Source organism: Candidatus Pelagibacter sp. PS_37, from assembly GCF_059417825.1.
The window spans coordinates 1,089,516-1,204,858 of record NZ_CM182067.1; the positions used below are offsets into that span (position 1 = coordinate 1,089,516).

Sequence of the window (115,343 nt, forward strand, 5' to 3'; positions counted from 1 at the left end):
TTGGAACTTTTAATATTTAAAAAATTTTTAAATATCATTTACTAACTATCAGATTTATTGAATTTATCTTTTAGTCTTTTAAAAAAACCTTTTTTTTTTGGTTTTTCATTTTCTTCTATAGCTTCATCTAAATTTATTTCTGTAGTTTCTATTAAATTAACTTTTTTTTCATTAATCTTTTTAATAATAGATTGCTCAATAGAATTTTTTGCATCATCACTTTTTTCACTTGTGCTTATAGAAGAGCTTTGATTTATTATATCTTCAATATCTGATGTATCTTTTTTATCTGATTTTATGTTTTCTTCAGGTTCCTTTCCAGGTTCTGGCAACTCTCCAAAGCTAGGGGGTAGTACTAATGGTGACTTTTTTTCAACCAAAAATTCGTCACTTCCTTTTTTTTTGCTTCCTCCCAATCCTTCAGCAATTGTGCCACAAGAGTTTAAAAAGAGAATTATTAAAAAAGAAGCTATTAATGGATTAGTTTTTTTCATTTGTTTTTTTATTATTAAAGAAAAGTTCTACTAAAATAAGGCAAAAAACTCCAATGGTAATAAATATGTCAGCTACATTAAAAACAAACCAATGAAAGCCATAAAAATGTAAATCAATAAAATCTGGAACGGCTGTATAAACTATCCTGTCATAAAAGTTCCCAAAAGCGCCACCTGCAATTAAAGCAAAAAAGTAACGCTGAATATTATCATTTTTTAACATCATAAATATAATAGCAATAATGATAAGACCAATTAAGATTGTAATAGAATTATAAATAACACTTCCATCTATAGAAAATAATCCAAAAGCTATTCCTTTGTTCCAGATTAAAAATAAGTTTAAAAAAGGAGTGATATAAATATCAACCGAGGTTTCTACTTCTGCAAGTTTTAAGATATATAGCTTTGTTGTACGATCAAATATAAAAACTACTAATATAATTACTAAATTTAAATAAAAGTTTTTTAAGTTAATTTTGTTCATCAACCTTTTTAGTTAATCTGAATGTCTCTCACATTTAACTTTATTGATCTTCCAACAAACTGGGCATTTATTTCCTTCGGCTTTAATCGTTTTAATAATTATTTCATCAGTGTTTGATTGATGAACTAAAGCAGAGGATGTGATGCATATTTCTGAAAAATCTACATTTTTTGAAATTTCGAATAATGATTTATTTAGATTAATAATTAGACTAGCTTCTAAGCTTGATCCTATTTCTTTGCTAGCTCTTTTTGCTTCAATACTTATATTACAGATATCTCTAATTTTTTTTAACTCTATCCATTTCTTATGCAGTTCTTCATCTTGAAAAGACTCTGGATATTTCATGAATTGTTCAAGATGAATACTTTTTTGCTCTTTGTTTATCAGGGTAAAAATTTCTTCGGTTGTAAATGAAAGTATTGGTGCAAACCATTTAACCAAAGATTCTAAAATAATATTTAAAACTACTATACTACTCTTTCTTCTATCAGAATTTTTTGAGTCACAATATAAAGCGTCTTTCCTAATATCAAAATAAAATGAAGATAGGTCTACTGTGCAAAAATTTAAAAGCTCTTTATAAAGATTGTGAAAATCATAAGATTTAAAATAATTTTTAAAATTATTATTTAGCTCATACACTCTATGAAGCATATATCTCTCTAGCTCTGGCAATTGTTTAATGTCTAGACTTTCCAAATCAATTTTTTGGAAATCATCATTTAAGTTACCTAGCAAATATCTAAATGTATTTCTAATTTTTCTATATGAATCAGCGTGTTGTTCTAAAATAGAATAATCAATTCTTAAATCCTCAGCATAATTAGATGATGCAACCCATATTCTTAAAATATCTGCACCATACTTTTTTAAAATATCCTCAGGTGCAATTACGTTTCCTACAGATTTTGACATTTTCAGACCTTTGCCATCCACAACAAATCCATGTGATAATATCGATTCATAAGGCGCTCTCCCTCTTGTTCCACAAGATTCTAAAAGTGACGAATGGAACCATCCTCTATGCTGATCTGAGCCTTCTAAATACATTGATGCTGGCCATTGAAGATCTTCTCTTTTTTCCAAAACAAATGCATGAGTGCAACCGCTATCAAACCAAACTTCAACAATATCACTTATTTTTTCGTAATCTTCTGCTTTATATTTATCCCCTAAAAATCTTTGAGGACTGTCAGAAAACCAACAATCAGAACCTTCTTTTTCATAAATGCTCGCAATATTCTCATTTACATTATCATCTACTAAAATTTCTTTAGTAGTTTTATGAACAAATATTGGAAGTGGAACTCCCCAAACTCTTTGTCTTGAAACACACCAATCTGGCCTTGTTTCAATCATTGCTTTTATTCTTTCTCTGCCTTTGTCTGGATAAAATTTAGTATCATCAAGAGCTTTTAACGCTTTTTTTCTCAAGCCATGACTTTCCATTGAAATAAACCATTGCGGAGTTGCTCTATGAACAAGAGGTGCTTTTGATCTCCATGAATGTGGATATGAATGAACTAGCTCTCCATTAGATAATAATTTTTTTTGTTCTTTTAATTTTTCAATAACAATTGGATTAGCTTTAAAAATATGAGTTCCCTCAAATAAAGGAAGGTTTTTAGTGTATTTACCATCACCATCTACTGTCTCTATGGCTTTTATCCCATACTTTAAACAAAGATTAAAATCATCAGGACCATGACTGGGTGCACAATGAACAATACCTGTTCCCTGTTCTGTTGTAACAAATCTTGCTTCAAGCATTGGTATATCATAATCATAACCTAGCTCTAAGAAAGGGTGACTACAAATTGTATCTTTAAAATCCTTACCCTTAAATTTTTTTATTTCTTTATAACTTTTGATTTCACAATCTTTGATTACAGATTCTAGTAGAGCTTCCGCAACAACTATTTTTTTATTCTTAAAATCTCCTTCATCACCTAATTCAATTATTAAATAATCTAAGGCTTCATTATAAGCTAGAGCTTTGTTTGCAGGTATAGTCCATGGTGTGGTTGTCCATATAATAACATCTGTATTTTCTAATTCTTTTATATTTGTTTTCTTAACTGGGAATGCTGTATAAATTGTATCTGATTTATGATCTTGATACTCAACCTCAGCATCTGCTAAAGCTGTTTTTTCTACAGTTGACCAAAGAACAGGTTTAAAACCTCTATAAAGACTTCCTTCTTTTAAAAATTTTCCTAATTCTCTTACGATTTGAGCTTCTGCTTCAAAGCTCATTGTTGCGTAATGATTTTCCCAATCTCCAACAACACCTAATCGTTTAAATTGTGTTTTGTGAACTTCAATCCATTTTTCAGCAAACTCTCTACACTCTTTTCTAAATTCTGTTATTGGAACTTCATTTTTATTTTTTTTATTTTTTTTATATTGCTCTTCGATTTTCCACTCAATCGGTAAACCATGACAATCCCATCCTGGAACATATACAGAATCTTTACCATCCATTTGATGAAATTTAACAATGATATCTTTCAAAATCTTATTTAAAGCAGTGCCCATGTGAATATTACCATTCGCATATGGTGGGCCATCGTGAAGTATGAACTTCTCTTTTCCCTTATTAGATTTTCTCAACTCCTTATAAAGGTCAATTTTTTTCCAATATTCTAAAATTTCAGGTTCTTTGTTCTGTAAATTTGCTTTCATGGAGAAAGCTGTTTTAGGTAAATTTATATTTTCTTTGCTCATGTTAACTTTTTTTAGCGACTTTTAAATCACTTTGAATTTGTTTTTTTAATTGATCAACGTTTTTGAATTTTTTCTCTTTTCTTATAAATTTTGTGAACTCTACTGATAAATACTTATTATAAAGATTTCCAGAAAAATTAAAAATATGCACTTCTAATAAAATTTTTTTTTGATTAAAAGTTGGTCTATAACCAAGATTGGCAATCGCTTTTAGTGATTTATTGGAGTTTTTTTGTTTTACTTTAACGGCATACACTCCAGGCATTGCTATCACATAATCCTTAATATCAATATTGCAGGTTGGAAAACCAATTTTTTTTCCTTGCTGTCTTCCCTTTTGAACAATTCCTTCAATTGACCAATTTCGACTTAATAACTTATTAGTTTTCTTTAACTGCCCTTTTTCTAGAAGAGAGCGGATATATGTTGAGGAGATAACTTTTTTATTTAAAATTAGTGGTTGTGGTTTTACTATTTTGTAATGGTATCTTCCCTCATTTTTTATTAACTGCCTAACATCTCCCTCTCTTTTATTACCAAATCTAAAGTTATTGCTAACAAATATGTATTGAGCTTCTAATTTTTTTGATAAAATTTCTTTAATAAAAAAATCAGACTTAATTGCGGAAAATTTTTTATCAAATTTTTTAGTAATTATAAAATCAACTCCTAAATGATCTAAAATTATTTTTTTTTGATTTATATTTGAAATTCTAAAGTTTTTAAAACGTTTATTAAAAAACATTTTAGGCATTGGCTCAAATGTTAAAACACCAATTTTTAGATTAAATTTTTTTTTATAAGTATTTGCTAATTTAAATAATTTTTGATGACCTAAATGAACGCCATCAAAATTTCCAATCAAGATAATTGATTTTTTATGATTGTTTGAAATATTAAAATCTTTATACAACTTCATATTTTACCATTTTAATTCTGTTTGAATAAAGTTTACAACAACTTCATATTTTTTTGAAATTACATCAATGCCTTCTTTTTTAATTTCATCTTTATGAACACCATTTGATATAATTAATGAATTAAAATTTAAAAGATTGGCTCCCTTAATATCCGTATTTAAATTATCGCCGATAGATAAAACTCTTTTTCCTTCGTTATTAATTGCTTGATTATAAACTTCAGGAAATGGTTTTCCAAAATAAATAACCTCTCCACCCATTTTTTCAAAAACAAGAGCTACAGACCCTGCACATAATTCTCTTTTTTCACCTCTATCAACAATTAAATCTGGATTAGTGCATATCATTTTCTTATCCATATGATCATTGAATAACTCTTTGTAATATTTTAAATCCTCACCTTGCTCTTCAAATAATCCTGTACAGAGTAAGTATGAGCTTTCTTTAATGTTATTAGTCTTATTTTTTTTAAAATCTAAAAATAAATCAAAATCTCTTGGTGGTCCCACATGATAAAACTTTTCTTCTAGAGAATTTTTTTTTAAATAATTCAGCGCTGCTTCTCCTGAAGAATAAACTTTTTCTCTAATTTCTTTATTCATCCCCATTTTTTCTAAAAAATTATTTACTATTTTATTAGGTCTTGGCGCATTGGTTAAAAGAACATAGTCTTTATTTGCTTTGGTGATTTCTTCTAAGGTTTCGATTGCGTTTTTATGAAGAGTTATCCCATTATGAACAACACCCCATAAATCGATATAAAAAATATCATAATTCTCTACAATCGACCTTAATCCATCCTTATCTAAATTCTTAGTCATTATGGGAGGTATAACTTATAAAAAACACAATTTCTCTGGTTTTTTGCCTTACATATTTTTTTTAACATCTCTTGAAATAGTAAACCTAATAGCTATATGAGTCGCATAATAAAAGGAGAATTTATGAAATTTAAACCGTTACACGATAGAGTTTTAATAGAAGTTTTAGACAGTAGTGAAAAAACTGCTGGAGGAATAATTATCCCCGATACAGCTCAAGAAAAGCCTCAAGAAGGTAAAGTTATTGCTGTTGGTGGTGGTGCAAAAACTGAAGATGGAAAACTAATTCCAATGGATGTGAAAGTTGGAGACAAAGTTCTTTTTGGCAAATGGTCAGGAACTGAAATCAAAATAGATGGCAAAGAATACAGCATAATGAAAGAGTCTGACATTATGGGTATTTCTGGCAAATAATTTAATTTAAAGGAGAAAATAAAATGGCAAAAGTTGTAAAATTCGACTCTGAAGCAAGAGCAGCAATGATAAGAGGTGTTGATATCCTTGCTAACACAGTAAAAGTTACTCTTGGACCAAAAGGTAGAAACGTTGTTATCGACAAATCTTATGGTGCACCAAGAATTACTAAAGATGGTGTTTCTGTTGCAAAAGAAATTGATCTTGAAGATAAATTTGAAAACATGGGTGCTCAAATGGTTAAGGAAGTTGCTAGCAAAACAAATGAGGAAGCTGGTGATGGAACAACTACAGCAACTATTTTAGCACAAGCAATTGTTAAAGAAGGTGTAAAATATGTAACAGCTGGCATGAACCCTATGGATGTTAAAAGAGGAATAGACTCAGCAGTAGATCATGTTAAAGCAAGTTTAATTGCTTCAGCAAAAAAAGTAAAAGATACTGATGAAATTGCTCAAGTTGGAACTATTTCAGCTAATGGTGATAAAGAAATTGGTAACATGATTGCAAAAGCTATGCAAAAAGTTGGCAATGAAGGTGTTATCACTGTTGAAGAAGCTAAGGGAGTAGAAACTGAGTTAGACGTTGTTGAAGGTATGCAGTTTGATAGAGGTTATTTATCACCATACTTTATTACTAACGCTGATAAAATGACTACAGAGTTAGAAAACCCTTTCATCTTATTGCATGAAAAGAAATTAACCAACTTACAACCAATGGTTCCACTTTTAGAAGCTGTTGTACAAGCTGGTAGACCACTAATGATTATTTCTGAAGATGTTGAGGGCGAAGCTCTTGCAACTCTTGTGGTAAATAAACTTAGAGGTGGTTTAAAAGTTGTTGCAGTTAAAGCTCCAGGTTTTGGTGATAGAAGAAAATCAATGCTTGATGATATTGCAATTTTAACAGGCGGTCAGGTTATCTCTGAAGATATTGGTGTTAAACTTGAAAACGTTAAACTTACTGATCTTGGATCTTGTAAGAGAGTTAAAGTTGATAAAGATAACAGCACAATCATTAGCGGCAATGGTAAGAAATCTGAAATTGAAGCTAGATGTGCTCAAATCAAACAACAAGTAGGTGAAACAACTTCTGATTATGACAGAGAAAAACTTCAAGAAAGACTAGCAAAACTTGCTGGTGGAGTTGCTGTAATCAAAGTTGGTGGTGCAACTGAAGTAGAAGTTAAAGAAAGAAAAGATAGAGTTGAAGATGCTCTTAATGCAACTAGAGCTGCTGCTGAGGAAGGAATAGTAGTTGGTGGTGGTTGTGCTCTTTTATACGCTTCACAAAGTCTTGACACACTTAAAGTTAAAGGAGACGATCAAAAAGCTGGCGTTGCATTAGTTGCTAAAGCTTTACAGGCTCCTATTAGACAAATAACTTTAAATGCTGGAGTTGATGGTTCAGTTGTAGTTGGAAAACTACTTGAACAAAATAAAAAGAATATGGGTTACGATGCTCAGAACGAAGAATACGTTGATATGTTTGCGAAAGGTATCATCGATCCTGTTAAAGTTGTAAGAACAGCTTTACAAGATGCGGCTTCGATTGCTGGATTACTTGTAACTACTGAAGCCATGATTGCTGACAAACCAGACGACAAAGATTCTGGTGCCGGTGGAATGCCTGGTGGAATGCCTGGTGGAATGGGCGGCATGGGTGGTATGGGTGGAATGGGTATGTAATCCCACTCTTTTCAAAAAAAAATTCAAAGGCCATCTTTTTAGGTGGCCTTTTTTTTTATTAAGCTGTTATAAGATTAAGATATGTCAAAAAGATACAGCGGAAAATCATTTAAAGATTCAAGTACTGCTAAAAAACCAAAATTAAGCTTGAAAGAAAAAAGAAAAAATAAAAAAGAGAAATCTAAAAAATCTTAGACTTTAGCTCTTTTTTGACTATGTTTTTTGAAGGTAAAGCTTTTAGGTCTATCACTTCTGCTTTTAAACTTCTTCTTTCCATCAAAACTAGAGCTTTTTTTCTCTCCACTAGTAGATGAACTTTCAGATGTTTTTTTTCCAAAGTATTTTGGATTATTTGTGAATCCTGTTGGTTTCGAGTTATCCTTTTTTGTAAAACTAGATTTTCCTTTGTACCCGAAACTTTTTTTCTCTCCATCTCTTGATGATGAACTAGATCTTCCATAACTAGAGGGTTTTGATTTATCTCCAAAACTAGATTTTCCTTTGTACCTGAAACTTTTTTTCTCTCCATCTCTTGATGATCGATCAGGTCTTCCATAACTAGAGGGTTTTGATTTATCTCCAAAACTAGATTTTCCTTTGTACCCGAAACTTTTTTTCTCTCCATCTCTTGATGATCGATCAGGTCTTCCATAACTAGAGGGTTTTGATTTATCCCCAAAACTAGATTTCCCTTTGTAACCGAAACTTTTTTTCTCTCCATCTCTTGATGATCGGTCAGGTCTTCCTTTACCGAATGATTTTTTTTCATCTCTGAATTTTCTTTTTTTATTGTAAGGAGCTTTTCCTCTTTTTCCTCCCCTTGAGTCCCCTCTTGCTCCACGAGGTGCAGGTTTAAAATTTGGATCAATTAATTTACTAATTTCATTCCACATCGATCTATCATCTGGAGTAAGAAAAGTTAAGGCAGAACCTTCTGTTCCTGCTCTAGCAGTTCTTCCAATTCTATGAACATAATCTTCTGGTACTTGTGGAAGATCAAAATTAATTACATGTTGAATTAAAGGAATATCTAAACCTCTTGCAGCAACATCTGTTGCAATTAATATTCTCTTAAGGCCTTTTCTAAATGAGGTAATTACACGATCTCTTTTACTTTGACGAAGATCTCCATGAATAGCATCCGCTGAATGACCCTCTTCTTTAAGACGCTTAACCATTTTATCAGCACCTCTTTTAGTTTTAACAAAAACTAATATTGATCCTTTTCTTGCTATAAATTGGTCTACTAGTTGATCGTATTTATTCTCTTTAAAAACTTGAAGAGTTTCTTGTTTAATTTTTGCAATAGGTACTGATGTTGATCCTGTTGAAATTCTTTGAGGCTTATTTAGATATCTCTCAGAAATTCTAACAATATTCTGAGGTAGTGTTGCAGAAAATAATAAAGTTTGATGATCTTTTGGAACAAATTTTAAAATTAATTCTATTTGAGGGGTAAAACCCATATCTAACATTCTGTCAGTTTCATCTAGTACTAGATATTTGGTAGCTGATAGATTTAAACTTTTTCTTTTTAAGTGGTCATTAATTCTTCCAGGAGTTCCAACTATTATTCTTGATCTATTACCTAGTTGTCTAAGTTGTTTTTGCATTGCCTCTCCACCAATAAGTAAGGCAGTTTTAATGTTAATTTTATCACTAATAATGCTTTTAATTGCAGCCATTACTTGAGTTGCAAGCTCTCTAGTTGGACACATAACTAATGCAAATGCATTTTTATCTAATATTAATTTATTTATTAGAGGAATGCTGAATGCCAATGTTTTTCCAGTTCCTGTTTGAGCTGTTCCTAAAATATCTTTTCCCTCTAAAGCAACAGGAATTGCCATCGCCTGAATTGGAGTTGGTTTCGTAAACTTCATTTTTTCCAATGAATTCTTTAACGAATCTTCTATTTTTAGTAATTTAAAGTTTTCCATTTAGGTATTTAGATTTTTTAAAATTTAAGGAGATATGCTCTTAATCCTTTAATACGTCTAATTTATATAGGGATATCTATACGTTTTTATAACAATCACAAGAAGTGAATTTTTAGAATAATTAATTTAAGCAAGCAAATATTGATTTTTTTTAAGTTTTCAAATGACTCAATTAATGTATAAGAGCGTCAAATTATGAGTAACAATATTCGAAACATCACAATTATCGCTCACGTTGACCATGGTAAAACAACTATGATTGATAATCTAATGAAACAAAGTGGTTCATTTAGAGAAAATGAAGTTGTAGATGAAAGATTGATGGACTCTGGGGAGTTGGAAAAAGAAAGAGGAATTACTATTCTAGCTAAACCTGCTTCTATTGATTGGCAAGGTACTAGAGTTAATATTATTGATACACCAGGTCACAGAGATTTTGCAGCTGAAGTAGAACGTGTTTTAAGTATGGCTGATGGTGCTTTATTATTAATTGATTCTGCTGAAGGTGTAATGCCACAAACAAAATTCGTGTTAGCAAAAGCTCTTAAGCAAGGTTTAAAGCCCATTGTTGTAATTAACAAACTGGATAAAGCTGATCAAAGAGCTAATGAAGTTTTAGATGAAACATTTGACTTATTTGTAAGTTTAGATGCAAACGAAGAACAGTTAGATTTTCCAGTTATGTATGCAAGTGGCAGATCTGGATGGGCAGATAAAGAAGTAGATGGACCAAGAGAAAATTTACACCCATTATTAGATTTAATTATAGAACATGTTAAGCCAGCAGATCTTGATAAAACTAAACCTTTCGCAATGCTATCTACTTTATTATACGCAGATAGTTTCTTAGGTAGAAGTTTAGTTGGAAAAATATCTCAAGGAACAGCAAAAGCTAACCAAGCTATTAAAGCAATAAATCTTAAAGGTGAGAAAGTTGATGAAGGTAGATTAACTAAAATTTTTAGATACGAAGGAACTAAAAAAGTACCCATTGAAGTTGGTGAAGCAGGAGATATTGTTGTAATTGCAGGTTTAGAAAAAGCTAATGTAGCAGATACAATTTGTGATCTTGAAGTAAACGATCCACTTCCAGCAACTCCAATAGATCCTCCAACAATGTCTATTACTATAAGTGTGAATAGTTCACCTTTAGCTGGGACAGAAGGTAAAAAATTAACAAGTACTCAAATCAGAGATAGACTGGTTACTGAAGCACAAAATAATGTTGGAATTTCTTTTTCTCAAAATGCAAACGTAGATGCTTTTGTAATTAGTGGTCGTGGTGAGCTAATGCTTGAAATTCTACTGACACAAATGAGACGTGAAGGTTTTGAAATGACTGTAAGTCCTCCAAAAGTTTTGTACCAAAAAGATGATAATGGTAACAGACTAGAACCAATTGAAGAGATTACTGTTGATGTAGATGAAGAGTTTTCATCAAAGATTATTGACTCAATGAATAGAAGAAAAGGTAAATTACTTGATCTTAAAGATACAGGAAAAGATAAAAAAAGATTAATCTTTCATGCACCAACAAGAGGCTTGATGGGATACACAAGTAGATTTTTAACTTTAACAAAAGGAACTGGTGTCATTAATAGAATCTTCCATGGTTATGGAAAATTTGAAGGTGAAATGGATGGCAGAAAAAATGGTGCTTTAATTTCAATGGCAAACGGAAAAGCTGTTGCATTTGCAATATTTAACTTGCAGGCAAGAGGTGAAATGTTTGTAACTCATAATGATCCCGTTTATGAAGGAATGATTGTCGGATTAGCCCCAAAACCAGGTGATATGATTATTAATGTCATGAAAGGTAAGCAGTTAACGAATATGAGAACTCAAGGAACTGATGAAAATGTTGTACTTACACCAGTAAGACAAATGTCAATTGCTGAACAATTAAGTATGCTAAATACTGATGAAGCTTTGGAGATTACTCCAAAATCTCTTAGATTAAGAAAAGCTATTCTAAATCCTAATGACAGAAAAAAGAATGAGAAATCTGGAACGCCTCTTTAATTAAAAGTTTTTCCAACAAGATATAATCCTAAAGCAACCGAAGGTCCTATTCCAAAAGCAAATAATAAAGTTCCAATTCCAACTGTTCCACCTAAATACCACCCAATAGACATCACTGTTATTTCAAGAAAAGCTCTTACAGTTGCAATGGGTAAGTTAGTTTTTTTTTGTAAACCAACCATTAGTCCATCTCTTGGTCCTGCACCTAGGTTTGCAACAAGATAAATCCCCCCACCAAGACCAACCGTAAGTACAGCAATTGTTGCTAAAATTAATTGATTTAAATAATTTTCGGGGGTTGGTATAAATTTTATGCAGACATCGATCATTAAACCAATAATTATTGCATTTAAAATTGTTCCAATTCCAGGTTTTTGTTTAAGTGGCAACCAAAGAAACAAAACTCCAATACTAATTAATACTGTTATTATTCCAATTGAAAGATCAACATTCAATGCAATACCTTGTGCAAGAATAGACCAAGGGGAAGCCCCCGCAAAAGAAACTATTAATAATCCCTCACCTAGACCAAATAAAACTAATCCAAGACACAAAAAAAAGAAAGTTGAAATTTTTGGTTTAAGATTTAATGGTTTTTCAGAACTCCAATATACTTTAGGAATATCTTTAATTTTCAAGAACATATTTTCAATAAATTACTTCTTTTAAAACTAAAGTCTATTATTGTTACTCCTTTATGAAAAAATTTTTTATTATAATATTTTTCTTAGCATATTCACTCAGCTCTAATGCTCATATGGCGCATTATAATAAATTTAATAAAATTGAAATGGAGATTTTAAAAGATGGTGAAGTTATTGGTTATAATTATTATTTTTTTAAAAAGGATGGAGATAAGACAATAGTTACAAATCAAATTAAATTTACAGTGAAATTATTTGGTGCAACAATTTTTGAAGTTGAAGGGTTTGGAGAAGAAAAGTATGTTAAAGATCAATTAATTTCTTTTAATTCTAAAACACTTCAAAATGATAAAAAAAAATATGTAAATTTAGAATTTAATAAACAAACAAATAAATTTGATATTCAGGGTTCTTCCTATAGTGGTATAGCATCAATAAATAACGTAGTTGGAAACTGGTGGAGCCATAAAATTTTACAAACTGATAGTCAAATTAGTCCAATATCAGGTAGCATCAAAGAACAAGTAGTAACCTTTGTTGCTAAAGAAAAAATCGAACTCTACGGTAAAACTTATGACGTGGATCATTTTAAATTAACCTCAAAAGACATGTCTTTACCAAAAGATAAAAGACTTAATTTTGATATATGGTTTGATAAAAAAAATTCATTAATTTTAAAGGTTGCTTATTCTAGATTAGGAAATTGGGAATATAAGGTTAAAAAGTTTGAATAAAACTATTTATTTATTTTATTAAAAAGATCTTGAGCACTTATCCATCCCGACTCTAGTCTAGGTCCAACAAACCAATCCGCACAAACTCCTAGGTTTAAGGAAGAATTCCAATAACTTTTAATTCTCAAAGGTTTTGAGTTAGATGAATATTTCCAGCCATGGTTTAATGAAAATAAAACTTTGGTTTTTTTGATACCTGTAAGTTTAAAAAACTGCTCAATCATAATCTTTGTGTTTAATTTTTTATTTTCTCGATTTTTATCAATTTTTTTATTTGCCCATGAGTAAGTGCTCTGCAAAGTCCAAAGATCATTTTTACTTTTAAATCTCATTTTACTATTTTCGTTGCCAGCCCAACCTAAAATTTTATCATTAAAAAAATAACTGCTAACATTAAGTTTACTTTTTTTTGTTGCCATCATGACTGTTATATTTGCATCCATTTTTATTTTTTGATTAATAAATGAATGTTTAATATATTTTTTTGAAAGTTTTTTTAATTGAGGAAATGGACAGGTTAATATCAATGATTTATATAATTTTTTTGACCCATCAGAAAAATATATTTCCCAAACTTTATTTTTATTAAAAATTTTAATTACTTCACTATTAAAATTGCAGTTGATATCTTTTAATAGATATTTGCTGATTGCGTTGTTACCTTTTTTTCCAATTATTTTAGTATGTTTTTTGTCTTCTTTCTTATCAGTATTTAAAAATAAATGTTTTCCTGGCCATTTTTTAACAACTTTTTTTAAAATTAAACTTTTTATAAATTTTTTAAATTGAATACTTTTTGGTGAAATATACTGAACACCATGATCAAAGCTTTCATTCTTATTAAGCTTTTTATTAGACGATCTTCCCCCAACTCCTCTCGCTTTGTCATAAACATCTAACGAATATTTTTTACTGAGAGAATTTGCAATTGTTGCACCAGAAATACCTGAGCCAATAATACAGAAATCCTTCATTTACCCGCAACTACCATGCCTTCTATTAACATCGTAGGAGCATTGGTAGAATATTTAAACTCAAGATCATCAGCCAAAGTAATATTTTTGAATATATCTTTAAAATTTCCAGCAATAGTTATTTCACTTACTGGATATTTAAACACTCCATTTTCAACCATAAACCCTGTGGCACCCACAGAATAATCTCCTGTAACTAAATTGCTTCCATGACCGATTGTTTCTGTAATATATAAAGTTCTTTGATTTAATTTTAATAAGTCTTTGTAAGAAATAGAACCTTTTTCAAAATATAAATTACTTGTTCCACCACTTCTACCATTTGACTTAAGATTTAATTTTTTTCCATTATAGGTATCAACTAAATAATGTTTTAAAACACCTTGATCTACCAACTTTAATTCATCAGTTTTCACTCCTTCAGAATCAAAATACCTTGACCCTAATCCTTTAACTATATTGGGTTTATCAAAAATATTTATTGCAGAGGTAAATATTTCCTCATTAATTTTGTCTTTTAAAAAAGATGTGCCTCTTGCAATTGAGGAAGCAGATATTGCGCTTGCAAAAGTACTCAATATTCCTTTTGAAATTCTTCTATCAAAGACAATACTAATTTTTTCACTTTCTATTTTTCTTGGATCTAATTTTTGTAGTGTTTTTTTTGCTGCCATTTCACCAATTTGACTGGGTCTTAACATATCATTTAGATGACAAGTGCTGGTAAATTCATAATCTCTTTCCATTTTATTATTAGAATCTTTTGCTACAGCCACACATGATGCTGAAAAAGAAGAAGATTTATAACCATTTAAAAAACCATCACTGCTTGCTAATATAAAGTTTGATTTTGACTCAGAGAAACCAGTTTCTGTATTAATAATTTCTTTTTTTTGAAATGCAGCCTCTTCTACTTCTTTTAAATATTCAATTTTTTCATCATTCTCTATATGGTCATCATCATATAAATTTAGATCATTAATTTTATTAGCCAGTAAGTCTTTATCTGGTAATGAATTATATTCATCCTCTGGAGTAATTTTTGTTGTCTCAATACATCTTTCAACCAATGTCTTGATATTTTCTTCAGTAAGATTTGAAGAAGAAATACTTGATTTTTTTTTGCCGATATAAGTTGTAAGACTAACGCCTAGGCTATCTGACCGATCAGATTCGTCTAATTTTTTATTTCTAAAATTTACTGTTTCTGAGATGGAGTGCATCACAGCAGCAGTCGAATCTGTTGCTCCAAGTTTTTTTGCTAAATCTATACAAAAAGAAGCTGTCTTTTTTAAATAATCTTGATCTTTAACCATATGATTTATAATTGAGTTCCACCAACAGTCATTTTATCAATTAAGATCGATGGTTGTGCCACACCTACTGGAACACCTTGCCCTGCTTTTCCACAGGTTCCAATACCTGGGTCAAGCATCATGTTGTTGCCAACCAATGAAACCTCTTTTAAAATTGAAGGTCCATCACCAATTAACGTTGCACCTTTAATAGGTGATCCAATTTTACCATTAATAATTTCATAAGCTTCTGTACAGTTAAATACAAATTTTCCTGAAGTAATATCTACTTGCCCACCACCAAAACTTACTGCAAATATTCCTTTATCAACCGATTTAATCATCTCTTCTTGAGAATATTTTCCATTTAACATCATGGTATTTCTCATTCTTGGTAGAACAACATGCTTGTAGCTTTCTCGTCTTCCACTACCCGTTGATCTTGTGTTCATCAATCTAGCATTTAGTCGATCTTGCATAAAATTTTTTAATATACCATTTTCTATTAAAACAGTTTTTTCAGTAGGTGTCCCTTCATCATCTATTGTTAAACTTCCTCTTCTATTATGAAGAGTTCCATCATCAACTATAGTAACACCCTCACTAGCAACTCTTTGACCCATTAAATTATGAAAAGCAGATGTTTTTTTTCTGTTAAAGTCACCTTCAAGACCATGCCCTATAGCTTCATGAATTAGTATTGCTGGCCAGCCCGATCCTAAAACAACCTTCATTTCTCCTGCTGGGGCAGGTTTACTTTCAAGATTTACTGAAGCAATTCTAAATGCTTCATCACATACTTTTTTCCAATTATCATCTTTAAGATATTCATCATAAGATTGTCTTCCACCAATTCCATAAACTCCTGTTTCTTTTTTTCCATCTTTCTCAAGCATGACTGAAACATTAAAACGAATTAAAGGCCTAACATCTGTTAACACTTCACCTCCAGATCTTATAATTTCTATAGATTTATGCTCACCTGCAAAACTAGCAGTGACTTGTTTTACCATTCCACCTTTAGCTCTCGTATAGTTATTAACTTCTTTTAAAAGATCCAATTTAGATTGTAGTGATTTTTCTTCTATCGGATTCACATCTTTATAAAATTTTTCATTAGTTTGTGGAATTTCATGATTGTAAATACCTTTTTGAGATTTTAATGTTGAGCTTAGATTGCTAGCTGATTGTTTTAATGATTTTTTTGAAATTTCATTTGAATGAGAATAGGCTACTACTTCACCAGTAACCGCTCTTAAACCGTATCCTAGATCAGAACTATAACTAGAGCTCTTTATTTTATCATCATCAAGTACAATAGATTCACTTTTAGAGTTTTCTAAGTAAAGCTCACCATCATCACAACTATTTAATGTTTCTGATATAATGCTCTCAGCATCTTTTCTTGATAAATCCGTTTTAGTAAAAAAATCATTCATACATAACAAGTAATAGTTATAATTATTTTTTCAATTGTCGTATTTCGCACATATACAATCTATCGGATTCTATATAATTTTAGGGATAAATTAAAAAAAAGGACAATATAATGAAAAAATTTGATGAATTAATGAACGTTTCTAACGAGATAAAAAATATTTCGGTAGATGAAGCCAAAGAAAAACTAAATGACCCAAATGTTCAATTTATAGACGTAAGAGATAAAGATAGTTTTGAGTCAGAGACTATTGGTAATGCTGTAAATTTAGAAAGAGGCTTATTAGAGTTTTATCTAGCAGATGGTAGTCCTTTAGAAAATGAAATGTTTAAGAAAAATCCTGACAAAGAATATATAGTTTTTTGTGGCCTTGGAGGTCAAAGCACACTTGCAACTAAAACTATGCAGGAAATGGGAATAAAAAATGTGAAAAATATGACTGGCGGAATGACAGCTTGGAAAGATAAAAAATAGATTGTGAAAGTTTATTTTAACAATTCATGTAAAATTTGCCGTGCTGAGATAAATCTTTATAAAAAACAAAATATTAAAGACATTGAATGGGTGGATATTACAAATAATAAATCAGCAGAAATAGAAACTCAAAGAAATGCTAAGAACCTTTTGCGTAGACTTCATATTAAAGATGGGGAGAAAGTAATTGGAGGGGCAGAAGCTTTTTTATTAGTATGGAAAAAAATTCCTAAATATAAGTTTCTTTATAGTTTTTTTAAAACTCCAATAATTTTTACTTTATTTTCATTTTTTTATGAGATTATTGCTTTCTTTTTATTTTTAAAAAATAAAAAACAACTTTTAAAATAAGTTTTTAATGTTGAGATGAGGCACTGAATAAAATATATTTTAATTATGAAAGTTTTCATACTATTCGTATTTATATTTAGTTTTGTTTCTTCTGCTCAGTCATCTCAGAAAGTTATTTTAAATAATCTTTTTCACCAACTTCAAATTATTGATAATTCAAAAAGTGCTGCTCTATTGGAGCAAAAAATTTGGTCTGTCTGGAATGAACATCCTAGTGATTTTAAATTAACTGAAAAGTTAGAGTTTGGAACAGAGTTAATGCAATATGGTGATTATAATTATGCATTAAAAGTTTTTAGTAATATCTTGGAGAATGACCCTAAATGGTCTGAAGCCTGGAATAAAAGAGCAACTGTTTATTTTTTAATGAGTCAGTTTAAAAATTCATTAAATGATATTGATAAAGTTTTAGATATAGAGCCTAGACACTTTGGGGCTTTATCAGGACAAGCAAGAATTTTCATAAAACTTCAAGAATATGAAAAAGCAATTAAGAGTATTGAAAGTGCATTAAAATTCCACCCCTCATTTAAAAGTCGTGAACTAATACCTGAAATTGAAAGATTGATTAAAGAAGATAGTATCTAATTTAATCTTTTTTGGCTCTTTTTCTTGAAATTAACTGAGTTAACGAGTCAACCATTAGATCTGATGCTTTAAATATTTCATTTGATTTGAATTCATGAGATAAATTTTTTTCAGGATCTGATTTATCTTCAATGACTATCCCTTCGTCAGGAGAATTATTTTTTATATAAATTAATAGCAGCCACTCTTCATCGGGTGCTTCATCCCATTTGATAAAGATTTCACCAGTTTCAAATCTTTGATCAATGCATCTAAAAATAGACATGTGTCTAGTGATGTGCCGTTTATTTAGTTGAAAAACTAAACTACTGGCACTTCTGTAAAAGCTTTCAAGAGAAAGTTCAATTTTCTGCCTCGCAACTTTATAATCTTTCTCTTTTTGAAGTAAAGTATCCCTATCCTCATCACCTTGGATTTTTACTCCTAAAGCTTCTACTCTCTCTCTAATTTTTTGGTCTCTTATGATTCTATATTTATCTTTTAGTTTCTCTATCCTTGCTTGAAGACCAGCATAATCATCTCTTTTTTCTTTTAATGAAATCTTTTCAAGTTTTTCTAATTCTTTAATCTCTCTTATTCTAAATTTTTCTATCTGTTTTTCTAATTGTAATTGTTTTAAAAATTGTTTTTGCCTTTCTGCATGTTCAATTCTAAGTAATGCTTGCTCCTTACGTAAAAATAATTTTATGTCTCTTGCTCTTTCCTTTTCAAGTTTAATTTCTTCTTTTAATGCTTTTTCTTTAAGTTTAGTTTGCTCCTCTTCTTCTTTTACTTTTTGTTTTTGGATTTGTAATTTTTCTTGTTCTTTTTTTTCAATTTCATCAAGTTGTCTTCTTCTTTTTTCTTCAGCTTTTAAGGTTTTATATTCAGATATTCTATTAGCGATACTATCAAAAAAAGCTTGAATGTATTTTTCTAAATTAAAATTAATTTTAAAGTTAAATTCTGGTTTTAAAGAATTCTGAAGTGTAACTACTCTTGATATTAAGGTTACTTTTTTTCTAATGTTAACTTTTTGTTTTTTCTTGTTTGTTTTTATATTTTTACTTATTTTTTTTTTTATAAATATTTTTTTTTATTTTTAAATTTTTTTTCTGCTTTTTATTTGTAATTTTTTTAACCTTCTTTTTTAATAAAGGTTTTTTTTTAGCTGAATTTTTTTTTATTTTTTTCATACTTTAAGAAAATTAGATTTATCAATTAATTACTGATAAATATAGTCTCTTGTTTCAAAATATTGTTAAAAATTTGCTAGCTATATTTAAGCTACCTTAAGTGATCCTAATGTAAAATTAAGCTTACCAAGATCTTCCCCAAGTTGTTTTTTATCTTTTTCGTTTAAAAGACTAACCGGTGGTATAACATTTTTGTAACAATCATCTTGATCTGACATAAAAGAATGTAATCCTGATATTAAATTGTATTGGTCAAAAGTACCCCTAACCTTGCATAGTATATCATTTACGGTTTGTTGTTTTTTTTCGTTAAAATCATCGTAAACTTTTCTAGATAAATTAGCAGTTACATTGCAAGTTGCCGTAATAATACCATCACATCCAAGCTCAAGACCCTTTAGGAGTTTTAGTTCTGATCCCGGCATAACAGAGAAATTATCAATCTTTAAATTTTCATATAGGTTATAGGAGCTATCTTTGACACCAATTATTTGTTTTGGAAATTTCTTAACAAGCTCCTTAACGCACTCAACGCTAAATTTGTAGCCACACAACTTTTCAAAATTATATAAAATAATCTTACTGTCTGGCACAGCTTCAACTACTTTTGAGTAAAATTCTATTACCTCACTATCACCATACTTATAATAAGCTGGTGGCATTATTAAAAAATCACTAAAGTTTAAAGAGTTAGCCACTTTCATTAAATTTATAGTTTCATTTAAAGAATTTAGCCCAGTTCCAATTAAATATTTTTCTCTATATTTGCTATTCGATAATTCATTTAAGAGGCTAATTTTTTCACTTATAGATATAAGTTGTGATTGCCCAGTGCTTCCAAAAATAGCAACACCGTGACAACCTTGATCTATTATTCTTTCTGCATGATTTATAGTCTTGGCTATATTTAGACTTAAATCATCATTAAAAACTGACATTCCAGCTGCGTAAATACCTTTAATTTTTTTCATATTAATTCCTATAATGATTACTTATATACTTTAAACAATTAAAAATGAAAAAGAATAATTCAATAATCATAGGTTCTGGAGTTATAGGTAGTTATTTAGCAAAATTTCTATTATCAAAAAAACAAAAGATTATAGTAACTTCAAGAAAAAGAAAAAAGTCTTATACAAATTATAATAAATTAAATATTGAAAATAAAATAATATTTGAGAAGTTAAATTTTTTAAAAAAAGATGAAATATTAAAACTTTTAAAAAAATATACTCCAAAAAATATATTTTACTTTTCTGGGCAAAGCTCTCTTACTAAAAGTATCAAACTTAAAAAAGTAACCAATGATTCCAATTATATTGGTGCTAAAAAGATTTTGGAAATTCTTCATAAATATGAATTAAAAACAAATTTTTATAAGGCTAATTCAGGATATATATTTGAACCAAATAAAGGATTGGTTAATATAAAATCTAAAATTTCAAAGAATAAAAATCCTTATATTCAATCACAAATTAAGGCCCATAAAGAAGTTAAAAAATTCAGAAAAAAAGGAGTTAATTGCTCTAGTATATTTTTTTTACAAGTTGAATCTCCATTAAGAAATAATGATTTTTTTATAAAAAAAATTTGTACACATGCTAAGTTAAAAAAAAATATTACAGTTGGTAATCTTAATACGATACGAGATTATTCCTGGGCTCCAGAAATTGTTGAAGGCATTTATTACCTTACAAAAATTAAACCAAGAGATTTGATGTTATCAAGCTGTCAGGGAATTTCTGGCTATGAAATTTTAAAAATTGCCTATGAACAAAATAAACTTAATTACAGAAAATATTTTTCAATTAATAAAAAATTTATTAGACCTAATGAGGTTGATGTAATGATGGGATCAAAAAAAAATTATGAAATATTAAATAAGAAATTTAAATATCAAATAAAAATTGGTGGTACAAAATTAGTCAAAAAGATTTTTAACTCAATATGAAAACATGTATATACTTAAGCTATAAAGGTTTAGGTGCAAATTTATTACACCTTGCTTACTGTCACGAGATAGCTCGAAAATATGGTCCTGTCACGATTATTACATTGTGCAATAATTTAGAGGCTGCTTTAAAGGATGACCCATTAATTGATAAAATTATCTTTATAAATAGGTATCATAAAAGATTTATTGATATCTTAAGGTTAAGAAACTTTTTTAACTCTTTTAATTTTGATCAAATTTTTATTTTTTATCCAAGTGTAAGAATTTATCTAGCTTCAGTTTTATCTGATATTAAGAAAGTTTTTTGCTATCCATTATTCAAGAAAAATAAATTACATTTGGTTGATGCTGCAAAAAAATTCACTGAAAAATCTTTGGGAGTAACTAATTGCTCAACTGAAGCAAACTATTTCATTAAAGAAAATAAAATACAAAATATTAAAAAAAACTTAGACACTAAAAAATTTACAATTGTTATTGGAGCTGGATCTTCTGGACCTACAACAAAGTGGGGTGCTAAAAATTATTCTAACTTGATAAACAAACTTAACAATAATGGAGATTATCATTTTTTTATTCTTTGTGGTCCAAAGGATAAAGATTTATCTAATGAAATTACAAATAATATTAAAAGTAATAATTATGTTTCATTATATGATAAAAAGATAGAAGAAGTTATTCCATTTCTATGTTCAGCCAACATGTATGTTGGTAATGATTCATTTGGATCTCATATAACAGCTCAGTCAGGAATAAAAAGTTTAGTAATACTCTTAGATTCTCCTAAAGCATACACAGATTATAGTAAAAATTATCAGAGAATATTTCCGGAAAATATTAAAATTGAAAATATAACTCATGGATCAAATTTAAACCCAGACGATGTATCTGTTGAGAAAGTCTATCAAGAAATTCTCAATAATAAATTCTAGACTAAATTTTTTAAAACTACTTCCTTTGCTTCGTTTACAATCATCGATAATCTCGTGGTCTCTGGTGAAATATCAGGATGTATTTTTTTTTGTATTTTTATGTATGCTTTTTGAACATCATCTTTAGTAATTTTTTTTTTGATATCTAAGTTTAAGATCTTATAAGCCTCTTCTATAGTTATTGTAGAAGAATTTTTAACATTTTGATTTTGGTTAAATGAAAATCTCCCAGAGTTTCTAAGTGTTTGTATAAGTCTAAATAAACCAATTAATTGAAATATTGAAAACCCTTTTAACTTAACTAAAGCTAAGCTCAGTAATGTTAGAGGAATGCTTAATAAAAACTTGCCAGCAACTACAAATAATACTGCTAAAATTATTAAACCTAAGAAAATTAATTTTCTTAAATGTTTTGATATTTTTTTTGATGAAGTGTTAGCTACTAATTTAAGTAAAAAGTAAGCAATTCCCAAAAAAACTAGTGTATAAATAATAATATTCATATATTTAATTTGTATCCATGAAAATACCACATCTTAAAAAAAAATCAGAAATAAAAACGTGCCATAATATTAGTTGGGGAGATGATTATAGTTGGATACATCAAGATGACATCCTGGAAGTTTTAAAAGATAGCAAAAAATTAAACCCTGAAGTCAGAAAATATCTTGAAGAAGAAAACTCTTTTACTGATTTTCACTTGTCAGATACCAAGACCATTCAAAAAAAATTATTTGATGAAATTAAAGGAAGAATAAAATTAGATGATGAGTCTCTACCTTTTAAAGATTTTGATTATGAATATTGGTCAAAAACAACTACCAAAGGAAATTATTCCATAAAATTAAGGAAAAAAATCGGAACTAATAATATTGAAGAAATTTGGAATGGAGATGAAGAAAAAGAAAAACTAAAAGTAGAATACTTTGGTGTTGGCGATTTGGAGGTTAGTTTTAATGACAAATATTTGGGATATTCTTTAGATACAAAGGGTTCTGAATATTACACAATATATATTAGAGATATAAATACAAAAAAATTAGTTACTGAAAAGATTGAGGAAACATCAGGTAGTATAACTTTCAGTTTAGATGATCAGTATGTTTTTTATTCAAAACTCGATGAAAATCATAGACCAAGAAAAATTTATAGACACAAATTAGGAACTAAAGTTAGTGAGGATCAATTAATTTTTGAAGAAAAAAGTGAAGCTTTTACGGTTGGAATTGGTTTAAGTTCAGATGATAAATATTTCTTTATCAATTCTTCAGACCATAATACATCTGAACAATATTACTTTGATGTTAATGAAAAAGATCCCAAGCCTAAATTAATAAAAAAAAGAGAAAAAGGAATTCTTTATTCTGTCAATTCTTGGGATGGTAAATTTTACAATCATACAAATGAAAATGCAGAAGATTTTAAAGTAGACATTAGCAATAGTTTAGAAAAACCAGACTGGAAAACCTTTATTGCTGCAAAAGATGAGGTTCTAATTGGAGGGTTAACATTTTTAAAAAATTGGATCATAAGATCTGAAACTTCAGATGCTTTAGATAAATTATTTGTAAAAAATATTGCAACTGGAAAAGAAGAAGAGTTAATTTTTTCTGATGAAACTGTATATGTTCCTGGTGCCTCTTTAATGCAAAGAGATAAAAATACAGACGAAATATACATAAGTTATTCTTCACCTAAAACACAATCTAGAGTTTATTCTTATAACTTAAGCACAAAAGAAAAAAAATTAGTTAAAGAACAAGAGATCCCATCCGGTCATAATCCTGATGACTACATTGTAGAAAGAGTAGATTGTAAATCACACGATGGAAGACTGGTTCCTCTTACAATTACAAGACACAAAAATACTAAAATGGATGGAAGTGCTCAATTGCTGCTTTATGGTTATGGCTCTTACGGAAGCTCTATGAGCCCTAGCTTTTCTGCTACTAGATTAAGTTTGATTAATAGAGATATCATCTGGGCTACGGCCCATATTAGAGGGGGTATGGAAAGAGGTATGAAGTGGTGGAAAGAAGGAAAGCTGCTTAATAAAAAAAATACTTTTGAAGATTATATTGCTTCTGCAAAATACTTAATTGAAAATAAATATACTTCAAAAAATCAAATAATAGGTATGGGTGGCTCCGCAGGTGGTCTTCTTATGGGTGCTGTAGTTAATCAAGCCCCCGAATTATTTCTAGGAATTATAATGGCAGTACCATTTGTAGACTCTCTGACAACTAATCTAGATCACTCTTTACCTTTAACAGTTGGAGAATTTGATGAGTTTGGAAATGCAAAAGATAAAAAAGATCACTTTGATTATATTTATTCTTATGCTCCCTATAATAATATTAAGAAAATGGATTATCCTCATATGTTGATCACAACAAGTTTAAGCGACAACAGAGTATTGTTTGATGAACCAGCAAAATTTACTGCCAAACTAAGAGAATATAAAACTGATAATAATTTATTGCTTTTAAAAACTGAAATGAACGCAGGTCATGGTGGTAAATCAGGTAGAGATGGGGCTATAGAAGAAATTGCACTAGATTATGCATTTGCATTAAAAATTTCTAAAAAAATTTAGTCGTCCTATCTTGAAATTTTTAGCATAATTCCTAAATATCATAAGTAAGTCGCCTAATGGGGCTTACTAAATTAACCTTGCTAACAAAGGAGGAAACTATGACAAGTAGGGATCTATCTATATTTAACACTCTAAGACCTTTTTCAATTGGATTTGACGATATGTTTGACCAATTTGAAAATATGTTGGGAAATGGAGGGTTAACTATGCAGTCCAATTATCCACCGTACAACATTAGAAAAACTGGAAAAGACAACTACGCTATTGAAGTTGCTTTAGCTGGTTTTAATAAAAATGATGTAGAGGTGGAGTTTGAAGACAATTTATTAACTGTAAGAACTAAACAAGTTGATAAATCTGAGGACAAATCTGATGATGGTGAAATTATTCATAAAGGTATTTCACAAAGGCAATTTGCAAGATCATTTACAATCGCTGAGGATGTGAAAGTTAATGGTGCTGAATTAAAAGACGGTCTTTTAACGATTGCCTGTGAAAGAATTGTACCTGAATATAAAAAGAAAAAACTTATTGAAATTAAATAAGTAAAAACCTTACTTGTGGGGTACATTCCCCACAAGTATTAAGTTTTTAAAAACAACCGTTTGAAACAAAACCAATCACTATAGAATTAGAATCTACTTCAAATCTTCTTTCGCAAAGTATTCCATATTTTTTGGTGTTGTAAACAAGCTCTAAGTTACCTTTATCATTTTTAAAATCTTCATCTGGCTTACCTAATTCCATTTGCAAATTGCTTGAAGTTTTTCCAATGTATTCACTTAACTTAGCATTTTCTTTTTCAACAATTGTGTCTGTTTTATTTTTGATTGTTTGACAGCCAGCAACAAGAGTTAAAAGAAATAAGCTTATTAAAATAAATTTTAATTTATGCATGGTTCAATGATAACACTCAAAATATGGCATAAATATAAACTTATAAGTTGAAATATGTTGATAAACTTAGATTTTTAAGAGTATTTTCTTAATTAATCTAATATTAGTCCATCTTAATCTTAGGAGGATCAATGTTAGAAAAATATTTCGACTATAAAAAACACAAGACTGATTTTAAAACAGAAGTAATAGCTGGTGTAACAACATTTTTGACAATGGCTTACATTATGTTTTTAAATCCATTTATACTATCAGGTGAATTTGCTGGACCAGAAAAAGGGTTCTTTGAATTTGGAGCGGTATACACGGCAACAATTGTTGCAACAGCGCTTGCTTGTTTCATAATGGCATTTTATGGAAAAACATGGCCGATAGGTTTGGCGCCAGGTATGGGAATTAATGCATTCGTTGCATTTGGTGTTTGTGCTGGAATGGGCTATACGCCTCAAGAAGCTTTAGGAGCTGTACTAGTTGCTGGGGTTCTATTCTTAATCATTTCATTAACACCTATCAGAGCGTGGTTAATTAATTCAATTCCAAGAAGTTTAAAATTAGGAATTGGCGCTGGTATAGGATTATTCTTAGCAATAATTGGACTTCAGATCATGGAAGTTGTTGTTGATAACCCAGTAACACTAGTTCAATTAGGTGACTTGAGTGATCCCCTTGTTCTATTGGGTTGTGCAGCATTTATTTTGATGGTTGTTCTTGAAAAAATGAAAATTAAGGGAAATATCATTATTGGTATTTTACTATTCAGTATTATTGCATGGGCTACTGGACTTGCTAAATTTAATGGAATTGCGAGCTCACCACCTCCAATGACTTATCTATTTGATTTTGATTTATCAGCAGCATTAACAGCTGGTATGACAACTGTAGTGTTTACTTTATTATTTGTTGATTTCTTTGATACTGCAGGAACATTAACTTCAGTAGCAAACGTTGCTGGTAAGGTTGATAAAAATGGTAAAGTTAAAGACATTGAAAAAGCGATGATGGCTGACAGTGTTGGAACTGTAGCGGGTGCAATGATGGGAACAACAACTGTAACAAGTTATGTTGAGTCTGGTGCTGGTGTAAAAGCTGGTGGAAAAACAGGAATGACTTCTTTAGTAATTGGTCTTCTGTTTTTAGCTTGTATATTCTTTGCTCCTTTAGCAACAAGTTTACCTAAGCAAATTGATGGTGCAGCTTTAGTGTTTGTTTCTGTTCTTTTTGTTAGAAACATAACTGATATTGAATGGGATGATATTGGTGAAGCAGCTCCTGCTATTCTTGCTATGATTGCTATGCCGTTAACATATAGTATTAGTAATGGTATTGCTTTAGCATTTGTATCATACGCATTAATCAGATTATTTACTGGTAAGTTTTCTTCAACTTCACCAGCAATATGGATTATTGCAATCTTGAGTGTTGTTAGTTTTGCAGTTGCTTAAAATATAATTTTTAGGGCTGGAATTATTCCAGCCCTATTTATTTTTCTTAATTATTTCTTCCATAGACATCTCTTCATAATGTTCAGTTGGCTGAACAATCCATGGATCTGAATCAAGTTTAACTGGACAAAAATCTGGCTCAAATGTAGATGATTTTTTTTTCCACAAACAGGCTGTTTTAACTTCATTTATATAATTTCTAGTTGGTTCATAATTCTTTAACCACTCAATACTTTTGTTTAAAGTTAATCCTGTATCAGATAAATCATCTACTAATAAAACTTTATTAAAATCTTTATTCTCAGCTAAAGAACTAATTTCTCTTGCAAACATTAATTGACCCTGTTTATCTTCCATTCCTTTTCCTGAATAACTTTGGATAACTATATAAGCTATAGGTAATTTTAAAATTCTAGAGAGGATATCTAGTATAGGAGCTGCCCCTCTCATAATGCCTACTAGTACTGTTGGCTTATAATTATTGTGGATTTCTATTGCTAGTTTTTCTACAATTTTTGTATACTGATCAAAAGTGATAATTAATTTCTCTGCCATAAAATTCATTATCATATAAAAAATTATTTAAAAAGGAGAAATAATGAAAGCCTACTGGATCGCTTTATACAAAAGAATAGATAGCCAAGAAAATTTAAAAAATTATGGGGCAAAAGTTACTGGAATAATAAAAAGTTATGGAGGAAAACCTCTTGTAAGAGGTGGAAAATTTGAAACTTTAGAGGGTGAAACTTACCCAAGAACTGTAATTTGGGAATTTCCAAATCATGAGCAAGCTATGAAATGTCACGATTCTAAAGAGTATCAAGATGGTTGGGCTATAGCTAGAGATACTACTGAACGAAACCTACAAATAGTAGAAGGTTTTAGTACTGAATAGGTTCTGGATCTATACTTCTCCAAAGATACCAAGTTGCAACTGAACAGTATGGACTAAATCTTTTGTTTAATAATTTTACATAAGATTCAGGTGGTAGATATTTTTTTTTATAATTTTTTGAAATTCCTCTTAAAAGACCAATATCTTGTATAGGCCAAATATTTGACCGATTATAAGTAAACAATAAAATCATTTCAGCTGACCATCTTCCAATTTGTCTTAACTGAGATAAATAAATAATAGCCTCTTCATCTGACATCTTGGGAATTAATCTAGGATTAAATGATTTATCTAATATTTGTTTAGCTAAACTTTTTATTCCCTTAACCTTTTGTCCACTTAATCCACAGCTTTTAAGTTGGACAGAAGAAAGTTTAGAGACTGTTTTTGCATTAATCTTATTTTTACATTTCTTTTTAAATTTCAAAAAAACTGAGTTGGCTGCTGCAACACTGATTTGCTGCCCAATGATACTCTTGCATAATGAAAAAAATATATCTTTTCTAGAAGTAAGCACAGCCTCTGAAGGAGACTTATATTTATTTATCAATGATGACATTACTTTATCTTTATTGGATAAATATTTTTTTGCAGTATTCCAATATTTTGGTTTTTTATTCATGTCTAGTTGTTGATGGTATTTTTTGTTTATGATAAATTTCTCTTCTAAAAATTATAAGAGAGGCAAGAACTACAAGTGATGCACCAATTAGTGTTTTTATAGTTGGTATCTCATTCCAAATAAAATAACCAAAAAATATAGCAAATACCAAAGCTAAATATTTTAATGGTGCTACCAAAGATACTTCTGAAAGTTTATATGATTGAGTTAAAAATAAATTTGCAGAACCTCCTGTTACTCCAATTAAAGCTAAAAGAATAAAGTCTTGAAAATTTGGCATTTTCCATCCCATTGGAATTGTGGCCAAGCCAGCAATTGAAATAGTAATTGTAAAAAAAATTGAGATAAGCCAAATAGGTTCTGTTGTTGATAGCTTTCTAATTGTGATGGTTACAAAAGCCATTCCAATACAAAATATTAGAGGAAGGAAATAAAGATAATTCATACCCTTAAAGCCAGGCTCAGCAATTATAATAACACCTATAAATCCAATTAAGACAGCTAACCATCTAAAAATACCCACTTTTTCACTTAATAGAAAAATTGATAATACAGTAATAAATAATGGTGCCGCATACGACAAACTAACAACGACTGCTAAAGGAAGTTCTCTTAACGCAACAACTATTGCTATCAAGGCCATTAAACCCATAAGACATCTGAATAAATGTTCTTTTGATCTTTCAGTTGTATAAAAAGTTTTTAATTTACCTTTTGGAATTAAAAAATATGTGGGCAACAGACCAAAAAAACCCCTAAAAAATAAAACTTCCCCAGTTGGATAGTCGCTTGACCATTTTACCAGCAAATCCATAACAGAAAAGGTGCATACAGATAGAAACATGTACAAAAAACCTAATTGATTTTTAGTTAGCATAGCAATAATTTGTAAATCAAATTAAAGTATAATCAATGGAAATAGCAGTATTAGGATTAGGATGTTTTTGGGGACCAGAAATTAAGTTTAGTAAACTTGAAGGAGTTATTAAAACTGAAGTTGGCTATTGTGGAGGTGACAGCAAAACAGTCACTTACAAAGAGGTATGTACTGGTAATACAAATCATGCAGAAGTTGTTAAGTTAGATTTTGATCCTAAAATTATCTCTTATGAAAAGATTTTAGATTTCTTCTTTGAAATTCATGACCCTACAACCTTAAATTCACAAGGACCTGATTTTGGGACGCAATATAGAAGTGAAATATTTTACCTAAGTGACAGACAAAAAGAAATTGCTGAGAGTGTTATAAAAAAAGTAAATTTAAAATTATCAGGAAATGTTGTAACAAAATCTTCTTTATTAAAAAATTATTGTCCAGCAGAAGAATATCATCAGAGATATTTGGAAAAAAGATAATATGTCTTTAGTTGATACAAATTGGTTAGAAGAAAATTTAGATAAAGTAAAAATTATTGATTGTTCATGGCACATGCCTCAGACAGAACGTAATGGTTTTGATGAATATAAAAACAATCATATTAAAAACGCAATTTTTTTTGATTTAGATAAAAACTCTAAAATAGATACTGATCTACCTCATATGTTAACAGATGCTAAGTCATGGCAAAATATTGTCTCTAGCATGGGAATTAAAAATGATGATCAAATAGTTATCTATGATAATTCGGATGTAATTAGTTCATGTAGATGTTGGTATAATTTTATCTATTTTGGTCACAATCCAGAATTAGTTCATGTATTAGATGGTGGATTAAAAAAATGGATTAAAGAAGATAAAGCAACCACTAGTGATATAATTAAGATTATTCCCTCTAACTATATTGCAAATGAAAAAAGAGAGTTAGTAAAAGATATAAACCAAATTAACAAAAATATTTTAGAAAACAATTTTAATGTTATTGATGCAAGAAGTTTAGAAAGATTTGAGGGTAAGGTTCCAGAGCCAAGAAAAGGATTGCGAAGTGGCTCAATCAAAAACTCTTTTTGTCTACCTTTCTCTGAACTTATAAATAAAGATCATACATTTATTAGTAAAGAAAAGATTCATGAAAAGTTTAAATTAACTGGATATGAGATAGGTAAAAACATTGTGTTTACTTGTGGCTCTGGTGTTACTGCTTCAGTTTTGGCCCTTGCTTATTCTTTAATAGATAATAAATATATGCCTACTATTTACGACGGATCATGGAGTGAATATGGAAAAAATTAAAATATGAAAAGATCTACAAAAATCGGAACTGCAATCCTTGCCTTCTTTTTAATTATTACAATAGTAATTGTTGGAAGAACAATGATAGGAAATCATTTTAAAAAAAAATTTAGCAAAAGACCTCCTCCAGGCATAATAGTAACTGAGGTTCTAGCAAAAAAATTTGCTCAAAAAGTTTCAACTTATGGAACAGCAATTCCTTTTAGAACTAAATCATACAAAATTGAAAAATATGAAATAGTTAACCCAATAGAATTCAATAGAAAATTAAAAAAAGGTGATTTAATAACAAAATTAAAAACTAGAAATTTAATAGCATCTTTTGATGGAGTGGTGACTAAAAGAGATTTTTCAAATGATATTAAAGTTTCTGAAAGTTCACTTTTAATACAACTAGAAGATACTTCGACAATTTATGTAGATGTAGATATTCCTGAGCTTTACGCAAGTTTTATTAAAGAAAATTTAAATGTTGATGTTAAATTTTCAGGTAATAGTGAAAAAATTTATTCAGGTGTTGTTGACTCAACAGCTGGCAGGATTGATGTGGATACAAGATCTTTAGCTATAAGAATAAAATTAGAAAATGATAATTTTGAAATTTTACCAGGTTCTCTTTTGGAGATTATAGTTAAATATAATGAGAGAAATTCCATGAGTATTCCGGATACAAGTTTAATCATGGAAGGTAACAAAACTTATGTTTATAAAGTTGCAGAAGATAATGTGACTAATAAAACTGAAATTGTTATTGGAATAAGAGATTCTGGTTTTATTGAAGTGGTTTCAGGTTTAGCTAATGGAGATAACATTGTAGCTGAGGGTTTAAAAAAAGTTAGACCAAGAGGCAAAATTAAACCAATTAAAAAATAATGTTTATAACTGACGTAAGTATAAGAAGACCAGTTGTTGCTTGGGTAATGTCTCTTATATTAATTGTTTTTGGAATATTTGTTTTTTCACAATTGCCAGTAAGAGAACTACCCGAGGGCTTACAACCACCTGTAGTTCAAGTTAAAGTAGACTACAAATCTGCATCAGCTCCTATAATTGATCAGGAAGTAACACAAGTAATAGAAGATGTAATAGGTGGAGTAGAAGGAATAAAAAATATTAACTCAACATCAGAAAATGGGAGTAGTTCAATTAATGTTGAATTTAATCCTGATATTGATCTTGATAATGCTGCTAATGATATAAGAGAAAGAGTTGCAAGAGTTGTCGATAGATTGCCAAGTGAAGCAGCAGCGCCTCAAATACTTAAACAATCAGCAGGATTTTCAACCACTATGTGGCTGGCCGTATCTTCAGCAACCTGGAGTGATTTAGAGCTTGGAGATTATGTTGAAAGATATTTAGTAGATCAATTTTCAAGTGTTAAAAATGTTGGAACAATCTCAACTGGTGGCTTAAGAGATTTAAGTGTTAGGATCTGGATTGATCCAATTAAACTTGCTGCAAATAATTTAACTATTCAAGAAGTTGAAGGAGCAATAAGGAAAGAAAATGTCAGCCTACCCGCAGGAACATTAGAAGCTACCAACATAGATTTAATACTAAATTTAGATAAGTCATATAACAATATAGAAAAACTAAAAACATTACCTATTAAAAAAAATCAAAATAGTGTTGTAAGACTTTCAGATATTGCAAATGTTGAGTTTGGCCCGGTTTCAGAAAAAAATCTTTTTAAAGCCCAAAGTAAAGATGCTTTAGATTTAAACACTGTAGGAATTGGTATTTATGCGAAAAGTGGTGCCTCAACAGTAGAGCTTTCTAAAGAAATAAGTAAAAAAATTGAAGAAGTTAAAAAAACATTGCCAGATGACCTAAATATAGAAGTAGCTTTTAACAGAGCAACATATGTGGGTACAGCTATCGATGAAGTATACAAAACTTTAATCATTGCTTTTATTCTTGTGGTCATTATTATTTATTTATTCTTAGGTAATATAAAAGCTGTAATTGTACCAGCAGTTGCACTACCTGTAAGCTTAATAGCATCGTTTTTGGGTCTTTATTTATTTGGTTTATCAATAAACATATTTGTCTTATTAAGTTTTATTTTAGCTATTGGAATAATTACTGACGACTCGGTCATAATGACAGATGCAATTTATAGAAGAATTGAAAATGGAGAGAGTCCATTAATTGCAGCTTACAAAGGGTCAAAGCAAATCAGCTTTGCAATCATTGCAACAACTTTAATTCTAGTTGCGGTTTTTATTCCTTTAATTTTCATAGATGGAATTGCAGGAACATTATTTAGAGAAACAGCAATAGCATTATCTGTTTCTGTTGTGGTGTCCTCTTTTGTTGCTCTTACACTATCACCTATGTTAGCGAGTAAGTTTTTAAAGAAAGAGCCAAAACAAAATTTTATAGTCACTAAATTTGATAAATTTTTTAAATCATTTTTAAAATTTTATGAGGAAACATTGGGGTATTGGCTTAATAAGAAAAAAATCATAATTTCATTTATAGTCTTCACTATTATTGTCTCTGGTGTTTTATTTCATTTTACAAAAAAGGAATTATTACCATTAGAAGATCGAGGGGTTTATCTTGTTCTAGGGTTTACAGATGAAGGAAGCTCTTTTGAATATACTGAAAAAAGAGCAGAAGATGTTGAAAAAAGATTAATTCCTCTTCTTCAAGCTGAGGACAGTCCATACAAAAGATTTATAATGAGAGTGCCAGGCTTTGGTAGCAATAAAAATTCTTTTAATAGCTTTATAATAATTGCATTATTAGATGAATGGGCTGAACGAGATAAAAGTTCACAAACAATAATGAGAGAAGCAATTGGAAAAATTGTGACTGTTCCTGAAACAGTAGCTTTTCCAATATCACCTCAATCTATTAGAGTTTCTAGTTACAATAAACCTGTTCAAATGGTTATATTGGGCAGCACTTATGAGGAGTTAGAGGAAATACAGTCAAAAGTTATCAATAAATTAAGACAAAATAAAAATTTATCTAGAATAGAATCGGACTATTCTAGAGACAAACCGGAAGTCAAATTAGTAATTAATAAAAATAAGGCTAAGGATTTAAGTGTGTCTACTGACTCAATTGGCAAAACCTTAGAAACTCTTTATGGTGGAAAAACTGTAACAAAATTTAATAGACTTGGTAAAGAATACCCAATTATACTTCAACAATACTTGGCAGATAGACGATCGCAAGAAGGTCTTTCTAAAATATTTGTTAGATCTGAAAGCTCTGGTAAACTTATCTCTTTATCAAATTTAGTAGAGTTCAGTGAAATTGGATCTGCAAAAAAATTAGCAAGATATAATAGGCAGAGAGCTGTAACAATATCTGCAAATATATCGGAATCTTATACACTTACAGAAGCAATTGCATATTTAGAAGAAACAATGGAAGAAATTGGCTCTTCTAATCAAATTGCATGGAAAGGTAAATCAGAAGAAATAAAAGAAACTAGTAATGAACTATTTATTATTTTTGGATTAGCTTTTCTAACTGCGTACCTAGTAATGGCTGCAACCTTTAATTCATTTATTCATCCATTTATTATTATGTTAACTGTTCCACTTGCTTTGTTTGGAGGTTTGGTCTTTATATTATTCCTGAACAGTTCTATTAATATCTTCTCACAAATAGCGCTTGTCATACTAATTGGAATATCAACTAAAAATAGTATTCTAATTGTTGATTATGCCAATCAGTTAAGAACAGCTGGAAAAAATATAGAAACATCTGTTAAGGAAGCTTGTCAATTAAGATTTAGACCCATAATGATGACGTCAATAAGCACAATGATAGCAATGATGCCATTGGTTATAGGAAATATTGGACCAGGCGCAGGTGAAGCTTCAAGATTAGCAGTGGGTGCAACTATTCTGGGAGGAATGATTATATCAACATTCTTTACATTATATGTAACACCAACCATGTATTTGGTATTAGCAAAGAATACGAAACGAATTGATGCGGTTGATATTGAGCTAAAAAAACAACTTCGTTAAAATATAATATATTTATTTTTATTTAATCTTTTCTGGCAATCATGTAATTGTGATTTGTATTTATTAGATTGTTTTTCTACTTTTTTAGCTAAACCTATAACTTTCTGGTTATTCTTATAATCTTTATAACCACCCCACCCTTCATGATACGCAAGATACTGTCTAAAGGCATCTTTCTTAGAAATTTTTAAAAGAGATTCAGTTTTATCGGTATACCAACCAATAAAATCAACACTATCTTTAAACCTTGTTCTTGTTGCTAATTTATTTCCAGTTTCATTTTTATACTGCTCCCAAGTTCCCTTTACTGCTTGTGAATATCCAAATGAACTAGAGGGCCTCTTAAATGGTATAATCTTAAATAATTTTTGCCTTGGCGGTTTAGCTAGCCAATCAAAGTCTGATTCCATCTTAATTATAGCTAACTGAATATAAATTGGGGTTCCCCATTTTTGTTCAGTTTTCTTTGCATGTTTATACCAAAGATATCTTTCATTAAAAATTGAGCAACTATTTGAAGTATTTTGAGGTATTGAGGAGCAGCCAGCTATAAAAATAATTAATAGTATTAAAAAATGATTTTTAAGTTTTGACATACCTAATTACAATCTTATAGATAAGTATAACCAATATTACACCTACAATATTTCCAAATAAATCACTCATCTCAAATCCACGATTTGGAATGATAATGTGAAATAGTTCTAAAAAAATTGATAATAGAATTAAATAAACACTTAAAAGATTAATCTTTTTAGTATTATGAAAAGAAAGTACCCCTAAGCTTGTAAGTAAAAGAAAAGCATAGAAATGGTTTGATGAAATTATAAAATCTTGAGTAATTTGGGGTTGAATATAACAATCATTATACAAAAAACATCCAAAAATACTCCCTGGGTATAAATAAAATATTATCAATATGATATTTGAAAAATAAAACCCAATTCTAAAAAAGTTTTTTAATTTATTCATAATAATCTTATTTATTTTATTTATTTTATTTATTTTATTTATTTTATTTATTTTATCAGTTATCAGAATATATCAAATGACTCATTTAATTTTAGTAAGACATGGTCAAAGTGAATGGAATCTTGAGAAAAGATTTACAGGCTGGGTAGATGTTGACCTTACAGGGCAAGGTAAATTAGAGGCCTGCAAGGCTGGAGAGTATATTAAGAAAACTAAAATTGATATTGATTATTTTTATTCATCATTTCAGTTAAGGGCTATCAATACACTAAAATTTATTCAGGACACATTAAGAGACAAAAGAGAACCAGTTAAAGCCTGGCAATTAAATGAAAGACATTATGGAGCTTTAACTGGGCTAAATAAAGATGAAATGAAAGATAAGCTCGGTGAAGATAAAATACATGCTTTTAGAAGATCTTGGGATATTAAACCAGATCCATTAAGTAGAAACAATCCATATCACCCGTTAAATATAGAGGTTTATAAAAGCATTCCAAAAGAAAATATTCCTGACACCGAGTCCCTTAAAGATACCTACGAAAGAGTAATAAAATTTTATATTGATGAAATTCAAATGAAACTAAAAAATGATAAAAATATTTTAATTTCAGCTCATGGAAATTCTATAAGGGCGTTATGCAAATTTTTATTTAAATTAGACAATCAAAGGATAACATTACTCGAAATACCAACAGGCAATCCACTTTTGATAGATTTAGATTCAAAGCAAAATATTAAAGAATGCTCTTACCTAGATCAAGATAGAGCTAAGGACTTGTTAGTTTTTTAATAATTTTTTGTAAATATTGAGATCTGTTAAATGTCTAAAGTCTTCAAAACTCTCAAAACCATATAAATCGTCTTTATCAATTAATTTATTCCAAATATTTGAAATGGAAAAATTACCTACCTCATAAGAATCAAATAAACTCTTATTTAAGATTTGGCACCCTGTATAAATTAAGTGATTAAGTTCATCATTTTTTATAATATTTTTTTTAAGATTAAAATCACCCTTCAAATTTTTGTCAAAACTCAAGTTTTCATTAGCTAATAAAAGTATATTTTTAACTTTATTTAAAAAATAAAATTTCTCCATATCATTAATATATTTTTTATAATTCTCATTCCATACGGTGTCTGGATTAAATATCATAAAATCTGTTTCATCAGATGAATTTATTAAATTTAAAATTCCACCTCCCGTATCTAAAATATTTGAGCCATCATTTATTATTTTAATTTCTAAATTAAATTTCTTATTTTTAAGAAATTGTTCAATTTTTTCACTTAGGTAAAATGTGTTAATTAAAATCTTATCAATTCCCAAAGAATGTATTAAATTAATACAATTTTCTAATAAAGTTATTTCGTTTATCTTTAGTAGAGGTTTCGGGGTTGTCAGTGTTATTGGGTTTAAGCGTTTACCATATCCAGCACATAAAATTAATGCAGTTTTAATCTTCATTTCTGATTTCTTATTTTTTTGGAAAAATTAAGCTCTAATAAGCTTTTCAGCTCAGAAAATTTTTTATTGTTCGAAATTCTTAATTCAATTAACTTCCAAGCATAGGGAATTAATTTCAAATATTGCTTTTTCTTATCTCTCATTGCCAATCTTGTGAATATTCCAATAATTTTCATATTTCTTAAAATGGATAATATTTCAAAATCACTTAATAACGTAGACTTGTTAACTCTTTTTTTATTTAGTTTTAGATAATAACGATAAATTTTATTTTTAAATATTTCATCTGTTCTAAATCTAACATCATCAATTAGGGAAGCTAAATCATAAGCCCTGTTTCCAATTAAAGCATCCTGCGAGTCAATAACTCCTATTTTATTTTTGTACTTCATTAAATTCGATGCATGAAAATCTCTATGAACTAAAACTTTTTCTTTTGATTGAAGGAGTGTTAATAAAAACCTAATTTGTTTTTTAATATCAATTTTAAACTTGGTTAGTTTATTTTTTTTTATAAATTTTTTTGCATACCATTCACAAAATAAATTTGCCTCATTGAATAATTTAACATTATCATAAATAGGTATTTTGTAAGTTTTACCTTTAAAGTTTTTAGATCTATTTTGTTTAATTTTTTGAATCACTCCAAGTAAATCAATAGATTTTTTATAGAGAGTTTCTTTTTGGTTTTTATTTTTTTTTAATAAACTAAAAACTGAGTCGTCTCCAAAATCTTCAATTTCTATATAATTTTTTTTATAATTTTCGCTATAAAGTTTAGGTGCTAAAACTTTATTTTTAATTAGGAGACTATTTATTGCATCATATATTAGCAAATTTTTCTCTTTTTCCTTAGAAGCAAAAACTATGATTGATTTTTTTTTTAATAATGACTTTCTATAAAAAGATCTAAATGATGCGTCACCTTTAATTTTTTTTAATTTATTATTAGTTTGTAACATCTATTATTTATTTTTAACTCCCTTAATTGTTAAATATCTTTTACTTAAATCATCATTGTATTCAAAATGTAAATCAATTTTGGAATCAATAGTTTCTTTTATTTTCTCAGGCCATTCAATTAATGTCACAACTTCTTCTCTATTTTCAAATAAACCAATGTTTTTTATCTCACTATAGTCAGTCAACCTGTACAAATCGTAATGCTGTATTATAAAATTTCCAACATCATATTCATTTACCAAATTAAAGGTAGGACTAGTAACTTCAGTTAAATTGATTTTATTTAATTGTTGAAGATTATTAATGAGGTGTCTTATAAATGTGGTTTTGCCAACACCTATTTCTCCATGAAAATAAGCTACATCTCCTTTTTGTAGTGTTCTTGAAAAACTTTTAGCTAGCTCAGATGTTTTATCTTCTAGGGAGATATCTATTTTTTCGCTATTAGTAGCGATAAGCATCTGGTTTGAATGGACCTTCTGTTTCAACACTTATATAGTCAGCTTGGTCTTTTGATAGTTTCGTAAGTTTAGCACCTACTTTTTTTAAGTGAAGCATTGCCACTTTTTCATCTAATGATTTTGGTAATACATAAACTTTATTTTCATAATTTTTATGATTATGCCAAAGTTCAATTTGAGCCATTACTTGATTTGTAAATGATGCACTCATTACAAAACTTGGATGCCCTGTTGCACAACCTAAATTTACCAATCTACCTTTGGCTAAAAGAATAATTCTCTTTCCATCAACTAATTCTATTTCATCAACTTCTGGTTTTACTTCTGTCCATTTATAATTTTTTAAGGCTTCTACTTGAATCTCATTATCGAAGTGTCCAATATTACAAAGGATTGCTCTATCTTTCATATTTCTCATATGATCTGCAGTAACAATATCTATATTACCTGTAGCAGTAACAACAATATCTGCCTTACTTATAGCTTCATCCATTAAAACTACTTCATAGCCTTCCATTGCTGCTTGGAGTGCACAAATTGGATCCGCTTCTGTAACCATTACTCGAGCACCACTTTGTCTTAAAGATGCAGCACTACCTTTTCCAACATCCCCAAAGCCTGCTACAATTGCAACTTTACCAGACATCATTACATCTGTGGCTCTTCTAATTCCATCTACTAAACTTTCTCTACAACCATATAGGTTATCAAATTTTGATTTTGTAACTGAGTCATTAACATTAATTGCTGGAATCATTAATGTTCCATCTTTTTCCATTTTGTTTAATGCTTTAATTCCAGTCGTTGTTTCTTCTGAAACACCTTTTACTTCCTTTAACAAATCTTTGTAATCACTGTGCATCATTGCAGTTAAATCACCACCATCATCTAAGAGCATATTTGCTTTCCAGTCTTTTTTACCTTCTATTGTTTGTCTGATGCACCATACAGCTTCCTCTTCAGTTTCACCTTTCCAAGCAAAAACTGGTATTCCTGCTTTAGCTATTGCTGCTGCAGCATGATCTTGTGTTGAAAAAATATTACAAGAAGACCATCTAACCTCTGCTCCAAGCTCTACTAAAGTTTCAATTAAAACTGCTGTTTGAATTGTCATATGAAGACATCCCAATATTCTTGCTCCTTTTAAGGGTGCTTTTCCTGAGTATTCTTCTCTTAATGCCATTAGACCAGGCATTTCACTTTCAGCTATTGAAATTTCTTTTCTTCCAAAGTCTGCTAATGATATATCTTTGACTTTAAAATCATCCATTGCTCAGTTTTATATAATAAAAATTTAATTAATCAACTTATGATTAAACTTTAGGGAAGACAATCTCAACATTTGCACCTTCTTGCGTTACATTGTTTGAGGCATTAATGGTAGCACTATGGAGTTCAACAAGGTTTTTTACTATATTTAAGCCTAAACCAGAATGCTCTCCAAAGGTATCAGGTCTATTACTATAAAATCTATTAAATATTTTTTTTGTATCTGTTTCCTTAAATCCTTTACCTTCATCAATAACTTTAAAAATAATTTTATCCTTATCTCCTTTATAAATTTCAACTAAGATTTTTTTGTTATCATCACTAAATGAAATTGAATTATCTAATAAATTTGCAATAATTTGTTCAATTCTATTTTCTATTCCATTAATAAAATATTCTTCTTGATCATCTTGATCATTTAACATTATTTTAATTCCTCTTTTTGCTTCATAAATATTATTAAAATCATCTACTACAGATCTTGCAATTAATTTGAGATTAATTTTTTTCATTTTTTCTTTACTTAATGCAACCTCATCTTTTAGTATTTGAGAATAATCAGTGATCAATCTTTCAATTCTTTGGACATCATGATTGAGAATACTAATTAATTTACTTCTTTGAGATTGATCATCAGTCTCATTCAATATTTCTGAAGCACTTTTTAATGATGTTAAGGGGTTTCTTATCTCATGAACAAGATCAGTTGAAAAATTTTCTGCATGTGAAATTCTTTTTTGAAGTTCACTTGTCATATCATCTAAAGAATTTGACAAAGTTCCTAGCTCGTCATTTCTACTTTTAAGTTCATTAATATTTGTTTTTTTTTTGCTCTTTTCTTTTATAATTTTTGTATATGCTACTAAGTTCTTTATAGGTTTTAGAAAATATCTATTTAAAACAAAAGAGAATATAAATATTACTATAATTATAAATATTGCTGTTCTTAGAATAAATGTTTTTCTTTCATCAATAGCAGATTTTACATCATTAGCATTTTCTGAAATTGCTAGGTATCCAATATTAACTCCATTTAGTGTAATGTTTTTAACTGTTGTTAGTAAAAATTGATCATAGCCTTCCTGTATAAAAGTAAAGGGCTTTCCATAGTCTTTTGACCACGAATAATTAGTAAGAACATCTTTGAATGAAACGGTTTTTTCTTTATTTATGTTTTTTGTTTCAACAATTTTTTTGCTTTTTTCTTCGTCTAATATTTCTAGCTCAACTATATCTAGTCTACTAGAAAAGGATCTCGGGTCTAAATCTAGCGTATCAGTATCACCTACTAAATTAAATTGATTATCAAATAAGATAACTCTATCTAAGTTTTGAAATAAAAATCTTGTTGAAAATAAAAATTTTCTAATATCTTCTTCCTCAAATTTTATATTTAACCTTAAAATATGCTCAATTGTATTGTTAATTATTTGAATATGTTTGGAGGTTTTATTTTTTATTAAGTTAGGTTTTGCATTGCTAATGTAAAGTGCTGTTAAAATTCCTATAATTAAAAAAATAACCAAATTAATGAATAAAAATTTTTTTAATATAGATAAACTTTTTAGAAAATTACTGAACATTAACTAACGTTCCATCTGTATCCACTGCCATATCTTGTTTCTATAGCTGTAAAATCAGGATCAACTTTTTTAAATTTTTTTCTAATTCTTTTAACATGACTATCAATAGTTCTATCTTCAATATCAGTATCTTCTCGATAAGCAATGTCCATAAGCTGAGCTCTTTCTTTTATTATTCCTGGTCTCTTTGCTAATTCTTTAACTATTAAAAATTCTGTAGTAGTTAGTTTATCTGGTAGTTGCTTGTTATCCCATTCACATTCAAGTTGTGAAGGGTCAAGTTTTAGCTTCCCATGCGAAATAATATTTTTTGTGTCTTCAAGATTGTTGTTAATATCTTTTTTTCTAAGTTGAACCCTTATTCTTTCTATTAAAACTTTAATGGAAAAACCTCCTGACTTTTTTATAAAATCATCTGCACCCAATTTTAAGCCTAATAATTCATCTATTTCATCATCTTTTGAAGTTAAAAAAATTACAGGCAAGGAAGTTTTTTTTCTTAACTTTTTTAAAAGCTCTTCACCATCCATTTTTGGCATCTTTATATCTATAACAGCAAGATCTGGTGGATTTCTAGTTAACCCAATTAAAGCACTTTCTCCATCAATATAAGTTTGAACTTTAAAGCCTTCTTTTTCAAGAGCTATACTTATACTTGTGAGTATATTTCTATCATCATCAATAAGAGCTATTGTTTGAGTTTGCATATTCTACTTTAAAAATACTAAATTGTTCTAATTTAGGCAATGGAGATAAATTAATGAAGTATTCCCCAATTGTCCCCTGTATTCACGTCTACCGTCAATGGTGTTGAAAAAGTGTGTAAATCACTTTCTGTAACACTCGTCATTTCATCCTTGATTATTTCAGTTATATTTTTGACTTCTTTTACTGGAACCTCAAAAATTAATTCATCATGAATTTGTAATAATATTTTTGATTTATTATTTTTAATGCTTTCAAATTTTTTATTAAGTCTAATCATTGCAAGTCGCATGATTTCTGATGCTGATCCTTGAATAGGAGCATTAATAGCTGCTCTTTCTTGAAAATTTCTCACATTGAAATTTTTATCATTAATTCCATTAAAGTGAGATCTTCGACCAAAAATATTGGTTACATATCCACTTTTTCTGCAAAACTTAATTGTATTATCCATATAAATTTTTATTTCAGGAAATTTTAAGAAATAGGCATTTAAAAATTCATCTGCTTCATGATTTGAAACGTTGATTTGTTTTGCAAGTCCATATTGTGAAATACCATAAATTATTCCAAAATTAATAGCCTTAGCCTTCCTTCTCATGTCTTGGTCTACTTTTTTAATATCAACATTAAATACCTGGCTTGCTGTAAGAGAGTGAATATCTTCATTGTTACTAAACGCTTTTTTCAGCTCTTTAACCTCTGCCAAATCAGCTAAAATTCTCATTTCAATCTGATTATAATCTGCAGATATTAATGTGAAGCCCTTTTCTGCTATAAAAGCTTTTCTTATATCTTTACCATCCTCTGATTTAATAGGAATATTTTGTAGGTTTGGATCACTGGATGCCAATCTTCCTGTTGTTGTTGCTGCCAATAAAAATGATGTGTGAACTCGTTTAGTATTTGGATTAATGTGTTCAGGTAAAGCATCTGAGTAAGTGTTTTTAAGCTTGGACACTTGTCTCCAATCTAGAATTAATTTTGGAAATTCATGTCCTTTAAATGCTAAGTCTTCTAACACACTTGCATTTGTGGCAAAACTACCTTTTCTAGTTTTTTTAAGTACAGCAATTTTCAAATCATTATAAATAATTTCACCTAATTGTTTTGGTGATGCAATATTAAATTCTTTTTTTGAAATTTTAAAAACTTCTTTTTCTAGTTTACTTATTTTTTTTTCAAATTTTTCAGACAAAACCTTTAAAAATTTATTATCAATTTTAATTCCTTCAATTTCCATAAATGCTAGTATCTTAATTAAAGGTTTTTCAAAGATTTCATAAATATTAGTTAATTTCTCTAATTTTAAATTTTTACTAAATATTTTGTATAATCTGTAAGTAATATCAGCATCTTCAGCAGCATACTCCATTGCCTTATCTAGCTCTACATCACTAAAGTTTATTTCTTTTTTACCTGTACCAACAATTTCTTTAAATGAAATTGTTTTATGCTGTAGATGAATCTCAGACAAGGTATCCATATTATGTCTATTTTTTCCAGCATCTAATACATAAGACATCAGCATTGTATCCTCCATTGAATTCATATTTATTCCATGTTTATACAAGACAATAAAATCAAACTTAATATTTTGACCAATTTTTTTTACACTCTTGTCTTCTAAAAGTGGTTTGAGTTTTTTAATTACAGTTTCTTTTTTTAAACATCCTTTAAACTTATGACCGATTGGAATATAACAAGCCTTGCCAATTTTAGTGCTTAATGAAATTCCCACTAAATCAGTCTGATGTGCATCTAAAGAACTAGTCTCTGTATCAATTGCTAGCTCTCCAGCTTCTTCTGCTTCGTTAATCCACTCATCTATTTCTTTTTCATTTGTAATTAGATGATAATTTTTTTTACTTATATTTTGATGTTTTTTTTCAGGCTTTGTCTCTTTTGCTGTCTCTTCTAACAGTGGTTCTCCGTATGCAGAAATGACAGAACTAAGAAGTCTATTAAACTCCATTTCTCTTAAAAATTTATATAGTTTATCTTTATCAATCTTCTTTAGATGAAATTCCTCTAACTTTCTTTCAACTGGAGCATCTTTCATTAGTGTCACTAATTTTTTGCTAATTATCGCTTTATCTTTGTTCTCTATAAGTGTTTCTCTTCGTTTATTTTGTTTTATTTCTTGAGCATTATCTAATAATTTTTCTAGGGTTCCATACTTATTAATCAGTTCTGCTGCAGTTTTTACACCTATCCCAGGTACTCCCGGAACATTATCACTACTGTCTCCAGCTAAGGATTGAACATCAATAACTTTTTCTGGGCCCACTCCAAATTTAGTTACTATATCTTCAGGTGTTATAAATTTATTTTTCATAGGATCAAATATACGAACGTCTTTTCTATACAATTGCATTAAGTCTTTATCTGAAGAGACTATTGTCACCTTTGCCCCCTTTGCCAAAATTTGTTCTACATAAGTGGCTATTAAATCATCTGCTTCATAATTTGGAAGATCTACAGATGGTAAATTAAAAGCAACTACAGACTTTCTTATGTATTCAAACTGTGGTGCTAAATCATCTGGGGCTTCTGATCTATTAGCTTTATAGTCTGAATAAATTTCATTTCTAAAAGTTTTTCTAGCAGCATCAAATATTACAGCAAAGTGTGTTGGTTTTTGAAGATTTTCATTTGATTTTGAATCCTCTAATAGTTTAAATAGCATACTGCAAAATCCACTAACTGCACCTACTGGAAGACCGTCACTTTTTCTAGTTAGGGGTGGTAATGCATAATAAGCTCTAAAAATGTAACCTGAACCATCTATTAAATAAAAATGATCTGTTTTTTTAATTTTATCCATTAAATAATATTATCTTAAATATTTTAAATACTATAAATGTATTACCACGCATGGAGCAAAAAAATATACTTTCTGTTAAAAATTTAAAAAAAATTTATTCAGACAAACAAGATGGGGACAACCTTGCTTTAAACGATTTAAACTTAGACGTGAAAGAGGGAGAAATTTTTGGCCTTCTTGGTCCTAATGGTGCTGGGAAAACAACATTTATAAATATTTTAGCTGGAACAGTGGTTAAAACAGCAGGACAAGTAAGTGTCTGGGGTTTTGACTTAGATAAAAACCCAAGACAAGTTAGAGCTTCGGTTGGAATAGTTCCTCAAGAAGTAAATCTTGATCCATTTTTTAGCCCAAGAAAATTATTAGAATTACAGGCTGGTCTTTATGGAATTAAAGAAAAAGATAGAATTACAGATACAATTCTAAAATTAGTGTCCTTAGAAAAACAAGCTAACAGCTATGCTAGAAGTTTATCTGGTGGAATGAAAAGAAGATTGTTAATGGCTAAAGCTTTAGTTCATCAGCCACCAATAGTTATTCTAGATGAACCTACTGCTGGTGTTGATGTGGAATTAAGACAAAATTTATGGAAAAATGTAAAATTATTAAATGAACTTGGTGTAACAATCATTTTAACAACTCATTACCTCGAGGAGGCTGAGGAAATGTGTGGAAGAATAGCTATATTAAATAAAGGAAATATTGTTGCCCTAGACAGCACTAAGAATTTATTAGATAGAATTCAAACCAAAAAAGTAACCTTTAAAACTGATATAAAGATAAATATTAACGATGATGATCTAGAATCTTTAAAAATAGTTTCACACTTAGATAATGAAGTTTGTGTTTCTTATGAAAAAAGTAAAATTAATATGGAAGAATTAATTAATTTAATTAAGAAAAATAACGTCAAAATTATAGATATTTCAACTGACGACGGTGATTTAGAGGATGTTTTTTTAAGATTAATAAAAAACTAGATTATCACATTAATAAATAGTAATTTGTGGATATGGATCTATTAAAAACAAATACAATTCAAAAAGTATTAAAAACATTTATTCTAATTTTTATAGGAACAATGGCTTTAACTATTTCAGCTAAATTAAAAATACCATTTTATCCTGTGCCTATGACAATGCAAACATTTGTAGTTCTTTTTTTAGGAATTGCTTTCGGGTATAAAATTGGCCTGGCATCTGTAGCTGTTTATCTTCTGGAGGGTATTCTAGGTATGCCTGTATTTTCTAACTCACCAGAAAAAGGTATTGGAATAGTTTATTTTACTGGTCCAACAATGGGATATTTAATTGGATTTTTATTTGCTTCTTTTTTTGCAGGCTATTTAAATCTTAATAAAAATATTTTTATAATTTTTGGAAAATTAATATTTTCTGTTTCTGTAATCTATGTATTTGGAGCTATTTGGTTGGGAACTTTAATTGGATGGGATAAACCAATTCTTCAATTAGGAGTGACACCATTTTTATTAGCTGAATTATTTAAAATTTGCTTATTGGCTATATTGGCTAAAAAAATTATCAAATTTAGAAAATTTATCTAGGGGATCTTTTAGATAAAATTCTTTGTAACGTTCTTCTGTGCATTTTAAGTCTTCTAGCAGTCTCAGATACATTTCTATTGCATAATTCAAAAACTCTATGAATATGTTCCCACTTAACTCTATCAGCTGACATAGGGTTTTCTGGTGGTTCAGCTTTTTTCTCTGGATCGGCTAGTAATGCTTTCTCAACATCATCTGCGTCTGCTGGCTTTGCTAAGTAATCAATTGCACCTTCTTTAATCGCAGCAACAGCCGTTGGAATATTTCCATATCCAGTTAACATTATAATTCTACTGCTTGGATTAGAAATTTGAATTTGCTTTACTACTTCAAGTCCATTTCCATCAGCTAGTCTTAGGTCGACAACTGCAAAAGCTGGTTTTTTTTCTTTAACAGATAGTATTCCTTTTTGTACACCCTCAGCTTGAAAAACCTCAAATCCCTTTTTTTCCATGGCTCTTGCAAGCCTATCTCTAAAAGGATTGTCATCATCAACGATTAATAAGGATTTATTATCAAAATCACTTAATTTTTTTAAATTAGCTGCTTCAACCATATTATTAATATGGTGCCTTATCTGATAATTTCAACACCCATTATTTGCTTTACATTAATTAAGTATTGCCTTAATTGCATGATTTATATGAAAGTTTTTAAGTATTTAAGAACTTTTTTTTATTAAATTTTTTTTGGGGACATATAAAATGCAAAAATTTAAAACAGTTGATGAGCTTATAAATCAACTAAAACCAGAAAAGCCTATTTATTGTATTAGAAAAAAATCTATACAGTCTGCTTCTACTTATTTTAGGAATAAATTTCCTGGTAAAGTTCTATATGCTGTTAAAACTAACTCACATCCTGAGGTTTTAAAAACAATAGTAGAAAGTGGAATTGAAAACTTTGATGTAGCTTCAATTCAAGAGATTAAAGACATAAGAGCTATCTCCCCTGATGCAAAATGCTCATATATGCATACTGTTAAGAGTAGAGAAAGTATTAAGGAAGCTTACTTTAACTACAATATTAAAGCTTTTTCTTTAGATACTAAAGATGAATTAATAAAAATTATTGAAGCAACCAATCAAGCAAAAGATCTTGAACTATTTGTAAGGGTTGCTGTTTCAAATGAACATGCTGAAATAGATCTATCTAAAAAATTTGGTGTTTTAACCTCTGAAGCTACTGGTTTATTAAGACTAACGAAACAATATGCAAAAAAAATCGGCTTAAGTTTTCACGTTGGTTCTCAATGTATGCACCCAATTTCTTATGCAAAAGGAATTGGAGAGATTGGAAACATAATAAAAAAAACAAAAATTATTCCTGATTACATAAACATTGGTGGTGGATTTCCTGCAATCTATCCTGATTTAGTACCTCAACCTTTAGAAAATTATTTTGAAGAAATAAAAAAAAGTTTAACTAATTTAGAACTAGAAAAACTTCCAGAATTATTATGTGAGCCTGGAAGAGCAATAGTTGCAGAAAGTGGTTCTACAATTGTCAGAGTAAATCTTAGAAAAAAACAAAAACTTTATATAAATGATGGAACATACGGAACTCTTTTTGATGCTGGTACACCAAATATGGTTTACCCATCTCGTTTAATTAAATCTAGCAAGATAATATCAAAAAAATTAACTGCTTTTGATTTTTATGGCCCCACCTGCGATAGCATGGATTACATGAAAGGACCATTTTTACTTCCAAATAATATTAAAGAAAATGATTATATTGAACTAGGTCAGCTTGGAGCCTACGGTCTAACTTTTAGAACTCAATTTAATGGTTTTTATTCTAATGAAATTTATGAAGTAGAAGATGAGCCGATAATGACCATGTATGGTAAAGACAGCAATAAGGCTATACTAGTTGCCTAATGCCAGAAAACAAAAATTTAACTCATAATAGCAAAAAAAGCTTCTTACAAAATCCAGTTGAACACATAGATATTACATCGTTTGATGCAAGAAAGATAATTTCCTCAATGGAAAAAATGTCTTTTGTTTCAAGAGAAACAGCAAATGCAGCCAACATTTTTAATGAAATGATTCAAGATAAGGATTGTACAATTTTTTTAACACTTGCTGGTTCCACTTCTGCTGCGGGATGTATGAATATTTATAAAGATTTAGTTAAATATAATATGGTTGACGCAATTATTGCTACAGGAGCTTCAATAGTAGATATGGATTTTTTTGAAGCTTTAGGTTTTAAACATTATCAAGGTTCACAATTTCAAGATGACACTGAATTAAGAAAAAATTATATAGATAGAATTTACGATACATATATTGATGAAGATGAATTACAGGAATGTGATCAAAAAATATGTGAAATAGCAGATACACTTGATCCTAGAAGTTACACATCAAGAGAATTTATTTATGAAATGGGAAAATATTTAAAGAAAAATTCTAAAAAAAAAGACTCTTTAATTGAAACTGCATATGACAATAATGTTCCCATTTTTTGTCCTGCATTTACAGACTCAAGTGCCGGTTTTGGATTGGTCACTCATCAAGAAAATAATCCTAAAAAGCATATTACGATAGATTCTATTAGAGAGCTTCGTGAATTAACTGAAATAAAGATTCAATCAAAAGGATCTGGCTTATTTATGATTGGTGGAGGAGTACCTAAAAACTTTGTTCAAGATACTGTTATCTGTGCTGAACTTTTAGGAAAAGAGGTTGAGATGCATAAGTATGCAGTTCAAATTACAGTAGCAGATTCTAGAGATGGTGCTTGCAGCAGCTCTACATTAAAAGAGGCAAGCTCATGGGGTAAAGTAGATATTGCTAAAGAACAAATGGTTTTTGCAGAAGCAACTAGTGTCCTTCCTTTGATTGCAAGCGATGCTTATCATAAAGGTGATTGGAAAAATAGAACGAGAAAAAACTTCTCAAAAATATTTAAATAAAATTGAAATATCTTTCTAATAAAAATGGTTTTCTAGGAATTGACAATGATGTTAATTTTAAAGAGAAAGTAGTAGTTGTTCCATTTGGTTTAGAAAAAACTGTAAGTTATGGTGGTGGCACTCGTAATGGCCCTAAAGAAATCATCAAAGCATCTCATCAAGTTGAGCTATATGATGAAGAGTTACATTGTGAACCCTATAAAAAAATTGGGATTAAAACTTTAAAACCATTTAAAATTGATAAAGACATTAAAAAAGCTCTTAAAAAGATGTCTGATATAAATCAAGAAATATTAGATAAAAAATTATTTCCAATCACTTTTGGTGGGGAGCACTCAATAACACCTGGATGTATTGCTCCATTTGTAAAAAAATATAAAGATATATGTTTACTACATTTTGATGCACATGCAGATTTAAGAGAGAGTTATAATGGTGAAAAATTTTCACATGCTTCAGCTATTAAGAGATGTCTTGATCATAAAAATGTTTCCATAATTTCATTTGGGATCAGAAATATATCTCAAAGTGAAATACCATTCTTAAAAAAAAACTCATCTAGGATTGATATCTTTTGGGCAAAAGACAAAAATAAATGGGACCTAAAAAAATTTAAAAAAATGATAAAGAATAAAACAGTTTATTTAACATTTGATGTTGATGGTTTAGATTCAAGCATAATGCCTGCAACAGGCACACCTGAACCAGGTGGATTATTGTGGGATGAAACTTTAAATATCATACGGATAGCTGCTAAAAACTCTAATATTGTTGGTGCAGATATAAATGAGCTTTCACCTATTAAAGGTTTTAATTCTTACAATTTTCTTGTAGCTAAACTTGCTTATAAAATCTTGTCGTACAAATTTTTATACTAAGCTTTTGAAGCTTTAAAAGTTCCTAATAATAATCTAAATGGAATTAACATTGCTAAAGCAACAAATATTTTAACAGCTAAATCACCTAGAGATAAAGTGACCCATGGTATTCCCGTTGCATAAAATGAGATGGAGAAGAATAAAAATGTGTCAACAGTAGACCCAATTAACGAAGAAGTTAATGGAGCAACAAACCATTTCTTTTTTCTTAAATAGTCAAAAATTTGAACATCTAACAACTGTGCAACCATAAATGCTATACCTGAACCTATAGCAATTCTAACTGAAATTAAGTCTGCAAAATTTGTTGAAAAGAAAAGAGTAAATACAATCCCTATAATAAAACCAACATAAACAATTTTTCTAGCTACAACCTTGCCATAAGATCTATTTGCCAGATCCGTAATTAAAAAAGCAACTGGATAGCTAAAAGCACCATAAGTTAATATTTCTTCTAAACCATAATAATTGATTGGAAATTGTACTAAATAATTTGAAGTTAAGACAACAACTCCCATTATAAATGAGAGTAGTATAAAAAACTTTTTCATTAAGCTGATTTACTAGGAGATGCTTTTGGTGCTTTTTTAATAAAAGGTGATTTAATTAATATACTTTTTTTTAATTTTTTTAGTCTAGGCGAAATATTTTTATTTTTTACAGTCTTTAAAAACTGATCAAAAGTACCTTTTTTATCAACGCTTCTAACCCCGGCATTACTAACAGTTAAAGTTAGGCTTCTTTTCAAAAGTTCACTTGTAAATTTAGCTTTTTTTAAATTAGGTAAAAATCTTCTTTTAGTCTTATTGTTAGCGTGACTAACATTGTGACCTTTCATAGGAATTTTACCAGTTAATTCACATTTTTTAGACATAATATTTAGTGACTATATAAGATGTGTTCATGATCTCGTCAAGTTTATTAGGATCAATTAGTCAGCTTCTTTCCTATTATTTCTTTAAAATTCTTAATACCTTCGTCAATTAATATTTCTTTAAGCTCTTTTTTTATCTTTCCTACAATGTTTGGTCCTTGAAAAACCATTCCTGTATATAACTGAACATAGCTAGCTCCTGCCTGAAACTTTTTATAAGCACTTTCTCCCGAGTCCACACCTCCTACACCTATAATTTCAATCTTGCCCTTAAGCAGTTTATAAAACTTACTTATTAGTTTATTGGCCTCTTCCTCTAGTGGCTTGCCTGATAGCCCACCCTTTTGATGCTTTAAAATATTATTCAATTTTTCTCTATTTTTAGCTGTTGTGTTTGAAACAATTATTGCACTAACTTTATGTTTAATTAAAATTTTACTTATTAGTTCAATTTGTTCATCTGAAATATCTGGAGAGATTTTTACTACAATTGGAATTTTTGATTTAAGTTTAACTTTTTCTTTTTCTATTGCATTCAACAATTCATCAAATTTAGTCTCATCATGAAAAGCTCTTAGATTTTCTGTGTTAGGCGAAGAAATATTAACTGTAATATAGTCAGCGATATCATAAAAGTTTCTAAGTCCAATCAAATAATCATTTAATCTATCTTCACTATCTTTATTGGGACCTATGTTGATTCCTAATAAACCTTTATGTGAATTAGATCTAATTCTATGGCTAATATTTTCTGCTCCTAAATTATTAAAACCTAACCTATTTATAAGAGCCTGATCTTCAACCAACCTAAAAACTCTTGGCTTTGGATTTCCATATTGCTCAAGTGGGGTAACCGTTCCTACTTCAACAAAACCAAACCCAAGTTTAAACAGTGGGTTATAAACTTCAGCATTTTTATCAAACCCGGCAGCCATTCCTATTGGATTATCTATATTCTTACCAAATAAATTAGTTTTAAATATTGGATCTCCTTTATTTTGATCAGCTATGTTTGGTAATATGTTTAGTTTTAAAGACTTAATTGCTAAATTATGAGCAGTTTCAGGATCAATTTTGAAAATTAGTGATCTGAATTTTGAAAACATTATTTTATTTTTTCTTTAATTAACTCTTTAGTTTCGTTTACTCCAAAAAAACTTATAAAAAATCCCATTCTTGGTCCATTTTCATCTCCAAAAACAACCTCATAAATTAATTTAAACCAATCCCGCAAGTTTTCTGCGTAACCATTTTCTTTTCCTGTTGAATAAATTAATGTCTGAATATCCTCAGGCAACATCTTATCATTGCAGCTATCAAGAGACTTAACCAGTGCTTCTAATGCGACTTTTTCATTTGCGTCAGGAGTTTTGTATTTTTTTTGTAATTTTATTACGTCATTAAAATACTTAATCGCATAACCTATAAGATTATCAAAAATTGGGTGTTCTTTTTCTAAAAGGTTTTTTTTATATTTTTTTACAAACTTCCAAAGTAACTCCTTAGAGTCTGCATTGCTCGTTTCTACTAAATTTAAAAGCATTGAAAAGCTCATAATAGTATCTTCTTTAGGAATTAATCCATTATGCACATGCCAAACAGGATTCATTAATAGCTGTAACTCATTTTGTGTTTTAGCTTTTTCTATAAAGTCCAAGTACTCATCGACTGTTTTAGGAACTATTTCTTTATATAGTTTTTTTGCTCTTTTGGGATTTTGATACATATACAATGAAAGACTTTCGGGTGATGCATACTCCAGCCACTGATCAATTGTAATTCCATTTCCTTTTGATTTGGATATTTTTTCTCCTTTTTCATCTAAAAAAAGCTCATAAGCAAACCCAGATGGGTTTGTTTTTCCAATTAACTTGATTATTTTTGATGATAATATTGCACTTTCAATTAGATCTTTTCCATACATTTCAAAATCTATATCAAGAGCGTACCATCTCATTGCCCAATCTACTTTCCATTGTAATTTGCAATTTCCATCTAAGATACTTGCCTCAAGTTTTTTTCCATTATTATCAAATATAATTTTGGATTTTTTTTTTAGTATTTCTAAAACTGGAATTTCTAAAACCTTACCAGTGTCTGGACAAATTGGTAAAAATGGACTGTAAGTTTTTTGTCTTTCTTTCCCTAGTGTTGGAAGAATTATATCCATAATACCTTGATAATTTTCTAGGATTATCTGTAATGTGGGATTAAAAAAACCACCCTTATAAAGAACCGAAGAGCTTTGAAAATTATATTCAAAATTAAATTTATTTAAAAAATCTTTTAACATTTCATTATTGTGTTCACCAAAACTTGAAAATTTTTCAAATGGATCTGGCACTTGAGTTAAAGGCTTATGAAGATTGTTATTTAAGAGCTCTTGATTTGGAACGTTTTCTGGAACTTTTCTAAAGCCATCCATGTCATCAGAGAAAGTTATGATTTCCGTTGGTATATCTGTAAGTTGTTTTAAAGCATTAACCATCATCGATGTTCTTGCAACTTCACCAAATGTACCTATATGGGGCAGCCCACTTGGACCATAACCAGTTTGTAAAATTATTTTACCTTTTTTATCAATAAAGGACTTTCTTTCACGCAGTAATTTTTTAGCCTCAACAAAGGGCCATGCGTTAGTTTTATCTAAATTATCTTTTTCAATCACTTTGTTTAATAACAAATATCTTATATTTGGTGTTTTTATTAATTCTTATAGAGTTGAAATTTATTTACCATAAAATAATGTTCTTTCAAAATGTCTAATTATAAAACTGTTTTTTTTACCTTGGGTGTTTTGCAAATTATTCTTGGAATTTCCATGATGATTCCAATTATAGCTCAGTTTATATATTCAGAAATTGACTCCTCTTTTATTGGAGGCTCTATAATTTCTATAATATTTGGTGTTTTATTTTTTTTAACAAATTTAAATCATGATAAAAAATTAAATCTACAACAAGCGTTCTTATTAACTGCTCTTTCTTGGTTAAGTATTGCAATATTTGGTTCTTTACCTTTTATTTTTTCTACTCTTGAACTTTCAATTACTGACTCTTTCTTTGAAAGTATGTCTGGAATCACCACGACAGGGTCGACAATTATCTCCAACTTAGAGAGTGCTCCAAGATCGATACTTTTGTGGCGAGCAATGCTTCAATGGTTAGGTGGAATTGGTATTATTGTAATGGCAATAACCTTAATGCCAATAATGAATGTTGGTGGAATGCAATTGTTTAAAATTTCAAGTAATGATTCTTCTGAAAAACTATTACCAAAATCAAAAGAAATTTCACTTAGACTAATTTACGTTTATTTAGGTCTAACCGTGCTTTGTGCTTCTACATATAAAATTTTTGGTATGAATATTTTTGATAGCTTAACTCATTCAATGACCACGATAGCAACTGGTGGCTTTTCAAATTATAACGAATCTATTGGATATTTTAATAGTCTACCTATCGAAATATCATCCATGGTTTTCATCATATTAGGGAGTTTACCTTTTATTACTTATATAAAATTTTTAAATGGAGACAGAAAAATTCTTATCTCTGATGTTCAAATAAAATCGTTTTTAAAAATTATTATTTTTTCAATTATTATACTTTTTATTTATTTACTTTTTCACAACAAAGATTTTTCTCAAATAAATATTAGGACTATTTGTTTTAATGTTATCTCTATATTAAGTGGAACGGGATATGTTACTGGAGAATTTGATGGATGGGGTAATTTTCCACTCATTTTCTTTCTAACTTTAATGTTCATTGGTGGTTGTGCTGGTTCTACCACATGTGGAATTAAAATTTTTAGAATTCAAATTTTATACCTTTTTATTATTAATCAATTAAAAAAGATTATTTATCCAAAAGGCATATTCATAATAAAATATGATAAAAATAATGTTGATGATAAATTTATGGCTTCCATCATTTCTTTTATCTTTCTTTATTTGGTTATATTTTTTTTAATAACTGCATTTTTATCCTTAAGTGGTCTAGATTTTGTTACTTCAATTTCTGGTGCCGCAACTTCTATCTCAAATGTTGGTCCAGGATTGGGCTCTACAATTGGCCCTAATGGCAATTTTTCAAGCTTACCAGAAATATCTAAATGGATTTTAAGTCTCGGAATGATATTGGGTAGGTTGGAATTATTTGCTATACTTGTATTGTTTCTTCCATCATTTTGGAGAAATTAACTATGATTGAAATTAAAAAACAATCCTTATCAGAAACTTTTGCTGTCTACTTTGATAAGAGAATGCTTAGAATATTATTATTAGGTGCAATTTCTGGTTTTCCCTGGGTTTTAATTGGGAGCAGTTTAAGTCTATGGCTCAAAGAAGAGGGCTTAAGCAGATCAACAATTGGTTGGGCAGGACTAATATTTGCTGTTTATGCTTTTAATTATTTATGGGCCCCCCTTATTGATAGATTTCAAATACCCTACCTAACAAAAAAACTTGGTCATAGAAGAGGCTGGATAGTTTTAATGCAAATTGCAATTTTAGCTTGTCTTGTTACTTGGAGTTTCATTAATCCTACCGAAAACCTTGCGCTACTAATTACAGTTGGTTTAATTATTGCTATAGCATCAGCCACACAAGATATTACAGTTGATGCTTTAAGAATTGAACAAATAGGCGAACACGAAAGTAAATCAATGGCCGCTGGCGCTGCTATGGCTGTTGTTGGCTGGTGGAGTGGATACAAATTAGGTGGTGTAATAGCTTTATTTACAGCAGAATATTTAGAGAATATGGGTGTTACAAATTACTGGCAAATTACATTTTTAATTTTAGGAGTTGTAGTAATTTTAATGAATATAGGTTTGATGTTTGTCCATGAGCCTCTTTATACTGACAGACAAAAAAAACAAAAAGAAACTGATAAACTTATAGAAAGTAAACTTGGATCAAAAAATATTATAACTAATTTTATAACATGGATAAGCAGCACATTAGGTGGCCCTATAATAAGCTTTTTTAGGAAAAATGGTTTTACAATTGCTGTTGGAATTTTAAGTTTTATTTTTTTATTTAAGATTGGTGAGGCCTTTCTTGGACGTATGTCGATAGTTTTTTATAAAGAAATAGGCTTCTCTAAAGGTGATATTGCAATTTATTCTAAAACTTTAGGTTGGATTACTACAGTTATGTTTACATTGCTGGGTGGACTTTTTGTAATTAGATCTGGTGTTTTAAAAGCAATGTTTGTTGCAGGAATATTAATGGCTGCAACTAACTTATTATTCACAGTCTTAGCGTGGAGTGATAAATCTGAGTTGTTATTCGCAGTAGCTGTCATATTTGATGATATAGCAGCAGCATTTGCAACAGTTGCATTTGTAGCATTTATTTCATTACTAGTAGACCGAACATATACTGCAACCCAATACGCGTTACTTGCATCAATTGGAACTGCAGGCAGAACTACACTTGCATCATCATCTGGAGCATTAGTAGATTGGCTTAATGGAGATTGGGGAGTATTTTTTATTATTACAGCCATCATGGTGATACCTTCTTTGATTTGTTTGTGGCTTATAAAAGATAAATTAAAACTTCATGAAAGATAATTATTTTTATAAAAAACCATTATCAAATATCCATAAAAAGCCCAATGCATTTTCTGAGGTTACCTCTCAAATTTTGTATGGAGAAAAATTTAAAATTATATCTAAGAACAAAAGTTGGATAAAAATAAAGGCTTTATTCGATAATTATACTGGATACATAAAAAATAAAGATTACACAAAAGATCACCAACCAACCCATAAAATATTTACTCTAAAAGCAAATATTTATAATAAACAAAAAAATAAAACAAAAAATTTTTTACCCTTTGCATCAAGAATTTCAATGATTCATGAAAATAAAAAATTCATAGAGTTTGAAAAAAATAAATGGATTAAAAAAGTTAATATAAAAAAAATTAATCATATTGAAAAAGATTATTTAAAAGTATTAAAAATGTTTTTAAAAATTAAATATCTATGGGGTGGTAAAACTTATAGAGGTATAGACTGCTCTGCTATTTTACAATTATTTTTTTACTATAATAATAAATTTTATCCACGAGACACAAAAGACCAAATAAAATATTCAGCAAAAAAAAATAGAAGTAAAGTTTTTAAAAAAGGTGATATTATTTTTTGGAAAGGTCATGTTGCTGTTTGTATTAACGCTCAAAAGTTAATTCATGCATATGGTCCTGAAAAGAAAGTTTTGATTATGAATATAAAAGAGACAATAAATAGAATTGAAAGAACAGCAAAATTAACAGTAAAAAAAATATCCCCTATAAAATACTAATTTCTTCCAAAATCTGGCTTATTAATATCTTGTTTTAACTTAATTATTTTTTTCCTAACCTTCTTAGTATTAACTAATTTTTTAATAATAGATTTATTATTTTTAAATTGAATATCTCTTTTAAATGAACGTAAATTTTTAATAAACAGATCAATAACTTTTGAAATATTTTTTTGATTATTAAAAAAAATATCTCTCCACATAATTTCATTAGATGCAGCAATTCTTGAAAAATCTCTCAAACCACCAGCACTAAATTTTATTAATTCATACTTTTGTTGTTTTTCAAAGTCTGTAGCTGTTTTAACCAAATTATATGCAATTAAATGAGGCAAATGACTAGTCATAGAAAAAACTGTATCATGTTTTTTTGAGTCCATAATTGCAACTTTTGAACCAATTTTTTTCCAAAACTTGGTAAGTATCAGAAGATGTTTTTTGTTAGTATTTTTTTCTTTTATTAATATGCACCATTTATTAAAGAATAAATTTTTTACTCCATTTTCTGGGCCACTAACTTCTGAGCCTGCAATAGGGTGACTGGATGTCCAAAAAATTCCTTTTTTTAATTTTCTTTTAATTAAGTCTATAGACTTTTCTTTAGATGATCCAACATCTGTAATAATAGTTTTGGGTAATAAATATCTGTTTATCTTTAAAATTATTTTTTCATATTCTCCTAGAGGAGTACAAAATATTATCAAATCTAAGTTTGGGATAATTTGCTTTAAATCATTTGTAATTTCACATGGTAATTTTAATTTTTTGATTTTTAAAATATTTGATTTTGATTTTTCATAGACAAATATTTTTTTAGCTATTTTTTTTTCAGAAATTGCTCTTAATAATGAAGAACCAATTAAACCACAGCCTATAATTAAAATATTTTTCATAATCAATTAAAGATAGCCTTAATTGTTGTTATGAATCTCATATTCTCTTTTGTTGATCCAATTGTTAGTCTTAATTTGTTTTTAATATTATACCCATCCTCTGTAGATCTTAATATAATTCCTTTTGACTGCAGTTTGTTAAAAATATAATTAGCTGAAAATTTACATCTATCAAAATTTAATAGTAAAAAATTAGCGGTTACTTCATTTGAGAAAATTTTTAGTTTTTGTAAAACATTTCTAACTTTATTTGCTTCTCTAATATTGTGTTTCACAGAATTATTAACAAATTTTCTATCTTTTAAAGCTTCTATTGCTGCCATCTGTGCAACTTGATTTACATTAAATGGCGGTCTAATTAAGTTCATTGCAGATATAATTTTTTTTGGCCCATGACCCCAGCCAACTCTTAAGGAGGCCAGTCCATATATTTTTGAAAAAGTTCTTATCACAACAACATTATCTTTATTTTTAAATAAATCTAAACCAGATTTATAATCTTTATTTTTCATATATTCAAAATACGCATCATCTAAAACTAGTAAAATGTTTTTATTTAATTTCTTTCTTAAGTCTATTAATTCTGCTCTAGTTAAGTATGTTCCTGTTGGGTTATTTGGATTAGCAATAAATACTAGCTTGGTTTTTCTTGTTACTTTCTTAATAATTTCATTTATCGAAACTTTAAAATTTTTTTCCTTAGAAAAAACAACTTTTGCCCCCACTATTTGTGCATATATCCTGTACATTAAAAAGCTATATTGAGGAACAATCACTTCATCAGAGGGTTTTAAGTATAACTGACAAATCATTTGAATAATTTCATCTGACCCTGCACCACAAATTATTCTCTCAAAATCACACTTAAATTTCTTTGAAATTTCTTTTCTTAATTTTTTTGCTTTACCATCTGGATACTTCGATATTAACAATTCTTTATTCTGTAAAATTTTCTTTACTCTCGGGCTTACACCAAGAGCTGACTCATTTGCTGATAATTTTATAATATTTCGTATTTTTGCTATATTTGACTTACCTGGTTTATAAGCCTCTATTTTGAATTTTTTAAATTTTGGAACTGTCATCATATTAATTTAATTTACCTTATAAATAAAATATTATCCTTTCATATAGAATAAGTCATTTTTTAAAAAAATTGACATAAGAAATGCTATCTAGTACAAAAAATATGCGCTGATTTAACTGAATTGCGAGCGCTTAAAAAAAACCGCTAAATAAGTTTTTTTGTCTCACAATTCAAATTTGGCTAATACTTATGAATATAAATGTGAACATAAAAAATATTATAATTGATAAACCATTAAAATTAGATTGTGGCCAAACTATCAATAATTATTCTCTTGCTTATGAGACTTATGGCTCTCTTAATGAGAATAAAGATAATGCTATTCTTATTTTTCATGCCTTGACTGGTGATCAATTTGTATCTGGAATAAATCCAATTACTAAAAAAGAAGGTTGGTGGTCTTATGCTGTTGGGTCTGGTAAAGCTATTGATACTGATAAATACTTTGTAATTTGTGCAAATGTTATTGGTGGGTGCATGGGTTCATTTGGTCCTAGTGATATCAACCCTGATACCAATAAAAAATATGGCACTACTTTTCCTGTTATTACTATTAATGACATGGTTAACGCGCAATTTAATCTCTTAAATTTTTTTAATATTGAAAAATTATTTGCTGTTATGGGTGGATCAATGGGTGGTATGCAGACACTTCAATTCGTTAATAACTTCCCTGATAAAGCAAAAGTTGCTATTCCAATAGCCTGTACAGCTAGTCATTCGGCACAGAACATTGCTTTTAATGAACTTGGTAGACAATCAATTATGGCTGATGCTAATTGGGAGAACGGTGATTATTCCAATCAAAATAAAAATCCTGATAAAGGATTATCTGTTGCAAGAATGGCTGCACATATAACTTATTTGTCTAAAAATGGTCTTCAGGAAAAATTTGGAAGGAAGTTACAAGAAAGAGATGATCTGAAATTTGGTTTTGATGCTGACTTTCAAATTGAAAGCTACTTAAGATATCAAGGATCTGTATTTGTTGATAGATTTGATGCCAATAGCTACCTATACATAACAAGAGCAATGGACTATTTTGATCTAGTAAAAGAACATCATGGTAATTTATCTAAAGCATTTGAAAAAACTAAAACTAAGTTTCTTATTATATCTTTTACTTCTGATTGGCTTTATCCAACCTCTGAAAATAAAGAAATTGTTATAGCCTTAAATGCTATAGGTGCTGAGGTCGGATTTGTTGAAATTGAATCTGACAAAGGGCACGATTCATTCCTTTTAAAAGTTCCTAAATTTTTAAATACTCTAGGTGACTATATTAAAACAGCTTATTCTAAAAACTAAACATGAAACAAGAATTTAAAATAATCTCCGATTTAATTGAAAAAAATACTAGAGTTTTAGATGTGGGGTGTGGAGATGGCATATTAATGGAATATCTTAAGTATAATAAAGAAATAGACATAAGAGGAATAGAAATCTCAAAAGATAATGTTCAAAAATGTTTATCAAAAGGACTAACTGTTATCGAAGGTGATGCAGAAAAAGATCTTTTACAATTTCCTGACAGTTCCTTTGATTTCGTTATTTTAAGTCAAACATTACAAGCATTTTTAAATCCTGAAATAGTTATCAAAGAACTATTAAGAGTTGGCAAAAAAGCTATTGTTACAATACCTAATTTTGGTTTTTGGAAGGTTAGACTTCATCTATTAATTAAAGGAACAATGCCAATTACAAAAAATTTACCTGATGAGTGGTACAATACTCCCAACCTTCATATGTGTACTATAAAAGATTTTTATAATTTTTGTGAAAATAGAAAAATTAAATTAGATAAATCATTAGCTCTACATAACGAAAAGATATCTTCTATTAATAGACTTAATCTAAATACTAAAAATTTGTCTGCAGAATTGGGTATTTTTTTAATTGAAAGTTAAATGGAAATTCAAATAATACGTTGTCTACAGGATAATTATTCTTATCTAATTATTGATAAAGCTAAAAATATTGCATGTGTGATTGACCCTAGTGAAGCAAAACCTGTTATCAAATATTTGGAAGATAAAAATATACATTTAAAATATATATTAAATACACATCATCATTATGATCATGTTGGGGGAAATAAAGAATTAAAAGAAAAATATGGAGCTAGTGTTATTGGATACAAAAGAGACAAAGATAGAATTCCAGAAATAGATATACTTGTTGGTGATCAGGACATTTGGCACGAAGAAAATTTCCAGGCTAAAATATTTCATATACCTGGTCATACCCTTGGCCATATATGTTTTTATTTTTATAATGAAGAGTCTGTTTTTACTGGAGACACCCTCTTTTCACTTGGTTGTGGTAAAATTTTTGAAGGAACATACTCACAGATGTATAATTCATTAATGAAAATAAAAGCTCTACCAGAAAAAACTAAGATCTATTGTGGACATGAGTATACCAAACAAAACTCTAAATTTTGTATTGCTCATGACCAAGACAATGAAAGCCTTAAAGTTAAGATTAAACTTATAGATGAAAAATTAGAAAAAAACCTACCTACTATTCCATCTACGATTAAAGAAGAATTAGAGTGCAATATTTTTCTTAGATCGGGTACAGAGGAAAACTTTTCAAAATTGAGAGATTTAAAGGACAATTTTTAGCTTATTCGCGCTTGACTATAATTTGGTCAAGACTATATTGCTGATTATAAAAAACAGATTAAACAATGTCATACGCAATAATACAAACAGGTGGAAAACAGTACAAAGTTAAAGCTGGTGAAATCCTTAAAATTGAAAGATTAGAGGATTCTAAACCTGAGACTAAAATCGAATTTAAAGAAATCCTCGCTTATGGAGATGATAAAACTATTGAAGTTGGTTCTCCAGTAGTTGAAGGTGCAAAAGTTGAAGCCGACCTAGTAGAAAACGGTAAAAATAGAACTATTTTAATATTTAAAAAAAGAAGAAGACAGAATTCAAGAAGAAAAAATGGTCATAGACAACAGTACTCATTAATTAGAATTAGCAAAATTTTTTCAAAAGATGGTAAAGTTTTATCAGAAGCTGAGAAAATGGTAAAACCAACTAAAAAAGTTGAAAAAGTTGAGACTGAAGTAGCAAGCAAATAAATTAGGTAAATTATGGCAACAAAAAAAGCAGGTGGATCATCGAGAAACGGACGAGATAGTGCCGGTCGTAGACTTGGCGTTAAAAAGTATGGTGGTGAAGTAGTAATTCCTGGAAACATAATTGTAAGACAAAGAGGCACAAAAATTTTTCCTGGTGAAAACGTGGGGATGGGTAAAGATCATTCAATTTTTTCTGTTGTTGAAGGAAAAGTTGTTTTCAAAAAGGGTAAATCAGATAGAACATTCGTTTCAGTAAAGCCCAATTAGTAGTACAACTAAAAAACTAAGAGTTGTATTATGAAGTTTCTAGATCAAGTTAAAATTTATGTAAAAGCAGGCAATGGAGGACATGGATCTCCTAGCTTCCGTAGAGAAAAATTTATTGAATACGGCGGACCTGATGGAGGCGATGGAGGTAAAGGTGGCACCATATATCTTAGGTCAGAAAGAAATTTAAATACTCTTATCGACTATAGATTTCAACAACACCATAAAGCAGGAAGAGGAGTTAATGGTTCTGGACAAAATCGTACAGGTCACAGTGGAGAAGATTTAATTTTAAAAGTTCCAATAGGTACGCAAGTTTTTGAAGAAGATAATAAAACCTTAATTTATGATTTTAAAAAAGAAGGTGAAGAATTTATTGTAGCTAATGGTGGTAAAGGTGGTCTAGGAAATACTCGATTTAAAAGTTCCACTAATAGAGCTCCCAAAAAATTTACTAAAGGTGCGCCTGGTGAAGAGTATGTAATCTGGCTTCAGTTAAAAACTATTGCTGATGTTGGTATTGTTGGACTACCTAATGCAGGTAAATCAAGCTTATTAGCTTCCATTACAAATGCGATGCCTAAAATTGCTAACTATAAATTTACAACATTAAATCCAAATCTTGGTGTTGCAAGTTATGATGATAAAGAAATAACTCTAGCTGATATTCCTGGATTGGTTGAAGGTGCGCACGAGGGTGTAGGTCTTGGTATTCAATTTTTAAAACACATAGAAAGATGCAAAACTTTAATGCATTTAATAGATATTACTGATGAGGACCTTGAAAATACGTATAAACAAGTTCGAAATGAGTTGGGGAGTTACAGTAAAGATTTACTAGAAAAAAAAGAAATAATTGTATTAAATAAGACAGACTTATTAGAAGAAGAAGAAGTGAAAGAAATTTTAAAAAATTTTTCTAAAAATAAAGATTCTGAGGTAGTTACACTCTCAACATTAGAAAAAGACTCAATATCTAAAATTAAAGCTAAATTGCTCTCCTATGTATCTTAAAGATTCTAAAATAATTGTAATTAAGATTGGTTCATCCTTATTAATAGATGACAAAAAAAAAGTAAGAAGAAAATGGCTCACTGAATTTGCTAAAGATATTCAGGAATTAATAAAACAGAATAAAAAAGTTATTATTGTAAGCTCCGGAGCAATAGCAATGGGTTGCAAAAAACTAAATATTAGCAAAAAAAACCTTAAGATTGATAAAAGTCAGGCTGTTGCTTCTATTGGGCAAATTGAACTAATGAATTTATTTTCAGAAACATTTGTTAAATTAAAAATTAATATTTCCCAAATTCTTCTCACTCTAGAAGATACTGAACAAAGAAGAAGAGCCCTTAACGCAAAAAGAACTTTTGACAATTTATTTAAACTAGGCTTTGTACCAATAGTAAATGAAAATGATACTATCGCCACTTCAGAGATTAAGTATGGTGATAATGACAGATTAGCATCTCGTGTTGCACAAATATCAGGTGCAGACTCCCTTATATTGCTTTCTGATGTAGATGGTCTTTATACACATAATCCAAAAATATATAAAAATGCAAAATTAATAAAAGAAATAAGAAATATAGATAAAGATATAGAAAAAATAGCGACCAAAAGTATTAGTGAGCATGGAACGGGTGGCATGAAAACTAAAATAGATGCTGCTAAGATCTGTCAATTATCAGGATGCCAAATGGTAATAGCAAATGGCTTAATAAACCGACCTATTAAAAAAATAACTGAAGAGAATAATTGTACATGGTTTTTACCTAAGGTTTCAAAATTAGATGCTAGAAAAAAATGGATTATCAGCTCTGTTTCACCTAAAGGTGTGCTGATTATTGATGATGGTGCGAAACAAGCACTTTCAAATGGTAAAAGTTTATTAGCAGCAGGAATAAAAAAAGTATCTGGGCGATTTAGTAAAGGAGATCATATTAAAGTTTTAGATAAAAATAATTATGAATGTGCAAGAGGACTTAGCTCTTTTTCATCTAACGAAATAGAAAAAATAATGGGTCACCACTCAAAAGAAATAGAAAAATTACTAGGATATATTTCCAAATCAGAAGTAATTCATAAAGATGATATAGTAGAGGTATAGAATGAGCAGATATATGAGATTAATAGGTCAAAATGCAAGAAAGGCATCACTTGATAAAGTTAATTCAAAAACTAAAAATAAAGTTTTAAAAAAATATGCTTTCTTATTAGGCAAAGAAAAAAAATCTATATTTAAAGCTAATCAAAAAGATATTCTATTTGCTCTAAATAAGGGCCTAAAAAGTAATCTGATAGAAAGATTAACTATTGATGAAAAAAAGTTAATAGGCATAAAAAATTCTATAAATAAAATTGCTAAATTGAAAGATCCTGTTGATGCTACTTTAGAAAAATGGAGCAGACCAAATGGTTTAACAATTAGCAGAGTGTCTATACCTATTGGTGTTATAGGTGTTGTTTATGAAAGCAGACCCAACGTTACAGCCGATGTTGCAAGTTTATGCTTTAAATCTGGAAATGCTGTAATTTTAAAGGGTGGCTCTGAAGCTATAAATACTAATAAAATTTTAGCAAAACTATTTCGAAAGTCGCTTAAGGAAACTAGAGTGAATGAAAACTTTATTCAATTTATAGACTCTAAAGACAGAAAAATGGTCGACTTTATGCTTTCAAAAATGAAAGATTATATTGATGTAATAATACCTCGTGGTGGAAAAAATTTAGTAAAAAGAGTTCAGCAATTTTCTAACGTCCCTATTATCGGTCACTTGGAAGGTCTTTGTCATACTTTTATTGATAAGAATGCCAATCTAAAGATGGCTACAAACGTTACCTATAATGCAAAGCTAAGAAACACTAGTATTTGTGGCGCTACTGAAACAATTTTGATGCATGAAAAAATTGTTAAGAAATTCTGTAACCCAATTTTAAAAAAGTTAGAAGAAAATAACTGCAAAATTTATGGAGATCGTTTTTTGAAAAAATATTACAAGGGAAAGATTTATCCAGCAAAAGAAAAGGATTGGTCTACTGAATATTTATCATCAACAGTGTCTGTAAAAACAGTTAAAGATTGTGACGACGCTATTAGCCATATTAATAAATATGGGACTATGCATACTGACTCTATCATTACTAAAAATAAAAAAACTGCAAATAAATTCTTAAAAAATGTTAAAAGTTCAATAGCAATGCATAACACATCTACTCAATTTGCTGATGGTGGTGAATTCGGTTTTGGTGGTGAGGTTGGCATTTCGACAAATACTTTGCCTCCAAGAGGACCTGTTGGATTAGGGCAGCTCGTTTCATACAAATACGAAATTATTAGTAATGGTAAAACTAGAAAATAACTTAAAACAAAAAAAAACAAAAATTGGAATCTTGGGGGGAACTTTTGATCCTGCTCACAAAGGTCATTTAGAAATTTCTAAACAGGCTAAAAAAATATTAGAATTAAAAAATATTATATGGGCAATTACCAAACAAAACCCATTTAAAAACACAAGTAAAACAAATTTAAAAAATAGAATAAAATTTGCAAAAAAAATTATTGGTAAAAATGATTTTATTAAAGTAAAATTTTATGAGGAAAAAGTTCTCTCCAATAAAACAATTGACCTCATCAATTACTTAAATAAAGATAAAAAATTTGAGATCTATTTTATTATGGGTGCTGACAATCTAATCAATTTTCATAAATGGTATAAATGGAAATCCATTATAAAAAAATGCAATCTACTTGTGTTTGATCGACAGGGATATAAAGCTAAATCGCTAAAGTCTGTGACCTATAACGGTGTAAATAAAAATAGATTATCTTTTATTAATTTTAAAAAGGTTAATATTTCATCTTCTCAATTAAGAAAAATTTGATAAGGTTAAATAAATTAATGGAAAAAAACATAGACCTTAAAGATTTAATCCTAAAAACCCTAGATTCTAATAAAGCCCTAGATATTATTTCAATAGATCTTAAAAATAAAAGTTCAATGGCTGACTATATGATTATAGCAAGCGGAACTTCTTCTAGACATATTCAGGCTTTATCTGAAATGGTGCTAGAAAAATTAAAGACCAATGGAATAAAAAATTCTAAGATTGAAGGAAAAGAAAGTGGTGATTGGAAATTAGTTGATGGTATAGATTTGATTGTTCATATATTTCATCCTGATAAAAGAAAATTTTATGAATTAGAAAAAATATGGTCAGAAATCATTCCTAAAGAAAAAGTGATGATATGATTTTGACTAAAAGATTTTTTCTTTTTTTTATAATACTATTATTTACTTTTCAAAAAAGTTTTTCTGAAAACACCGACTTATATAAAAAAATTGATTTGTTTGGTGAGGTTCTTGAGAAAATTAGCAAAGAATACGTTGATGAAGTTGATCAATCAAAAAGTATGGACTCAGCCATAAATGGTTTATTGCAATCTCTTGATCCCTATTCCGCATATATGACACCTGAAAGTTTTGAGGGTATGCAAACTGAAACTAGTGGAGAGTTTGGTGGGCTTGGTATTGAAGTTGGCATGGAAGCAGGTGTTGTAAAGGTAATATCACCAATAGATAATACTCCAGCATCAAAAGCAGGATTAAAAGCTGGTGATTATATTGTAAAAATTAATAATACCCAGGTCCAAGGCAAAACATTAATGCAAGCAGTAGACCTAATGAGGGGACCTGTTGGATCGAGTATTGAAATAACAGTTAGAAGAAGAGGTGTAAAAAAAGCATTAATTTTTAATATAACGAGAGAAGTTATTCAGGTTCAGTCTGTAAAATCTGAACTTATAGATAATAACATTGGCTATATAAGATTAACTTCCTTTAACGAAAATAGCAGTGAACAAATTAAAGAAAAAATTAATAAATTAAATAAAAACAAAGATCTAAAGGGTTATATCTTAGATTTAAGAAACAACCCAGGTGGCTTGCTTTCTCAGGCAATTAAAATTTCAGACTTTTTTTTAGAAAATGGTGAGATTGTATCAACAAGAAGTCGACAAGCTTCAGAGAATAGAAAATGGTTTGCTAAAAAAGGTGATCTAACAAATGGTAAAACACTAATTATACTTATTAACTATGGATCAGCTTCAGCATCGGAAATAGTAGCTGGTGCATTAAAAGATCATAAAAGAGCTATTATACTTGGAGAAAATAGTTATGGAAAAGGTTCTGTGCAATCAATAATCCCTTTGAAAAATAGAGGTGCTATTAGATTAACAATTGCAAAATATTATCTCCCTTCAGGAAAATCTATTTCTGAAGTAGGTGTAACACCTGATATAGAAGTTGCAGAAGGTTCGGATGATTTTAAATTTAACTCTGAAACTGATAATCAATTGAATTTTGCAATAAAACTATTCAACGGATAAATGCCAGATAGTAAAGTGAATTTACCTCTTAGAAGTGGGGTTGGAATTGTTGTCCTGAACAAAGATAATAAAGTTTTTGTTGCAAAAAGGATTGATAATCAAAAAAATTTTTGGCAGATGCCCCAAGGTGGTGTTGATAAGGGTGAGGACTATTTAACTGCTGCTTACAGAGAGCTAGAAGAAGAAACTAGTATAAAAAATGTTGAACTAATCAAAGAATGTGATGGATTAATCTCTTATGAATTACCAAAAAACTTACTAGGTATAATTTGGAAAGGTAAATATAGAGGTCAGGAACAAAAGTGGTTTATAATGAGATTTTTAGGACAAGATAATGAGATTGATATTAAAACTAAACACCCTGAATTTTGTGAATGGAAATGGATTGATCTAGAAAATATAACTGACCTAGTTGTAGACTTTAAGCTACATGTGTACAAAGATGTTAAAGAAAAAGTAAAAGAAATTCTTAATTAAGAGTTTTTAGCACATCAATTTTTTGATCAACTAAGTATTTATTTTGATCTGTAATGTCACTATTTTTTGAATTTTCTTCTGCTTGAGCAAGTAGTTCACTAATTTTATCTTTATCAATATCTTTAATATTAAAAATAGAACTTGTTAGAACTGATAAATTATTATTCTTAAATTCAACAATTCCATCCTCAACATAGTAATTATCCTCACCTGATTTAGAAAAGATTTTAATAATCCCTGGCTTTAGAAATGAAATAATTGAGATATGGTCCTTTAAAATCCCCATTTCTCCCTCAAAAGCAGGTACAACAACTTCTGTTACATCTTCTTTTGAAAGAAAAGATTTTTCTGGATTTACAATTTCTATTTTGAACTCTTCACTCATTATGCAGCAGCATCTTTCGCCATTTTTTCTGCTTTTTCTACAGCTTCTTCAATTGTGCCCACCATATAAAATGCAGCTTCTGGTAAATGATCATACTCACCATTACATATTGCAGCAAAACCTTTAATTGTAGATTCTAAATCTACTAATTTTCCTGGAGAACCAGTAAAGACTTCAGCAACAAAGAAAGGTTGTGATAAAAATCTTTGTATTTTACGCGCTCTAGCTACTGTTAATTTATCTTCTTCAGATAATTCATCCATTCCTAAAATTGCAATAATATCTTGCAGAGATTTGTAAGTTTGAAGAATTTTTTGCACTTCTCTTGCAACTCTGTAATGCTCATCACCAACTATTCTAGGATCTAAAATTCTAGAAGTAGAATCTAGAGGATCAACTGCTGGATAAATTCCAATTTCAGCTATCTGTCTCGATAATACAGTTGTTGCATCTAAGTGAGCAAAAGATGTAGCAGGTGCCGGGTCAGTTAAATCATCTGCTGGTACATAAATCGCTTGTACAGATGTAATAGAACCCTTGTTAGTAGTCGTAATTCTTTCTTGAAGATTACCCATGTCAGTTGCAAGTGTAGGCTGATATCCCACTGCTGAAGGAATTCTTCCTAATAGTGCAGAAACTTCTGAACCTGCTTGAGTAAATCTAAAGATATTATCAACAAAGAATAATACGTCTTGTCCTTCTTGATCTCTAAAATATTCAGCCACAGTTAAACCTGTTAAGGCAACTCTTGCTCTAGCTCCTGGAGGTTCATTCATTTGACCATACACTAGTGCAGCTTTTGATCCTGGACCTTCTGGCTTAATAACGCCTGAATCTATCATTTCGTGATAAAGGTCATTTCCTTCTCTAGTTCTTTCTCCAACACCAGCAAACACAGAAAATCCACCATGAGCTTTTGCTACGTTGTTAATTAATTCCATAATAAGTACTGTCTTACCAACACCCGCACCTCCAAATAAACCAATTTTTCCTCCTTTGGCGTATGGTGCTAATAGATCAACTACTTTAATTCCTGTAACTAGAATTTCTGTCTCTGTTGACTGATCACTAAATTCAGGTGCGGCTCTATGAATTGGCCATTTTTCTTTTGTTTTAACTTCACCCTTTTCATCGATGGGTTCACCTATTACATTTATAATTCTTCCTAAAGTTTCCGGACCAACTGGAACTTGTATAGGAGCACCTGTTGCGGTTACTTCGTCTCCTCTTTTTAATCCTTCAGTAGCATCCATTGCAATTGTTCTAACACTTGACTCACCAAGGTGCTGAGCAACTTCTAAAACTAATCTGTTGTCTCCATTTTTACATTCTAATGCTGATAAAATTTCTGGTAATTCTCCATCAAATTTTACGTCTACTACTGCTCCAATGATCTGTGTGATTTTTCCTTTGCTCATAATTATAAACTTTCCGCTCCTGATATGATTTCAATTAGTTCTTTTGTAATAGCTGCTTGACGACTTCTATTATACTCAATAGTTAGCTTGTCAACCATTTCACCTGCGTTACGGGTTGCATTGTCCATTGCACTCATTCTTGAGCCCTGTTCGCTAGCTGAATTTTCTAACATCGCTTTAAAAATCTGAGTAGATATGTTTTTAGGCAATAAGTTGCTTAAAATTTCATCTTCGTCTGGTTCAAATTCATAATTATCCTCAGAAGAATTTTCTTCTGCTTCAGATGTTTTTAAAGGAATTATTTGTTGTTCTTGAGGTATCTGAGTGATTACATTTTTAAATTTATTATAAAAAATTGTACACACATCAAATTCTTCTTTTTCAAAGTTTTCAATTATCATTTTTCCAACTTTTTCAGCATCTAGATAGTTGATAGTTTTTGAATCTTTAAAAGATATTCTCTCTACGATATCATCTTTATAAACTCTTTTTAATTGATCATACCCTTTAGATCCAACAGTTATAATTTTTAAAGTTTTTCCCTCATCAGATATTTTTTGAAAATATGTTTTTGCTTTTTTAATAATATTTGTATTAAAACCACCACATAGACCACGATCAGATGTTAACACAATACATAAATGCACTTTATCTTCTCCTGTTCCTGAAAGAAGCTTAGGAGCATTTTCCTTATCAGAAATGCCACTAGATAAATTAAGAATAATGTTATTCATTTTTTCAGAATAAGGTCTTCCCTTTTCAGCATTTTCCTGGGCTCTTCTAAGTTTAGCGGCCGCAACCATTTTCATGGCTTTGGTAATTTTTTGTGTAGACTTTACACTCGCTATTCTTTTTTTTAAGTCGTCTAGTGTTGCCATATTTTAAGAATTAAAGTTCTTCTTAAGTTCCATGATAGTATCAACTAATGATTTTTCAGTATCTTCTTCAAGCTTACCTGAACTTAAAACAGATTCTAAAATTTCTGGTTTTTCAGATTTACATTTTTCAATAATCTTAGATTCGAACTCAGCAATATCTTTAAGTTCCACATCATCCAAATAACCTTTAACTCCACAGAAAACTGAAATTACTTGTTCAGCAACTGTCATAGGGGAATATTGTTTTTGTTTTAAAAGTTCAGTTAGTTTTGAACCTCTATTTAAAAGTTTTTGTGTAGATGCATCTAAATCAGATCCAAATTGTGCAAAGGCAGCCATCTCTCTATATTGAGCAAGCTCTAGCTTCATTGAACCAGAAACTTTTTTCATTGCTTTTGTTTGTGCTGCAGATCCAACTCTAGAAACTGATAGACCTACGTTAATCGCTGGTCTAATTCCTTGGTTAAATAATTCTGTTTCAAGAAATATTTGACCATCCGTAATTGAAATAACGTTAGTTGGAATAAAAGCAGATACGTCTCCACCTTGCGTTTCAATTATAGGAAGAGCAGTTAACGAACCTCCACCATGCTCATCACTAAGCTTGGCTGCTCTCTCAAGTAATCTGCTGTGTAAATAAAATACATCTCCCGGATAAGCTTCTCTTCCTGGCGGTCTTCTTAATAAAAGTGACATTTGTCTATAAGCTACAGCCTGTTTAGATAAATCGTCATAAATGATTAATGCATGCATACCATTATCTCTATAGTATTCACCCATAGTACAGCCTGTATATGGTGCTAAAAACTGAAGCGGCGCTGCGTCTGAAGCAGTAGCAGCAACAATTGTTGTATATTCCATTGCACCAGCTTCTTCTAAAGTTTTTTGAATTTGTCTAACGGTAGATCTTTTTTGACCTATAGCAACATAGATACAATAAAGTTTTTGCTTCTCATCACCAGACTCATTTATTTTTTTCTGGTTAATGATCGCATCGATAGCAACTGCAGTTTTTCCAGTTTGTCTATCCCCAATAATTAATTCACGCTGTCCTCTTCCAACTGGAACTAGACTGTCAATTGATTTTAAGCCTGTTTGCATTGGTTCACTAACAGATTGTCTTGGAATAATTCCAGGAGCTTTTACTTCAACTCTACTTCTTTTAGTTGCTTTATCTAAAGCACCTTTGCCATCAATTGGATTTCCTAATCCATCAACAACTCTTCCTAATAATTCTTTTCCAACAGGTGTATCTACAATACTTCCTGTTCTTTTAACAACGTCACCTTCTTTAATTTTTCTATCGTCTCCGAAAATTACAACTCCAACATTTTCACTTTCTAAGTTTAGAGCCATTCCTTTTGATCCATCAGAAAATTCTACCATCTCTCCAGCTTGAACATTGTCTAATCCGTACACTCTAGCAATACCATCTCCTACTGACAAAACTTGACCAACCTCAGTCACTTCTGCTTTATCGCCAAATTTTTTAATTTGCTCTTTTAATATCTTTGTTACTTCTGATGGGTTTATATCCATTTATGCCTCTATCATCCTATTTTCGATTTGTTGTAATTTATTTTTAATGGAAGTGTCCACCATTGTGCTTCCGACTTGCACAATCAAACCCCCAATTAAACTTGCATCGTGTTTGTAGTTTAATTTTATTTTTGAACTAAAGTTTTTAGTCAATTCTTCTTTTATATTGTTAATTTCATTTTCAGTAAGATCTTTTGCAGAAGTTAATTCTGCTTTTAATTCACCTCTTTTGACTGAACATGTCTCAACAAAGCTTTTTAGAATTTTATCCACATAAAAGAATCTTCTTTTAGATATTAGAAAGCTTAAAAATTTAGTTAATAATTCATTCAATTTATATTGTTCTGAAATTTTACTTAGAGCATTTAATTGGTCTTCTTTGTTATTCGTTGGATCCTTGATTAAAGATTTAAAATCTTCACTTGAAGTAATTAAATTGATAATTGAAGCAGAATGAACCTCGATCTCATTTAAATTATTAGCTTCTACAGCTAATTCATAAAGTGCCAGGGAATATCTACCTGCTGATGTTTCAGAAAAACCTTTATTTTTGCTCAATTTATTGTTCCTTATAAATATTAGAAGATTTATTAAAATTTCGTTTTAATTAACATATGACTCCTAGCTCTTCAAGTCACACATTGTCTAAAAGTCTTGTTTTTTCTTTGTTAATTGAAGTTTATTGGGTCAACATCAACCGTTAGTTTCATTCCAGCTGGAAATTTGAATTTTTCAATGACTTTTGAAAGGGAATTTTGAACCTTGAGAGATTTTCGACCCCTGATCAAAAGTCTTACTCTAAACCTTCTTTTTAATCTAAATATAGGTGCATTTACAGGACCAAGCACTCTACCATCAACAGCACTTTCTATAAAACTTTTAAATTTATAAGCCTCTTTTTCAAGTTCTCTTTCATTATTACCGGTAATTATTAAGGCAATAAATCTTTGAAACGGTGGAAGGTTATTTTCCCTTCTAATTTCAAGTTCTTTATCTAAAAAAATATCAGGATCTTTATTGGTAATGTCTGTTATCATTTTGGTATCTAAATTATAAGTTTGAAAATAAACAGTTGCTGGCTTTCCTGTTCTTCCTGCTCTACCTGAAAGTTGATGATATAATTGTAAATTCTTTTCAGCACCTCTTAGGTCGTGACCTTGTGATGATAAATCGATATCAACAACAACAATACAATTTAAACTTGGAAAGTGAAATCCTTTAGAAATTAATTGAGTTCCAATTAAAATTTGAATTTTATTATCTATAATTTTTTCTAAAACATCTGCTGAACTTTTTTTATTCATTGTATCGCTAGAAAATATAGTTGTTTCCTTGGTGGGAAAAATTTTTTTTACTTCTTCTGATATCCTTTCAACTCCAGGCCCACTAAAAATAAAATCACATTTTCCTTCTTTTGAGCAGTCCCTATTTAGTAAAGTTTTGTATCCACAGTAGTGACATAATAAATTTTGTTTGTTTTTGTGATAAACTAAATTTATTGAACAATTTGGACATGAATAACTAGTAAAACATTTTTTACATAAAACATGGGGTGAAAATCCTCTTCTATTTAAAAAAAATAATACTTGATCTTTTTTTTCAAGATGAAATTTTACTTTCTCGATTGTTTCTTTAGCTATCCAAGATTGAGATTCGAGTTTGGAATTATTTAGATTAATTATTTCATATTTTGGTAAAGATGCATTTAAATATCTTTGATCAAGTTTTGATAAACTATATTTGCCTTTTTTAATATTGTCATAAGTTTCAATAGAGGGTACGGCTGTTATTAAATTGATTGGAATATTTTCAAAGGATGCTCTAGAAATTGCCATATCTCTTGCGTTATAAGTTACTCCCTCATCTTGCTTATAAGATTGATCATGTTCTTCATCAACAATGATTAATCCTAGTTTTTTAAAAGGTAAAAATAATGAAGATCGAGCACCAATTACAACTTTAATTTTATCATTTGCTATTCCACTCCAAATAATTTCTTTATTTTTTTTTGTAATACCTGAGTGCCACACAGCAGGCTTGAAACCAAAAAATTCTATAAATTTATTTTGAAATTGTCCTGTTAATCCGATTTCTGGTAATAGAATTAATCCTTGAAAACCCTTATTAATTATCTCTTTTAAAGCTTCAAAATAGACCATTGTTTTACCTGAGCCTGTAGTACCTTGTAAAACATGAACTCTAAATTTTTGATTTAATACATTCATTTTTTTTAATGAATTTTTTTGCTCTTTAGAAAGTTTTATTTCATTTTCTTTGATATCAATTTTGAATGGCTCATAAGCTTCAATTGGTAACTTTTCTATGGCGCCACTACTTAATAATAACAATTTTAATGCCATACCTTTAGGGGTCATATTGTATTCAGAAAACCAATTTAAGAATTTAATTGTATTTTTCTTTAAGGGTGGAACATCTAATTTTCTTAAAACTTTTTTAATAGCAAAATTTTTGTTTGTTTTTTTTTCAAAATCATCCCATACAACTCCAGTCACCTCTGACTTTCCAAAAGGCACTGCCACGTAGTCTCCAACTTTTAAATTTAAATCTGAATTATAGGTAAATGGATGATTAAAAATATTTGGTATAAGAATCGGTACTTTCATATTTTTATAATATGAAAATACTTTAAGAGTGTATTGCTCTTTTATCTACTGATAAAGCTGCTTCTTTTACAGCTTCTGAGAATGTTGGATGCGCATGACACGTTCTTGCAATATCCTCAGCGCTAGCACCAAACTCCATTGCTACTCCAATTTCTCCAATTAATTCACCTGCATGAGGTCCAATAATATGTGCTCCTAAAACTCTATCTGTTTTTTCATCAGCTAAGATTTTCACAAAACCTTCTGCTTCATCAATTGCTTTAGCTCTTGAATTTGCCATAAATGAAAATTTACCAATTTTATATTTAGTATTTGCTTCTTTTAATTGTTCTTCTGTTTTCCCAATTGAAGCAACCTCTGGTGTTGTATAAACAACTCCAGGAATAATATCATAATTAACATGTCCTGATTGTCCTGCAATATTTTCTGCAACTGCAATACCTTCGTCCTCAGCTTTGTGAGCAAGCATCGGTCCATCAATTACATCTCCAATAGCATATACATTCTCAACATTTGTTTGAAATGTTTTGTCAGTTTTAATTCTTTTCTTTTCATCTAATTCAACACCAATTGCTTCTAAATTTAAGTTAGTTGTATTAGGTTTTCTACCAACAGATATAAGAACTACATCACAATCAAAATCTGCTTTTTTTCCATCTTTATCTGATGTTGAAACTATAGCACCATTAGCATTTTTTTTAATTCCTTCTACTTTTGTCTGCATATGAAAATTAATTCCTTGTTTCTTTAATATTTTCATAAACTCTGTAGATATTTCTCTATCCATACCAGGAGTAATATGCTCTAAAAATTCAACCACATGAACCTCAGCACCTAATCTAGACCAAACAGATCCCATCTCCAACCCTATATAACCACCACCAACTACAACCATTTTTTTTGGCACAGTTTCTAAAGTTAATGCTCCTGTTGAAGATACAATTATTTTTTCATCAAATTCAATACCTGGTAATGCAACTGGAACTGACCCGGTGCTAATAACTGTTTTATCTGTTTCAATTATAGTTTCTTTTTTTTGATCATCTAATATTGAAATTTTATTTGCAGATTTAAAGCTTCCTGTACCCTTAAAGTAAGTGACTTTATTTTTCTTAAATAAAAATTCTACACCTTTAGTCAAAATTGTTACTGCTTTATCCTTATTTTGCATCATTTTTTGAAGATTAAGTTTTACCTCACCCACTTCTATGCCAAGTTTAGAAAAATTTTGTGCCTTATGATAATTTTCAGAAATATTTAATAAATTTTTAGAAGGTATGCACCCTACATTTAAACAGGTTCCACCTAATGAACCTCTTGATTCTATACATGCAGTTTTAAGTCCTAATTGTGCTAATCTTATCGCACACACATAGCCTCCTGGACCACCACCTATTACTACTGCTTGAAATTTATCTGACATTTAAATATTTAAAAATAACCTTCTTGGATCCTCTAAATTTTCTTTAACCATTTTTAAGAATGATACTGACTCTTTTCCATCTATAATTCTGTGATCATAAGATAAGGCAAGATACATAATAGGTCTAATTTTAATCTCACCATCAACTACCATTGGTCTTTCGACTATATTATGCATACCTAATACACCAGATTGAGGTAAGTTTAATATTGGAGTAGATAACATTGAACCATACACTCCACCATTACTAATTGTAAAAGTTCCACCCTGAAGGTCTTCTATGGTTATTTTTCCATCTCTCGCTTTTTCAGAAATAGTTTTAATATTTTTTTCAATATCAGCAAATGACAATTGATCTGCATCCCTTAATACTGGTACTACTAATCCTTTTTCAGTTCCTACTGCAAAACTCATATTATAATAATTTTTATAAATAATTTCATCTCCATCAATTTCAGCATTAACTGATGGATACATTTTTAGTGCAGCAACACATGCTTTTACAAAAAATGACATGAACCCTAATTTAATTCCGTACCTGCTTTGGAAGTCTTCCTGGTTCTCTTTTCTCATTTCCATTATGCCAGTCATATCAACTTCATTGAAAGTTGTTAATAATGCTGCATTTTCTTGTGCTTGTTTTAATCTTTTTGCAATTGTTTGTCTAAGCCTAGACATTTTAATTCTCTCTTCTTGACCATATTTAATTTTTCTTTCTGATGGTTGAGGGTTCTCTCCCATCATACTAATTAGGTCACCTTTAAGAACTCTACCCTCTTTACCAGAGCCACTAACTTTTTTTAAATCAATTTTATTTTCAACTACAATTTTTCTTACTGCTGGTGAAAGTATTTCATTATTATTATTTGAAGAATTAGTTTTCTCCTCTTTAACCTCATTGGTTAATACCAATGGCTCTTCCTCTTCAGGTTCTTTAAGAACTTTAGGAGCTTCTTTTTTAATTTCTAAATTAACTACATTATTTTCTGTTTTCTTAGGTTCAATTTTTGTAATTATTTTTTTTTCAGATGGTTGAGCTCCATTTTGACTTATCATACCAAGAAGAGCACCTACTTCGACTGTTTCTCCATCTTTAGAATTTATTTCAGACAAAACCCCATCAATTGGAGATGGTACTTCTAAATTAACTTTATCTGTCTCTAATTCTACAATTGCCTCATCAGCTACCACTGTATCGCCTTCTTTCTTAAGCCACTTAGCAACTGTCGCTTCAGTAATGCTTTCTCCAAGAACTGGTACTAAAATTTTTTCACTCATTTTTATTCAAAAACCTTGTTAATAATTTCTTGCTGTTGTGAAATATGTCTTTTTGCAAACCCTGTAGCTGGAGACGCGTCTGGACTTCTTCCTATATAAGAAATTTCCTTATTATTAGCGTTAATAGTTTCTAATGTCCATTGTATATAATCTCTTACAGAAAACCATGCTCCCATATTTTTTGGTTCTTCCTGGCACCAATAAAATTTAGCATTTTTTGCATACTTTTTGATTTCTCTAACTAAACTTTTAACTGGAAAAGGATAAAGTTGTTCAACTCTGTACAACACTACATCGTCTTTTTTAAGTTTTTCTCTCGCTTCTAGTAGATCAAAATAAACTTTTCCTGAACATAAAATTACTTTTTTTATTTTTGAGCTTTCTTTTAATTTTATAAATCCATTTTCTTCATCTAGTGCGTGATCCCATAAGATTCTGTGAAAAAAAGTATCTTTATTAAAGTCTTCTATATTGGAAACACAATATTTATTTCTTAACAAAGATTTTGGTGTCATAATTATTAGAGGTTTTCTAAACTCTCTATGCATTTGACGTCTCAAAGCATGGTAATAATTTGCAGGTGTTGTGCAATTCAATACTTGTAAGTTATCATTTGCGCATAGTTGTAAAAATCTTTCTAGTCTTGCTGAAGAGTGTTCTGGTCCTTGGCCTTCATATCCATGAGGTAAAAGCATTACTAGCCCAGATGCTCTAGTCCATTTTCTTTCTCCTGATGCAATAAACTGATCAATAACTACTTGTGCTCCATTTGCAAAATCTCCAAATTGTGCTTCCCAAATAGTTAAAGTATTAGGTTCAACTAAACTATATCCATACTCAAAACCTAAAACTGCTAATTCTGATAAAAAACTATCAACTATTTCGTATCTCATTTGATTTTTTGAAATATTATTTAAAGGTATATATCTAGAGTTGTCTTCTTGATTCCTCAAAACTGAATGTCTTTGACTAAATGTTCCTCTACCAGAATCTTGTCCAACTAATCTTACTGGATAACCTTCTTCTAACAATGATCCAAATGCTAGTGCTTCAGCGGTTGACCAGTCAATACCTTTTCCATTAGATACCGATGCTTTCCTAGCGTCTAAAATTTTAACAATAGTTTTATGTAATTTTAATTTTTCTGGAGTTGCATTAATTTTTTCAGAAATTTCTAAAAGTTTTTGTTGATCATAGCCACTTACACCTCTTTTATCTTTTCCTTTTTCTGGTTTATATCTTGACCATGTTCCCTCATACCATTCTATTTTTGGTTTATAGTCTTTTGCATTTTTATATTGATCATCAAGCAAATTTTTAAAATCTGTTTTAAATTTACTTAACTCACTTTCTGAAAGTGTATTTTCATTTACTAATTTTTTCCCATACAGCTCAACTGGTGTGGGGTGAGACCTAATCTTTTTATACATCAATGGCTGTGTAAAAGAAGGTTCGTCTCCTTCATTATGTCCGAATCTTCTATAACAGATTAAATCAACCACTACGTCTCTATTAAATTTTAATCTAAATTCTGTTGCAATCCTTGTTGCATAAACAACTGCTTCTGGATCATCTCCATTCACATGAAGTATTGGAGCGTCTACCATTTTTGCAACATCAGATGGATATGGTGATGACCTTGCAAATCTTGGGCTTGTAGTAAAGCCTATTTGATTATTAACAATAATATGAATTGTTCCACCTGTGTTATGGCCTGGTAAACCAGACATGGCAAAACATTCAGCCACCACTCCTTGTCCAGCAAAGGCTGCATCTCCATGTATCAGAATTGGTATAACTTTATTTCTTTCTTTATCTTTGTGAAAAAATTGTTTTGCTCGAGTTTGTCCAAGTACCACAGGATTGACTGCCTCTAAATGTGAAGGGTTATCTGTAAGACTAACATGCACAGAATTGCCATCAAACTCTCTATTTGATGATGCTCCTAGATGGTATTTTACATCTCCTGCACCTTCTTCCCCTGATGTTTGAACATCTCCTGCAAATTCATTAAATATTCTTTTGTAAGATTTTTGTAATACATTTGCTAATACATTGAGTCTTCCTCGATGAGACATACCAATTTTGACTTCTTTAACTTCAGCTTGCCCACCAATTTTAATTATTTGTTCTAGCGCAGGTATTAAACCTTCTCCCCCATCTAAACCAAATCTTTTTGTTCCCACATATTTTTTATGTAAAAATTTTTCAAAACCTTCTGCTTGAATTAGTTTCATTAAAATAGCTTCTTTACCATTTTTTGTAAATTGAAGAGAGTTCTCATCTTGCTCAATTCTATCTCTAAGCCATTTTCTTTCTGTTGGGTTTGATATATGCATATATTCATAACCAATTGGACCACAGTAAGTTTTATTTAGGAAATTTAATATTTCTTTTATAGTAGAGTGTTCTTTATTAATTACACCATCTAAGTAAATTTTCTCATCATAATTTTCTTTTTTAAATCCATAATGCTCAGGATGAAGTTCATCTAGATATTCTGTTTCCATCATTCCTAGAGGATCAAGCTTAGCTAGTAAATGTCCTCTTTGTCTATATGCTCTAATTAATGCAACAGCTCTAATTGAGTTAATATTGCTTTTGACTAAATCTTTTGAATTAACTTTTGGAATGTTGCCTTCATTAGAAAGTTTTTTTTCGCCTTCTTCAGTCCTTTTTTCAACTTCATCAATATCAATTTTTTTTTTTATACTCCATGATGGACCATTAATTTCTTTGGCAATCATACTTAAATCTTCACTCATACCCTCAAAATAATTTTGCCAACTTTCAGGAAGATCTTTGTCTTTATTTATAAACTTTAAATACATTTGCTCTATAAATGCACTGTTAGACTTACTAAGAAATGAAGTTTTTTCGAATTCGAGATTTTTTGATGATGACATCTATTCTATTGATATAATATCAGATAAATAATTTTCAATTAGATAATTTATTAAATAATGTTTTGCCAAGTTCTGATGGTGATTTTGCAATTGTAATTCCACATTCTTCCATCTTTTTTATCTTATCCTCTGCTCCGCCCTTACCACCTGAAATAATAGCTCCTGCATGACCCATTGTTCTTCCTGGAGGTGCTGTTATTCCAGCAACAAATCCAACCATAGGTTTTTTTATTTTATGGTTTTTAACAAATTCAGCTGCTTCTTCTTCAGCAGAACCGCCAATTTCACCAATCATAAGAATAGATTCTGTCTCAGCATCATTTAAAAATAAATCTAAACAATCAATAAAGTTTGTTCCATTTATCGGATCTCCACCAATTCCTATACAAGTAGATTGTCCTAATCCATTTTCAGTTGTTTGTGCAACTGCCTCATAGGTTAAAGTTCCAGATCTTGAAACAATTCCAACAGAACCTTTCTTGTGAATATTTCCAGGCATAATCCCAATCTTACATTCATCAGGAGTAATTATTCCTGGACAATTAGGTCCTATCAATCTGCTTTTTGAATTATTTAGCTTTTGTTTTACACGGAGCATATCTTGAATTGGTACACCTTCGGTAATACAAACTATAAGCTCAATTGATGCATCAATTGCTTCTATAATAGCTGCTGCTGCAAATTTTGCTGGCACATAAATCATAGTTGCATCAGCGCCAACTTCTTGTTTTGCTTCAGCTACAGTATTAAATACTGGACGGTCAAGATGTTTTTGTCCTCCCTTTTTTGGAGTAACTCCACCCACAAGATTAGTTCCATATTTTAATGCTTGTTCTGAATGAAAAGTTCCATGTGTACCTGTAAAACCTTGGCATATAACTTTTGTATTTTTATTAATCAAAACTGACATTCTATTTTATAGCCTTAACTATTTTTTTTGCAGCATCATCCAAATTTTCTGCTGAAATTAATTTTAATCCTGAATTATCTAAAATTTCTTTTCCTTCTTTAAAGTTTGTTCCTGCAAGTCTAACTACTAATGGAACACTTATATTTATTTCTTTGGCAGCATCAACAACGCCTTGAGCAAGTACATCACATCTCATAATTCCCCCAAAAATGTTTATTAGTATGCCTTTAACATTTTTGTCCGAAAGAATAATCTTAAGAGCAGCTGAAACTTTTTCTTTTGAAGCTCCTCCTCCAACATCTAAAAAGTTTGCTGGCTCTTCACCATATAATTTAATTATATCCATTGTTGCCATTGCAAGACCTGCTCCATTGACCATGCAGCCAATGCTTCCATCTAGCTTTATGTAAGCAAGATCGTGTTTACTCGCATCTATTTCTGCAGGATCTTCTTCATTTAAATCCCTAAGCTCGATTATTTCAGGATGTCTAAATAAAGCATTAGAGTCAAAATTAACTTTTGCATCTAAACAAATTATTTTTTTTTCTTTAGTTAATATTAGTGGGTTAACTTCAACCATGTTGGCGTCTGTGCCTAAAAACATTTTATATACTGATTTTATCAGCGCTATTGCTTGTTTTTTTGCATCATCTGCTAAAGCATAAATTGCAATTATTTTTTCACAGTCAGCATCAGAAATTTCATCAGTAATATCTATTTTAGTTGTTATAATTTTTTCTGGAGTTTTTTCTGCAACTTCTTCAATGTCCATTCCACCTTGATCGCTGGATATAAATACTATTTTTGAACTTGCTCTATCTACTAAACAAGATAAATAAAATTCTTTATCAATATTAGAGGACTCTTCTACATATAATCTTTTTACTTCTCTTCCTGCTGGGCCAGTTTGATGTGTTACGAGTGTTTTTCCAAGCAATTCTTTTGCAGCAACACTTAATTCATCAATTGTGTTTAAAATTTTTACACCTCCAGCTTTACCTCGTCCACCAGCATGAATTTGTGCTTTTAAAACAAATTTTTCTGTTTTTAATGATTTTGCTTTTTCAATCAACTCAACGACTGTAAAAGCAAAAACTCCTTCAGGAACTACCGCTCCATATTTTTTTAAAATTTGCTTGGCCTGGTGTTCGTGAATATTCATTATTTAGAAAGATCTGGATCTATTTTAGATGCAGCTTCCCATAATGCTTTCACAGCATCTATAGAGTGCATAAATTCTTTTTTTTCTTTTTCATCTAAATCTATTTGCTCTATTTTTTCAACACCATCTTTACCAATTATTACTGGTACACCAGCATAAACATTACTAACTCCATATTCACCATTTAAATGAACTGCACATGGAAGTAATTTTTTTTCATCTTTTAAATATGCTTCTGCCATTTGTACACCTGAAGCTGCTGGTGCATAAAATGCAGAACCTTTTTCTAGATATTTAACAATCTCAGCTCCTCCATCTCTAGTTCTTTGATTAATTTCTTCTAACCTTTCTGGAGATATTTTTCCTTCTTTAACTAAGTCTAATAATGGTTTACCTGAAACTTTTGTAAATCTTGGTAGGGGAACCATTGTGTCTCCATGACCTCCCATAACCATTGCTTCAATTTCTTTTACCGGAACATTAAGCTCTAGAGATAAAAATAATTTAAATCTTGAGCTGTCCAAAATTCCTGCCATTCCAACTACTTTATTTGCTGGTAAGCCTGAAAATTTTTGAAAGGCCATCACCATAACGTCTAGTGGATTTGTAATGCATATTACAAATGCATTGGGTGCATTTTTTTTAATACCCTCTGCTACTTGTTTAATAATTTTTAAATTAATACCTAATAAATCATCTCTGCTCATTCCTGGTTTTCTTGGAACTCCTGCAGTGATTATTATTACATCTGAATCTTTTATATCTTCATAATTGTCTGTACCTGAAAATTTTACATTAAAACCATCAACAGAGGAAGATTGAGCTATGTCTAGAGCTTTTCCTTTAGCTATACCACTTGCAACATCAAAAAGTACCACCTCATCAGCTACTTCTTTAGTTCCTATTAAGTGAGCAAGAGTGCCCCCAATTTGACCTGCTCCTATTAAAGATATTTTTTTCATTTCTCTCCTTATTTCATTGTTGGCATGACAAATTCTGCATTAGATCTTGTTCCAGAAGGCCATCTTGATGTTACTGTTTTAAGCTTTGTATAAAATTTAATTCCTTCAGCTCCGTGCATTGCACTATCTCCAAATAATGATCTTTTCCATCCACCAAAACTATGGAATGCCATTGGTACAGGTATTGGAACATTAATTCCAACCATACCAACTTGAATTTTACTAGCAAACGTTCTTCCAGCATCACCATCTCTTGTGTAAATGCTTACTCCATTACCATACTCATGGTCGTTAATTAACTTTGTTGCTTCTTCAAAAGTTTTAACTCTTATGACTGATAAAACAGGTCCAAATATTTCTTCTTTATAAATTCTCATATCCTTTTTAACGTGATCAAATAAACAACCTCCTATAAAAAAACCATTTTCATATCCTTGAAGTTTTATATTTCTTCCATCAACAACTAATTTAGCACCTTCTTCAACTCCAAGATCAACATAACTTTTTACTTTTTCTAAATGTTCTTTGGTGACTAGTGGACCCATCTCAGATGTTTTATCCATACCAGGTCCTACTTTTAATGCTTCAGCTTTTTTTGATAAACGAGCAACTAGCTCATCACCTATATCTCCTACAGCTACTGCTACTGATTGTGCCATACATCTCTCTCCTGCAGACCCATATGCAGCACCCATTAATCCATTTACCGCACCATCAAGGTCACAGTCAGGCATTACAACTAAATGATTTTTTGCACCACCTAAAGCTTGAACCCTTTTTTCATTTTTTGCAGAGTTTTCATAAATATATTTTGCAATTGGTGTTGAGCCTACAAAGCTTACAGCTTTGACATCTTTGTTTGTTAAAATCGCATCAACAGCTTCTTTATCTCCATTAACAACATTAAAAACACCATCTGGTAGTCCTGCTTCTGTTAGCAATTCTGCTAATCTTAGTGGGCAAGATGGATCTTTTTCTGACGGTTTTAAAATAAATGTATTTCCACATGCAATAGCAATAGGAAACATCCACATTGGCACCATTGCAGGAAAATTAAAAGGTGTAATTCCAGCAACAACTCCAAGTGGTTGTCGCATAGACCAACTATCTACATTTGTTCCTACATTTTCTGAAAATTCTCCTTTAAGTAGATGTGGAATCCCACACGCAAATTCAACAACTTCTAGTCCTCTTGTTAAAGAACCTTTGGCATCTTCATAAACTTTCCCATGCTCTGAGACTATTAACTTTGTAAGTTCATCGGCATTTTTTTCTATTAACTCTTTAAATTTAAACATTACCCTTGCTCTTTGAAGTGAAGGTTTTAAAGACCAAGTTTCAAAAGCTTTTTGGGCTACTTCTACAGCTTTATCTAGATCTGCTTTACTGGCTAATCTTATCTCAGACTCTTGTTCGCCAGTTGCTGGATTAAAAACTTTGCTTTTTCTGTCCGAAGAGCCTGAAATTAGCTTTCCGCCAACAAAATGTTCTAATAAATTCATGAATGGTGTTATTTAAAGGGGTAATTAGCTTGTTGCAAGCATTTTTTTCAATTCAGCTATAGCTTTTGCTGGATTTAATCCCTTTGGACAAGCATTAGTACAATTCATAATAGTATGACATCTATAAAGTTTAAGCTCATCAGCTACTTTTTTTAATCTCTCTTTTTTTTCATCATCTCTACTATCAACTATCCATCTATAAGCCTGAAGTAAAACTGCAGGACCTAAATATTTATCACCATTCCACCAATAACTTGGACAAGATGTTGAGCAGCATGCACACATGATACATTCATATGCACCGTCTAATTTTACTCTGTCTTCTTTAGTTTGTAATATCTCAGTGGTTTCAACTTTTGTATTTGTTTTTAGCCATGGCTCGATTGATTCATACTGTTTGTATAATCCGCTTAAATCACCAATTAAATCTTTTTTAACTTTTAAATGAGGTAATGGATAAATATTTATATCACCTTCAATTTCTGAATGAGGCTTTGTACATGCTAAACCATTTTTACCATCCATATTCATTGCACAAGATCCACAAACTCCATGTGCACACGATCTACGATAAGCTAATGATGGGTCAATTTCGTTTTTAATTTTATTTAAAATATCTAATACTTTTGAAGGACAATTATCCATATCCACTTCATAGGTATCTACTCTTGGGTTTTCTCCATTTGAGGGATCCCATCTGTAAACATTTACTTTTCTAATATTTTTTGACCCAGTCTTATCTTGGTAATAGTTACCTTTTTGAACTTCTGAATTTTTAGGTAAATTTATTTGAACCACTAGTAAACTCTTTCTTGAGGTGGAAAGTATTGAACTTCATTTGTTAAAGTTGTTTTAGTAACTGGTCTATATCCAATTTTTGAATCTTTTCCATTGCACCAAGCAATAGTGTGTTGCATAAATTTTTCATCATCTCTTTTTGGGAAATCTTCTCTTGCATGCGCACCTCTACTCTCTTGTCTATTATAAGCAGAATCCACTGTTGTAATTGCTTGTCTTATCAAATTATCAAATTCCAATGTTTCCACTAAATCAGTATTGAAAACAAGTGACTTATCTTTTACAGAAATTGATTCCATTCCATCATATGCTTTTCTAATATTATCAACACCTTCTTTAAGCGTTTTTTCTGTTCTAAAAACAGCACACTTTGATTGCATAGTTTTTTGCATTGAAAGTCTAAGTTCTGCAGTACTATTTTCACCATTAGAGTTTCTTAATTTATCAAATCTTTCTAAACATTTTTCTGTTTCAGTCTCTCCTATATCCTCGTGTGGAGTTCCTGGTTTTACAAGTTCTGCAGCTCTCTTGGCTGCAGCTCTTCCAAATACAACTAGGTCAATTAAAGAATTAGATCCCAATCTATTTGCTCCATGAACAGAAACACAAGCAGCCTCACCAATTGCCATTAATCCTGGAACTGTTTCAGAATCTTTTCCTGTTAATACTTCAGCTTTATAGTTTGTTGGGATACCTCCCATATTGTAATGAACAGTGGGCACTACTGGTATTGGCTCCTTAGTTACATCAACATTTGCAAATAATCTTGCTGCTTCCGTTATTCCTGGAAGTCTACTTTCAATAATATTTTTGTCTAAATGACTTAAGTGTAAATGAACATGATCCTGTTCTTTACCCACACCTCTTCCTTCGTTAATCTCAATTGACATTGATCTACTTACTACATCTCTAGATGCTAAGTCTTTAGCTTTTGGTGCGTAACGCTCCATAAATCTTTCACCTTTTGAATTAACTAAATATCCACCTTCACCTCTAACACCCTCAGAAATTAAAGTTCCGTGCCCATAAATTCCTGTTGGATGAAATTGTACAAATTCCATGTCTTGTAATGGTAAGCCTGCTCTTAAAACCATTGCATTTCCATCTCCAGTACAAGTGTGTGCTGAAGTAGCAGAATAATAAGCTTTTCCGTAACCCCCTGTTGCAATTATTGTGCTGTGCGCTCTAAATCTATGAATTGTTCCATCATTTAAATTCCAAGCAATAAGACCTTTGCATTCACCATCCTTCATTAATAAATCTAAAGCAAAATATTCAATAAAAAATTCAGTGTTATGTTTTAAAGCTTGTCCATAAAGAGTATGAAGTATTGCGTGTCCAGTTCTATCTGCAGCTGCACATGTTCTTTGAACAATTCCATTACCATAATTTTTTGTCATTCCACCAAAAGGTCTTTGGTAAATTTTGCCATCATCAGTTCTGCTAAATGGAACTCCATATTTTTCTAACTCTATAACAGCAGCTGGAGCTTCTTTACAAAGATACTCAATACTATCTTGGTCACCTAACCAGTCAGCACCTTTAACAGTATCATACATATGCCAACGCCAATCATCTTCACCCATATTCCCTAAAGATGCAGAAATTCCGCCTTGAGCAGCTGAGGTATGACTTCTTGTTGGAAATACTTTTGAAATGCAGGCTGTCTTTAAACCAGCTTCACTTAAACCAACAGCAGCTCTTAGGCCTGATCCTCCAGCACCAAGTACGATGACATCGTATTCATGGTCTATTATTTTATATGAGCTCATTAGTTTAAATTCAATATTACAGTTATTGTTATAATTGGCATTATTATAGCAAAAATATTAAGTACTTTGTTTGCGGCATTTTTGATTTTTTCATTCTGAATATAATCTTCAAATACCTCGCTAATACTTAGGGCAGAAAAAAAGTAAGCAAATACTAGTGTTAAAGAAACTAAAATTTTAGATGGTTGAGTGGTAAAGAAATTAACAACCTCAATATAATCTTTATCAAAAATTGAAGCTAAATTTAGAATAAACCAGATCATTAAAGGTACTAAAATTACTGAACTAATTTTCATGAACAGCCATTTTTTTGTTACAGAGTTCATTTTAAATAAAATTCCTTCCTAATAGATAAAATAGAATTGTAAAAAAAATAGATCCAAAAATTACCAATAAACCTGTAATCTTTGTGGTCTTTAGTTCAAAACCATAACCAAGATCCATTACTAAATGTCTTATTTCACTCAATACCTGAAAGCTAAAAGACCAAGTTAAACAAATAATAATAAATTTTCCAAAAATAGATTGCAAAAATAATTTTGTTAGATCGTAGCTAGATTCTCCTAACAACAAAGAAAATATCCACAAACAAATTACTGTTATTGCAAATATATTAACTATTCCTGTAATCCTATGAGAAATAGAAACCAAAGAAGATATGTGCCATCTATAAATTTGAATGTGTGGTGATAAAGGGTTGTTATTATCCATTATTCTTCCTAATTAAAAGCTCAGCTATTTCTACTGCATTCAGTGCAGCACCTCTTAATAAATTATCTGATACTATCCACATATTGAGTGTATTTTTTTTTGTTTTATCTTCTCTAATCCTAGAAATATAAGTTTCATTTTTACCTTCTGCCTCTAAAGGAGTAATGTAGCCTCCATCTTCTCTTTTATCATACACCTCACATCCCTCTGCACTATCTAATAAAGAGTGTATTGTTTGTAAGCTAAATGGTTTTTCAAATTCAATATTTACAGATTCAGCATGAGAAACTAGCACTGGAATTCTTACGCATGTTGCAGTTAGCTCAATTTTGTCATCTAAAATCTTTTTTGTTTCGTTAACCATCTTTAATTCTTCTTTTGTGTAACCATCATCTGCAAAAACATCTATGTGAGGAATTGCATTAAATGCAATTTGTTTAGTAAAATTTTTAGAATTTATTTTCTTTTTATCTAATGATAATTTAGTTTGTTCAATCAATTCATCCATTGATGCTTTACCACCACCAGATACGGATTGATAAGTTGATATAACTACTCTTTTTACATTAAATTCATCATGTAAGGGTTTTAGAGCTATTACTAATTGTGCTGTAGAACAGTTTGGATTAGCAATAATATTTTTTTTTAAAACATTAATTGCTTCTGGATTCACTTGTGGAACAATTAAAGGTACATCTTGATCCATTCTGAAAAAGCTAGAATTATCAATTACTGTAGTATGTTTTGCTGCTTTTTCTGCATATTTTTCTGATATTTTTCCACCAGCTGCAAAAAAGGTAATTTCAGCTTTTGAGAAATCATAAGTCTCTAAGTTAAAAATCTCATGCTCCTTACCATTAAAATTTACTTTTTGACCAGCACTCCTTGGAGAGGCAACTAAAAATAATTGGTCTATTGAAATTTTTTTCTGCTCTAATACTTCGAGCATTTTTCTTCCAACATTACCTGTGGCTCCTACAATTGCTATATTCATGATATTATTTTACTTTTATACTAGATGAAGGGTAAATCACAAACGTTTCCATTAATGGTATTATCGTTTATTTGAATTTTAAAGCCTTGAGATGCTTCCCAGTGGGATTTCTTTATCATTGCTATGCCTATAACCTTTTGAAAATGAGGTGAATAACAAGCCGATCTTAATTCACCAATTACATTATTATTTTCATCATATATGTTTTTTGATCCAGTAAGACTAATTTCTTTTATATCAATTTTAACTCCCCTTAATTTTTTTTGGGGTCCTTTTAATTTTATTTCTTTCAATTTTTCTTTTCCTAAAAAATTTATATCACTATCTAAGCTAACATATTGATCAAAACCACATTCAAATGGATTGTCGTTATTATCAAAGTCATTACCATAAGATAACAGTGCACTCTCAATTCTCTCTATTAAATTCGGACATCCTGGCCCTACATTAAATTCTTTTCCAACTTCAAAAAGATGGTCATACAATTTTTGTCCTGACTGTGTGTTTTCAACGTATACTTCATATCCTCCTTGTTTAGACCATCCTGACCTAGCTATAAGGTGCTTTGTGCCTTCAAAATCAAAATAATCAAACCCAAAGAATTTTAGCTCAGTAATTTTTTTTCCAAAAACTTTTTCCATTAACGCAAAGGATTTTGGACCTTGTATTGCCATAATATCAACTACTGGTTCTACAATTTTAACATCAAATTTGTGTCCTGATGCTAAGCCTTTGGCAAAAAAGATTACATCCGAATCTGCTATTGATATCCACCATTTATTTTCATCAAGTTTTAAAACAACTGGGTCATTAACTAAATTTCCATTTTCATCTATTATTGGACAATAATAACATCTGCCTATTTTAGATTTTGATAGATCCCGACATGTCATCAATTGTACTAACTCTGCCGAGTCTTTTCCTGATATTTCTACTTGTCTTTCTGCAGCGACATCCCATATCTGAACATGTTCTTTTAAATGTTTGTAGCTATTCTCTATTGATCCAAATGCAGCAGGTAACAACATATGATTATATATTGTGTATGCTGTAACTCCTTGCTTCTCTATTCTTGAGGTATAAGGAGTACTTCTTAATCTTCTTGATTTTGCTATTGAAAAATTTTTCATTTTTTTAAAAATTCAGAGATCTTTTCTCTCATTTCAAAAGTTTTTTCAAACATAATCATGTGTCCACAATCTTTTATTATATGAGTTTTTGAATTAAGAACGAGCTCTGCAAATTTCTTACCTTTTTCAATATTGACCATCTTATCTAGCTCACCAAAGATAAATAATGTGGGACACTTGATTGACTTCAAAGCCTCAGATCCATTTTTATAATTATTACAAGCTATAAGATCGATGGCTAAAACTTCTCTAATATTTCTTGGAGAATTAATAATTTTTTCTACAGGATTACCTCCAATGAATTTTTTATAATTCTCATAGCTCCATTTCATCATTAACTGAACTGCTTTATCATCTCCATTTTCAGCAAGATCAATTAAATCTTGATTAACAGGCATTCTGTAAGAACCACCTATAAATATTAAATTTTTAACTCTTTTAGAATACCTTAATGAATATTCCAATGCTTCCAAACACCCTTGGGAATGACCTATTATTGTTAATTCAGAAACATTAAGTTTTTTAAAAACTTTTTCTAACCAATCTGAAATTTCTTCTATTGATTTTAAACAATCACCTTCAGAATTTCCATGTCCAGGTAAATCTATTGCTAAAACATTATAATTTTGATTTGATAAATACTGTTCTGTTAAGGACCAAACAATGTGTGAGAGACCACTTCCATGCAGCAAAACTATTGTGGATTTTTTTTTATCAATACCTTGGCCTGAATCTGATGCAAAGACTTTTTTGTTGTCTACTTGAAAGATCAACTTAATTCCTTAACTTTCTTTCTAAGTTCAAATTTTTGAATTTTTCCTGTTGAAGTTTTTGGTAAATCACAAAAAATAACACTCTTAGGAAGTTTAAATCCTGCCAATGTTTCTCTACAAAAATCTATTATTTCTTTTTCTGTTGCTGGCTTATCTTTAATTAATTCAACAAAAGCACAAGGTGTTTCTCCCCATTTTTCATCTGGTTTAGCAACTACAGCTGCTAAAGAAACTGAAGGGTGTTTTGCAATTGCATTTTCAATTTCTATTGAAGAAATATTTTCTCCTCCAGAGATAATAATATCTTTAGATCTATCTTGAATTTTTATATATCCATCAGGATGGGTAACAGCTAAATCTCCTGAATGAAACCATCCACCTGCCATTGACTTATCTGTTGCTTCTTTATCCTTGTAATATCCCTTCATTACAATATTCCCTCTAATCATAATTTCACCCATAGTCTTTCCATCTTTAGGTACTGGCTTCATTGTTTCTGGATCCATTACAATAGCGCCCTCTGTGTTTGGGTAACGTACACCTTGCCTTGCTTTGATTTCATTCTTTTTATCTTTTTCTAAAGAATTCCAATCATCATTCCACGCACACTGCAACATATGACCATAAGTTTCTGTTAATCCATAAACATGCATAACCTCAAAGCCAAGATTTTCCATTTTTTCAAAAATAATACTTGGTGGAGGTGCACCTGCAGTTAAAACATTGACTTTTCTTTTTAAGGCTTTTTGATCTTCCTTAGGAGAATTAACAATCATATTTAAAACTATTGGAGCTCCACCAAAATGTGTTACTTCATATTTATCAATTAGTTCAAACATCTTTTTAACATCAATATGTCTTAAACAAATTACTCTTGCGTGCAGCATTGCTAATGTCCAAGGATAACACCAACCATTGCAATGAAACATTGGAACAACACATAAAAAATTTAATTTGTTAGGCATATTCCAAGCTGTAACACTACCTGTTGCCATCAAATATGAGCCTCTGTGATGATAAACTACTCCTTTTGGGTTTCCAGTAGTTCCTGAAGTGTACCCTAATGAAATCGCTTCCCATTCATCTTTTGGTTTTTTCCATTCATAATTTTCATTACCTGTGTTTAAGAAACTTTCATATTCAAGTTCACCTATTTTTTTAAAAGAACTTGTGTCTATGTCCTGGTCGTCAATATCAATAATTGTAATCTTATTTTTAACATTTTTTAAAGCCTTCTCAATTACATCATGAAATTGTCTATCTACAATTAAAACCTTTGCATCACTATGTTGTAAAATATAACTTATAGTATTGGGGTCTAGTCTTGTATTGATTGCATTAATTACTGCCCCCACCATAGGTATTGAATAATGTGCTTCAAAAATTTCTGGTGTATTGAAAGCCATTATAGAAACTGTATCTCCAGTTTTCACACCCAATTTATCTAATGCGCTAGCAAACTTAACACATCTTTTATAAACTTCTTCCCAAGTATACGACCTACTTTCATAAACTAAGGCTTCATAATTTGGATATATATCTTTAGTTCTTTCTAAGAATGTTAAAGGAGAAAGAGGAACATAATTAGCCTCATTTTTATCTAAATTTGTATCGTAATGACTCATATTAACTAAATTTAAAATTCATTATATAGTCACTTCCTGATGTGGCTGTTTTAAAATGACTTTCGGCTCTTGGTAAAACTCTTTTAAAATAAAAATTTGCAGTCTGTATTTTATCTTCATAAAAGTCTTTGTTTTGTTCATAATCTTTAAAACTTACCTCTAAAACTTTTATCCACGCATGTGCTATGGACACAAACCCCAAAGCTTTTAAATAGTCATTGCATGCTGCGCTTGCATCGTCTTTTGAGTTTTGCACTTTTTCTTTAATCCAATCAGTAAAAGTAGATAATACCTCTAGATGCGTTTTTAATTCTTTTATAAAAGGTTTTAATTTTTCATTTTCAGTACTGCAATCATTCTTGATCAGTTCCAAATATTTGTCGATTATATCACCATTTTTATTTACCAATTTTCTAAAAACTAAATCAGCTGCTTGGATAGAATTTGTTCCTTCATAAATTGGGGTGATTCTATTATCTCTATATAACTGTTCTATACCTTGATCTTTCGTATAGCCATAACCACCATGAACCTGCATAGCCTCACTGGTTATTTCCATTCCCATATCACTAAACATCGTTTTAACCACAGGTGTCATTAACGACACAAGATCTGAAGCTTCTTGTTTAATTTTTTCATCTGGGTGATAAAGGCTAACTTCTGTTTGTTGAGACAGCCAAAAACATAAAGCTCTTTCGCCCTCAATAATAGATTTCATATTAAGCAAAGATTTTCTAATATCTGCATGTTCAATTATAAAATCTGCTCCATTAGTTGATTTTGTATTATTTGTTTTTCCTTGTTTTCGTTCTTTTGCGTAACTCAAAGAGTTTTGATAGGCAATTTCAGAAATCCCCAAGCCTTGGATTCCTACAACAATTCTCTCTAAATTCATCATAGTAAACATTGCGTTTAAGCCTTTATTCTTCAATCCGATCATATAACCAGTTGCATCATCAAAATTTAATACACATGTAGCAGAACCTTTGATTCCCATTTTACTTTCTATAGACCCTGTAGAAACTCCATTTCTAGCTCCAATAGATCCATCTTCATTTACTAAAAATTTAGGTACTAAGAATAAACTTATTCCTTTTGTGCCTGCTGGTGAGTCAGCTGCTCTTGCAATAACTAAGTGGATAATATTTTCAGTTAAATCTTGATCACCTGATGTAATAAAAATTTTCTGTCCACTTAACTTAAAAGTTCCATCAGATTGTTCAATAGCTTTAGTTTTTAGAAGACCTAAATCAGTTCCACAAACTGGTTCAGTAAGGCACATCGTACCACTCCATTTTCCTTCAACCATTTTTGGAAGGTATTTTTCTTTTATTTCATCTGTAGCGTGATGAGAAATACAATTATATGCACCAATACTTAACTCACTATAAAGTTTAAATGATAAACTTGCAGATGATAACATTTCGTCAAAAAAAGCACTTACTGTTTTTGGCATTCCTTGTCCTCCATATTTTGGATCACAAGAAAGTGAAGTCCAACCATCTTCTATATATTTAGAATAAGCTTCTTTGTAGCCTGGCGGTGTTCTAACCACACCATTCTCTAGAACTGTTGGATTTTCATCACCTGATTTTGCTAATGGTAATATTAAGTTTTGATTAATCTTGGCTGCTTCTTCTAAAATATCTTTTACTAATTCTGAATTAACCTCTTTATACTTTTCCAGATCATTATAATTTTTATTATTTCTTAATTTATCAAAAAGAAACATCATGTCTTCGACTGGAGCAGTATAATTTGGCATTCCAGAACTCTAGAATAATTATTTAATTATTGCAATTTTGAAATGATTGCATCACCCATAGCTGATGTTGATACTTCTTTTTTTCCCTGAGAAAGAATATCTTTTGTTCTAAGACCATCATTTAAGACATCTTGCACAGCTTTTTCTAAAGCATCAGCTTCACTATCTAAATCTAAAGAGTATCTTAAAGCCATTGCAAAACTTAAAATTGAGGCTATTGGGTTTGCAATTTCTTTTCCAGCAATATCTGGTGCAGAACCATGAATAGGCTCATACATAGCTCTCATTTCTCCATCTTTATTTTTTGCACCTAAAGAAGCAGATGGTAATAAACCTAGAGATCCCGTTAACATTGAGGCTTGATCGGAAAGCATGTCTCCAAATAAATTGTCCGTAACAATTACATCAAACTGCTTTGGGTTTTTTAATAATTGCATTGCACAATTATCAGCAAGCATATGACTTAATTCTACATCTTTATATTCTTTGTCGTGTAGTTCTTGAACTTCTTCTTTCCAAAGTTGTCCTGCTTCCATTACATTTGACTTTTCACATGAAGTAACTCTATTTGATCTCTTTCTTGCTAAATCAAAAGCTACTTTTGCAACTCTAACTATTTCGCTAGTTGTGTAGGAATGGGTATTAATCCCTTTTCTTTCACCATTTTCTATCGGCTTAATTCCTCTTGGTTCACCAAAATAAATTCCACCTGTTAATTCTCTAACTATCATAATATCTAATCCAGACACGATTTCTGGTTTTAAGGTTGAGGCATCAACTAATTGTTCAAAACAAATTGCAGGTCTTAAATTTGCAAATAGTTTTAATTCTTTTCTTAATTTTAATAAGGCTCTTTCAGGCTTTTTTGAAAACTCTAAGTTATCCCATTTTGGTCCACCAACTGCACCTAACATAACAAATTCACTTTCTAGAGCTTTGTAAAAAACTTCATCCGTGATTGGTGTCCCATGCTTGTCATAAGAACAACCTCCAGCTAAATCTTCATCAATTTCAAAATCTAGAGATTTATTTGAATTCAACCATAAAATAACTTTTTTAACTTCTTGAATAACCTCGGGTCCAATACCATCGCCTGGTAAAAATAAAATTTTTCTTTTTTTAATTTTTATCATTAAATATCCATGGTTTATTATTCTTTAGATTTTCTTCAAAAGTTATAATTTTTTCTTTTTTGGCTAACGATAGTGCAATATCATCAAGTCCTTCTAACAAACATTTTTTCTTAAAAGGATCAATATCAAACTTGATTTCACTATTTCCAAAAATTATTTTTTCTTCATTTAAGTCTATTGAAATTTCTTCTTTTCTTTTTGAATACTCTGATAATTCTTTTATTTTTTCTTCTGGCAGAGTAATTGGTAAAATTCCATTTTTGAAACAGTTGCTGTAAAAAATATCGGCATAACTAGAGCTTATCACACATGTTATTCCAAAATCTAGCAGTGCCCAAGGTGCATGTTCTCTTGATGAGCCACAGCCAAAATTTTTTCCTGTGATTAATATTTTTGATTGATTGTGAGGTTTTTGATTTAGAATAAAATCTTTAATTTCATTTCCATTATCATCGTATCTCATTTCAAAAAATAAGTTTTTTCCTAACCCTGTTCTTTTAATCGTTTTAAGAAATTGTTTTGGAATAATCATATCTGTATCAATATTTACTATTGGTAAATATGCTGGGATACTAGTAAGTGAATTAAATTTTTGCATTTTAGTTTTGATACTTTCTAACATCATCTAAGTTTCCAGAAATTGCAGCTGCAGCTGCCATTCCAGGACTTACTAAATGTGTTCTTCCACCTCTACCTTGTCTTCCTTCAAAGTTTCTGTTTGAAGTTGAGGCGCATCTTTCTCCTGGTTTTAATTTATCAGCATTCATTGCAAGACACATTGAACAGCCAGGCTCTCTCCATTCAAAACCTGAAGCTATAAATATTTTATCTAAACCTTCCTGCTCTGCTTGTTCTTTAACCAAACCTGAGCCCGGAACAACCATTGCCTGAACATGGGACGCTTTCTTTTTATCTTTTAATATTTTGGCAGCTTCCCTTAAATCTTCAATTCTACCATTTGTACAACTTCCTATGAAAACCTTATCAATCTTAATATCTGTAGCTAGTGTATCAGCTTTTAAGCCCATATAATTTAATGATCTTTCTAAAGAGTTCTTTTTATCTTCATCCTGTTCATTTTTAGGATTTGGAACTTTGCCATCTATAGTGATTACATCTTGTGGAGAGGTTCCCCAAGTAATCATCGGTAAAATATCTTCTGCAACTAAGTTGATTTCTTTATCAAATTTAGCTCCATCATCAGTTTTTAAACTTTCCCAATATTTCATAGCCTTATCCCAATTTTCATTTTTTGGAGACATCGGTTTACCCTTTAAATATTCAAATATTTTTTCATCAGGAGCAATTAACCCTGCTCTTGCTCCTCCTTCAATAGTCATATTGCAAATAGTCATTCGTTGCTCTACGCTTAAAGATGAAATTAGACTGCCGGCATACTCAATAACTGATCCTGTTCCTCCCGCAGTTCCAATCTGTCCTATAATTTGTAAGATTACATCTTTAGAGGTAACTCCAATAGGAAGTTTTCCGTTAACATTGATTCTAAAATTTTTTGCTTTTTTTTGTACTAATGTTTGCGTTGCTAGAACATGTTCTACTTCTGAGGTCCCAATTCCAAATGCCAAAGCACCAAATGCACCATGTGTTGCTGTGTGGCTATCTCCACAAACAATTACTGTACCAGGTTGTGTAAAACCTTGTTCTGGACCAATTATGTGAACAATTCCTTGTCTCTTGTCATTCATTCCTAAATATTGAACTCCAAATTCCTTACAATTGCTTTCTAAGGTATCTACTTGAATTTTAGACTCTGCATCCGCTATTCCTTTAGATCTATCAGTAGTTGGAACATTATGGTCTGCAACTGCTAGCGTTAAGCCAGGTTGTCTAACTTTTCTATTAGAGTTTCTTAATCCTTCAAAAGCTTGTGGGCTTGTTACTTCATGTACTAAATGTCGATCAACAAATAATAGTGCTGTACCATCATCTTGTTGATCTACTAAATGATCATTCCAAATTTTATCGTAAAGAGTTAAAGGCATTGAAAAAAAAATTATTTTTTTTCTTCTGATTTTTCTATTTTTGGTTCTGCTTGAACTTCTGTTTTTTTTTCTGCTTCTGCAGCTACTGGTGCTAAAGTTTCTTCTGTTACCATTTCTGGTTTAACATCAACTTCTATACCAATTTTTTTTCTAATTTTTTCTGCAATTCTAGCTGATTTACCTGTTCTGTCTCTTAGGTAATATAATTTTGCTCTTCTAACTTTACCATGACGGATAACTGTAATTGTATCTATAACAGTACCATATAGTGGAAATGTTCTTTCAACACCTTCACCAAATGAAATTTTTCTAACTGTGAATGAAGAATTTATATCTCTATTTTTTCTAGCTATACACACACCTTCAAAATATTGAATTCTATCTTTTTTACCCTCTGTAATTCTAACACCAACTTTTATTACATCTCCTGGAAAAAAATCTGGGATTTTCTTCTCAGATAGTATTTTTTTAACGTTTAGTTGATTTATTTCTTCAATTGTTTTCATATTAGTATTTATCAAATTAATTTTTCTTATATTTTTCCCATAAATCTGGTCTTCGGACGCGTGTTATAGCCTCTGATTGTGATAAACGCCAGTCTTTAATTTTGTTGTGATCTCCTGATAATAGCACTTCTGGAACGCTTTTTTCCTCCCAAATTTGAGGTTTTGTGTATTGAGGATACTCCAAAAGTCCGTTCTCAAAACTCTCATCATGCTTTGATTGTTCATTTCCTAAGACACCTGGAAGCAATCTTAGAACACTATCTAGTACAACAAATGCTGCTGTTTCACCTCCAGATAAAATAAAATCTCCTATGCTAAGTTCTTCTATATTCCTTGTAGATAACAACCTTTCATCAACACCTTCAAAATGACCACAAATTAAACTAATAGATTTTTCTTTAGACAGTTCTAGTGCTAATTTCTGATCAAGCTTTTTTCCTTTTGGTGATAAATAAAAAATTCTTTCTCCTTCTTTTTTATTTTCATCAAGAGATTTTGCTAAAATGTCAGCTTTCAACAGCATTCCAGATCCACCTCCAAAAGGGGTGTCGTCTACTGTTTTATGTTTGTCCTCAGCAGCCTCTCTAAAATTTACAACTTTTAAATCCCAAATTTTATTTGTTAAAGCTTTTCCATATAGCCCTTTATTTAAAGGGCCAGGAAAAAAATCAGGATAGAGTGTGAATATCTGAGCTTGCCACATGAATCCAACTATTTAGCTTCTTCCTTTGGAGCTTCTTCCTTTGGAGCTTCTGCTGCTGGTGCTGCTTCTGCTTTAGGAGCTTCTTCCTTTGGAGCTTCTGCTGCTGGTGCTGCTTCTGCTTTAGGAGCTTCTTCCTTTGGAGCTTCTGCTGCTGGTGCTGCTTCTGCTTTAGGAGCTGCTGCTGGTGCTGCTTCGTCTCCTTCTTTTTTTCTTTCTTTTTTAGGAATAGCTTTACTTGGATTACTACCGTTTGCAGGCATTGCTATAATACCATTTTCACCTAAAATTCTTGCAACTCTAGTAGTTGGTTGAGCACCTTGACCTAACCAATATTTAATTCTTTCTGCTTCTAGTCCTACTCTTTCTTTTTTATCTTTTGGTAAAAGTGGATTAAAGAATCCTACCTTCTCAATAAATCTTCCATCTCTTGCACGACGACTGTCAGCTATAACTACTTTATATACTGGTCTTTTCTTTGTTCCACCTCTTGATAGTCTTATTTTTATCATTTTTTTTCCTTTTTTTATTTAAGTTGATTTAGTAGCTCTGGAGGTATTCCTTTATCAGACATACCCTTCAGGTTTCCTTTTGACATCTTCTTCATCATTTCAGACATCATTTTAAATTGCTTAAGCAATTTATTGATAGTGGCCGCATCTGTTCCAGAGCCATTAGCAATTCTTTTTTTCCTAGAACCATCTATGATTTTAGGATTCCCTCTTTCTTTTTTGGTCATAGACAAAATTATTGCTTCGTTTTGAGTAATAATACTTTCATCAATTCCCGCAGCATCCATCTGTGACTTCATCTTTGAAACACCTGGCATAAATGACATTATTCCTTCTATACCACCCATTTTTTTCATTTGTCTTAGTTGGGATAGATAGTCCTCCATTGAAAATTGTCCTTTTTTCAAATTTTCTTCAGCTTTTTTTAAATTTTCTTCACCAAGATCTTCTGCTGCTTTTTCTACAAGGGAAACAATATCTCCCATTCCTAGTATTCTATTTGCTATTCTATCTGGATGAAAAACTTCTAAGTTTTCTATTTTTTCTCCTACCCCTAAAAACTTAATTGGCACTTGAGAAACATATTTCATACTAAGAGCTGCACCACCTCTTGCATCACCATCGGCTCTAGTTAAAACAATACCTGTTAAGTTTACCGTATTTTTAAATTCTTTTGCAACTTCTGCAGCAACTTGCCCTGTTAAAGAATCTGCAACTAAAAATGTTTCAGTTGGATTGATTATATTCTCTATTTGTTTAATTTCGCTCATCATCTGAAGGTCAATTTGAGTTCTACCAGCTGTATCAAACAATATAATTTCTGCTCCATTTAAGCTTGCAGCACTAACTGCTCTTCTACAAATGTCTGCTGGTAATTGTCCTTCAATTATAGGGAGTGTTAAAATATTATTTTGTTCTCCTAAAGACCTTAATTGTTCTTGGGCAGCAGGCCTGTAAACATCAAGGCTAACCATCATTATCTTTTTCTTTTTATTTTTTTCTAAGTATTTGGCTAATTTTGCTGTTGTTGTAGTTTTACCAGAACCTTGAAGACCAACTAGCATCATTGGAACTGGCGGAACTGCATTTAAATTAATATCTGTGTTACTTTCGCCTAAAAGGCTTACTAGTTCATCATAAACAATTTTAACAACCATATCTCCTGGTGAAGTTGATCTGATTATCTCTTGACCTAATACTTTAGGTTTAACTTTTGTTATAAAATCTTTAGCTACATCTAAAGAGACATCAGCTTCTAAGAGGGCCTGCCTAATAGCCCTTAAGCCCTCATCTACTTGCTTTTCATCAAGTGAAGGTGTTTTTTTTAAAGAAGAAAAAATTTCTTCGAATTTATTTGTTAAGTTTTCAAACATATTTATTACGCACAGCAGTTTCGCACTAGTGGGCGAATATCGCTGACTAGTGTTGATCTCTTTGTTTCCAAAGACACCACAAATTTAACGTTTTTGTGGAAACGAAATCAACCTATAATAGAGGTTCAAAAAGTCAATAAATAAGTTAAATATCTGTATATGGATATTAAAGCATTTAAAATGGATGGTTTAGGCAATGATTTTGTAATTATTGATCAAAGAAGCCAAGATTTTAATTTAGATAAAGATCAAATAATTAAGATATGTGATCGTAGTTTTATTGGATGCGATCAACTCATCCTAATTAAGAAAAATAAAGAAATAGATGCAAATATAGAATTTTTTAATTCAGATGGAAGCATATCTGGTGCTTGTGGAAATGGCACTAGGTGTGTGGCAGATCTTCTATCAAAAGAAAGTGGTAAAAAAGAAATAACGCTCTTAACAACTTCAGGCTCACTAAAATCAAAAATTTTAGGAAATAATTTAGTCGAGACTGAAATTGGTATACCAAAAGTTAATTGGCAAGAGATTCCATTAAGTAAGCAGCTAGATACTCAAGACTTAAAAATTGAAATTATAGATAGAAATAATACCAAACATATTGGTGGAATAGCCATAAATGTAGGCAATCCGCACATAATTTTTTTTGTAGATGATATTGAAGCATTTGACTTAAAAAATATTGGTCCGAAAATTGAAAATCATCCTCTATTTCCTGAAAAATGTAATGTGACCCTGGCCAAAGTTATAAATAGAAATTTAATAAAAGTAAAAGTTTGGGAAAGAGGAGCTGGACTTACCAAGGCTTGTGGGACGGCAGCTTGTGCAACAGCTGTTGCAGCTAACATTAATAATCTGGTAGAAAAAACTACAGATATAGAGTTTGCATTAGGTAGTTTAACAATTTCTATTGATGAAAGAAATAGCATTCATATGAAAGGACCTGTGTCTGATATTAAAAATATCAACATTAAGTTGTAATGGGAATTTTTGATAAATTTAAAATTGGTTTTAAGAAAAGTGCTTCTACATTTACATCTGGTTTAAGAGATATAATTGTAAAAAAAGAAATAGATGACAAAACATTAGATCAAATTGAAGAATATTTGATTCAATCAGATGTTGGTCTTGTTGCAGCTGAAGAAATTAAAAAAATTATTGCTCAAGAAAAAATTGACCCCAAAAAAGATATTATGAATGAGGTAAACTTGATTCTTAGAAACTATATAGTTACTTTAATGAAACCTTTGGAAAATGAGAATTTTTTTAATAAAAAAGAAAAACTTAATGCAGTCCTAGTATCGGGAGTTAACGGGGTTGGAAAAACAACAACTATTGGAAAAGTTGGTAAAATTTTAAAATCTAATGGTAATAAAGTTATGTTTTCTGCCTGTGATACGTTTAGAGCAGCTGCTATAGAACAATTAGAAAGTTGGGCTAATAAAATTGATGTGCAAATTACAAAATCTACTCAAGGATCCGACCCGGCATCAGTTGCCTACAAGGCAATAGAAGAGGCATTAAAGAACGATTTTAACCATGTTTTGATCGATACGGCAGGGAGATTACAAAATAAAAAAAATTTAATGGAAGAATACAAAAAAATTGCCCATGTAACAAAAAAAATAGATCCAGATGCTCCTCACGATGTAATCCTAGTGCTTGACGCAACCTCTGGCCAAAATGTTATCAGTCAAGTTGAAGAGTTTAACAAAATTATACCTCTTACTGGTTTGATAATGACAAAATTAGATGGTACTGCAAAAGGAGGAATTTTATTAGCCCTTGCTAAAAAATATAAGCTTCCAATAATTGCTCTTGGACTTGGTGAAAAAGAGGATGATTTACAAATTTTTAATGCAGAAAAATTTGCAGAAGCATTTACTCAAATTAATTGATTAAATTATTCGAAATTAAAGGTTTATAATAATTACATTTATAATTTTCTTTTAATTGTGAGTGACCACAGTTTTTTGCGATCGATGAAATTATAAATTCAAATTTTCCACTAGAAGGATATTGATTTAACTTTTTATTAGTAATATCGAATTGAAAATTTTTATTAATATTTTTAATAGCACTAATCATAACTAATGTATTATTATCTTTTAATAAATAATAAGCAAAATCTTCAGGGAACACTGGAAAATCATACTCTTCTAAAAAAAATTTAGCCTTTGAAGGAAACCACTCGTATGAAATTAGAGGAAGTGAAGTTTTTGTTTTATAGTTATAGATATAAAGATCCTGAGGAAAATCAGTTATATAATTAGATTCTTCACCTCGTGCTAAAATAGGTTTTTCTCTAGTTTTAAAATAAAGACTAAAATTTTCATCATGTGAATTCATCTGACCTATATGAAAAAAATTATCTGCAGAATAATCTTTTTCATTCGCATAAGTAAAATTAGCTACAAAGATTATAATGAATAAAGTCCTAACAATTTTTTTCATACTTATCGTATAAATATGAAATTTGTAAATTATTTGTTTAGATTGTGGCTTAATTTATTTAAACTTTTCTCTTAACTATATATACCCCGCCAAAAACAAGGGCTGTCCCTATGTAATGATAATACTCGAGCTGCTCATTAAAGAATAAAACTCCATAAATGGCACTATAAACTGTAAAAATGTAAAGAGTAAAACCAGTTATAGATGCCCCAAGTTTTTTTTGCGCCATTGTGTACAAGGTAAAAGCTATAATTCCCGGTGAAATAGCTGCAAATAAAACCCACATAAAAAAATCAGAATTAAATACAGTTCTTACAAAAAAAGCCTCTTCGATTAGATAAAATGGGAGCAAGCTAACCACTCCAAAGAATGCAATCAAAGTAAATCTATCAAAAATTTTTAGATTAGTTTTCCAATAAAATAGATAGATAGAATAAAGAGCCCAACCTATTGCAGAAGCTAGCATCCAGAGGTCACCAATTGTGAATTTCAGACTAATTAATAAAGATAAATCACCTTTAATAATAATGGCAAAAACACCTATTAAACATGAAACTAGTCCAATAATCCTAAGAAGATTGATTTTTTCTTTAAAAAATAAACTTGAGATTATGATTATAAAAATTGGAGAAGAGGAATATATAATTCCCATGTTGGTAACCGTGGTTGTTTGACCAGCTAAAAATGGAAAAGCTCCACAAACTCCACAACCCATTGATCCAATGAAAAATATTCTTTTATATTCTTGTTTTACAAACTTAAAATTTTTTTTTAAAGAACTGTAGGTAAATGGTAGTAATATTAAAAAAACTGCAGTCCATCTCCAAAAAGCTAAAGATATTGGAGGAACATACTCAACCCCACCTCTTGCAACGATTAAGTTGCTAGCCATAAAAATTGGTTGAATAAATAATAATAAAAAAGGTAAATAGCTATTTTTAGAATTACTCACTTAAAGGAAGATTTAATTCTTATCGAAAAAAGCCTCGTAGAACATCATATAAATTGCTACTGCCATTAAAATATATACTGGTAATATATCCCAAAATCCTATCATTGAAGATCTAGTTAAAGTTGTTGCAAGACCTATAAGAAATAATGTTGCAAGACCTGATCCTAATAGAGTTGTTATTTTATTTAGCATATTTTTTACAATTTTTTTCTAGCCAGTTGGCTACACCTAGAAATCTTAAATCATCTAGCTTGTCTCCAATTAACTGTATACCTAATGGTAAATTATTTTCTCCAACAAGTAAAGGTAATGAAATAGATGGTAGACCCATATAAGTCCAAATAGTACAAAATTCAGGGCTACCAGTGCTCTTGAGACCCTTAGGTGCAACCCCTGCTGATGATGGAGTTAACACCCCATGGTAATCTTCAAAAACCTCTTTATAAGACTCATAACTTCTCTTCATAAAATCTATCGCTTCAGCATATTCTTTGGCTGAGTATTTTAGTCCTCTTTCAATTGCACTGACCATTTCTTTAGAAAGATGTTTTTTTGATTTTTTATAGTAACCTTGAAAATTATTTGCCATATCTGTTTCATGAATTATTTTATGATATTTTGGAATATCATCAAAATAAGAAGGGGTATCGAATACTTCAATATTTTTTTTAAAAGTTTTTATAAAGAACTCAAAAGATTTTTGTGACTCTTTATCAATATTTTTCCAATTTTTAGTTTTATAAAAAATAAATTTTGGCTCATAAAGTGGTCCTTTTTTACAAACAGTTAACATTTCATCTGCCGCATAATGAATAGTTGATGGATCGTATAAATCTTTTTTTATTAATGATTTTGCAAATAGGGCAACATCTTCTACCGTTTTTCCGAACACTCCGATGTGATCTAATTTATCAGATTGTCTCATCACTCCACTTCGTGAAATCAACCCATAAGAGGGCTTATAACCAACAACTCCACAGTAAGAAGCAGGTCTAATAATTGAGCCGTTAGTTTGTGATCCAATTGATAATGGTGCCATATGTGCTGCTATAACAGCCGCAGAGCCACTTGATGATCCTCCAGGTGTTCTTGAATTATCATGTGGGTTAGTAGTTTTGCCTGGGTGAAAATATGCAAGTTCAGTGGTTACAGTCTTTCCCATTACTATTGCTCCCTCAATCTTAAGTAGATTAACAACTTCAGAATCTTGTGAGCTTGGCATTTTTTTTCTGACAGGAGAACCACATTCAGTAGGCATTTCAAAAGTACCTATTATATCTTTAACTGCTATTGGTAGACCGTGCAAAGACCCAAGAGGTTTTCCTGATTTTCTATACTCATCTGCTTCAGCAGCTTTTTCTAAAAGCTTTTTTTTATCAAAATGTTCCCACGCCTTTACATCTTTTTCAAATTTTTCAATTCTCTCAATATATTGATTACAAACCTCTACTGAAGAAATCTGACCCGATTTTAAGTGCTCAACTAATTTATTAGTTGTTAGAGTAAATATATTTAACATTTTAAATTATTTAGTTTGCAAATAACGTTTCTGGTAGCCACAAAGCAATACCTGGAAACATATACATAAGAAACATAGCAAATATTACTATTCCTAAGAAAGGCATAATTCCGGCAAATATTTCCATCAATTCAACATTTTTCTTTTGAACGCCCTTTAAGTAATAAGCGGACATAGCCATGGGAGGTGTTAAAAATGATGTTTGTAAATTTAGAGCGATTAACATTGCAAAGAAATATGGATTAACATCAAACACCTCAAGTAAGGGTAAAAATATTGGAACAAATATAATTAGAATTTCAGTCCATTCTAATGGCCATCCTAAAAGAAAAATTATTACTTGAGTAATAATTAAAAATTGCCAAGTTGATATTTCAATTGATGTAAAAAAATGTTCAAAAATTTCATGACCACCTAGATAAGAAAATACAGACGAAAAAGTCCAAGAACCAATGAATAACCACATAATCATCGCTGTAGTTTTTGCTGTTAGAAAAACAGATTCTTTAAAACTTTGCCATTTAAGTGTTTTGTAAAACCAAGATAACAATATAGCACCAAATGCTCCTGCTGCTGCTGCCTCTGCTGGCGTTGCTATACCTGCTAAGATTGTTCCAAGAACTAACATAATTAATCCAAAAAGAGGAACAAAAGAAACTAATACTTCTTTTAAAATTTCAGCTCGTGGCGGAATATCTTCTGCTCTTGGCTTAGGTGCAATTGATGGTTGGAGCCAAGCTCTACCTACTGCATAAGCTATATAAAGTCCTGCAAGTAAAAGTCCTGGAAAAATTGCTGCAGCAAATAATCTCAAAGGAGATAACTGAGCTATTACTGAATAAACAATTAACATGATACTAGGTGGAATTAAAATACCCAAACATCCACCCGCACAAATTACTCCTGAAGCAAATTTTTTATCATATCCTGCTTTAACCATTGCAGGCCAAGCAAGTAGACCCATTAGGGTTACAACGGCACCAATAATTCCTGTGGCTGTAGAAAATAAAGTACATGTTATTAGAGCAGCTACTGCCATTGAAGCTGGCAATCTGTGAGCTGCAAGTCTTATTGCAAAAAATAATTTTGATACAATTCCAGCTCTTTCAACTAGATACCCCATAAATAGAAATAGTGGGACGGCGGTGAGCACGTTATTATCCATAACGGTATAAGTATTTTTTACAAATAAAGAAAATATCCTATTATCAAATATGTGATCCATTAAAGCAGGATCGTAATAAGCATAATATCCAAAACCTATTCCCATAGCCATTAAAGTGAAGGCAATTGGAAAACCTAATAGCACCGCAAATAAAAATATCCCCATCATGAAGATGGCAACTTCTGGATTTGTTAAACTAAATAACATCTTTTTGATCCTCGTCCTGCGCTGTTCTCATTAAAATTTGTTCTGTTTCTTCTGCAACAACCATTCTTGCTGGCCAATGTCCAGTTTTAATACAAATAATTGCTCTAAATACTTCGGCTATTCCCTGAATAACTAAAAATACTCCCGCAGCTGGTATTAAGGATTTTACCATATAAATATTAATTTGTGCTGGGCTACTCCAACTAGTTTCTTTTATCTTCCAAGCAAGTGCAGCATATTCATAGCCATAAAATGCTAAAGACACGACACCAGGAAAAAAGAAAATAAAATAAAGTACTAAATCAATATAGCCTTGTGTTCTTGGTTTAAATAATCTGTAAATTACATCTCCTCTAACATGAGATTCAGTTGCTAAACAATAAGCACCTGACATCATTAATATTGCACCATACATCTGCATGCTAAAGTCAAAATTCCAAAGTGTTGGCTTATTAAATACATAGGCCATCATAACTTCATAACAAGTTCCACCCATCAAAATAACTATACACCAAGAAAAAGCCTTACCTATCGAGGTGCTTAACGTGTCAGCTAATTTTATGTAGGCTCTCATCATGATTTGAATAGGATACTCTAATTTTGTTAAAAACTGTACTATAAAAAAAGGGGGCCGAAACCCCCTTCTTAAATTATTAAAAAGTTAATTAGATTTTAACTTTTCCAATTGGTCCAAACTCATTTTCATAAGCTAGTTTGTAATTAGGCTGATTCATCAGCAAGTACTTCATTACTTTCTTAGCGTATGCTTTTTGAGAGTCTACCACTTTTTTGAAGAATGCATCTTTTCCAGAGAATTCTCCAACAACTTTATCCCAACCTTTTAACTGTTCAGCTAAAATAGCATCAGATGTTTGGTAAACGTTAACCTTATGTGTGTTCATCAAATCAGCTAAACTGTCAGAATATCTAACAAGTGCTTTGAAGTAGTTATCTGAGTTAGCAGCATAAGCAGCGTTCTTCAAGATAGCTTGATGAGCAGGTGAAAGGCTGTTCAGTCTCTTCGTGTTCATAGGAATTTCAAACATCTCTTGAGATTGGTGGAAACTTCCTAAGTGATAGTGTTTAGAGACATCTTGCATTCCAAACTGTGAGTCTGATGTTGGGTTGTTAAACTCAGCAGCATCGATCAAACCAGTTTTCATTGCTGGTTGGATTTCACCACCTGGTAATTGTCTTACGACCATTCCCATAGCAGTTAAAACGTTAGTCGCTAGACCAACTGTTCTATACTTCATACCTTTAACATCAGATACTTTAGTTACATTCTTTTTGAACCAACCAAAAGGTTGTGCTGGCATAGGCATATGAAAGAATCCAGTGTAGTTATATCCAACACTAGCTACTGCTTCTTCATATAATTTTCTTCCTCCACCATACTCCATCCATCCCATAACTTCTTGAGATGACATTCCGTATGAAGGACCAGTTCCAAAAAGTGAAGCTGCAGCGTTTTTACCGTACCAATACGCAGTCACCCAGTGACCCATATCAACGATTCCATCGCTTACCGCCGCTCCGATTTCTGAAGTTTTAACAATTGCGTTTACAGGCTGAAGATCAATTTTAAGTGATCCACCTGACATATCGCTAACCATGTTACAGTAGTCTTGCGCCATTTCAAAAAAGATGTTTGCGCCTGAAGGCCAAGCAGCTTGCATCTTTAATACAGTAGCGTGAGATCCTGCAGTTGCAATATTTGGCATTGCAACAGTTGCTGCAGCTACAGCACCAGCTTTAGCAGCAGTCTTAAAGAACTTACGTCTTGAAGAAGTTGAATTCTTCAATGATTTTTTTTCTTTAATCATTATTTTTCTCTCCTTGTTATTTATATTAGTTAATTAACTGGTATGATTTTAAGCACAAAACAAAATCAGAGTCTAATGAATAGTGTTTAGTTTTGTTGAAAAAACACTTGTTATATAAGGCTAATTCAATGGTACGACTATTATAACTACAACTTAAAATTGCATTATTTTTTAAATGTTAAGCTTGCCCACAAGCTAAACCAGTCTGATTTATATTTTAGTTTTTCTATATAATTTGCTTTGTCCAACTTAACTGCACTCAATAAATAGGTTCTATTTTCAAAAATCCTTATTTTTCCTACTCCATTTGGGTTTGTTTTTACAATTTCCTTGTAGCTATTTTCTTCATCTCTACTGAAGATAGTAATTTGCCAGTTTTCTAGAGGATTGCCCTTTTCAAATAGTTGAAACTCAAATATCTCCTCCTTTAAGTTATATGGTGAAGTTAAAGCAATAATCTCAAAGTCTAATTTTGGCTTTTGAATAAAAAAACTTTTATTACCATTTGTCATTAATGCTTTTGCAAATCTTCGATAACTCTCTGTGGGCAGCTTATTTTTATCAAATTTTTCTAAAGTGCTTTCAAAATTTTGCTCTTTTAAGAAATCTTCAAACTTTTCAATAGATTCGTATTTTAAGAATTCATAATTTGTTTCATAATTTAAAATATGAAAACCTTTATCTAAAATTAATGTTTGAATTGCAGGAAAATTTCCATCTCTTTGAGGTAAATTTATTACTTTATTTTTGTTTTCTAAATATAAATTTTTTTTATTTGGATCATAGTAACCAAATGGAGAGCCATTAAAATTTTGGCCTACCTTAATATGTATCTTGGACACTTCATTATTATTAAATTTAAAATTAATTGGCTCAAGCCATAATTCATGTGCGTATGAATTAAATTTCAAAAAAGTAATAAATAATAAGACTACAAAAAAATAAAAAATCTGCTTTAATAAGTTAATGTTTTTTAAGATATTTATATTTTTATTATTTTTCATACAATCATCTTATGCTCATGAATTGCGTCCAGCAATTGCAAATCTCAATATTTATGAAGAAGACAATATCACAAATGCCACTTTATCAATCCGATTAAATCTTGAGGCTATTATTGCAGAAGTAGACATAAATCACTCGAATACGAAAGAATCTAAACAATCTGATAAATATGAAAGCTTAAGAAATATGAGTGCAGTTGAGTTGCTTGAAAAATTTAATTCTAAAATAAAAAACCTTCAAAACAAAATTTATTTAATATCAACTAACTCTAATTATAACTTAGTTCTACTGAATATAGATATACCTGGGGTTGGAAATACCAACGTTGCTAGGGATACTATTGTTGATTTTGATATTCAAAATATAAAGGATGAAGACTTAAAATTTTTTTGGGACAAAAATTTAGGATCAATTATTTTACGAGTTAATTCTCCTAATAATGAAGATTTATATTCAAAACTAATCGCGACTAGTAAAAAATCAGACTGGTTTAACCCTAAAAATAAAAAAGAAGTAGATTTTTTTGATAATATCAGATCATACACTCATTTAGGGTTTAAACACATAATACCCAAAGGTTTAGATCATATCTTGTTTGTATTAGCCTTATTTTTGTTAACACCCAAAATAAAACCTTTACTGCTACAGGTATCAATATTTACATTGGCTCATACAATTACTTTATTTTTAGGTGTATTAAATTTAATTAAAATTCCATCTGTTATTGTGGAGCCTATTATAGCTTTATCTATTTGTTTTATTGCTATTGAAAATTTATTTACTGAAAATATAAAAAAAACGAGACCTTATATAATTTTTATTTTTGGATTACTTCATGGTTTGGGTTTTGCTGGTATTCTAAATGAAATTGGAATTTCAGATGGATTATTTATTTCAAGTCTAATTTCTTTTAATGTGGGTGTTGAACTTGGGCAAATTAGTGTAATTTTTTTATCTTATGTTTTTATAGCATTGTTGTTCCAAAAAAGATTATGGTATCGTAATAAAGTTACAAGACCTCTTTCATTAATTATTGCATCCATTGGTCTTTATTGGTTTATTCAAAGATTATTCTTTTAAATAAAATTGATATGAAATATTTTTTTATATTGTTTATACTTTTTTTACCTTTTAATTCTTTTACAGAAGAAAAAAAACTAGAACATTTTTGTAAAATGGACACTAAATTTTATGAGACAGACAAAAATGAATGGAGCCAAAAAACTATAGACTATGATTTTTATATTTCAAATAATGATGAGATTAAAATTTTTGATAAAGAAGTAAAAAGATATCTTTTTTCTTTAGAAATTATCCTGAATAATGAAAAAGCTTTAGTTGGTCATTTTTTAAATGAAAAGATGATTAATACTTTTACGTTTAATAAAATTACTCGTTATGCAAAATATTCTAATACTTATTATAATAAACAAGGTGGTGGACAAATAGGTGTTGGTGTATGTTTTCCAAAAACAGTTTAATTGCTTAACTTAATTCGGTTCTGATAATTCTATCTCTGGATCAAATACTTTAACTTTTATTCTTGAATACCATTCTGAAACATTTTCAATATCTTCGTTTGATAGCATCTGAGCTATCATGGTCATTTGAGGATGTTGTAATTTTGCAGACTTATAATTTTTAAGCTTTATTTTTAGATAATCTCTTTCTTGTGCATATATATTTGGTACTGCACCAGAATTTCCACCAGATTCGGCTTTACCACTCACACCATGACAACCAGAACAAATATTTTGGGCAATTTCTTTACCAGCTTTAAGTGTTTCCGTTAAATTAACTTCTGCAGCTAATTGAGGGGTACTCAAAAGTGATAAAGAAAATATAGCTAATATAATTAATTTCTTCATACTCTTTATTAATTCATCCGAGTATGGCTAATAATTTTAATAGCTTCTACAAGTTTTGCTTCACCATCCCTTAATTTTCCAGCATCACAAAGGGCTTTACCCTCATCTTTAAGGGCATTTATTTTTGTTAAACTTGAATCTGTATACTGATACTGTTTTTTTCCATAAGGTCTTTCAGATTCTTTCCAAATAGACTTTTGATAATATTTACACAGATAATCAGGAGCGTTTAATGATGCCTGATATTCTTTTTCAGTAATACATTTACTTCTTACAATTTTATATTCTCCATCCTTTGTCCAAGTACCAAAACCTGTGCATACTTTTTTTTCATCTGTATTTGCAAAGCTTACTCCCGTGCAAATTGCTAAAAATGATATAATTATTAAAATTTTTTTGATCATAATTGTTTCCTTTAAATTTTTGTTTAAAAAAAAGGACCGGAGATTAAGCCGGTCCCTAATTTATATTTTATTAACCTTCGTATTTGATTCTGTATACTACTCCAGCTTTATCATCTGACACTAGTATAGAGCCATCAAAGTATTGTTGAACATCAACTGGTCTACCTAAGTAAGTGCCCATTTCAGTCATCCAACCATCAGCAAAAGGTTCTGTCTTTTTAGCATTGCCTTTTGAGTCTAGATAAGTAACCATAACTCTAGCACCTCTAGGTTTTACAGCATTCCATGAACCATGTTGTGCACTAAAAATTGCATTATGGTATTTTTTTGGAAACTGTTTTCCAGTATAAAACATCATTCCTAAGTCAGCAGCATGTGCAACCATCTCAACTTGAGGCTTAACATATCTATCAGCATCTTTTTTTGGAATTGTTTGTCCTTTATACTCATTGGTTCTAACTTCTCCACCACCAGTATACGGGTGACCATACCACATGCCCATTTTAGGCATTCTGTTTAGCTCACCTGGAGGAGTTTCATCTCCCATACCGTCAACTTGGTTATCAGTAAACCATAAAGATCCATCTTTAGGATTAAAAGCGTGACCAACAGAATTTCTTATTCCTGTTGCTACAACTTTTCTATCAAGGTCTCCTGGGAAACGATTAAAGCTAATCATTCCACCAATTCCAGTTTCTTGATATAAATCCAATTTATCAGCTGGAGCTACGTTGTGAGGCTGACCTAAACTAACATAAAGTTTATTGTCTGCTTTATTAACAGCACAAACTCTAGCCGTGTGGTTATAAGATTCCTCCTCAACTGGTATCAAATTACCTTGATCAATAATCGGTACAGCTACAGTGTCAGGACTTTCCATAAAATATTCAGCAGCTGGGAACCATAAAACTCTGTTTCTTTCTGCTACATACAAATGGCCATCATCACTAAAACAAACACCATTGGGGATATCAAACTTAACTGTTGGAGCAAACTGCTCTACAGTATCTGCAATATCATCCATGTCTCTATCAGTTGCTTGCCAAACCTTATCTTTTCTTGTTCCAATCCATACTGTTGTTTTGTTTCTTGCAACAGCCATGTGTCTTGCATCAGGTACTATAGCAAACACACTAATTGAAAACCCAGCAGGCAAATTAATATTTGGCAAAATGTTTTTTTTAACATTTGCAGCAAATTTAGTATCCTGTGGAATTACAATTGCTTGTGTAGCGTCGCCTGATTTATACATACTACTTAACTTTTTAATTGTTGCCTCATCACCAGCAGCAAATACAGAAGTAGCAATTGAGCTTACGAACAAAAAAGTACTTAATGTTGAAAGTATTTTTTTCATTTTCTTCTCTCCTCTATTGTTAATTATTCAATGATCAAGCTTCTCTCAAAACAGAACAAATGTGAATAGGTAAAATTTATATTAATTCCTATAAACATTATAAAAAATAATAACTTTCAATTCCAAGTTGTATTAATTAACTTTATTTTTGCAATTTCCTGTTTTGAAAAACTCATCAATATTGTCTATAGCTAGATTAGCCATAGCAATTCTTGTGTGCTTAGTGGCACTTCCAAGGTGAGGCAAAATAAAAACACTTTTAATCTTCAGATAGCCTGAATTTAAATTTGGTTCACCTTTATAAACATCAAGTCCTGCTGCATAGATTTTTCTTCTATTTAATGCATCTATTAAAGCTTCATCTTCAACAATGTCTCCACGAGCTACATTTGTTATAACCGCACCTGTTGGAAAATATTCTAATGTTTCTTTATTAATTAAATTTTCTGTTTCTTTTGTTGCGGGGCAACAAATTGACAATACATCTGAAACTCCAAAAAGACTTTTAATGCTATCATGATAAATGGCACCTTGTTCTTTTTCGTCACTTAATTTTGATCTGTTGTGATAGTGAATAATCATTCCTAAAGATTTTGCAATTTTTGCAATCTTTTGACCTATTCTCCCCATTCCTAAAATTCCAAGCCTCGTACCAGTTAACTGCTTTCCTATCAAATAATCTGCAGACCATTTCCAGCTACTTTCTTTTGCAGCCTGAATGCCCTCTGGAACTCTTCTACATGCTCCAAGAATTAATAAAATTCCAATCTCAGCTGTGGCATCAGATAAAACCTCTGGTGTATTAGTTACAGCTATTCCTCTTTTTTTGGCTGCTTCTAAATCAATGTTTCCAAATCCAACTGCAAAATTAGAAATTACCTTAATACTGTCTGGAAGTTTGTTTATGGTCTCCTCATCCATTTTATCAGTTAAAGAAGTTAATATTGCATCATGACCTTCACTTAATTCGATAAGCTTTGATTGAGAATATAATTCATCATTGCCATTAAATTTTGCATCAAACATTTTTGAAGCTTTGTCTTCAGATTCTTTTAACAATCTTCGTGTAATTAGAATTTTTTTCATA

At 30.3% G+C, this 115,343-nt stretch carries 117 protein-coding genes (1 of these 117 only partly in view); 42 read left to right on the plus strand and 75 right to left on the minus strand.

Features of this window, described 5'->3' with window-relative positions; all coding sequences use genetic code 11:
* The 6 genes in view from AC5SL9_RS05765 to AC5SL9_RS05790 are tightly spaced (at most 12 nt apart) and all read right to left on the minus strand, a layout consistent with a single transcriptional unit that may run on beyond the window.
* Positions 1-38, minus strand: the start of a protein-coding gene (locus tag AC5SL9_RS05765; RefSeq protein ID WP_018413568.1) for a phosphoglucose isomerase-related protein. It extends 1,105 nt beyond the left edge of the window; 38 of the gene's 1,143 nt are visible here — the first part of the coding sequence; its start codon is at positions 36-38; the stop codon falls past the left edge of the window.
* A gap of 3 nt (positions 39-41) precedes the next feature.
* Positions 42-494, minus strand: a complete 453-nt coding sequence (locus AC5SL9_RS05770) for a DUF3035 domain-containing protein (protein WP_494573948.1) — start codon at positions 492-494, stop codon at positions 42-44.
* Positions 481-981, minus strand: coding sequence for a signal peptidase II (gene lspA / locus AC5SL9_RS05775; protein ID WP_011281507.1), 501 nt, complete (start codon positions 979-981; stop codon positions 481-483). The genes AC5SL9_RS05770 and lspA overlap by 14 nt, the downstream gene beginning before the upstream one ends.
* 12 nt (positions 982-993) lie before the next feature.
* Positions 994-3,711 carry an isoleucine--tRNA ligase gene (gene ileS, locus AC5SL9_RS05780; RefSeq protein WP_006997752.1) on the minus strand — a complete coding sequence of 906 codons (2,718 nt, stop codon included), beginning with the start codon at positions 3,709-3,711 and terminating at the stop codon, positions 994-996.
* 1 nt (position 3,712) lies between these two features.
* On the minus strand, positions 3,713-4,630 hold the full coding sequence (ribF, locus tag AC5SL9_RS05785) for a riboflavin biosynthesis protein RibF (protein WP_494573949.1): 918 nt from the start codon (positions 4,628-4,630) through the stop codon (positions 3,713-3,715).
* A gap of 3 nt (positions 4,631-4,633) precedes the next feature.
* Complete coding sequence (locus tag AC5SL9_RS05790) at positions 4,634-5,452, minus strand: TIGR01459 family HAD-type hydrolase (protein WP_018413570.1); 819 nt, start codon at positions 5,450-5,452, stop codon at positions 4,634-4,636.
* A gap of 123 nt (positions 5,453-5,575) precedes the next feature.
* Between AC5SL9_RS05790 and groES the strand changes: the two genes are divergently transcribed.
* Complete coding sequence (gene groES, locus AC5SL9_RS05795) at positions 5,576-5,866, plus strand: co-chaperone GroES (RefSeq protein WP_006997749.1); 291 nt, start codon at positions 5,576-5,578, stop codon at positions 5,864-5,866.
* Positions 5,867-5,889: 23 nt separating this feature from the next.
* Positions 5,890-7,554 carry a chaperonin GroEL gene (groL, locus tag AC5SL9_RS05800; RefSeq protein ID WP_006997748.1) on the plus strand — a complete coding sequence of 555 codons (1,665 nt, stop codon included), beginning with the start codon at positions 5,890-5,892 and terminating at the stop codon, positions 7,552-7,554.
* 191 nt (positions 7,555-7,745) lie between these two features.
* Here the strand turns inward: groL and AC5SL9_RS05805 are convergent, their stop codons facing one another.
* On the minus strand, positions 7,746-9,494 hold the full coding sequence (locus tag AC5SL9_RS05805; protein WP_494573950.1) for a DEAD/DEAH box helicase: 1,749 nt from the start codon (positions 9,492-9,494) through the stop codon (positions 7,746-7,748).
* Positions 9,495-9,689: 195 nt separating this feature from the next.
* Here AC5SL9_RS05805 and typA point away from each other — a divergent pair, with 195 nt between their 5' ends.
* Complete coding sequence (gene typA / locus AC5SL9_RS05810) at positions 9,690-11,516, plus strand: translational GTPase TypA (protein ID WP_011281512.1); 1,827 nt, start codon at positions 9,690-9,692, stop codon at positions 11,514-11,516.
* Here the strand turns inward: typA and yczE are convergent.
* Positions 11,513-12,160, minus strand: a complete 648-nt coding sequence (yczE, locus tag AC5SL9_RS05815; protein ID WP_011281513.1) for a membrane protein YczE — start codon at positions 12,158-12,160, stop codon at positions 11,513-11,515. The genes typA and yczE overlap by 4 nt on opposite strands.
* A 53-nt stretch (positions 12,161-12,213) precedes the next feature.
* On the opposite strand from yczE, the gene AC5SL9_RS05820 reads away from it, so the two are divergent.
* A complete protein-coding gene (locus tag AC5SL9_RS05820) occupies positions 12,214-12,894 on the plus strand; it encodes a DUF6134 family protein (RefSeq protein ID WP_011281514.1) in 681 nt (226 codons plus the stop codon).
* A 2-nt stretch (positions 12,895-12,896) separates the two neighbouring features.
* Here the strand turns inward: AC5SL9_RS05820 and AC5SL9_RS05825 are convergent, their stop codons facing one another.
* From AC5SL9_RS05825 to tldD, 3 genes are read right to left on the minus strand one after another with little or no spacing between them, the layout of a single operon-like run.
* Positions 12,897-13,868: an NAD(P)/FAD-dependent oxidoreductase gene (locus AC5SL9_RS05825; RefSeq protein ID WP_494573951.1), complete on the minus strand. Its 972-nt coding sequence runs from the start codon at positions 13,866-13,868 to the stop codon at positions 12,897-12,899.
* Positions 13,865-15,184, minus strand: a complete 1,320-nt coding sequence (locus AC5SL9_RS05830; protein ID WP_494573952.1) for a TldD/PmbA family protein — start codon at positions 15,182-15,184, stop codon at positions 13,865-13,867. The genes AC5SL9_RS05825 and AC5SL9_RS05830 overlap by 4 nt, the downstream gene beginning before the upstream one ends.
* A 5-nt stretch (positions 15,185-15,189) precedes the next feature.
* A complete protein-coding gene (gene tldD / locus AC5SL9_RS05835; protein WP_011281517.1) occupies positions 15,190-16,602 on the minus strand; it encodes a metalloprotease TldD in 1,413 nt (470 codons plus the stop codon).
* A gap of 110 nt (positions 16,603-16,712) precedes the next feature.
* Here tldD and AC5SL9_RS05840 point away from each other — a divergent pair, with 110 nt between their 5' ends.
* Genes AC5SL9_RS05840 through AC5SL9_RS05850 form a run of 3 tightly spaced genes read left to right on the plus strand, consistent with a single transcriptional unit; the run spans position 16,713 to position 18,014 of the window.
* A complete protein-coding gene (locus AC5SL9_RS05840; RefSeq protein ID WP_271480765.1) occupies positions 16,713-17,075 on the plus strand; it encodes a rhodanese-like domain-containing protein in 363 nt (120 codons plus the stop codon).
* Positions 17,076-17,078: 3 nt separating this feature from the next.
* A complete protein-coding gene (locus AC5SL9_RS05845) occupies positions 17,079-17,426 on the plus strand; it encodes a thiol-disulfide oxidoreductase DCC family protein (RefSeq protein ID WP_006997738.1) in 348 nt (115 codons plus the stop codon).
* 45 nt (positions 17,427-17,471) lie between these two features.
* Positions 17,472-18,014, plus strand: coding sequence for a tetratricopeptide repeat protein (locus AC5SL9_RS05850; protein ID WP_494573953.1), 543 nt, complete (start codon positions 17,472-17,474; stop codon positions 18,012-18,014).
* Between the two features lies 1 nt (position 18,015).
* Here the strand turns inward: AC5SL9_RS05850 and AC5SL9_RS05855 are convergent, their stop codons facing one another.
* The 3 genes from AC5SL9_RS05855 to AC5SL9_RS05865 form a co-directional block, all read right to left on the minus strand.
* Complete coding sequence (locus AC5SL9_RS05855; RefSeq protein WP_494573954.1) at positions 18,016-18,279, minus strand: hypothetical protein; 264 nt, start codon at positions 18,277-18,279, stop codon at positions 18,016-18,018.
* A 778-nt stretch (positions 18,280-19,057) separates the two neighbouring features.
* Positions 19,058-19,189, minus strand: a complete 132-nt coding sequence (locus AC5SL9_RS05860) for a hypothetical protein (RefSeq protein WP_494573955.1) — start codon at positions 19,187-19,189, stop codon at positions 19,058-19,060.
* A gap of 86 nt (positions 19,190-19,275) precedes the next feature.
* A complete protein-coding gene (locus AC5SL9_RS05865; RefSeq protein ID WP_494573956.1) occupies positions 19,276-20,160 on the minus strand; it encodes a dihydrodipicolinate synthase family protein in 885 nt (294 codons plus the stop codon).
* A 44-nt stretch (positions 20,161-20,204) separates the two neighbouring features.
* On the opposite strand from AC5SL9_RS05865, the gene AC5SL9_RS05870 reads away from it, so the two are divergent.
* Together AC5SL9_RS05870 and AC5SL9_RS05875 are read left to right on the plus strand one after the other, a co-directional pair.
* Positions 20,205-21,140, plus strand: a complete 936-nt coding sequence (locus AC5SL9_RS05870; protein WP_494573957.1) for a GDP-mannose 4,6-dehydratase — start codon at positions 20,205-20,207, stop codon at positions 21,138-21,140.
* Positions 21,137-22,075: a glycosyltransferase family 9 protein gene (locus AC5SL9_RS05875; protein WP_494573958.1), complete on the plus strand. Its 939-nt coding sequence runs from the start codon at positions 21,137-21,139 to the stop codon at positions 22,073-22,075. The genes AC5SL9_RS05870 and AC5SL9_RS05875 overlap by 4 nt, the downstream gene beginning before the upstream one ends.
* On the opposite strand, the gene AC5SL9_RS05880 is transcribed toward AC5SL9_RS05875, so the two are convergent.
* Complete coding sequence (locus tag AC5SL9_RS05880) at positions 22,072-22,578, minus strand: J domain-containing protein (RefSeq protein WP_494573959.1); 507 nt, start codon at positions 22,576-22,578, stop codon at positions 22,072-22,074. The genes AC5SL9_RS05875 and AC5SL9_RS05880 overlap by 4 nt on opposite strands.
* A gap of 17 nt (positions 22,579-22,595) precedes the next feature.
* On the opposite strand from AC5SL9_RS05880, the gene AC5SL9_RS05885 reads away from it, so the two are divergent.
* Positions 22,596-24,671 carry a S9 family peptidase gene (locus AC5SL9_RS05885; protein WP_494573960.1) on the plus strand — a complete coding sequence of 692 codons (2,076 nt, stop codon included), beginning with the start codon at positions 22,596-22,598 and terminating at the stop codon, positions 24,669-24,671.
* Positions 24,672-24,769: 98 nt separating this feature from the next.
* On the plus strand, positions 24,770-25,216 hold the full coding sequence (locus AC5SL9_RS05890; protein WP_006997730.1) for an Hsp20 family protein: 447 nt from the start codon (positions 24,770-24,772) through the stop codon (positions 25,214-25,216).
* Between the two features lie 46 nt (positions 25,217-25,262).
* Here AC5SL9_RS05890 and AC5SL9_RS05895 read toward each other — a convergent pair whose 3' ends face one another.
* Positions 25,263-25,568, minus strand: a complete 306-nt coding sequence (locus AC5SL9_RS05895; protein WP_271616566.1) for a hypothetical protein — start codon at positions 25,566-25,568, stop codon at positions 25,263-25,265.
* Between the two features lie 131 nt (positions 25,569-25,699).
* On the opposite strand from AC5SL9_RS05895, the gene AC5SL9_RS05900 reads away from it, so the two are divergent.
* Entirely contained in the window at positions 25,700-27,010 is a 1,311-nt protein-coding gene (locus AC5SL9_RS05900) for an NCS2 family permease (protein WP_006997728.1), read from the plus strand.
* A 33-nt stretch (positions 27,011-27,043) separates the two neighbouring features.
* Here AC5SL9_RS05900 and AC5SL9_RS05905 read toward each other — a convergent pair whose 3' ends face one another.
* Positions 27,044-27,580: a phosphoribosyltransferase gene (locus tag AC5SL9_RS05905; protein ID WP_020168856.1), complete on the minus strand. Its 537-nt coding sequence runs from the start codon at positions 27,578-27,580 to the stop codon at positions 27,044-27,046.
* A gap of 28 nt (positions 27,581-27,608) precedes the next feature.
* Here AC5SL9_RS05905 and AC5SL9_RS05910 point away from each other — a divergent pair, with 28 nt between their 5' ends.
* Positions 27,609-27,905, plus strand: coding sequence for a DUF1330 domain-containing protein (locus tag AC5SL9_RS05910; RefSeq protein ID WP_018413583.1), 297 nt, complete (start codon positions 27,609-27,611; stop codon positions 27,903-27,905).
* Here AC5SL9_RS05910 and AC5SL9_RS05915 read toward each other — a convergent pair.
* The gene (locus AC5SL9_RS05915) at positions 27,892-28,527 is read right to left on the minus strand and encodes a DNA-3-methyladenine glycosylase family protein (RefSeq protein ID WP_006997725.1); all 636 of its coding nucleotides are present in this window, start codon (positions 28,525-28,527) and stop codon (positions 27,892-27,894) included. The two genes, AC5SL9_RS05910 and AC5SL9_RS05915, sit on opposite strands and share 14 nt — an antisense overlap.
* The gene (locus tag AC5SL9_RS05920; protein ID WP_011281531.1) at positions 28,520-29,404 is read right to left on the minus strand and encodes a DMT family transporter; all 885 of its coding nucleotides are present in this window, start codon (positions 29,402-29,404) and stop codon (positions 28,520-28,522) included. Before AC5SL9_RS05920 ends, AC5SL9_RS05915 begins: the two co-directional genes overlap by 8 nt.
* A gap of 35 nt (positions 29,405-29,439) precedes the next feature.
* Between AC5SL9_RS05920 and msrA the strand changes: the two genes are divergently transcribed.
* The 4 genes from msrA to AC5SL9_RS05940 are packed head-to-tail and all read left to right on the plus strand — an operon-like array spanning position 29,440 to position 34,692.
* The gene (gene msrA / locus AC5SL9_RS05925; protein WP_006997723.1) at positions 29,440-29,883 is read left to right on the plus strand and encodes a peptide-methionine (S)-S-oxide reductase MsrA; all 444 of its coding nucleotides are present in this window, start codon (positions 29,440-29,442) and stop codon (positions 29,881-29,883) included.
* Between the two features lies 1 nt (position 29,884).
* Positions 29,885-30,697 carry a sulfurtransferase gene (locus tag AC5SL9_RS05930; protein ID WP_494573961.1) on the plus strand — a complete coding sequence of 271 codons (813 nt, stop codon included), beginning with the start codon at positions 29,885-29,887 and terminating at the stop codon, positions 30,695-30,697.
* A gap of 3 nt (positions 30,698-30,700) precedes the next feature.
* Positions 30,701-31,570: an efflux RND transporter periplasmic adaptor subunit gene (locus AC5SL9_RS05935; RefSeq protein WP_006997721.1), complete on the plus strand. Its 870-nt coding sequence runs from the start codon at positions 30,701-30,703 to the stop codon at positions 31,568-31,570.
* Positions 31,570-34,692, plus strand: coding sequence for an efflux RND transporter permease subunit (locus AC5SL9_RS05940; protein ID WP_006997720.1), 3,123 nt, complete (start codon positions 31,570-31,572; stop codon positions 34,690-34,692). Before AC5SL9_RS05935 ends, AC5SL9_RS05940 begins: the two co-directional genes overlap by 1 nt.
* On the opposite strand, the gene AC5SL9_RS05945 is transcribed toward AC5SL9_RS05940, so the two are convergent.
* Complete coding sequence (locus tag AC5SL9_RS05945) at positions 34,689-35,288, minus strand: transglycosylase SLT domain-containing protein (RefSeq protein WP_494573962.1); 600 nt, start codon at positions 35,286-35,288, stop codon at positions 34,689-34,691. The genes AC5SL9_RS05940 and AC5SL9_RS05945 overlap by 4 nt on opposite strands.
* Before the next feature lie 452 nt (positions 35,289-35,740).
* Here AC5SL9_RS05945 and AC5SL9_RS05950 point away from each other — a divergent pair, with 452 nt between their 5' ends.
* Positions 35,741-36,457 (plus strand): 2,3-bisphosphoglycerate-dependent phosphoglycerate mutase, encoded by a 717-nt coding sequence (locus AC5SL9_RS05950; RefSeq protein ID WP_494573963.1) that lies wholly within the window; start codon positions 35,741-35,743, stop codon positions 36,455-36,457.
* Here the strand turns inward: AC5SL9_RS05950 and AC5SL9_RS05955 are convergent.
* Genes AC5SL9_RS05955 through polA form a run of 7 tightly spaced genes read right to left on the minus strand, consistent with a single transcriptional unit; the run spans position 36,446 to position 44,943 of the window.
* Positions 36,446-37,135 carry a sugar phosphate nucleotidyltransferase gene (locus AC5SL9_RS05955; protein WP_494573964.1) on the minus strand — a complete coding sequence of 230 codons (690 nt, stop codon included), beginning with the start codon at positions 37,133-37,135 and terminating at the stop codon, positions 36,446-36,448. The genes AC5SL9_RS05950 and AC5SL9_RS05955 overlap by 12 nt on opposite strands.
* Complete coding sequence (locus AC5SL9_RS05960) at positions 37,132-38,097, minus strand: aminoglycoside phosphotransferase family protein (RefSeq protein ID WP_494573965.1); 966 nt, start codon at positions 38,095-38,097, stop codon at positions 37,132-37,134. Before AC5SL9_RS05960 ends, AC5SL9_RS05955 begins: the two co-directional genes overlap by 4 nt.
* Before the next feature lie 3 nt (positions 38,098-38,100).
* On the minus strand, positions 38,101-38,559 hold the full coding sequence (locus tag AC5SL9_RS05965) for a bifunctional tRNA (adenosine(37)-N6)-threonylcarbamoyltransferase complex ATPase subunit type 1 TsaE/phosphotransferase (RefSeq protein ID WP_006997714.1): 459 nt from the start codon (positions 38,557-38,559) through the stop codon (positions 38,101-38,103).
* Positions 38,543-39,829 (minus strand): adenosylhomocysteinase, encoded by a 1,287-nt coding sequence (gene ahcY, locus AC5SL9_RS05970; RefSeq protein WP_006997713.1) that lies wholly within the window; start codon positions 39,827-39,829, stop codon positions 38,543-38,545. The genes AC5SL9_RS05965 and ahcY overlap by 17 nt, the downstream gene beginning before the upstream one ends.
* 43 nt (positions 39,830-39,872) lie before the next feature.
* Complete coding sequence (locus AC5SL9_RS05975; protein ID WP_006997712.1) at positions 39,873-41,411, minus strand: sensor histidine kinase; 1,539 nt, start codon at positions 41,409-41,411, stop codon at positions 39,873-39,875.
* On the minus strand, positions 41,411-42,118 hold the full coding sequence (locus tag AC5SL9_RS05980; protein ID WP_006997711.1) for a response regulator transcription factor: 708 nt from the start codon (positions 42,116-42,118) through the stop codon (positions 41,411-41,413). The genes AC5SL9_RS05975 and AC5SL9_RS05980 overlap by 1 nt, the downstream gene beginning before the upstream one ends.
* 50 nt (positions 42,119-42,168) lie before the next feature.
* Positions 42,169-44,943, minus strand: coding sequence for a DNA polymerase I (polA, locus tag AC5SL9_RS05985; RefSeq protein WP_494573966.1), 2,775 nt, complete (start codon positions 44,941-44,943; stop codon positions 42,169-42,171).
* A 50-nt stretch (positions 44,944-44,993) separates the two neighbouring features.
* Here polA and AC5SL9_RS05990 point away from each other — a divergent pair, with 50 nt between their 5' ends.
* Positions 44,994-45,923 carry an ABC transporter ATP-binding protein gene (locus AC5SL9_RS05990; protein ID WP_494573967.1) on the plus strand — a complete coding sequence of 310 codons (930 nt, stop codon included), beginning with the start codon at positions 44,994-44,996 and terminating at the stop codon, positions 45,921-45,923.
* 32 nt (positions 45,924-45,955) lie between these two features.
* Positions 45,956-46,507, plus strand: a complete 552-nt coding sequence (locus AC5SL9_RS05995; RefSeq protein WP_018413593.1) for a biotin transporter BioY — start codon at positions 45,956-45,958, stop codon at positions 46,505-46,507.
* On the opposite strand, the gene AC5SL9_RS06000 is transcribed toward AC5SL9_RS05995, so the two are convergent.
* Positions 46,500-47,063 carry an ActR/PrrA/RegA family redox response regulator transcription factor gene (locus AC5SL9_RS06000; protein ID WP_006997707.1) on the minus strand — a complete coding sequence of 188 codons (564 nt, stop codon included), beginning with the start codon at positions 47,061-47,063 and terminating at the stop codon, positions 46,500-46,502. The two genes, AC5SL9_RS05995 and AC5SL9_RS06000, sit on opposite strands and share 8 nt — an antisense overlap.
* A 148-nt stretch (positions 47,064-47,211) precedes the next feature.
* On the opposite strand from AC5SL9_RS06000, the gene AC5SL9_RS06005 reads away from it, so the two are divergent.
* The 3 genes from AC5SL9_RS06005 to speB are packed head-to-tail and all read left to right on the plus strand — an operon-like array spanning position 47,212 to position 50,311.
* Positions 47,212-48,390: a type III PLP-dependent enzyme gene (locus AC5SL9_RS06005; protein ID WP_271564180.1), complete on the plus strand. Its 1,179-nt coding sequence runs from the start codon at positions 47,212-47,214 to the stop codon at positions 48,388-48,390.
* Positions 48,390-49,433: a 1,9-bis(guanidino)-5-aza-nonane synthase gene (locus AC5SL9_RS06010; protein WP_494573968.1), complete on the plus strand. Its 1,044-nt coding sequence runs from the start codon at positions 48,390-48,392 to the stop codon at positions 49,431-49,433. The genes AC5SL9_RS06005 and AC5SL9_RS06010 overlap by 1 nt, the downstream gene beginning before the upstream one ends.
* 2 nt (positions 49,434-49,435) lie before the next feature.
* Positions 49,436-50,311, plus strand: a complete 876-nt coding sequence (gene speB, locus AC5SL9_RS06015; protein WP_271616154.1) for an agmatinase — start codon at positions 49,436-49,438, stop codon at positions 50,309-50,311.
* Here speB and AC5SL9_RS06020 read toward each other — a convergent pair.
* Genes AC5SL9_RS06020 through AC5SL9_RS06035 form a run of 4 tightly spaced genes read right to left on the minus strand, consistent with a single transcriptional unit; the run spans position 50,308 to position 53,853 of the window.
* Positions 50,308-50,862, minus strand: a complete 555-nt coding sequence (locus tag AC5SL9_RS06020; protein WP_018413597.1) for a queuosine precursor transporter — start codon at positions 50,860-50,862, stop codon at positions 50,308-50,310. The genes speB and AC5SL9_RS06020 overlap by 4 nt on opposite strands.
* Entirely contained in the window at positions 50,862-51,185 is a 324-nt protein-coding gene (rpmB, locus tag AC5SL9_RS06025) for a 50S ribosomal protein L28 (RefSeq protein ID WP_006997702.1), read from the minus strand. Before rpmB ends, AC5SL9_RS06020 begins: the two co-directional genes overlap by 1 nt.
* A gap of 53 nt (positions 51,186-51,238) precedes the next feature.
* Positions 51,239-52,291 carry a quinone-dependent dihydroorotate dehydrogenase gene (locus tag AC5SL9_RS06030; protein ID WP_006997701.1) on the minus strand — a complete coding sequence of 351 codons (1,053 nt, stop codon included), beginning with the start codon at positions 52,289-52,291 and terminating at the stop codon, positions 51,239-51,241.
* Positions 52,291-53,853 carry a lysine--tRNA ligase gene (locus AC5SL9_RS06035; protein WP_494573969.1) on the minus strand — a complete coding sequence of 521 codons (1,563 nt, stop codon included), beginning with the start codon at positions 53,851-53,853 and terminating at the stop codon, positions 52,291-52,293. Before AC5SL9_RS06035 ends, AC5SL9_RS06030 begins: the two co-directional genes overlap by 1 nt.
* A gap of 90 nt (positions 53,854-53,943) precedes the next feature.
* On the opposite strand from AC5SL9_RS06035, the gene AC5SL9_RS06040 reads away from it, so the two are divergent.
* From AC5SL9_RS06040 to AC5SL9_RS06050, 3 genes are read left to right on the plus strand one after another with little or no spacing between them, the layout of a single operon-like run.
* A complete protein-coding gene (locus tag AC5SL9_RS06040) occupies positions 53,944-55,389 on the plus strand; it encodes a TrkH family potassium uptake protein (RefSeq protein ID WP_494573970.1) in 1,446 nt (481 codons plus the stop codon).
* Between the two features lie 2 nt (positions 55,390-55,391).
* Entirely contained in the window at positions 55,392-56,768 is a 1,377-nt protein-coding gene (locus AC5SL9_RS06045) for an AmpG family muropeptide MFS transporter (protein WP_271564183.1), read from the plus strand.
* On the plus strand, positions 56,758-57,504 hold the full coding sequence (locus AC5SL9_RS06050; RefSeq protein WP_494573971.1) for a C40 family peptidase: 747 nt from the start codon (positions 56,758-56,760) through the stop codon (positions 57,502-57,504). Before AC5SL9_RS06045 ends, AC5SL9_RS06050 begins: the two co-directional genes overlap by 11 nt.
* Here the strand turns inward: AC5SL9_RS06050 and AC5SL9_RS06055 are convergent.
* Together AC5SL9_RS06055 and hisC are read right to left on the minus strand one after the other, a co-directional pair.
* The gene (locus AC5SL9_RS06055; protein ID WP_494573972.1) at positions 57,501-58,397 is read right to left on the minus strand and encodes a prephenate dehydrogenase; all 897 of its coding nucleotides are present in this window, start codon (positions 58,395-58,397) and stop codon (positions 57,501-57,503) included. The two genes, AC5SL9_RS06050 and AC5SL9_RS06055, sit on opposite strands and share 4 nt — an antisense overlap.
* Positions 58,398-58,399: 2 nt before the next feature.
* Positions 58,400-59,482: a histidinol-phosphate transaminase gene (gene hisC / locus AC5SL9_RS06060; RefSeq protein WP_494573973.1), complete on the minus strand. Its 1,083-nt coding sequence runs from the start codon at positions 59,480-59,482 to the stop codon at positions 58,400-58,402.
* Between the two features lie 191 nt (positions 59,483-59,673).
* Between hisC and metX the strand changes: the two genes are divergently transcribed.
* The 12 genes from metX (at position 59,674) to AC5SL9_RS06120 (ending at position 68,714) form a co-directional block, all read left to right on the plus strand.
* Positions 59,674-60,792 carry a homoserine O-acetyltransferase MetX gene (gene metX, locus AC5SL9_RS06065; protein WP_018413605.1) on the plus strand — a complete coding sequence of 373 codons (1,119 nt, stop codon included), beginning with the start codon at positions 59,674-59,676 and terminating at the stop codon, positions 60,790-60,792.
* Between the two features lie 2 nt (positions 60,793-60,794).
* Positions 60,795-61,391, plus strand: a complete 597-nt coding sequence (gene metW / locus AC5SL9_RS06070; RefSeq protein ID WP_018413606.1) for a methionine biosynthesis protein MetW — start codon at positions 60,795-60,797, stop codon at positions 61,389-61,391.
* Positions 61,392-62,111 (plus strand): hydroxyacylglutathione hydrolase, encoded by a 720-nt coding sequence (gloB, locus tag AC5SL9_RS06075; protein ID WP_494573974.1) that lies wholly within the window; start codon positions 61,392-61,394, stop codon positions 62,109-62,111.
* Between the two features lie 65 nt (positions 62,112-62,176).
* Entirely contained in the window at positions 62,177-62,581 is a 405-nt protein-coding gene (rplU, locus tag AC5SL9_RS06080; protein ID WP_006997690.1) for a 50S ribosomal protein L21, read from the plus strand.
* Positions 62,582-62,593: 12 nt separating this feature from the next.
* Positions 62,594-62,848, plus strand: a complete 255-nt coding sequence (rpmA, locus tag AC5SL9_RS06085) for a 50S ribosomal protein L27 (RefSeq protein WP_006997689.1) — start codon at positions 62,594-62,596, stop codon at positions 62,846-62,848.
* Positions 62,849-62,878: 30 nt separating this feature from the next.
* Positions 62,879-63,862 (plus strand): Obg family GTPase CgtA, encoded by a 984-nt coding sequence (gene cgtA / locus AC5SL9_RS06090; RefSeq protein WP_027306898.1) that lies wholly within the window; start codon positions 62,879-62,881, stop codon positions 63,860-63,862.
* Positions 63,852-64,958: a glutamate 5-kinase gene (gene proB / locus AC5SL9_RS06095; protein WP_271626392.1), complete on the plus strand. Its 1,107-nt coding sequence runs from the start codon at positions 63,852-63,854 to the stop codon at positions 64,956-64,958. Before cgtA ends, proB begins: the two co-directional genes overlap by 11 nt.
* Position 64,959: 1 nt before the next feature.
* Positions 64,960-66,210 (plus strand): glutamate-5-semialdehyde dehydrogenase, encoded by a 1,251-nt coding sequence (locus AC5SL9_RS06100; protein ID WP_494573975.1) that lies wholly within the window; start codon positions 64,960-64,962, stop codon positions 66,208-66,210.
* Entirely contained in the window at positions 66,191-66,733 is a 543-nt protein-coding gene (gene nadD, locus AC5SL9_RS06105) for a nicotinate (nicotinamide) nucleotide adenylyltransferase (RefSeq protein ID WP_494573976.1), read from the plus strand. The genes AC5SL9_RS06100 and nadD overlap by 20 nt, the downstream gene beginning before the upstream one ends.
* Positions 66,734-66,750: 17 nt before the next feature.
* Positions 66,751-67,101, plus strand: coding sequence for a ribosome silencing factor (rsfS, locus tag AC5SL9_RS06110; RefSeq protein ID WP_006997684.1), 351 nt, complete (start codon positions 66,751-66,753; stop codon positions 67,099-67,101).
* On the plus strand, positions 67,098-68,237 hold the full coding sequence (locus tag AC5SL9_RS06115) for a S41 family peptidase (protein WP_271579987.1): 1,140 nt from the start codon (positions 67,098-67,100) through the stop codon (positions 68,235-68,237). Before rsfS ends, AC5SL9_RS06115 begins: the two co-directional genes overlap by 4 nt.
* Positions 68,238-68,714 (plus strand): RNA pyrophosphohydrolase, encoded by a 477-nt coding sequence (locus AC5SL9_RS06120; protein ID WP_020168880.1) that lies wholly within the window; start codon positions 68,238-68,240, stop codon positions 68,712-68,714.
* Here AC5SL9_RS06120 and atpC read toward each other — a convergent pair.
* The 29 genes from atpC to ffh all read right to left on the minus strand — a co-directional run bounded on the left by atpC (position 68,707) and on the right by ffh (position 101,496).
* A complete protein-coding gene (atpC, locus tag AC5SL9_RS06125) occupies positions 68,707-69,099 on the minus strand; it encodes an ATP synthase F1 subunit epsilon (protein ID WP_018413613.1) in 393 nt (130 codons plus the stop codon). The two genes, AC5SL9_RS06120 and atpC, sit on opposite strands and share 8 nt — an antisense overlap.
* Complete coding sequence (gene atpD, locus AC5SL9_RS06130) at positions 69,099-70,517, minus strand: F0F1 ATP synthase subunit beta (protein WP_006997680.1); 1,419 nt, start codon at positions 70,515-70,517, stop codon at positions 69,099-69,101. The genes atpC and atpD overlap by 1 nt, the downstream gene beginning before the upstream one ends.
* A gap of 2 nt (positions 70,518-70,519) precedes the next feature.
* The gene (locus AC5SL9_RS06135) at positions 70,520-71,395 is read right to left on the minus strand and encodes a F0F1 ATP synthase subunit gamma (protein WP_271579986.1); all 876 of its coding nucleotides are present in this window, start codon (positions 71,393-71,395) and stop codon (positions 70,520-70,522) included.
* Between the two features lie 3 nt (positions 71,396-71,398).
* On the minus strand, positions 71,399-72,934 hold the full coding sequence (gene atpA / locus AC5SL9_RS06140) for a F0F1 ATP synthase subunit alpha (RefSeq protein WP_006997678.1): 1,536 nt from the start codon (positions 72,932-72,934) through the stop codon (positions 71,399-71,401).
* Positions 72,935-73,492 (minus strand): ATP synthase F1 subunit delta, encoded by a 558-nt coding sequence (gene atpH / locus AC5SL9_RS06145; protein WP_011281556.1) that lies wholly within the window; start codon positions 73,490-73,492, stop codon positions 72,935-72,937.
* Positions 73,493-73,602: 110 nt separating this feature from the next.
* The gene (gene priA / locus AC5SL9_RS06150; protein WP_494573977.1) at positions 73,603-75,558 is read right to left on the minus strand and encodes a replication restart helicase PriA; all 1,956 of its coding nucleotides are present in this window, start codon (positions 75,556-75,558) and stop codon (positions 73,603-73,605) included.
* Between the two features lie 22 nt (positions 75,559-75,580).
* The gene (gene lpdA / locus AC5SL9_RS06155; protein ID WP_020168883.1) at positions 75,581-76,981 is read right to left on the minus strand and encodes a dihydrolipoyl dehydrogenase; all 1,401 of its coding nucleotides are present in this window, start codon (positions 76,979-76,981) and stop codon (positions 75,581-75,583) included.
* Positions 76,982-78,259, minus strand: coding sequence for a 2-oxoglutarate dehydrogenase complex dihydrolipoyllysine-residue succinyltransferase (gene odhB, locus AC5SL9_RS06160; protein ID WP_011281559.1), 1,278 nt, complete (start codon positions 78,257-78,259; stop codon positions 76,982-76,984).
* A gap of 2 nt (positions 78,260-78,261) precedes the next feature.
* A complete protein-coding gene (locus AC5SL9_RS06165) occupies positions 78,262-81,165 on the minus strand; it encodes a 2-oxoglutarate dehydrogenase E1 component (protein ID WP_494573978.1) in 2,904 nt (967 codons plus the stop codon).
* 34 nt (positions 81,166-81,199) lie between these two features.
* On the minus strand, positions 81,200-82,075 hold the full coding sequence (gene sucD / locus AC5SL9_RS06170; RefSeq protein ID WP_006997672.1) for a succinate--CoA ligase subunit alpha: 876 nt from the start codon (positions 82,073-82,075) through the stop codon (positions 81,200-81,202).
* A 1-nt stretch (position 82,076) separates the two neighbouring features.
* Positions 82,077-83,237: an ADP-forming succinate--CoA ligase subunit beta gene (sucC, locus tag AC5SL9_RS06175; RefSeq protein ID WP_494573979.1), complete on the minus strand. Its 1,161-nt coding sequence runs from the start codon at positions 83,235-83,237 to the stop codon at positions 82,077-82,079.
* A complete protein-coding gene (gene mdh / locus AC5SL9_RS06180) occupies positions 83,237-84,199 on the minus strand; it encodes a malate dehydrogenase (protein WP_011281563.1) in 963 nt (320 codons plus the stop codon). The genes sucC and mdh overlap by 1 nt, the downstream gene beginning before the upstream one ends.
* A gap of 8 nt (positions 84,200-84,207) precedes the next feature.
* Positions 84,208-85,701 (minus strand): CoA-acylating methylmalonate-semialdehyde dehydrogenase, encoded by a 1,494-nt coding sequence (locus AC5SL9_RS06185; RefSeq protein WP_494573980.1) that lies wholly within the window; start codon positions 85,699-85,701, stop codon positions 84,208-84,210.
* A 24-nt stretch (positions 85,702-85,725) separates the two neighbouring features.
* Positions 85,726-86,499: a succinate dehydrogenase iron-sulfur subunit gene (locus tag AC5SL9_RS06190; RefSeq protein WP_011281565.1), complete on the minus strand. Its 774-nt coding sequence runs from the start codon at positions 86,497-86,499 to the stop codon at positions 85,726-85,728.
* Positions 86,499-88,271 carry a succinate dehydrogenase flavoprotein subunit gene (sdhA, locus tag AC5SL9_RS06195; protein ID WP_494573981.1) on the minus strand — a complete coding sequence of 591 codons (1,773 nt, stop codon included), beginning with the start codon at positions 88,269-88,271 and terminating at the stop codon, positions 86,499-86,501. The genes AC5SL9_RS06190 and sdhA overlap by 1 nt, the downstream gene beginning before the upstream one ends.
* Entirely contained in the window at positions 88,271-88,597 is a 327-nt protein-coding gene (sdhD, locus tag AC5SL9_RS06200; RefSeq protein ID WP_494573982.1) for a succinate dehydrogenase, hydrophobic membrane anchor protein, read from the minus strand. Before sdhD ends, sdhA begins: the two co-directional genes overlap by 1 nt.
* A gap of 1 nt (position 88,598) precedes the next feature.
* Positions 88,599-88,982, minus strand: coding sequence for a succinate dehydrogenase, cytochrome b556 subunit (gene sdhC / locus AC5SL9_RS06205; RefSeq protein ID WP_006997665.1), 384 nt, complete (start codon positions 88,980-88,982; stop codon positions 88,599-88,601).
* Positions 88,975-89,976: an aspartate-semialdehyde dehydrogenase gene (locus AC5SL9_RS06210; RefSeq protein ID WP_494573983.1), complete on the minus strand. Its 1,002-nt coding sequence runs from the start codon at positions 89,974-89,976 to the stop codon at positions 88,975-88,977. Before AC5SL9_RS06210 ends, sdhC begins: the two co-directional genes overlap by 8 nt.
* A 20-nt stretch (positions 89,977-89,996) precedes the next feature.
* Complete coding sequence (locus tag AC5SL9_RS06215) at positions 89,997-91,106, minus strand: dimethylsulfoniopropionate demethylase (protein WP_494573984.1); 1,110 nt, start codon at positions 91,104-91,106, stop codon at positions 89,997-89,999.
* Positions 91,103-91,879: an alpha/beta fold hydrolase gene (locus AC5SL9_RS06220; protein ID WP_494573985.1), complete on the minus strand. Its 777-nt coding sequence runs from the start codon at positions 91,877-91,879 to the stop codon at positions 91,103-91,105. The genes AC5SL9_RS06215 and AC5SL9_RS06220 overlap by 4 nt, the downstream gene beginning before the upstream one ends.
* Positions 91,876-93,504 (minus strand): acyl-CoA synthetase, encoded by a 1,629-nt coding sequence (locus AC5SL9_RS06225; protein WP_494573986.1) that lies wholly within the window; start codon positions 93,502-93,504, stop codon positions 91,876-91,878. The genes AC5SL9_RS06220 and AC5SL9_RS06225 overlap by 4 nt, the downstream gene beginning before the upstream one ends.
* A 1-nt stretch (position 93,505) precedes the next feature.
* Positions 93,506-95,269 carry an acyl-CoA dehydrogenase C-terminal domain-containing protein gene (locus AC5SL9_RS06230; protein ID WP_018413623.1) on the minus strand — a complete coding sequence of 588 codons (1,764 nt, stop codon included), beginning with the start codon at positions 95,267-95,269 and terminating at the stop codon, positions 93,506-93,508.
* 26 nt (positions 95,270-95,295) lie between these two features.
* Positions 95,296-96,402 carry a 3-isopropylmalate dehydrogenase gene (gene leuB / locus AC5SL9_RS06235; RefSeq protein ID WP_494573987.1) on the minus strand — a complete coding sequence of 369 codons (1,107 nt, stop codon included), beginning with the start codon at positions 96,400-96,402 and terminating at the stop codon, positions 95,296-95,298.
* The gene (leuD, locus tag AC5SL9_RS06240) at positions 96,389-97,000 is read right to left on the minus strand and encodes a 3-isopropylmalate dehydratase small subunit (protein WP_494573988.1); all 612 of its coding nucleotides are present in this window, start codon (positions 96,998-97,000) and stop codon (positions 96,389-96,391) included. Before leuD ends, leuB begins: the two co-directional genes overlap by 14 nt.
* A gap of 1 nt (position 97,001) precedes the next feature.
* Positions 97,002-98,405, minus strand: coding sequence for a 3-isopropylmalate dehydratase large subunit (leuC, locus tag AC5SL9_RS06245; protein ID WP_006997657.1), 1,404 nt, complete (start codon positions 98,403-98,405; stop codon positions 97,002-97,004).
* 11 nt (positions 98,406-98,416) lie between these two features.
* A complete protein-coding gene (gene rplS / locus AC5SL9_RS06250; RefSeq protein ID WP_494573989.1) occupies positions 98,417-98,911 on the minus strand; it encodes a 50S ribosomal protein L19 in 495 nt (164 codons plus the stop codon).
* A gap of 16 nt (positions 98,912-98,927) precedes the next feature.
* Positions 98,928-99,614: a tRNA (guanosine(37)-N1)-methyltransferase TrmD gene (trmD, locus tag AC5SL9_RS06255; RefSeq protein ID WP_006997655.1), complete on the minus strand. Its 687-nt coding sequence runs from the start codon at positions 99,612-99,614 to the stop codon at positions 98,928-98,930.
* A gap of 8 nt (positions 99,615-99,622) precedes the next feature.
* Positions 99,623-100,123, minus strand: a complete 501-nt coding sequence (gene rpsP, locus AC5SL9_RS06260; protein ID WP_494573990.1) for a 30S ribosomal protein S16 — start codon at positions 100,121-100,123, stop codon at positions 99,623-99,625.
* Between the two features lie 14 nt (positions 100,124-100,137).
* Positions 100,138-101,496 (minus strand): signal recognition particle protein, encoded by a 1,359-nt coding sequence (ffh, locus tag AC5SL9_RS06265; protein ID WP_494573991.1) that lies wholly within the window; start codon positions 101,494-101,496, stop codon positions 100,138-100,140.
* A 159-nt stretch (positions 101,497-101,655) separates the two neighbouring features.
* Between ffh and dapF the strand changes: the two genes are divergently transcribed.
* Together dapF and ftsY are read left to right on the plus strand one after the other, a co-directional pair.
* Positions 101,656-102,480, plus strand: coding sequence for a diaminopimelate epimerase (gene dapF / locus AC5SL9_RS06270; RefSeq protein WP_006997652.1), 825 nt, complete (start codon positions 101,656-101,658; stop codon positions 102,478-102,480).
* Positions 102,480-103,397, plus strand: a complete 918-nt coding sequence (ftsY, locus tag AC5SL9_RS06275; RefSeq protein WP_271616582.1) for a signal recognition particle-docking protein FtsY — start codon at positions 102,480-102,482, stop codon at positions 103,395-103,397. The genes dapF and ftsY overlap by 1 nt, the downstream gene beginning before the upstream one ends.
* Here the strand turns inward: ftsY and AC5SL9_RS06280 are convergent.
* From AC5SL9_RS06280 to AC5SL9_RS06315, 8 genes are all read right to left on the minus strand, one after another.
* On the minus strand, positions 103,390-103,953 hold the full coding sequence (locus AC5SL9_RS06280; RefSeq protein ID WP_494573992.1) for a hypothetical protein: 564 nt from the start codon (positions 103,951-103,953) through the stop codon (positions 103,390-103,392). The two genes, ftsY and AC5SL9_RS06280, sit on opposite strands and share 8 nt — an antisense overlap.
* A gap of 58 nt (positions 103,954-104,011) precedes the next feature.
* Positions 104,012-104,905, minus strand: a complete 894-nt coding sequence (locus tag AC5SL9_RS06285) for a DMT family transporter (RefSeq protein WP_006997649.1) — start codon at positions 104,903-104,905, stop codon at positions 104,012-104,014.
* Positions 104,906-104,917: 12 nt separating this feature from the next.
* Positions 104,918-105,097, minus strand: a complete 180-nt coding sequence (locus AC5SL9_RS06290) for a hypothetical protein (RefSeq protein ID WP_006997648.1) — start codon at positions 105,095-105,097, stop codon at positions 104,918-104,920.
* The gene (locus tag AC5SL9_RS06295; protein ID WP_271625843.1) at positions 105,087-106,424 is read right to left on the minus strand and encodes an amidase; all 1,338 of its coding nucleotides are present in this window, start codon (positions 106,422-106,424) and stop codon (positions 105,087-105,089) included. The genes AC5SL9_RS06290 and AC5SL9_RS06295 overlap by 11 nt, the downstream gene beginning before the upstream one ends.
* Before the next feature lie 10 nt (positions 106,425-106,434).
* Entirely contained in the window at positions 106,435-107,796 is a 1,362-nt protein-coding gene (locus AC5SL9_RS06300; protein WP_006997646.1) for a TRAP transporter large permease, read from the minus strand.
* Positions 107,786-108,370, minus strand: a complete 585-nt coding sequence (locus AC5SL9_RS06305) for a TRAP transporter small permease subunit (RefSeq protein ID WP_011281580.1) — start codon at positions 108,368-108,370, stop codon at positions 107,786-107,788. Before AC5SL9_RS06305 ends, AC5SL9_RS06300 begins: the two co-directional genes overlap by 11 nt.
* A 91-nt stretch (positions 108,371-108,461) precedes the next feature.
* Positions 108,462-109,622: a TRAP transporter substrate-binding protein gene (locus tag AC5SL9_RS06310; protein ID WP_006997644.1), complete on the minus strand. Its 1,161-nt coding sequence runs from the start codon at positions 109,620-109,622 to the stop codon at positions 108,462-108,464.
* A gap of 164 nt (positions 109,623-109,786) precedes the next feature.
* Positions 109,787-110,533, minus strand: coding sequence for a DUF4198 domain-containing protein (locus AC5SL9_RS06315; protein ID WP_494573993.1), 747 nt, complete (start codon positions 110,531-110,533; stop codon positions 109,787-109,789).
* A gap of 55 nt (positions 110,534-110,588) precedes the next feature.
* On the opposite strand from AC5SL9_RS06315, the gene AC5SL9_RS06320 reads away from it, so the two are divergent.
* Both AC5SL9_RS06320 and AC5SL9_RS06325 read left to right on the plus strand, forming a co-directional pair.
* Positions 110,589-111,707 (plus strand): HupE/UreJ family protein, encoded by a 1,119-nt coding sequence (locus tag AC5SL9_RS06320; protein WP_494573994.1) that lies wholly within the window; start codon positions 110,589-110,591, stop codon positions 111,705-111,707.
* 11 nt (positions 111,708-111,718) lie between these two features.
* On the plus strand, positions 111,719-112,108 hold the full coding sequence (locus AC5SL9_RS06325; RefSeq protein WP_494573995.1) for a hypothetical protein: 390 nt from the start codon (positions 111,719-111,721) through the stop codon (positions 112,106-112,108).
* A 9-nt stretch (positions 112,109-112,117) separates the two neighbouring features.
* Here the strand turns inward: AC5SL9_RS06325 and AC5SL9_RS06330 are convergent, their stop codons facing one another.
* From AC5SL9_RS06330 to AC5SL9_RS06345, 4 genes are all read right to left on the minus strand, one after another.
* Positions 112,118-112,495: a c-type cytochrome gene (locus tag AC5SL9_RS06330; RefSeq protein WP_006997640.1), complete on the minus strand. Its 378-nt coding sequence runs from the start codon at positions 112,493-112,495 to the stop codon at positions 112,118-112,120.
* Between the two features lie 8 nt (positions 112,496-112,503).
* Complete coding sequence (locus AC5SL9_RS06335) at positions 112,504-112,899, minus strand: hypothetical protein (protein ID WP_006997639.1); 396 nt, start codon at positions 112,897-112,899, stop codon at positions 112,504-112,506.
* A 70-nt stretch (positions 112,900-112,969) separates the two neighbouring features.
* On the minus strand, positions 112,970-114,256 hold the full coding sequence (locus AC5SL9_RS06340) for a PQQ-dependent sugar dehydrogenase (protein WP_006997638.1): 1,287 nt from the start codon (positions 114,254-114,256) through the stop codon (positions 112,970-112,972).
* Positions 114,257-114,388: 132 nt separating this feature from the next.
* The gene (locus AC5SL9_RS06345) at positions 114,389-115,342 is read right to left on the minus strand and encodes a 2-hydroxyacid dehydrogenase (protein ID WP_006997637.1); all 954 of its coding nucleotides are present in this window, start codon (positions 115,340-115,342) and stop codon (positions 114,389-114,391) included.
* Position 115,343: the final 1 nt, after the last annotated feature.

Coding starts and splice junctions, on each gene's coding strand:
- AC5SL9_RS05770 (WP_494573948.1), bottom strand. CDS start 494: ATGAAAAAAACTAATCCATTAATAGCTTCTTTTTTAATAATTCTCTTT.
- lspA (WP_011281507.1), bottom strand. CDS start 981: ATGAACAAAATTAACTTAAAAAACTTTTATTTAAATTTAGTAATTATA.
- ileS (WP_006997752.1), bottom strand. CDS start 3,711: ATGAGCAAAGAAAATATAAATTTACCTAAAACAGCTTTCTCCATGAAA.
- ribF (WP_494573949.1), bottom strand. CDS start 4,630: ATGAAGTTGTATAAAGATTTTAATATTTCAAACAATCATAAAAAATCA.
- AC5SL9_RS05790 (WP_018413570.1), bottom strand. CDS start 5,452: ATGACTAAGAATTTAGATAAGGATGGATTAAGGTCGATTGTAGAGAAT.
- groES (WP_006997749.1), top strand. CDS start 5,576: ATGAAATTTAAACCGTTACACGATAGAGTTTTAATAGAAGTTTTAGAC.
- groL (WP_006997748.1), top strand. CDS start 5,890: ATGGCAAAAGTTGTAAAATTCGACTCTGAAGCAAGAGCAGCAATGATA.
- AC5SL9_RS05805 (WP_494573950.1), bottom strand. CDS start 9,494: ATGGAAAACTTTAAATTACTAAAAATAGAAGATTCGTTAAAGAATTCA.
- typA (WP_011281512.1), top strand. CDS start 9,690: ATGAGTAACAATATTCGAAACATCACAATTATCGCTCACGTTGACCAT.
- yczE (WP_011281513.1), bottom strand. CDS start 12,160: ATGTTCTTGAAAATTAAAGATATTCCTAAAGTATATTGGAGTTCTGAA.
- AC5SL9_RS05820 (WP_011281514.1), top strand. CDS start 12,214: ATGAAAAAATTTTTTATTATAATATTTTTCTTAGCATATTCACTCAGC.
- AC5SL9_RS05825 (WP_494573951.1), bottom strand. CDS start 13,868: ATGAAGGATTTCTGTATTATTGGCTCAGGTATTTCTGGTGCAACAATT.
- AC5SL9_RS05830 (WP_494573952.1), bottom strand. CDS start 15,184: ATGGTTAAAGATCAAGATTATTTAAAAAAGACAGCTTCTTTTTGTATA.
- tldD (WP_011281517.1), bottom strand. CDS start 16,602: ATGAATGATTTTTTTACTAAAACGGATTTATCAAGAAAAGATGCTGAG.
- AC5SL9_RS05840 (WP_271480765.1), top strand. CDS start 16,713: ATGAAAAAATTTGATGAATTAATGAACGTTTCTAACGAGATAAAAAAT.
- AC5SL9_RS05850 (WP_494573953.1), top strand. CDS start 17,472: ATGAAAGTTTTCATACTATTCGTATTTATATTTAGTTTTGTTTCTTCT.
- AC5SL9_RS05855 (WP_494573954.1), bottom strand. CDS start 18,279: ATGTCTATTTTTAGATGCATTGATCAAAGATTTGAAACTGGTGAAATC.
- AC5SL9_RS05860 (WP_494573955.1), bottom strand. CDS start 19,189: ATGAAAAAAATAAAAAAAAATTCAGCTAAAAAAAAACCTTTATTAAAA.
- AC5SL9_RS05865 (WP_494573956.1), bottom strand. CDS start 20,160: ATGAAAAAAATTAAAGGTATTTACGCAGCTGGAATGTCAGTTTTTAAT.
- AC5SL9_RS05870 (WP_494573957.1), top strand. CDS start 20,205: ATGAAAAAGAATAATTCAATAATCATAGGTTCTGGAGTTATAGGTAGT.
- AC5SL9_RS05875 (WP_494573958.1), top strand. CDS start 21,137: ATGAAAACATGTATATACTTAAGCTATAAAGGTTTAGGTGCAAATTTA.
- AC5SL9_RS05880 (WP_494573959.1), bottom strand. CDS start 22,578: ATGAATATTATTATTTATACACTAGTTTTTTTGGGAATTGCTTACTTT.
- AC5SL9_RS05885 (WP_494573960.1), top strand. CDS start 22,596: ATGAAAATACCACATCTTAAAAAAAAATCAGAAATAAAAACGTGCCAT.
- AC5SL9_RS05890 (WP_006997730.1), top strand. CDS start 24,770: ATGACAAGTAGGGATCTATCTATATTTAACACTCTAAGACCTTTTTCA.
- AC5SL9_RS05895 (WP_271616566.1), bottom strand. CDS start 25,568: ATGCATAAATTAAAATTTATTTTAATAAGCTTATTTCTTTTAACTCTT.
- AC5SL9_RS05900 (WP_006997728.1), top strand. CDS start 25,700: ATGTTAGAAAAATATTTCGACTATAAAAAACACAAGACTGATTTTAAA.
- AC5SL9_RS05905 (WP_020168856.1), bottom strand. CDS start 27,580: ATGATAATGAATTTTATGGCAGAGAAATTAATTATCACTTTTGATCAG.
- AC5SL9_RS05910 (WP_018413583.1), top strand. CDS start 27,609: ATGAAAGCCTACTGGATCGCTTTATACAAAAGAATAGATAGCCAAGAA.
- AC5SL9_RS05915 (WP_006997725.1), bottom strand. CDS start 28,527: ATGAATAAAAAACCAAAATATTGGAATACTGCAAAAAAATATTTATCC.
- AC5SL9_RS05920 (WP_011281531.1), bottom strand. CDS start 29,404: ATGCTAACTAAAAATCAATTAGGTTTTTTGTACATGTTTCTATCTGTA.
- msrA (WP_006997723.1), top strand. CDS start 29,440: ATGGAAATAGCAGTATTAGGATTAGGATGTTTTTGGGGACCAGAAATT.
- AC5SL9_RS05930 (WP_494573961.1), top strand. CDS start 29,885: ATGTCTTTAGTTGATACAAATTGGTTAGAAGAAAATTTAGATAAAGTA.
- AC5SL9_RS05935 (WP_006997721.1), top strand. CDS start 30,701: ATGAAAAGATCTACAAAAATCGGAACTGCAATCCTTGCCTTCTTTTTA.
- AC5SL9_RS05940 (WP_006997720.1), top strand. CDS start 31,570: ATGTTTATAACTGACGTAAGTATAAGAAGACCAGTTGTTGCTTGGGTA.
- AC5SL9_RS05945 (WP_494573962.1), bottom strand. CDS start 35,288: ATGTCAAAACTTAAAAATCATTTTTTAATACTATTAATTATTTTTATA.
- AC5SL9_RS05950 (WP_494573963.1), top strand. CDS start 35,741: ATGACTCATTTAATTTTAGTAAGACATGGTCAAAGTGAATGGAATCTT.
- AC5SL9_RS05955 (WP_494573964.1), bottom strand. CDS start 37,135: ATGAAGATTAAAACTGCATTAATTTTATGTGCTGGATATGGTAAACGC.
- AC5SL9_RS05960 (WP_494573965.1), bottom strand. CDS start 38,097: ATGTTACAAACTAATAATAAATTAAAAAAAATTAAAGGTGACGCATCA.
- AC5SL9_RS05965 (WP_006997714.1), bottom strand. CDS start 38,559: ATGCTTATCGCTACTAATAGCGAAAAAATAGATATCTCCCTAGAAGAT.
- ahcY (WP_006997713.1), bottom strand. CDS start 39,829: ATGGATGATTTTAAAGTCAAAGATATATCATTAGCAGACTTTGGAAGA.
- AC5SL9_RS05975 (WP_006997712.1), bottom strand. CDS start 41,411: ATGTTCAGTAATTTTCTAAAAAGTTTATCTATATTAAAAAAATTTTTA.
- AC5SL9_RS05980 (WP_006997711.1), bottom strand. CDS start 42,118: ATGCAAACTCAAACAATAGCTCTTATTGATGATGATAGAAATATACTC.
- polA (WP_494573966.1), bottom strand. CDS start 44,943: ATGGATAAAATTAAAAAAACAGATCATTTTTATTTAATAGATGGTTCA.
- AC5SL9_RS05990 (WP_494573967.1), top strand. CDS start 44,994: ATGGAGCAAAAAAATATACTTTCTGTTAAAAATTTAAAAAAAATTTAT.
- AC5SL9_RS05995 (WP_018413593.1), top strand. CDS start 45,956: ATGGATCTATTAAAAACAAATACAATTCAAAAAGTATTAAAAACATTT.
- AC5SL9_RS06000 (WP_006997707.1), bottom strand. CDS start 47,063: ATGGTTGAAGCAGCTAATTTAAAAAAATTAAGTGATTTTGATAATAAA.
- AC5SL9_RS06005 (WP_271564180.1), top strand. CDS start 47,212: ATGCAAAAATTTAAAACAGTTGATGAGCTTATAAATCAACTAAAACCA.
- AC5SL9_RS06010 (WP_494573968.1), top strand. CDS start 48,390: ATGCCAGAAAACAAAAATTTAACTCATAATAGCAAAAAAAGCTTCTTA.
- AC5SL9_RS06020 (WP_018413597.1), bottom strand. CDS start 50,862: ATGAAAAAGTTTTTTATACTACTCTCATTTATAATGGGAGTTGTTGTC.
- rpmB (WP_006997702.1), bottom strand. CDS start 51,185: ATGTCTAAAAAATGTGAATTAACTGGTAAAATTCCTATGAAAGGTCAC.
- AC5SL9_RS06030 (WP_006997701.1), bottom strand. CDS start 52,291: ATGTTTTCAAAATTCAGATCACTAATTTTCAAAATTGATCCTGAAACT.
- AC5SL9_RS06040 (WP_494573970.1), top strand. CDS start 53,944: ATGTCTAATTATAAAACTGTTTTTTTTACCTTGGGTGTTTTGCAAATT.
- AC5SL9_RS06045 (WP_271564183.1), top strand. CDS start 55,392: ATGATTGAAATTAAAAAACAATCCTTATCAGAAACTTTTGCTGTCTAC.
- AC5SL9_RS06050 (WP_494573971.1), top strand. CDS start 56,758: ATGAAAGATAATTATTTTTATAAAAAACCATTATCAAATATCCATAAA.
- AC5SL9_RS06055 (WP_494573972.1), bottom strand. CDS start 58,397: ATGAAAAATATTTTAATTATAGGCTGTGGTTTAATTGGTTCTTCATTA.
- hisC (WP_494573973.1), bottom strand. CDS start 59,482: ATGACAGTTCCAAAATTTAAAAAATTCAAAATAGAGGCTTATAAACCA.
- metX (WP_018413605.1), top strand. CDS start 59,674: ATGAATATAAATGTGAACATAAAAAATATTATAATTGATAAACCATTA.
- metW (WP_018413606.1), top strand. CDS start 60,795: ATGAAACAAGAATTTAAAATAATCTCCGATTTAATTGAAAAAAATACT.
- gloB (WP_494573974.1), top strand. CDS start 61,392: ATGGAAATTCAAATAATACGTTGTCTACAGGATAATTATTCTTATCTA.
- rplU (WP_006997690.1), top strand. CDS start 62,177: ATGTCATACGCAATAATACAAACAGGTGGAAAACAGTACAAAGTTAAA.
- rpmA (WP_006997689.1), top strand. CDS start 62,594: ATGGCAACAAAAAAAGCAGGTGGATCATCGAGAAACGGACGAGATAGT.
- cgtA (WP_027306898.1), top strand. CDS start 62,879: ATGAAGTTTCTAGATCAAGTTAAAATTTATGTAAAAGCAGGCAATGGA.
- proB (WP_271626392.1), top strand. CDS start 63,852: ATGTATCTTAAAGATTCTAAAATAATTGTAATTAAGATTGGTTCATCC.
- AC5SL9_RS06100 (WP_494573975.1), top strand. CDS start 64,960: ATGAGCAGATATATGAGATTAATAGGTCAAAATGCAAGAAAGGCATCA.
- nadD (WP_494573976.1), top strand. CDS start 66,191: ATGGTAAAACTAGAAAATAACTTAAAACAAAAAAAAACAAAAATTGGA.
- rsfS (WP_006997684.1), top strand. CDS start 66,751: ATGGAAAAAAACATAGACCTTAAAGATTTAATCCTAAAAACCCTAGAT.
- AC5SL9_RS06115 (WP_271579987.1), top strand. CDS start 67,098: ATGATTTTGACTAAAAGATTTTTTCTTTTTTTTATAATACTATTATTT.
- AC5SL9_RS06120 (WP_020168880.1), top strand. CDS start 68,238: ATGCCAGATAGTAAAGTGAATTTACCTCTTAGAAGTGGGGTTGGAATT.
- atpC (WP_018413613.1), bottom strand. CDS start 69,099: ATGAGTGAAGAGTTCAAAATAGAAATTGTAAATCCAGAAAAATCTTTT.
- atpD (WP_006997680.1), bottom strand. CDS start 70,517: ATGAGCAAAGGAAAAATCACACAGATCATTGGAGCAGTAGTAGACGTA.
- AC5SL9_RS06135 (WP_271579986.1), bottom strand. CDS start 71,395: ATGGCAACACTAGACGACTTAAAAAAAAGAATAGCGAGTGTAAAGTCT.
- atpA (WP_006997678.1), bottom strand. CDS start 72,934: ATGGATATAAACCCATCAGAAGTAACAAAGATATTAAAAGAGCAAATT.
- priA (WP_494573977.1), bottom strand. CDS start 75,558: ATGAAAGTACCGATTCTTATACCAAATATTTTTAATCATCCATTTACC.
- lpdA (WP_020168883.1), bottom strand. CDS start 76,981: ATGTCAGATAAATTTCAAGCAGTAGTAATAGGTGGTGGTCCAGGAGGC.
- odhB (WP_011281559.1), bottom strand. CDS start 78,259: ATGAGTGAAAAAATTTTAGTACCAGTTCTTGGAGAAAGCATTACTGAA.
- AC5SL9_RS06165 (WP_494573978.1), bottom strand. CDS start 81,165: ATGTCATCATCAAAAAATCTCGAATTCGAAAAAACTTCATTTCTTAGT.
- sucD (WP_006997672.1), bottom strand. CDS start 82,075: ATGTCAGTTTTGATTAATAAAAATACAAAAGTTATATGCCAAGGTTTT.
- sucC (WP_494573979.1), bottom strand. CDS start 83,237: ATGAATATTCACGAACACCAGGCCAAGCAAATTTTAAAAAAATATGGA.
- mdh (WP_011281563.1), bottom strand. CDS start 84,199: ATGAAAAAAATATCTTTAATAGGAGCAGGTCAAATTGGGGGCACTCTT.
- AC5SL9_RS06185 (WP_494573980.1), bottom strand. CDS start 85,701: ATGAATTTATTAGAACATTTTGTTGGCGGAAAGCTAATTTCAGGCTCT.
- sdhA (WP_494573981.1), bottom strand. CDS start 88,271: ATGAGCTCATATAAAATAATAGACCATGAATACGATGTCATCGTACTT.
- sdhD (WP_494573982.1), bottom strand. CDS start 88,597: ATGAACTCTGTAACAAAAAAATGGCTGTTCATGAAAATTAGTTCAGTA.
- sdhC (WP_006997665.1), bottom strand. CDS start 88,982: ATGGATAATAACAACCCTTTATCACCACACATTCAAATTTATAGATGG.
- AC5SL9_RS06210 (WP_494573983.1), bottom strand. CDS start 89,976: ATGAATATAGCAATTGTAGGAGCCACAGGTAATGTTGGAAGAAAAATG.
- AC5SL9_RS06215 (WP_494573984.1), bottom strand. CDS start 91,106: ATGAAAAATTTTTCAATAGCAAAATCAAGAAGATTAAGAAGTACTCCT.
- AC5SL9_RS06225 (WP_494573986.1), bottom strand. CDS start 93,504: ATGAGTCATTACGATACAAATTTAGATAAAAATGAGGCTAATTATGTT.
- AC5SL9_RS06230 (WP_018413623.1), bottom strand. CDS start 95,269: ATGCCAAATTATACTGCTCCAGTCGAAGACATGATGTTTCTTTTTGAT.
- leuB (WP_494573987.1), bottom strand. CDS start 96,402: ATGATAAAAATTAAAAAAAGAAAAATTTTATTTTTACCAGGCGATGGT.
- leuD (WP_494573988.1), bottom strand. CDS start 97,000: ATGCAAAAATTTAATTCACTTACTAGTATCCCAGCATATTTACCAATA.
- leuC (WP_006997657.1), bottom strand. CDS start 98,405: ATGCCTTTAACTCTTTACGATAAAATTTGGAATGATCATTTAGTAGAT.
- rplS (WP_494573989.1), bottom strand. CDS start 98,911: ATGAAAACAATTGAAGAAATAAATCAACTAAACGTTAAAAAAATACTA.
- trmD (WP_006997655.1), bottom strand. CDS start 99,614: ATGTGGCAAGCTCAGATATTCACACTCTATCCTGATTTTTTTCCTGGC.
- rpsP (WP_494573990.1), bottom strand. CDS start 100,123: ATGATAAAAATAAGACTATCAAGAGGTGGAACAAAGAAAAGACCAGTA.
- ffh (WP_494573991.1), bottom strand. CDS start 101,496: ATGTTTGAAAACTTAACAAATAAATTCGAAGAAATTTTTTCTTCTTTA.
- dapF (WP_006997652.1), top strand. CDS start 101,656: ATGGATATTAAAGCATTTAAAATGGATGGTTTAGGCAATGATTTTGTA.
- ftsY (WP_271616582.1), top strand. CDS start 102,480: ATGGGAATTTTTGATAAATTTAAAATTGGTTTTAAGAAAAGTGCTTCT.
- AC5SL9_RS06280 (WP_494573992.1), bottom strand. CDS start 103,953: ATGAAAAAAATTGTTAGGACTTTATTCATTATAATCTTTGTAGCTAAT.
- AC5SL9_RS06290 (WP_006997648.1), bottom strand. CDS start 105,097: ATGCTAAATAAAATAACAACTCTATTAGGATCAGGTCTTGCAACATTA.
- AC5SL9_RS06295 (WP_271625843.1), bottom strand. CDS start 106,424: ATGTTAAATATATTTACTCTAACAACTAATAAATTAGTTGAGCACTTA.
- AC5SL9_RS06300 (WP_006997646.1), bottom strand. CDS start 107,796: ATGTTATTTAGTTTAACAAATCCAGAAGTTGCCATCTTCATGATGGGG.
- AC5SL9_RS06305 (WP_011281580.1), bottom strand. CDS start 108,370: ATGAGAGCCTACATAAAATTAGCTGACACGTTAAGCACCTCGATAGGT.
- AC5SL9_RS06310 (WP_006997644.1), bottom strand. CDS start 109,622: ATGATTAAAGAAAAAAAATCATTGAAGAATTCAACTTCTTCAAGACGT.
- AC5SL9_RS06320 (WP_494573994.1), top strand. CDS start 110,589: ATGTTTTTTAAGATATTTATATTTTTATTATTTTTCATACAATCATCT.
- AC5SL9_RS06325 (WP_494573995.1), top strand. CDS start 111,719: ATGAAATATTTTTTTATATTGTTTATACTTTTTTTACCTTTTAATTCT.
- AC5SL9_RS06330 (WP_006997640.1), bottom strand. CDS start 112,495: ATGAAGAAATTAATTATATTAGCTATATTTTCTTTATCACTTTTGAGT.
- AC5SL9_RS06335 (WP_006997639.1), bottom strand. CDS start 112,899: ATGATCAAAAAAATTTTAATAATTATATCATTTTTAGCAATTTGCACG.
- AC5SL9_RS06340 (WP_006997638.1), bottom strand. CDS start 114,256: ATGAAAAAAATACTTTCAACATTAAGTACTTTTTTGTTCGTAAGCTCA.
- AC5SL9_RS06345 (WP_006997637.1), bottom strand. CDS start 115,342: ATGAAAAAAATTCTAATTACACGAAGATTGTTAAAAGAATCTGAAGAC.